This is a genomic window from Streptomyces broussonetiae (assembly GCF_009796285.1).
GTDB classification, from domain to species: Bacteria; Actinomycetota; Actinomycetes; order Streptomycetales; family Streptomycetaceae; genus Streptomyces; species Streptomyces broussonetiae.
This window is the reverse complement of sequence record NZ_CP047020.1, coordinates 4769527-4883657: the sequence shown is the minus strand read 5'-3', so window position 1 is coordinate 4883657 and position 114131 is coordinate 4769527. Positions and strand designations below refer to the sequence as shown.

Genomic DNA, 114131 nt, shown 5'->3' with positions numbered 1-114131 from the left:
GGCGACGACGAGGTCGAGGCGGGCGAACCACGACGGCTGGAACTGCCGCGCGATGTGCTCACTGTCGTAACCGTGTTCCTCGAGGACCGAGACGGTGCGCTGGTCGGCCGGCTCGCCCTCGTGCCAGTTGCCGGTACCGGCGCTGTCGACCTCCACCCGGTCCTCTAGCCCGGCCTCCGCCACGCGCGCGCGGAAGACGGATTCGGCCATCGGGGAGCGGCAGATGTTGCCGGTGCACACGAAACAGACGCGGTAGGTCATGGCGTGCTCAGTCCTCGTCCGGAAGGATCATGTGCAGGGCCCAGGAGACGACGGAGATGATCAGACCGCCGAGGACGGCCGTCCAGAAGCCCTCCACGTGGAAGCTCAGGGAGAGCTTGCCGCACACCCAGGAGGTCAACAGCAGCATCAGCGCGTTCACGACCAGGGTGATCAGGCCCAGGGTGAGAATGAACAGCGGGAAGGTGAGCACCTTCACGATCGGCTTGACCAGCCAGTTGACCAGACCGAAGATCAGCGCGACCACGATCAGGGTGCCGGCCTTCTTGGCCGTGTTGTCCCCGGTCAGGGTGATCTTGTCGAGCACCCATACGGCGACTGCGAGGGCGCCTGCGTTGGCGATCGTCTTGACTACGAAATTCTTCATGTGTCTGATCGTGGCAGACCGGATCGGAACCGAGCAGTGAGGCGAGGGCGACAGCGACGATGAAGGCATTCCGGCTGGACGAACTGGAGGCGGAGCGCGCCGCCAACGAGGGGGCCTACCTTCAGTTCCTGCGGGAGCGGAACATGTCGGTCGGCCTCTACGCGCTCAATGCGGGCGAGCACGATCCGCAGAAGCCGCACAACCAGGACGAGGTGTACCTCGTGGTGAGCGGCCGGGCGTCGATCACGGTCGGCCTGGAGACGACGGAGGTGGGTCGGGGCAGCGTCGTGTACGTACCGGCCGGGGTAGCCCACAAGTTCCACCACATCAGCGAGGATCTGAGGGTTCTCGTCGTCTTCTCTCCGCCCGAGGCGTGAGGCCGTGCCCCAGGGTTCCCTAGGGGACGGCTCAGGGGAGGACAAGGGACGACAGGCCCCCGCGAGGCCCCCTCGCGGCTCTAGCATCGAATGCGGAACATCAACGACGTACGAGAACGCAGACGTACGGCTACGCAAACGACAACGCAAAGGACAAAGGCGATGCGAGAGATCTTCGCGGGACTGCCGTGGTGGGTGAAGTGGGTCGCGGTGCCGGTCATCGCCCTGGTCGTGTTCGGTGGTCTGATAGCGACCGTCGTCGGTTTCGTGATCGGGCTGCTGTTCAAGGCGCTGGTTTTTGTCGCACTGGTCGGCGGACTGATCTACATCGTGCGTAAGTTCCTCTCGAACTCCTCGTCGCGCAGCGACTGGTGACGGACGCGGGACTGGTGAGCGAACAGCGTGATCACCGGTCCCGGCCAGGGATTCACCGGTTCCCTCGGGGGAGGGAAGTTTCTCCGCGAGGCCGTCTGCTCAAGGCGGCGGGCGGTTAGAGTCCGGAACTCCCCGCGGGGTCCGGCCCCGTGCGGCGCAGACGCCTCCGTGCTCTTCCCCGGCACGGGCTGCCCTTCGCTCTCCGGGAGTGACCCTTGGCCACGGTTGACACCGCACCGGCAGAACCCCACGCACCCCCCACCCCGGCGCGCTCCTGCGCACCCCCCGGCCAGCACCCGCCCACCGTGGCAGTTCCCGGCCAACCGCAGCCGACGGACATCCCCGCACACCCCCACGCCACGGATGTCTCCGGACTCTCCCGCCCGACAGACACCCCGAGCCGGCCGCGCTCCCCGGCCGTGCTCGTCCAGCCGCACTCCGCGAACGCCCCGGAGCCACCGGCCGCCGCGACGCTGATCGGATCCGTCCAGCGCGCCATGCGACTGCTGGAAACCGTCGCCACGCATGTCTACGGCGCCCCCGCCAAGCAACTGGCCCGTGAGACCGGCCTCGCCCTGCCCACCACGTACCATCTGCTGCGCACCCTGGTTCACGAGGGCTATCTGCGCCGCGACAAAGGGCTGTTCTTCCTCGGGGACGCGGCCGAGCGGCTGGGCAGCAGTGGAGCCCAGCAGAAACGTCGCAGCGCTGTGGCCGACATGCTCGCGCACTGGCGCGATTCCATCGGTGTGCCGGTGTACTACGCCATGTACCGGGACGGCGAGATCGAGATCATGTGCGTCTCCGACTCCCCCGAGGCCCCCGCGGTCGCGGAGTGGGCCGACTTCCGGGCGACCGGCCACGCGCACGCCATCGGGCAGTGCCTGCTCTCCCAGTTGGACGAGGACGCCCGTCGCGACCATCTCGCCCGCTATCCGGTGCAGTCCATCACGCCGTACACGGTGCGTGACAACGATTCCCTGCTCCGGCGGCTGGCCCGGACGCGACGCATGGAGCCGGTGGTGGAGCGCCAGGAGTACGCGCTCGGGACGGTCTGTGCGGCGGTCCCGATCACGGTCGGTACCACCGTGGCCACGATGGCCATGTCGCTCCCCGTCCACCAGTCCGACCGGCTGCTGCCCGCAGCCCGTCAGTTGCAGGCGGAGATCGGGCGGCACCTGGGAACTCTCACGCTCTCTATCAGTATCTGAAAACTTACTCCTTGTGATGCGCTGTGTACGTTCAGCAAGATTTGACCACGCTTAGAGGGATCAAACCCAGCCAGTCGATGTCATATGACGGGGTAAAAATGCGCGAGTCCGTACAAGCAGAAGTCATGATGAGCTTTCTCGTGTCGGAGGAGCTCTCCTTCCGCATTCCGGTGGAGTTGCGCTACGAGACCAGTGATCCCTATGCCGTGCGGCTCACTTTTCATCTGCCCGGTGATGCCCCGGTGACTTGGGCCTTTGGGCGGGAGTTGCTGATCGACGGGGTCGGCCGACCCTGCGGGGAAGGGGATGTGCATATCGCTCCCGCCGATTCCGAGATGCTCGGTGAAGTGCTGATTCGGCTTCAGGTCGGCAGCGACCAGGCGCTGTTCCGTTCGTCGGTGCCACCGCTCGTGGCCTTCCTGGACCGTACGGACAAGCTGGTGCCGCTTGGTCAGGAGGGTGCGCTGGCCGACTTCGACGCGCATCTGGAGGAGGCCCTGGACCGCATCCTGGCCGAGGAACAGAGCGCCGGCTGAAGCGTTACGGCAGGAGGCGCCGGGCGCTCCACCCGCGCGGTGTGGAGCCATGCAGGAACGCTTCTTTGCCCGACTCGGGGCAGGGGCAGCGCGGAGTGGCAGCTGCAGGGGCGCCCCAGGCCCCGTCGGCTGCCGCACCCGCTGTGGAGACCGTCGGCTTACCGGTTACCGCTTACGCCGTCGGCCCCGGCCGCCGCGTGCCGGGACGGGCTGAGCACCGGCGCGGGCACGGGCCGGGGAGTCCGGTCCGGGCCGGTCTGCCGAGACCACCAGGGCGGCGAGCGCGGTGGTGACAGGGACCGAGGCGACCAGACCGATCGAGCCCACCAGCGTGCGCACGATCTCCTCGGCGACCAGCTCGCTGTTGGCCACGGTCCCGACGCTGCTCTGCGCGATCGAGAACAGCAGCAGCAACGGCAGTGCCGCGCCGGCATAGGCGAGGACGAGGGTGTTGACCACGGACGCGATGTGATCGCGGCCGATGCGGATGCCGGCCCGGTACAGCTCACGCCGGCCCATCGAGGGGTTGGCCTCGTGCAGTTCCCAGACGGCCGAGGTCTGCGTCACGGTCACGTCGTCCAGGACGCCGAGCGAGCCGATGATGACGCCGGCGAGCAGCAGACCGCTCATGTCGATCGACGGATACAGGCCGTGGATCAGGCCGGTGTTGTCGTCCGTGTTGCCGGTCAGGGCGGCCCAGCCGATGAACAGTGAGCCGAGCAAGCCGATCAGCGACAGCGAGACCAGAGTGCCGAGCACCGCCACCGAGGTGCGCGCCGACAGGCCGTGGCACATGTACAGGGCGATCAGCATGATGGCACTCGACCCGACCACCGCCACGAGCAGCGGGTTCGAGCCCTGCAGAACGGCGGGCAGGATGAACAGGGTCAGTACCAGGAAGCTCACGGCCAGGGCGACGAGTGCCATGACCCCGCGCAACCGGCCCACCACCACGACGGCGAGCGCGAAGATCCCCGCGAGCAGAGCCATGGGGAACTGCCGGTTCACATCGGTCACCGAGTACTGCAGGTCCTTGGGCGCGGAGGGCTCATAGGCGACCACGACCTTCTCGCCCTGGTGCAGTTGCCGAGGCTGGTCCGGCTGCACGATCTCGATGAACGTACGGCCCTGGTCCTTGCCGGTGTCGACCCGGACGGTCGCCTTCTTGCACGCTCCGTCCGCCTGCTGCTGTGCCGAGCTGCCCTCGGCGGTGGAGGTGTCGCCGGTCGGGGATTCGCCGGAGGCGTTCACCGACTTGCAGCTCACCTCGACAACCTTGGTGACCGTGGCCTGCTGCGTCTGGCGGTCGAAGCCGACGCCGGTGCGCTTGTGGGGCGGGGCTCCCCCGGGCCACAGCACCACCAGGCCGACCACCACGGCCGCGGTGAACGGGACCAGGATCGCGGCGATGACCTTGCGCAGGTGCTTGGAGACGGGAGCGGCGGGCCCGTGGCTGTGGCTGTGGCCGTGCAAGTGGCCGTTCCCGTGGCCGTGCGAGCTTTCGTGCTCCTGGCCGCGCGGGCGTGCGGGCTCGTGGTCGTGGTCGTGGTTGTGGGGGTGTCCGGGCCCATGACCGTGAGGGAGGCCGTCGTTCTGCCCGGACCCCTGCTCAGGGACGTACCCGGGGCGTGGGACAGCGCCGGTTTGGTCGTAGCCGTCGCCCCGCCCCGTGCCGTCCGGGTGGCGCGGCTCGGGCGGTTGGTACGGGTACTGCTCCATCCTGGTCACCGCCAGATCATCGCAAGAACGGCCGAGGGCCCACTGTTCACCGCGCCACATATGACGCTAGCGTGGAGGCACCTTTGCACACGCGGGAGCTCGGAGCACCGGGCTGAGAGGGCGCTGACCTCCGTAGACGCGATGTTTCACGTGGAACGAAGGATGTTCCACAGGAAGCACCGGCAGACGGAAACCGCTGCGTCGACCGCCGAACCTGTTACCGGGTAATGCCGGCGTAGGGAGTAGGTCTCATGACCAACAAGGACGCACGCACGCCTGTCTCCGCCCAGGACGAGAAGTCCCAGGAGACCGGGAAGTCCATCGGCTGGCACAAGGCGTATGTCGAGGGTTCACGCCCCGACCTGCGCGTGCCGGTCCGCCAGGTGCACCTCACCAACGGGCAGTCGGTCACGCTGTACGACACATCGGGCCCGTACACCGATCCACTCGTCGACACCGACGTCCGCAGGGGCCTGGCGCCGCTGCGGGAGAACTGGATCATCGGCCGCGGCGACACCGAGGAGTACGCGGGCCGACCCGTCCGTCCCGAGGACGACGGGATCAAGCACACCTCGCCCCGCGGCGGGCTGCGCAACCTGGATGCGGTCTTCCCCGGACGGCCGCGCCAGCCGCGCCGAGGCCGCAGCGGCGAGGCGGTGACGCAGCTCACGTATGCGCGCCGGGGCGAGATCACGCCGGAGATGGAGTACGTGGCCATTCGGGAGAACGTCTCCCCCGAGGTGGTCCGCGAGGAAATCGCGGCGGGCCGCGCGGTGCTGCCTGCCAACGTCAACCACCCGGAGATCGAGCCGATGATCATCGGCAAGCGGTTCCTGGTGAAGGTCAACGCCAACATCGGCAACTCCGCGGTGACCTCCTCCATCGAGGAGGAGGTGGAGAAGATGACCTGGGCGACCCGGTGGGGCGCTGACACCGTCATGGACCTGTCCACCGGCCGCAACATCCACACGACCCGCGAGTGGGTGCTGCGCAACTCCCCCGTCCCCATCGGCACGGTGCCGCTCTACCAGGCCCTGGAGAAGGTCGACGGCAGAGCCGAGGAGCTGACCTGGGAGATCTACAAGGACACGGTCATCGAGCAGGCCGAGCAGGGCGTGGACTACATGACCGTCCACGCGGGCGTCCGGCTGCCGTACGTGCCGCTCACCGCCAATCGCAAGACCGGCATCGTCTCGCGCGGCGGCTCGATCATGGCCGCGTGGTGCCTGGCGCACCACAAGGAGTCGTTCCTCTACGAGAACTTCGAGGAGCTGTGCGAGATCCTCGCGGCCTACGACGTCACGTACTCGCTGGGCGACGGTCTCAGGCCGGGTTCGATCGCGGATGCCAACGACGAGGCACAGTTCGCGGAATTGCGAACTCTCGGGGAACTCAACCGGATCGCCAGGCGTTTCAATGTACAGACGATGATCGAGGGCCCGGGCCACGTCCCGATGCACAAGATCAAGGAGAACATCGACCTTCAGCAGGAGATCTGCGATGAAGCTCCGTTCTATACGCTCGGCCCGCTGACCACGGACGTCGCGCCGGCGTACGACCACATCACTTCCGGCATCGGTGCCGCGATGATCGCCTGGTGGGGCACGGCGATGCTCTGCTACGTCACGCCCAAGGAGCACCTGGGTCTGCCCAACCGGGACGACGTCAAGACCGGCGTGATCACCTACAAGATCGCTGCCCACGCGGCCGACCTCGCCAAGGGGCACCCGGGCGCGCAGGAGTGGGACGACGCGCTGTCCGACGCCCGGTTCGAGTTCCGGTGGGAGGACCAGTTCAACCTCGCTCTGGACCCGGACACGGCACGGGAGTTCCACGACGAGACGCTGCCGGCCGAGCCCGCGAAGACGGCCCACTTCTGCTCCATGTGCGGGCCGAAGTTCTGCAGCATGAAGATCTCGCAGGACATCCGCCGTGAGCACGGAGGCAGCCGGGTCGAGATCGAGGAGGGCATGGCCCAGAAGTCGAAGGAGTTCGCGGCGAGCGGGAACAGGGTGTACCTGCCGATCGCCGACTGACGCCTCGCCCCCGGGTGGTGCTCGCAGGTGGGCAGGCATGAGCACCGCCCGGGGCCGCGCTCACAGGTGTTCCGACGCCTGCCGCCCGGTCCCCGGTCCGTTGTCGGAGGTGGACGCTACGGTTCGCTCCGGCGCAGCAACCTGACGGGCGTGGAGGGGGATTGGAATGGTGGACGACGGACGCACCGTGCTGGTGTCGTACGCGAAGGGGTGGGACCTGTCCTCGTGCGATGCGCGGGAACCGCTCTCGCGTGCCGAGGCCGAGGCACGGGACCGGGCAGAACAGCCGTATGTGATGGTGCATCGGCTGCCGGGACGGGCCGTACCGGTCGAGGTGCACCTGGTGGCCTGGGCCGACCACCACTACGTGGGCGTGTGGGCCTACGACGAGCAGGGTCGCCGCACCCAGGAACTGGACTGGCGCCTGATCGAACCGGGGCGCCTGTTCCTGCGTCACCGGGGAGAGTGGCGGTACGACTCCCCGGAGCAGGCCGAGTTCGCGAAGGACGTCTGGCGTACGACGACGGATCTCGAACCGAACGGCGCAGGGAGAACGGCGGTCGAGCCGCAGGGCGCCCTGGGCCCGTCGCGGCACGGGCGCGCGGACGTCCCGGAGGCGGACCGCCGGAGGGACAGAGCGGAGTTCGGCGTACGAGGCGTCGCAGGCCCGCTCCAATCCGAGCCGGCTGCGCGGCAGGCACGGGGACGGCCCGGAGGCCGCCGAGGTGCAAGCCGCGTCCGCGGCTGCGGCCCTCTGGCTGCCGCCGCGCCCGGCGGCGCCGCCGCACCCGAGCGAGCTGTTCCGGCCCGGTACACGGCTGGCGACGCAGGACGAGGCGCAGATGACCGTCGAGACCGTGCGGGAGATCGGGGTGCTGAGGGTACCCAGCGGCAGACTCGCCGTCGCCTGCCCGCTGACGGCGGGCGAGGGAGGGCAACGAGAGCTGCTGGAGCGGATTCCGCCGGGCGCGTATCCGCTGCAGGAGGCCGTACTCGGCTACGAGCTGGAGTACGAAGGCGAGGTCTTCCCGACCGAGGAGAGCGCCGCCGTCCGGCTCCTGATCGACCCGGAACCGGCGGCCACCTGGGAGTTGGCACTGGCCGAGGGCGAGGATCCCAGGCTGCTGGGGGACCGCGAGGCCTACGGCTTTCCCACCGATGCCGCCCTGGGCAGCTTCGCCGACTCCGCCGCCTGGGATGTGCTCGCGGACAGGTACCGGCGCTTCAGCACGGACGGACAGGAGGACGCCGGGGAGAGGATCGCCGACAGCCACTACGTACGTATTTCGGACAGCGCGACCGGCGGTGACCTCATCCACTTCGCCACGGGTGGGGACGGGGCGTGGCCGGTCTGGCTGGGCCGCTCGGCGTCCGGGAAGCCGGTCTCCGTCGTGGTGGTGTGCGTGTATCTTCCGGGCCTGCGGATTCTGTGAGCCGTGGATGAGTGCGACCGGTGTGTGGGTGGTCGGTGCCGTACCCGACCGGACCGCGGTGTCACTGCCAGGGGAGTACGTACATCTGGTGGCCGAGGAAGACGTCCGCAAGCCGGACGGATTCGCGCAGACACTGGCCTGGTGGCGCGGGGGCTGTGACGACGAGCCCTTCTTCGTTCGGGGCGGGAACGACCTGGAGGTACTGAGTTCCACGGCGACAGGAAGGCGGTTCGCGGACTTCGTCCACGGAGCCAACCCGGACACCGCCGCGACGGGAGCGATACGGGACGCGAGCCGGGCGCTGATGCCGGCAGAGGGGGCCGACGGGGTGTTCTGTGCGGTCGTGCGCAGGGCGAGTCCGGCTGCCGCGCTGCACTACGGCCTGGGAGCCGCGGCGGCCGCTCTCCTGCCGGGCTGGTTCGGCGACTTCCTGCTCACCGCCGACGGTGTCCGTGCCGCCCTGCCCGACGCCGAGCGGGCGCTGGGGATCGAGGGCGAGCGTCGTGCCAGGGTGCTGAGACGGATCGGCGACTGGCTGACCGGCATGGGCGATGCTCCACAGTTCACCGCGGAGGACCTGCTGGACGGGCCGCTCGGGGTGCTGCGCCATGCGGCCGGCGCCGGTCTGGGCGTCGCCGCGTTCAGCCGCTGGTCCTGACCGGCAGCGGCCGGGCGGGCCGGACGCCGTGAACCTGCCGTGCCGGGCGGCCTGTTGAGGACGCCGGTGCGGCAGGCCACGGCGCAGGCGCGGCCGACCGAGAGGGCGGCGCGAGGCCGGTGGCCACCGGGTCGGGCCCGCGCCCGCCTGGGCGTGAGCCGTGTCCGAGCCGCCGTCGGGTCACTCGGGCATCGGCGGCGGTGGGATCACTCGGGTTGGTGCTCCGGGCCGCCGAAGTCCGGGCTCGTGTAGTCCGGGCTGGTGAAGCTCGGGCGGTCGGTCCCGGTGCCGCCGTCGTCGGGACTGCTGAAGCCGGGGCGGTCGTAGCCCAGGCGGGGCATACGGCCGGTCGGGGCGGGCGGGGTTGTACGCAGGCGCGCGGGGGCGGGTCCGGGCGCGGCCAGTGCCTCCCGCAGAAATGGCAGGATGCCGCGCTCCAGCAGGGCGTCCCGCCAGGCCTCTCTGGCCCTGTCCAGCTCCCGGTGTGCCGCGTCCAGCGCCTGGGCCTGTCCCGAGCCGCTGTTGCGCAGGGCGGTGAGGAGCAGCCCGACGGCGGCGACGAGGACCGCGGCCACGGTCACCGCGCCGAACACCCATCCGGCGGTGAGCATGGTCCGGGCGAAGGTCTGTCCGGGGTTCAGCGTCTTCAGGATGTAGCCGATGAGCAGGAAGATCGCCGCGGCGGTACCGGAGAGGACGGGCGCCAGCACGGCGACGACCGCGACGGCGCCCGCGCCGGTGTTCTCGGGCGCCTCGCCGAGCGTGGCGGTGAGCCCGGCCGCCTTCGGATCCCGGTCCGGGGCCGCTTCCGCGGAGCCGGTGCCGCCGACCGCAGGGGTCATCGCCGGGTGGCGCAGCTCCTCGCGGACTCTCACGTACTGCTGGTACTCGGCCGCCGCGGCCTCCGCGATCAGGGCAGTGGCGTTGAGCGCCATGGTGCGCAGTTGTTCGGAGTTCAGCCGCTGTCCGACGGCGGCCAGTTCCGGTCGGTGTGGTGCGGAGCGCAGCGCCTCATCGAGGAGCCGCTCGAATTCCTGGCGGTCCTCGCTCAGCAGGTGCTGCGGAACGCTGTTCATGTGCATCCCCCGATGCTCCGTAGGGCTTGGGGCTCGCACGCCGGCGAGCCGTCGGGCAGAAACGGAGGGGAGCCTGCTACGGATAAGCCGATGGTAGAGCCGTGACGGCACGCGGTGACAGGGGGTTGCGGAAATTCCGTCCCGGCCTGCGCGTACGTCACCGGGTGGACGTCTTCCCTGGGAACGGTCAGTTATCCAGCGGAAGTTGCTGGACCAGCAGCTTTCCGGCCATGGTCACACCGCCGTCCATGGCGATGGCGAGCCCGTCGGCGTACACATGCGGTCCCTCCACGACCGGGCCGCTGCCCTCCTCGTCGTCCTCGGAGCCGACCTCGCCGAGGAGATAGGGAATCGGGCTGTGGCCGTGAACGATACGGGTGCCGCCGTACGTATCGAGGAGGGAACGGACGGCGTCTGCACCACCCTCGTCGCGGAAGGAGAACCGCTTGGTGAACTTGCGGAACAGATCCCAGCACTCGTCCGCGTCGTTGCGGGTGAGGGTCTCGCGGACGGTGTCGTTGACCGCCTCGATGGAGTCGCCGTAGTCGAGATAGGCAGTGGTGTCCGAGTGCACGAGCAGATACCCGTCGACCTCCTCGACGGCGTCGAGGCGTGCCATCCACTGCAGATGGTGGTCCTGGAGGCGGTCCATGTCGGTCTTCTGGCCGCCGTTGAGCAGCCAGGCCGCCTGGAAGGTGGCGGTGCCCGCACCGGAGTTGACGGGGGTGTCACCGAACCGCTTGGCACCGAGCAGCAGCAGCTCGTGGTTGCCCATGAGGGCCTTGCAGTAGCCGCCGGCCGCGGCGGCCTCGGCGGACAGCCGCATCACGAGGTCGATGACGCCGATGCCGTCGGGTCCGCGGTCGGTGAAGTCGCCGAGGAACCACAGCCGGGTGGTCCCCGCGCACCACTGGCCCGAGGCGTCGATCAGCTCCTGCTCCTGCAGGGCGGTCACCAGTTCGTCGAGGTATCCGTGGACGTCTCCGACGACGAACAGCGGTCCGGGGCCGGTCGCGGGCTGCGGCACCGGGGCCGCGGGCGCCGGTTCGACGTGCACCTGGTCGGTCTCGGTCCGGCTGACGACCGGAAGGTCGCGCTGCGTGGGCGTGTAGCCCTCGGGGTACGCCTCGTCGGCGGGCGGCACGGCGTCTCCCGGGTGGGCGCTGGGAACGTACGGACCGGTCTCGTGGACGTACGCCGGTACCCGGAAGTCGCGCAACGTCGCCGTCCGCTCCACCTCGGGTCCCTGACCGGCCCCCTGAGTCATCAGACCCCTCCACCATCGCGCCGCAGCTGCACCTCTTCGGACTGCCTGGTCGCAGCGGTCCGCGGTGTCGTGGGCCCATCATAGGAATGCGCGTCGCGCCGTGTGATGACCCAGGGGTGGTGAATCGGAACAGGACTCCAGTTCACCGCGGCTTTCGCCCGATTTGGGCAGGAGTTCGGCCTGGTTCGGACCTGCCGGAACTCCGGCCGACCGGCCGCGGCCCCGCCGGGTCCACGCCACCGGACCCGAGAGTACGGGGTGAGCACCCCGTACTCTCCTTTTCTGGCTTCCCCTCCGGTGCTGTGTCTAGTCCGGTGACCGCGGCGGGCTGACCGTCGTACGCGGGGGGCGCCGCTGGGAGGAGGTGCGCACGATCAGCTCGGTCGGTATCACCTGCTCGACCGGATGATCCGACTCGACGCCCTCGATCGCGTCGATCAGGAGTTGGACCACCGCGGTGCCGATGCGGCGGGGCTTCAGCGAGAGCGTGGTGATGGGTGGCTCCGTGCTGGCGTACACCGTGGACTCGCTGCAGCACACCAGCAACAGGTCGTCGGGGACACGCAGCCCGTAGCGGCGGGCGGCGGCGAGCAGGTCGGTGCCGTTGGGGTCGAACAGGCCGTAGACCGCGTCGGGCCGGTCGGGGCGGGCCAGCAGCCGGTCGGCGGCGACGGCGCCCGCACACGGGTCGTGCGCCGGGTAGGCCTCGTAGACGGGGTCCTGGTCGACCCGTTCGCACCAGCGCAGGTAGGCCGTGGTCGACAGATGTGTGTACGTGTCCGTCGAGGTGCCCGTGAGCAGTCCGATACGGCGGGCGCCGGCATCGGCGAGGTGGTCGAGGATGCCGAGCACGGCGGCCTCGTGGTCGTTGTCGACCCATGCGGTGACGGGCAGTGCGCCGGCCGGCCGGCCGTCCGAGACGACGGGCAGCCCCTGCCGGACCAGCTCGCTGACCACCGGGTCCTGGTCGGAGGGGTCGATGACGACGGTGCCATCGAGCGCGACGTTGGACCACACGTCGTGGCGGGAGGTCGCGGGCAGGATGACGAGGGCGTAGCCGCGGGCGAGCGCGGCCGAGGTGGCGGCCCGGGCCATCTCCGCGAAGTACGCGAACTCAGTGAAGGTGAAAGGTTCATCCCCGTACGTCGTCACGGTCAGGCCGATCAGACCCGACTTGCCGGTACGGAGGGTGCGGGCGGCGGCCGAAGGACGGTATCCCAGCCGGTCGGCGACCTCGCGGACGTGGCGCCGGGTGGCATCCGGGAGCCGGCCCTTGCCGTTGAGGGCGTCGGAGACGGTCGTGATGGAGACCCCGGCTGCGGCGGCAACGTCTCTGATGCCCGCCCGGCCTGGCCGACTGCCTCGACGTGAGGTTTCCGCGCGGCTCACCTGGTGCTTCCCTGCTGCTGTCATGGCGAGCCGATAGTAGGGCTCATGCGGTGGGGTAGTGCGGACGCATATGCACGCATTGACAGGCACGTTTCTGCAAGGTCATGCAGGGTCAACTGCCTAAGAAAGAAAGACAGTTGAACGATCCAGTGGTGAGACGTGACGTGGTGATGCGGATGGACCTGCCGAGTGTCCGATGTCTCGAAGAGGTCTCAACTCACCTGCACGGGTGACGCGCGCCACGGCGTGAGCCACCGGCGCATAGATATATGTACGGCGCGCCCCCTGAAACGTACGCCTTCATGTGGGGATGCCCCTGATGCCGGTGGGAGAGGCGAGGTTCTTCTCTTGCCGTCCCGCATCTGTACGCACCGGAGCCGAATCCTCATAAGGTGAGGAGTATTGGAAGCCGGCGGTGTCGACGGTCCGCCGGTGGTCGCGAGGAGGACTGCGGTGAGCGAGACGAGCCCGAAGCTGCGTGCCGAGCTGGAGGGTATCCCCACCTACAAGCCGGGCAAGCCCGCTGCGGCCGGGGGGCCGGTCGCCTACAAACTGTCCTCCAACGAGAACCCGTACCCGCCGCTGCCGGGTGTGATGGAGACCGTGACGGCGGCCGTCGGTGCCTTCAACCGCTACCCGGACATGGCATGCACCGGGCTGATGGACGAGCTGTCCGAGCGCTTCGGCGTCCCGCACACCCACCTGGCCACCGGTACCGGTTCGGTGGGCGTCGCCCAGCAGCTCGTCCAGGCCACGAGCGGCCCGGGCGACGAGGTGATCTACGCCTGGCGGTCCTTCGAGGCGTACCCGATCGTCACGCAGATCAGCGGTGCCCGGTCGGTGCAGGTGCCGCTCACGCCCGGCGATGTGCACGACCTGGACGCGATGGCGGACGCGATCACCGACCGGACGCGCCTGATCTTCGTCTGCAACCCCAACAACCCGACCGGCACGGTGGTGCGGCGTGCCGAGCTGGAGCGGTTCCTCGACCGGGTGCCCGGCGATGTGCTGGTGGTGCTGGACGAGGCCTACCGGGAGTTCATCCGAGACCCCGAGGTGCCCGATGGTGTCGAGCTGTACCGGAACCGACCCAACGTCTGTGTCCTGCGTACGTTCTCCAAGGCCTACGGGCTCGCCGGACTGCGCGTCGGTTTCGCGATCGCCCATGAGCCGGTCGCGGCGGCGCTGCGCAAGACAGCGGTGCCCTTCGGCGTCAGCCAGCTCGCGCAGGATGCGGCGGTCGCCTCACTGCGGGCCGAGGACGAACTGCTGGGCCGGGTCGGCTCGCTGGTGTGCGAGCGCACGCGCGTGGTCGACGCGCTGCGCGCCCAGGGCTGGACGGTGCCGGAGACGCAGGCCAACTTCGTCTGGATGCGGCTGGGGGAGCGTACGGTCGCGTTCGCTCAGGCCTGTGAGCAGCACGGAGTGGTGGTCCGGCCGTTCCCGGGCGAGGGTGTGCGGGTGACGGTCGGTGAGATCGAGGCGAACGACATCTTCCTGAAGGTGGCGGAGGCGTTCCGCAAGGAGCTGTAGCCCCTGGTGCAGGGGGTGCCGTAGCCCCGGTACGAGGAGTCAGTCCTGGTGGCCGGCCAGTTCCACGCGGACGGGATCGCCGTCCCGTACGGTCGCCAGGGCCCGGGCGTCCGAGTCGAGGCGCCCCAGGATGTTGCACGGACTCGCGAGGCGGCACTCGTCGCCTCGCGAGATCGGCGTGGGGCCATAGGGGAGGGCGAGCGCGTCGCCGTCCGTCCAGAAGGCCACGGTGCCCGGCTCCACGACCTGCCGGGCGTCCGTTTCACGTGAAACAGAGACATCTGTTTCGAAATAGACCTCCTCGCCCCAAGTGTGGGCGCTGGAGACGAGCGGCAGTGCCTTGGCGAGGGCCTGCGCGGTGGGCGTGTCGTCGAGAGTCGCGGTGATGTTTCCCGCTGGCCAGGAAATCCGTATCTGCATGGCGCGCAATTCAACAAGATGTTGAAGTCGCTGCCAAGGTCTTGACTTTGTGGCACTGGGGGCACCCCGCCTCGTCGGGCCGACAATCAGTGAGTCATAATGGCTTGTGAATGTGAACGCGTTCACAAGCGTGTCCCGATTGGTCCCGTGATGTACGCGACAAAAGGGACAGACTGCCGCTTGCCACGCCGATGTAAGGAGCTGACGACGTGGAATTGGCTTTGGCGCCGGAGACTCTGGCGCGTTGGCAGTTCGGCATCACCACCGTCTACCACTTCCTGTTCGTACCGCTGACGATCTCCTTGGCCGCGCTCACGGCCGGGCTCCAGACGGCCTGGGTGCGCACCGAGAAGGAGAAGTACCTCAGGGCGACCAAGTTCTGGGGGAAGCTCTTCCTGATCAACATCGCCATGGGTGTGGTCACCGGCATCGTGCAGGAGTTCCAGTTCGGCATGAACTGGTCCGACTACTCGCGATTCGTCGGTGACATCTTCGGTGCGCCGCTCGCCTTCGAGGCGCTGATCGCGTTCTTCTTCGAGTCCACCTTCATCGGCCTGTGGATCTTCGGCTGGGACAAGCTGCCCAAGAAGATCCACCTGGCCTGCATCTGGATGGTCTCGATCGGCACGATCCTGTCGGCGTACTTCATCCTCGCCGCCAACTCCTGGATGCAGCACCCGGTCGGCTACAAGATCGACAAGGCCAGAGGGCGCGCCGAGCTGACCGACTTCTGGGCCGTGCTCACCCAGAACACCGCGCTCAGCCAGGCCTTCCACACCCTGTCGGCGGCCTTCCTGACCGGTGGCGCCTTCATGGTCGGTATCGCCGCCTACCACCTGGCCCGCAAGAAGCACATCCGCGAGATGAAGACCTCGCTGCGGCTCGGCCTGATCACCGTGGTCATCGCCGGTCTGCTCACCGCGATCAGCGGCGACACCCTCGGCAAGGTCATGTTCAAGCAGCAGCCGATGAAGATGGCGGCGGCCGAGGCGCTGTGGGACGGCCAGAAGCCGGCTCCCTTCTCGATCTTCGCCTACGGCGATGTGCAGAAGGGCCACAACACCGTCGCGATAGAGGTCCCGGGCCTGCTGTCCTTCCTCGCCAACGACGACTTCAGTTCGTACGTCCCCGGCATCAACGACGTCAACAAGGCGGAGCAGCAGAAGTTCGGCCCGGGCGACTACCGGCCCAACATTCCGGTGGCCTTCTGGGGGTTCCGCTGGATGATCGGCTTCGGTATGAGTTCCTTCGCGATCGGCCTGGCCGGACTGTGGCTGACCCGCAAGAAGTTCATGCTGCCGAAGCACCTGCGGGTCGGCGAGGACGAGGTGCCGCACCTGGTGCTGTTCAAGAACAAGACGCTCAGCCCGCAGCTCACGCCCTGGTACTGGCGCATCGCGACCTGGACGCTGGCCTTCCCGCTGATCGCCAACTCCTGGGGCTGGATCTTCACCGAGATGGGCCGCCAACCGTGGGTCGTCTACGGCGTCCTGCAGACCCGGCACGCGGTCTCCCCCGGCGTCTCGCAGGGCGAGATCCTCACGTCGATGATCGTCTTCACGTCGCTGTACGCGATCCTCGCCGTGGTCGAGGTCAAGCTTCTGGCGAAGTACGTCAAGGCCGGCCCGCCCGAGCTGACCGAGGCCGACCTCAACCCGCCCACGAAGATCGGCGGCGACACCCGTGACGCCGACAAGCCGATGGCCTTCTCTTACTAGGCCGGGGGAGCAGTCATGCATCTTCACGACGTCTGGTTCGTCCTGATCGCCGTCCTGTGGACCGGCTACTTCTTCCTGGAGGGCTTCGACTTCGGAGTCGGGATCCTCACCAAGCTGCTGGCCCGCAACCGGCCGGAGCGGCGGGTGCTGATCAACACCATCGGGCCCGTCTGGGACGGCAACGAGGTGTGGCTCCTCTCGGCCGGCGGTGCGACCTTCGCCGCCTTCCCGGATTGGTACGCCACTCTCTTCTCGGGCTTCTACCTGCCCTTGCTGGTCATCCTGGTCTGCCTGATCGTCCGGGGCGTCGCCTTCGAGTACCGGGTGAAGCGGCCCGAGGAGAACTGGCAGCGCAACTGGGAGCACGCGATCTTCTGGACCTCGCTGATCCCGGCGTTCCTGTGGGGCGTGGCCTTCGGGAACATCGTGGGGGGTGTGAAGATCGACCAGCACTTCGAGTACGTCGGTACCGTCTGGGATCTGCTCAACCCCTACGCCCTGCTCGGCGGTCTGGCCACGCTCACGCTCTTCACCTTCCACGGGGCGGTGTTCACCGCGCTCAAGACCGTGGGGGACATCCGGGTACGGGCACGGAAGCTCGCCCTGTGGGTCGGACTCGTCACCGCCGTCGTGGCGCTCGCTTTCCTGCTGTGGACGCAGGTCCACAGCGGCAACGACAGGAGCCTGGTGGCCCTGATCGTGGCGGTCGTCGCCCTGGTGGCCGCCCTGGTGGCCAATCAGGCCGGACGAGAGGGCTGGTCGTTCGCGTTGTCCGGCGTCACCATCGTGGCCGCCGTGGCGATGCTCTTCCTGTCGCTGTTCCCGAACGTCATGCCATCCACCCTCAACGGGGAGTGGAGCCTGACGGTCACCAACGCCTCGTCGAGCCCGTACACCCTGAGGATCATGACCTGGTGTGCGGCGATCGCCACCCCGCTCGTCATGCTCTACCAGGGCTGGACCTACTGGGTGTTCCGCAAGCGGATCGGCACGCAGCACATCGCGGCCGATATCGCGCACTGAGTCCGCCGAGGGTGTGTTTCACGTGAAACACACCCTCTGGGCCGAAGGGCACGTTTCACGTGAAACCAATCGATCCACGTCTGCTGCGCTACGCCCGCGCCACCCGGCGCTTCCTTGTGGCGGTCGTCGGCCTGGGAGCCGTCGGCGCGGGGCTGGTCATCGCCCAGGCGATGCTCATCGCCGAGGTCGTCGTCGGCGCGTTCCAGTACGGGCAGTCCGTCGCGGAACTGCGCACTCCCCTGCTGCTGTTGGTGGCCGTCGCCGGTGGCCGGGCCCTGGTTTCCTGGCTGACGGAACTTGCCGCCCACCGGGCGAGCGCGGCGGTGAAGTCCGAACTGCGGGGACGGCTCCTGGACCGGGCGCCGGCGCTCGGTCCCGGCTGGCTGAGCGGTCAGCGGACCGGCTCGCTGGTCACGTTGGCCACACGTGGAGTGGACGCCCTGGACGACTACTTCTCGCGCTATCTGCCGCAGTTGGGCCTCGCGGTGGTCGTGCCGGTGGCGGTGCTGGCGCGGATCGTCACCGAGGACTGGGTGTCGGCGGCGATCATCGTCGGCACCCTGCCGCTCATCCCGCTCTTCATGGTGCTGATCGGCTGGGCCACCCAGTCCCGGACGGACCGTCAGTGGCGGCTCCTGTCCCGGCTGTCCGGCCACTTCCTGGACGTGGTGGCGGGCCTGCCCACGCTGAAGGTGTTCGGCCGGGCCAAGGCGCAGGCCGAGTCCATTCGCCGGATCACCGGCGAGTACCGGCAGGCGACCATGCGGACCCTGCGGATCGCCTTCCTCTCCTCCTTCGCGCTGGAACTGCTTGCCACGCTGTCGGTGGCGCTGGTCGCGGTGACGATCGGCATGCGGCTCGTCCACGGCGACATGGACCTGTACGTCGGCCTGGTGATCCTGGTGCTGGCCCCCGAGGCCTACCTGCCGCTGCGCCAGGTCGGGGCGCAGTACCACGCTGCGGCCGAGGGACTCGCGGCCGCGGAGGAGATCTTCGCGGTGCTGGAGACGCCGGTCCCGGCCTCCGGCAGCGGTGCGGTGCCCGCGGGTGCCGTGGCCTTCGACGGGGTCACCGTCCGCTACCCCGGGCGTTCGACGGGTGCGGTGACCGATGTGTCGTTCACCGTCGAGCCCGGCGAGACCGTGGCGCTGGTCGGGCCGAGCGGTGTGGGCAAGACGACGCTGCTGAACGTGCTGCTGGGGTTTGTGGAACCCGCCGCGGGCGGGGTGCGGATCGGTGGCGTGGACCTCGCCGGTCTCGACCTGGAGGAGTGGCGCGCGCGGATCGCCTGGGTGCCGCAGCGCCCGCATCTGTACGCCGGGACCATCGCGGAGAACGTACGGCTGGCACGGCCCGACGCGGACGACGGTGCCGTACGGCAGGCCCTGCGGGACGCGGGTGCGCTGGAGTTCGTCGATGCGCTGCCCGGGGGTGCCGAGACCGTGCTCGGTGAGGACGGGGCCGGGCTGTCGGCGGGGCAGAGGCAGCGGCTCGCGCTGGCTCGGGCGTTCCTCGCCGACCGGCCTGTGCTGTTGCTGGACGAGCCGACGGCAGCGCTGGACGGGGTGACCGAGGCGGAGGTCGTGGCGGCGGTACGGCGGCTTGCTGTCGGCCGGACGGTGCTGCTCGTTGTGCATCGGCCGGCATTGCTGGATGTTGCAGATCGGGTTGTGCGGCTGGGTGAGAGCAGCGCTGCGGGGGCGCTCCGCCCTCTGGATCCCCAGCTGCGTCCACCCGTCACTCGAGTCGGTGGGCGGGAAGGTGACCTGACAGAGACTGTCGCCGCGTCGGCAGAACGGATTCCTGTGCTGTCGCGGCGGGTGCTGGGCCGTGTACGCGGGCTTGCCGGGCCCCAGCGGGGGCGACTGGTGCTCGCGTTGTTGCTCGGCACGCTGGCCCTCGGCAGTGCCGTCGGGTTGATGGCAACCTCCGGTTGGCTCATCTCGCGGGCCTCGCAGCAGCCGCCCGTGCTGTATCTGATGGTGGCCGTGACCGCGACGCGGGCCTTCGGAATCGGGCGGGCCGTCTTCCGGTACGCCGAGCGGCTGGTATCGCACGACGCGGTGCTGCGGATGCTGGCGGACACGCGGGTCGCCGTCTATCGGCGTCTGGAGCGTCTCGCCCCTGCAGGGCTGCGCACCGCGCGCCGCGGTGATCTGCTCACCCGGCTGGTCGCGGACGTGGACGCCTTTCAGGACTACTGGCTGCGCTGGCTGCTGCCCGCGTCGGTCGCCGTCGCCGTCTCAGCCGCCTCCGTCGGCTTCACCGCCTGGATGCTGCCCGAGGCCGGGGCCGCACTCGCGGTGGGCCTGGTGGCGGCCGGCGCAGGTGTCCCACTCGTCACCGCGGCGGTGGCCCGCCGGGCCGAGCAGCGGCTTGCGCCCGCGCGGGGAGTGCTCGCCACCCGCGTCACCGATCTGCTGACCGGCACCGCCGAGCTGACCGTCGCCGGCGCGTTGCCCGCCCGAACGGAAGCTGCCCGGCGCGCTGACGGCACGCTCACCCGGATCGCCTCGCGTGCCGCCACGGCCACCGCGCTCGGTGACGGGCTCACGACGCTGATCTGCGGCCTGACGGTTGCGGCCACCGCGCTCTTCGGTGCCCAGGCAGTGGCCGCGGGGCGGCTCGGCGGCGTGGCGATGGCCGTGGTCGTCCTGACCCCGCTGGCCGCCTTCGAGGCCGTCCTGGGCATGCCGCTCGCCGTGCGCCACCGGCAGCGGGTGCGGCAGAGCGCGGAGCGGGTGTACGAGGTCCTGGACGCCCCGGAGCCCGTACACGAGCCGGACCAGCCGCGGCAGGTACCCGCCTCGCCGTTCCCGCTGGTGCTCAGGGGGCTGGCCGCGCGGTACGAGGGGCAGCGGCGGGAGGCGCTGGCCGGGTTCGACCTCACCCTGGACCAGGGCCGCCGGATCGCCGTGATCGGGGCCTCCGGTTCCGGCAAGACCACCCTCGCCCAGGTCCTGCTGCGCTTCCTCGACCCGGGAGAAGGCGCGTACACGCTCGCCGGTGTGGACGCCTGTGCGCTGGCGGGTGACGACGTACGGCGGCTTGTCGGACTGTGTGCGCAGGACGCGCATCTCTTCGACAGCTCGGTGCGAGAGAACCTGCTGCTGGCCCGGAAGGACGCCACCGAGGCCGATCTGCGCCGGGCGCTGGCCCGGGCCCGGCTGCTGGACTGGGTGGAATCGCTGCCCGACGGCCTGGACACGCTCGTCGGCGAGCACGGGGCGCGGCTGTCCGGCGGTCAGCGGCAGCGGCTGGCCCTGGCTCGCGCGCTGCTGGCCGACTTCCCCGTCCTGGTCCTCGACGAGCCCGCCGAGCATCTGGACCTGCCGACGGCCGATGCGCTGACCGCCGATCTGCTGGCCGCCACCACGGGCCGTACGACGCTGCTGATCACGCACCGGCTGGCCGGGCTGGATGCGGTGGACGAGGTGGTCGTGCTCGACGCGGGCCGGGTGGTGCAGCGCGGTACGTACACGGAACTCGTGGCGGTGGACGGTCCGCTGCGGGCGATGGCGCGGCGGGAGGAGGAGGCGGAGTCGCTGGTGGGGGCGCGGTGACGAGGTGGCGTCGCTGGTGGGGCGCGGTGAGGGTGCCAGTGGTTCCCTGCGCTTGCGAGGGGCTCGGATGACGTTGAGCTCCCCGGATAAAAGGGACTAATTACGCTCGAGGCATGTGCGCCCAGCCTCGCCCGACCCCGCACGGTCCGCTCAGCCCCCGCCGTCCACCGACGACGGGGCGTGCGACGGGCCCGCCCTGCGCATGCCGCAGCTGCTGGACGCGACGCGGTCCGTGGGCAGCGGGCTGGAGCTGCATTCGACGCTGGACCGGATCTGTGAGACCGCTGCCGATCCGGCCGGAGCCCGGTACGCGGCGATCGGGGTCGTCGCCGAGGAGGGCGACGGGCTCTCCGACTTCGTCTACCAGGGGGTGGACGAGGCGACCGCCCGCCGTATCGGCCGGCTCCCGGACGGGCACAAGGGGCTCCTCGGCGCGCTCATCAGGGATCCCGAGCCGGTCCTGCTGGCCGACCTGAGCGAGGGCCCGCGCTCCTGCGGCTTCCCCGAGCACCATCCGCCGATGCGCAGCTTCCTCGGCGTCCCGATACGGGTGCAGGGCGAGATCTTCGGCAACCTCTACCTGGCCGAGAAGCGCGACGGCCGGCCGTTCAACGACGACGGCCTCACCATGGTCCGGGTGCTGGCCGCCGAGGCCGGCATCGCGATCGGCAACGCCCGGCTGTACGAGGCGGCCATGCAGCGGGAGCGCTGGATCGACGGCTCCCTGGCCGTCACCACGGCGCTGCTGTCGGGCGGGGATGCCGGCGAGGCCCTTCAGGTCGTCGCGGAGCAGGCCCGCCGGCTGTCGGGAGCGGCGGCCTGAATCGTGCTGCTGCCCGCGGAGAAGGGCGGCCTGGAGGTCGTCGCCGTGGCCTCGGACGAACCCACCGGCATGCTCGGCGCGATCGTCCCGCCGGAGAGCCGGATTGTTGCCGAACTCCTCGACGGAAAGGCGGTGTTCGTGACGGACGCGGCCACCGATGCCCGGATGCTGACGCAGTACGCGAGCGGCTACGGCCCGACGATGATGGTGCCGCCGCAGAGCGACGGCCGGGTGCTGGGCACCCTCGTCACTCCGCGTACCCGTGGCGGACGGCCGTTCACCCGGGCCGAGCGCACGCTGGCCGTGCAGTTCGCCGCGCAGGCGGCGCTCGCGCTGATGATGGCCGAGGCGCAGCGCGACCGGGAGCGGCTCGCGGTGTTCGAGGACCGCGACCGCATCGCCCGGGATCTGCACGGCCTGGTCATCCAGCGGCTGTTCGCGACCGGGCTGATGCTGGAGAAGCGCCCAGCGGCGGTCCGTGGTGCCGGAGGTGCAGCAGGGCGTGGGCAAGGCGGTGGACGAACTCGACGTCACCATCCAGGAGATCCGCACCGCGATCTTCGCGCTGCAGCAGGGCCCGGCGCAGGCACTGTCGGGGCTGCGGACGCGGGTGCTACGGGAGATCAACTTGGCCGCCGTACCACCGGGGTTCAAGCCCTCGCACCGATTTCTCGGCCCCGTGGACACGATCGTCGGCGACCTGGCCGGCAAGAACCTGATCGCCGCGCTGCGGGAGGCGCTGTCCAACGCCTTCCGGCATGCCGGAGCCTGCCGCATCGACGTCGTGGTCGATACGACCGTCAGTCTCCCGGACGGGCGCCCCGGGGTACGGCTGACCGTCGCGGACGACGGCGTCGGCATCTCCGAGGGCGGCCGGCGCAGCGGGCTGCGGAATCTGAGACGTCGGGCCGAGCCCCTCGGCGGGGACAGCCGGCTCGGCCCCGGCATCGGGGTGGACGGCAGCGGGACGACGATGGTGTGGGAGGTGCCGCACTGAGCCGCCCGGACCCCTGCCGGCCGCTAGAAACGTTCGGCCAGCAACTGCTCGATCACGACCGCCACACCGTCCTCGTTGTTGGCGACCGTACGGCCCGACGCGGCGGCGAGGACGTCCGGGTGGGCGTTGCCCATCGCGTACGACCGGCCGGCCCAGGTCAGCATCTCGAGGTCGTTGGGCATGTCACCGAAGGCCACGACCTCCTCGTGCGAGATGCCGCGCTCGGCGCAGCACAGGGCGAGCGTGCTGGCCTTGGAGACGTCGGGGCCGCTCAGTTCCAGCAGGGCGCTGGGGCTGGAGCGGGTGACGGTGGCGCGGTCGCCGATCGCGATCCGGGCGAGCGTGAGGAAGGCGTCGGGGTCGAGATCCGGGTGATAGGCCAGGATCTTGAGCACGGGCTGCCCGGTTTCCGGGCCGTCGGGGGCGAGGAGTTGCTCGGCGGGCAGGAGGTTGTCCGGTATCTCCATGTGCAACTGGGGATAGTCCGGCTCCTGGTGGAAGCCGTAGGTCTGCTCGATTGCGAACACCGTGCCGGGCGCCGCCTCGCGCAGCAGGCATACGGAGTCCAGGGCGTTGGCGCGGGCCAGTTCGCGCACCTTCACGAACCGGTGGGCGCCGGGGCCACCGTGCAGGTCGACCACGGCGGCGCCGTTCCCGCAGATCGCCAGGCCGTGGCCGTGGACGTGATCGCTGACCACGCCCATCCAGCGGGCCGGGCGGCCGGTGACGAAGAAGACCTCGATGCCCGCATCCTCGGCGGCGGCGAGCGCGGCGACGGTCCGCGGGGAGACCGACTTGTCGTCACGCAGCAGCGTGCCGTCGAGATCGGTGGCGATCAGCCGCGGGGGTGTGGCGGCGGCAGGGGTCCCGGGCTGTCTGGTCGCTGAGGTCACCCGGCCATTCTCGCGCATATGCCCGCACGGTCGTGCGGGACTCCGCACAGTTGAGACACAGATGACGCTCAGCGGAACAGACGGCAACCGGCGAACCGGACGGCCTCCCGGGTCAGCCCAGTTGAGCGAGCCCCTCCATGGCGATCTGCTCGAAGACCTTCTCGTCCGCGGCGAAGTCGGAGTCCGGGATGGGCCAGTGGATCACGATCTCGGTGAAGCCCAGATCGCGGTGGCGCCCGGCGAAGTCCACGAAGGCGTCCAGGGACTGCAGCGGCCCGGAGCGGTCCGGGGTGAAGCCGGTGAGCAGGATCTTGTCCAGCTCGGCCACGTCCCGCCCGACGGCCGCGCAGGCCTCGGCCAGCTTGCCGAGCTGCCCGCGCAGGGCCTGGACGGACTGCTCCGGGGTGCCGTTCTCGTACAGCTTCGGGTCGCCCGTGGTCACCCATGCCTGCCCGTGCCGGGCGGCGAGCCCGAGGCCGCGCGGGCCGGTCGCCGCCACCGCGAACGGCAGCCGGGGCCGCTGCACACAGCCCGGGATGTTCCGCGCCTCGTCCGCCGAGTAGAACCTGCCCTCGTACGTCACCGCATCCTCGCTGAGCAGCCGGTCGAGCAGTGGCACGAACTCGGCGAGCCGGTCGGCGCGCTCGCGCGGGCTCCACGGCTCCTGGCCCAGGGCGGTCGCGTCGAAGCCGGTGCCGCCCGCGCCTATGCCGAGGGTGATCCGGCCGCCGGAGATGTCGTCGAGGGAGATCAGCTCCTTGGCGAGGGTCACCGGATGCCGGAAGTTCGGCGAGGTCACGAGCGTGCCCAGGCGCAGCCGCTCGGTCACGCCGGCGGCGGCGGTCAGCGTCGGTATCGCACCGAACCACGGGCCGTCGCGGAAGCTGCGCCAGGACAGGTGGTCGTAGGTGTACGCGGTGTGGAAGCCGAGCTGCTCGGCCCGTATCCAGGCCGAGCGGGCGCCTTCGCTCCAGCGGCGGTAGGGCAGGATCACGGTGCTCAGACGCAGAGTCATGCGTTCGAGAGTAAGCGGACCCGCTGACAACGGACCAAACGGTCACCGAACGTTCCTGCTCAGCCACGGGCTGAGCAGGATCATCGGCACGTACTCCTTGTGCGTGCGGTCTCCGGGCAGCGGGACGACCAGACGGTAGCCGGGCGGGAAGCGGCGCGCCCTGACGTGGGCGAGACCCTCGAAGACGGAGCGCAGGAAGGCCGGCACGTCGTCGCGCGCGATGTCGGGGCACTCGATGCCCTCGACGGTGATCAGCGCGTCGTCGTCGGGGTAGAGCCGCACGCTCACCCGGGGCACACCGCCGAACTCCACATACGCCTCGTGCGGCAGGGAGCCGTCCGGGTCCGTGGTCACCCCGATCCCCGCGGAGCTGCGGCGCGAGGTCTGGTCGGCGCCGATGTCGTCGCTCACCTCGATCTCGCGCGCATAGCGGGCGCCGAGGGCGCGCAGGGCGTCGACGGCGGCCTGGGTGGTCGGCAGATGCTCGGGCCAGTGGTCCATACCACTGATGATGGCCGCATGTGCGCAAAGGTTCCTCGGGAGCGCGAAGCGCGGGCGCGAAGGCTCAGCGGGGGCCGGGAAACCGCAGGTAGCGCGGCGGAACGGCATTGGTCAGCCAGACGCCGTTGGCGCTGACGTGGAACACATGGCCGTCGCGGTGCATGGCGCCGGCGTCCACGGTGAGCACCACGGGCCGGCCGCGGCGGGCACCGACTCGGGTGGCGGTCTCGCGGTCGGCGGACAGGTGGACGTCGTGCCGGTTCATGGGCCTGAGCCCCTGCACGCGGATTGCGTCCAGGCTGCGGGCGACGGTGCCGTGGTAGAGGTACGGCGGCGGGGACGCCGGGGGCAGACCGAGGTCGACCTCGATGCTGTGGCCCTGGCTGGCGCGGATTCTGCCCCCCTCGACCGCGAAGCGCCGCTTGTCGTTGGTGGCCACCACGTGGTCCAGCTCCGCGCGCGTGAACGGGAAACCGTGGGCGGCGGCCGCGGCCATCAGGACGTCGATCTCCACCCAGCCCGCCGGGTCCGGGGCGATCCCGATCCGCTCCGGCTGGTGGCGCAGGTGCTTGGAGAGGTACTTCGACACCTTCACGGTGCGTCGTTCGTCGGAGGGTCTTGCGGCATGCCTTTCGCTCATGTGTCCAGCGTGCCGGAGAGGCGCGGATCACGCAGTTTCTTTTGTCCCCAGGTTTGATCCACAACCAACTGTAGTTATCCACAGGGGAATTGGCGATTCTGTGGATAACGAACATGTGAATTAGGGTGATTCGCGAAGTTCCTTGTCCAGAAGGGGAGGTGCAGCGAGACGATCCAACACACGTGCTCTCGCCTCTCGTTCGGCTGCCAGTGCGATGAACTCGGCGACTCGGCTCTGCCCAACAAGCTTTTCCACAGCGGTGATCGTCTCGGCGGGGAGGGGAACGCAACGGGTCGGGCCGGACTCCTCCGTGGACTCCTCGGTGACCAGGCGTGTGCGAAGGTGCCGTGTCGCCAAGGTGCGCATGGCGCGCGCCAGTTCGGCCTCCATCGTCTGCTGGGCCAGAGGTCGCAGCCGGCGCACGAGTGCGGCCGCCTCCGCCGCGTGCGCGTCCGTGCGGCGCCCGGGATCCTCCAGGTAGCGGGCGAAGACGTACTCGGTGGTGAACTCCAGGAAACGGGCGGCGATGTGCTCGACCTGCCCCCTCAACTCCCGCAGATGGCCGGAGATCGCGGACAGGGGCACCCCTGCCGCATGCAACTCGACCGCCACGGACAGCTCTTGGGGGCTCGGCACCAGGAACATGTCGGGGTCGCCGTCGATCCGCTCCAGGACGCCCAGCTCGACCGCCTCCGCCACGGCATTGTCGTCCGGTGTGCCGCCGAAGCGGGCGTCCAGTTCGGCGCGGGTGACACGGTCGGGGCGCTCGTCCGTCCAGGGACCCTCCACCTCGGTGACCAGACCGAGCACCCCGCCGAGGCCCCGGCCGGTGTCCCAGGCCTCCAGCAGCTCCTTGATGGAGGCCAGGGTGTAGCCGCGGTCGAGGAGGTGGGCGATCTGGTGCAGCCGGGTGACGTGTGCCTCGGAGTAGAGGTTGGCGCGGCCCCGGCGCTCGGGCCGGGGGAGCAGACCGCGGTCCTGGTAGGCGCGGATGGTCCGGACCGTCGTGGCGGTGTGGTGCGCGAGATCCTCGATGCGGTACGTCCGCACGGGCGCCGCTTCGGTCATCTCACAGCCTCGGCTCCACGCGCGCGAGTCGCCGCAACACCCCTGGCAGGAAACGGGACATGAGGTGGGCGCCACGCGCCTCCGGGGTCACCGGAACCACCGCCCTGTCGCGGGCCACCGCGTCCAGGACGGCCTCGGCCACCTTCTCCGGCGGGTAGTTGCGCATGCCGTACAGCCGGGACGTGGTCTTCTGCCGGCGTCGCTCCTCCGCCTCGTCGACCCCGGCGAAGCGGGTCGTGGAGGTGATGTTGGTGTTGACGAAGCCGGGGCAGATCGCGCTCACCCCGATGCCCTGTCCGGCGAGTTCGGCGCGCAGGCACTCGGAGAGCATCAGCACCGCCGCCTTGGAGGTGCTGTAGGCCGGCAGGGCGCGGGAGGGCTGATAGGCCGCTGCCGAGGCGATGTTGACGATGTGGCCGCCCTGGGCGCGCTCGCTCATCCGGGCGCCGAACAGCCGGCAGCCGTGGATCACGCCCCACAGGTTCACGTCCAGGACCTTGTGCCAGTCGTCGGTCGTGGTGGCGAAGAAGGAGCCCGACAGGCCGACGCCCGCGTTGTTGACCAGCACGTCCAGCACGCCGTACGTGCGGTGCACCTTCTCGGCGAGCTTCTCCATCGCCTGCTCGTCGGAGACGTCCGCGGTCTCCGCCCAGGCCTCGGGCGCGCCGATCAGCCGGGACAGCTCGGCGGTGCGTACGGCGGCCTCGGCGTCGCGGTCGACGGCGACCACGCGCGCGCCGGCCTCCGCGAAGGCGAACGCCGTGGCCCGCCCGATGCCGCTGCCCGCCCCGGTGACCAGCACCAACTGCCCGCCGAACCGGTCGGCGTGGCGGCCGGTCGCCTTCTGCTCGGGGCGCCCTCCGTCGACGGACACGATGAACTCCTCGATCCAGGAGGCGATTTGGTCGGGCCGGGTGCGCGGTACCCAGTGCCTGGCCGGGAGCGTGCGGCGGGTCAGCTGCGGCACCCACTGCTCCAGGTCGTCGTAGAGCCGCTCGGACAGGAACGCGTCCCCCTGGGGCGTGATGAGCTGCACGGGCGCGTGCGCGTAGGCGTCCGGGCGGGGCCTGGTCAGCCGGGGGCGGACGTTGTCCCGGTACAGCCAGGCGCCGTGCGCCGCGTCGGAGGAGAGGGAGGCGGTGGGGTAGCTGCCGCCGGGGACCTGCTCGACCCGCTCCAGAATCTTCGGCCAGCGCCTGCCGAGGGGGCCGTGCCAGGCCAGCTCGGGCAGGGCGGGCGTGTGCAGCAGGTACACGTACCAGGACTTGGCGCCCTGGCCGAGGAGCTGGCCCACGCGGCGGGGCGTCGGCCGCTTCACGCGCGCGTTGATCCAGTGCCCGAAGTGGTCCAGGGACGGGCCGGAGATCGAGGTGAAGGAGGCGATACGGCCCTCCGTGCGGCCCACCGTGACGAACTCCCACGACTGCACCGAGCCCCAGTCGTGCCCCACCAGGTGCACCGGCCGGTCCGGGCTGACCGCGTCCACCACGGCCAGGAAGTCGTCGGTCAGCTTGGGCAGCGTGAAGCCGCCGCGCAGCGGCTGCGGCGCCGTCGAGCGGCCGTGGCCCCGGACGTCGTACAGCACCACGTGGAAGCGGTCGGCCAGGCGGCCGGCCACCTCCGACCAGACCTCCTTGCTGTCCGGGTAGCCGTGCACCAGCACCACCGTCGGCTGCTCCGGATCGCCCAGCTCGGCCACGCACAGCTCGACCCCGCCGGTCGCCACCCTGCGCTCCCGCGCACCCTTCAGCGTCACGTCCACCCTCGCCTCTCCCGCCCCGTCCGCCGTCACTTCTCCTCCGCCCAGCGCCGCACGTGCGGCAGGTCGTCGTCCAGCCAGAAAGCGCCCTGTTCGGGATCCCTCGAGTCGGTGACCACGAGGATCTCCTCGAACTTCGCGCCCGTACCCCTGAAGCCGAGGTGGGGTTCGACCGCCCACAGGCCCGGCTGCGGCGGGTGGTCGGAGAAGCGGTACGGCGACCACAGGGGCGACCAGCCCTCGCGGTGGCCGTGCAGCGCGTCGGCGGCCAAGCCCTTGAGGGACTGCGTACCGAACCCGAACAAATGCGGGGAGAACCGGCGCTGCTTCACCCGGTCCACCTTGTGGGCGATCACACCGAACGGGTACGCGCGATGCCGGTTGGCGTAGCCCTGGCGGACCATGAGCCGGTCCACGTCCTCGTAGATCTCGCGCAGCGGGCGCCGCTCGCGCGCCTCGCGCAGGATCAGCTCCCGGTGCGCCTCCAGGTCGGCCATCAGCCGGTCCTGCACCGGGTTGACGCCCAGCGAGCCCGAGTAGCCGATGTCCGCGGTGTATCCCTCGTGCACCGGCGCCATGTCCAGGATGAACGGCATTCCGGGCTCCAGGGCGCGGTCGGTCGGGAAGAACTGCAGGGGGATGCGGAAGTCCACGAACGCCGTGCGGTCCCCGAACCAGGCGAAGGGCAGGTGGAACCAGTCCCGCACCCCGCGCTCGCGCAGCCACTCGCGCTGCATCCGCGCCGCCTCGTGCTCGGTCACGCCGGGCTCCAGACGCGCTGCGACCGCCTCCGCGCACTCGTAGGCGAGGCGCTGCACCCGCCTGAACCCCCGCAGTTCCACGGAGGGTTCGCTGCTCACTGCCGTCGTCATGCCGCCCCGTCCCGTCGTGCAGCCGACCCGCCCGCCGGCTGCGGTACGCGTCCGTAACTTGACACTGGTGAATGTGACAGTTGTTAGAGGCGGCGTCAATAGGAGGGATGACGGGCTGTGGAGTACCCGCGGTGGCCCTTGGGTGGGGTTTCCCTTAGGGACCCGTAATACCTGGGTCTGACGCCAAGACGGCTCTGAGGTCTGACGACCAGCGTGGCCTGAATCACTACCGTCGAAGGCGTGACTGTGATCGCGACCGAAAGCCTGAGCAAGCGGTTCCCCCGGGTGACCGCTCTCGACCGGCTGTCCGTGGACATCGGACCCGGTGTGACCGGGCTCGTCGGAGCCAACGGCGCCGGCAAGTCCACCCTGATCAAGATCCTGCTGGGTCTGTCCCCCGCCACGGAGGGCCGCGCCGAGGTGCTCGGCCTCGACGTCGCCACCAAGGGCGGCACCATCCGCGAGCGCGTCGGGTACATGCCGGAGCACGACTGCCTGCCGCCGGACGTCTCGGCCACCGAGTTCGTCGTCCACATGGCGCGCATGTCCGGTCTGCCGCCGACCGCCGCCCGCGAACGCACCGCGGACACCCTGCGCCATGTCGGGCTGTACGAGGAGCGCTACCGCCCCATCGGCGGCTACTCGACCGGCATGAAGCAGCGGGTCAAGCTCGCCCAGGCGCTGGTGCACGACCCTCAGCTGGTGTTCCTGGACGAGCCGACCAACGGCCTCGACCCGGTCGGCCGGGACGAGATGCTCGGCCTGATCCGGCGCATCCACACCGACTTCGGCATCTCGGTCCTGGTCACCTCCCATCTGCTGGGCGAGCTGGAGCGCACCTGCGACCACGTCGTCGTCATCGACGGCGGCAAACTCCTGCGTTCCAGCTCCACCACCGACTTCACGCAGACCACGACCACCCTCGCGATCGAGGTCACCGACAGCGAGACCCACCCCGACGGCACCCGCGCGGTGCGCGAGGCGCTGCACGCGCGCGGGGTCGACACGCGGGGCGAAGGCGCCGGACTGCCCGGTGCGGGCCACATCCTGCTGCTGACCGCCGAGGGCGAGGAGACCTACGACCTCGTCCGGGACGTCGTCGCCGACCTCGGCCTCGGCCTGGTCCGCATGGAGCAGCGCCGCCACCACATCTCCGAGGTGTTCACCGGCGAGGCCGAGCACAGCAGCGACGAACAGCCGAAGGAGGCCGTCGGACATGGCGGTTGAGCACCCGCCGGCGGCCCCGGCCGGCGACCAGACCCGTATCCACGACATCGGCTACCGCGGCTACGACGGCCCCCGCCTCGGCCGCGCCTACGCCCGCCGCTCGCTGTACGCGCAGTCCCTGCGCGGCTCCTACGGCCTCGGCCGCTCGGCGAAGTCCAAGGTGCTGCCGATGCTGCTGTTCGCGGTGATGTGCGTGCCCGCCGCCATCATGGTGGCCGTCACGGTCTTCACCAAGGCACACGAACTGCCGGTGGCCTACACCCGCTACGCGATCATGCTGCAGGCCGTGATCAGCCTGTACGTGGCCGCGCAGGCACCCCAGTCCGTCTCGCGCGACCTGCGCTTCAAGACCGTACCGCTGTACTTCTCGCGGCCCATCGAGACAGCCGACTACGTCCGCGCCAAGTTCGCGGCGCTCGCCTCGGCCGTCTTCATCCTGACGGCCGCGCCCCTGCTCGTGATGTACGTGGGCGCGCTGCTGGCCAAGCTGGGCTTCGCCCACCAGACGAAGGAATTCGCCGAGGGACTGGTCTCCGTGGCGCTGCTCTCCCTGCTGTTCGCCGGCATCGGCCTGGTCATCGCGGCTGTCACCCCGCGCCGGGGCTTCGGCATCGCCGCCGTGATCGCCGTGATGGTCATCTCCTACGGCGCGGTCTCCACGCTCCAGGCCATCGCCAACGTGCAGAACCACACCTCCGCCATCCCGTGGATCGGGCTGTTCTCGCCGATCACGCTCATCGACGGCGTCCAGTCGGCCTTCCTCGGCGCCACCGCCCGCAACCCCGGCGCGATCGCCCCGTCGGCCGGACAGGGCGTGGTCTACGTCCTGGTCGTACTCGCCCTGATCGCCGGCAGCTACGGCCTGCTGATGCGCCGCTACAAGAAGGTGGGACTGTGACGACCCTCAGCATCGACCACGTCTCCCGCTGGTTCGGCAACGTGGTCGCCGTCAACGACATCACCATGACGATCGGCCCCGGCGTCACCGGCCTGCTCGGCCCCAACGGCGCCGGAAAGTCCACCCTGATCAACATGATGGGCGGCTTCCTCGCCCCGTCCACCGGCACGGTCACGCTCGACGGACAGCCGGTGTGGCGCAACGAGGCCATTTACAAGCACATCGGCATCGTCCCCGAGCGTGAGGCGATGTACGACTTCCTCACCGGCCGTGAGTTCGTCGTCGCCAACGCCGAACTGCACGGCCTGGGTGCGGAGGCGGCCCAACGGGCGCTCGCCACGGTCGAGATGGAGTACGCGCAGGACCGGAAGATCTCCACGTACTCCAAGGGCATGCGCCAGCGCGTGAAGATGGCGAGCGCCCTCGTCCACGAGCCGTCCCTGCTCCTGCTGGACGAGCCGTTCAACGGCATGGACCCGCGCCAGCGCATGCAACTGATGGACCTGCTGCGCAAGATGGGCGACGAGGGCCGCACGGTGCTGTTCTCCTCGCACATCCTCGAAGAGGTGGAACAGCTCGCCCGGCACATCGAGGTCGTCGTCGCCGGACGGCACGCGGCCAGCGGCGACTTCCGCCGGATCCGCCGCCTGATGACCGACCGCCCGCACCGCTACCTGGTCCGCTCCAGCGACGACCGCGCCCTCGCTGCCGCACTGATCGCCGACCCGTCGACGGCCGGCATCGAGGTCGATCACACCGAGGGCGCGCTGCGCATCCAGGCCGTCGACTTCGGCCGCTTCACCACCCTGCTGCCGAAGGTCGCCAGGGACCACGGCATCCGGCTCCTTGCGGTCTCGCCGTCCGACGAGTCCCTGGAATCCGTCTTCTCGTACCTGGTCGCGGCGTAGGAGGCCGAAGATGTACGACCCCACTGTCGCCCGGCTCACCTACCGAGCCCTGCTCGGCCGCCGCCGGGCCCTCATCCTCGGCGCGCTGCCGCTGCTGCTGATCGTGCTCTCGGTGGCCGTGCGAGCCCTGACCGGAGCCGACGACCAGACCGCCTCCGACGTCCTCGGCGGTTTCGCGATCGCCACGATGGTGCCGATCATCGGCGTCATCGCGGGCACGGGCGCGATCGGCCCGGAGATCGACGACGGCTCCGTCGTCTACCTGCTGTCCAAGCCGCTCAAGCGGCCCGCGATCATCTTCACCAAACTGATCGTCGCCATCGCCGTGACCATGGTCTTCTCGGCGGTGCCGACCCTGATCGCCGGGCTGATCCTCAACGGCAACGGCCAGCAGATCGCCGTCGCCTACACGATCGCCGCGCTGGTCTCCTCCATCGCCTACTCGGCGTTGTTCCTGCTGCTCGGCACGGTCTCCCGGCACGCCGTGGTCTTCGGGCTCGTCTACGCGCTGGTCTGGGAGGCACTGTTCGGCTCCCTGGTGCCCGGCGCGCGCACGCTCAGCGTCCAGCAGTGGTCGCTGGCCGTCGCCCACAAGGTCGCCGGAGGGGACCTCGTGACCTCCACCGTGAGCCTGCCGACGGCCACCGTGCTGCTGGTGGCGGTCACCGTGCTGGCCACCTGGTACGCCGGTCAGAAGCTGCGGGCACTGAAGCTGGCGGGTGAGGAGTAGGGCCTGGTGGATCCCCGTCCGGCGGCTCCGGCGGCCTTGACGGGGACTTCATCTCGATCCCGGCACACTGGACAAAGCGGATGTACGGCTAGGAGGCCGCTGATGGCTGAGGAGATACCGGGGAACGAGGGGCGCGCGCGGTCCGAGGGCGATGTCCGGGACGGGCTGGACGGACTGGTCCTGGACGAGGACTTCATACGGGGCGCCGAGACCTCCGAGCCGTCCGCGCGGGCCCGTATGCTCGCCGCCCGCTGGCGCGCCGAGGGGCCGGAGCCTCAGCCGTGGCGCTCCGACGAGCCGCCGGCGGGCTGGTTCTTCAGCAAGGCGCGGCGCCGCAGGTGGCGGCGGCGATAGCGGTGCCGGTTTATTCGGTGGCGTGCAACTCGGTGGCGGTGCACAGTGGTTGTGCCCCATCCGCCGGGAACGTCCCGGCGCCGTGATCCGGGAGTGGAGGCGGGCGATGTCGATGCACGGCAGTACGCCCGGCTCCCGACAGGGCGGTCCGAGGCCGGCCCCGGTGTAGTTACCCCGCCGTGGAGCCACAGGAACCGCCCGGGGCGGCCGCTTCGAGCACGCGATGTGTCTCTCGCGTGGGCCGCCCACCCGGAGGATTGGCCGAGTGGTAAGGCACCGGTTTGCTAAACCGCGGTCGGGCTGAAAGCCCGCGCACGTTCGATCCGTGCATCCTCCGCAAGACGTTGTCACCGGGACGTGGCCGAGTGGTCGGCTCCGAGCGTCGCGGCTTGTCGCGCGGTTCCCCCGCCGCACCCGCGGAACCGCGCAACCGTCGGCTGCTAAGCGAGCTGGGCCAGCAATCGCTCCAGCACCACCGCGATGCCGTCCTCCTCGTTGGAGGCCGTCACCTCGTCGGCCACCTCGCGGAGCGTCTCGTGGGCGTTGGCCATGGCCACGCCCCGGGATGACCAGGCGAACATGGGTATGTCGTTGGGCATGTCGCCGAAGGCGATCGTGTCCGCGGCCTTCAGGCCCAGCCGCCGGGCCGCCAGGGACAGGCCCGTGGCCTTGGACAGACCGAGCGGGAGCAGTTCCACGATGCCCTCGCCCGCCATGGCCACGGTGACGAAACCGCCGGCCGCGCGCCGGGCCGCCTCCGCCAGATCGTCGTCGGACAGCGTCGGGTGCTGTATGTAGATCTTGTTCAGCGGCGCCGTCCAGAGATCGGACGCGTCCGTGAAGGGGATCGCGGGGAGCGTGCCCGTGACCGCGTACCCCGGCCCCACCAGCACGTCGCCGTCCAGACCGTCCCGGCTGGCCGCCAGGTACAGCGGGCCCACCTCGGCCTCGATCTTGGCCAGGGCCACGCCCGCCAGCTGCCGGTCCAGGGTGACGGAGGTCAGCAGACGGTGTGCGCCGGCGTCGTAGACCTGTGCGCCCTGGCCGCAGACGGCGAGACCGTCGTAGCCGAGGTCGTCCAGGATGTGGCGGGTCCACGGGACCGCGCGACCGGTGACGACGATGTGGGCCGCGCCCGCCGCGGTGGCCGCGGCGAGCGTGCCACGGGTGCGCTGCGAGACCGACTCGTCGGAGCGCAGGAGCGTTCCGTCGAGGTCGGTCGCGATCAGCCGGTACGGGAAGCCGGTCACTTGGCGACCGGTTCCAGGACCTCCCGGCCGCCCAGGTACGGGCGCAGCACCTCGGGGACCCGGACGGAACCGTCGGCCTGCTGGTGGTTCTCCAGGATCGCCACGATGGTGCGCGGTACGGCGCACAGCGTGCCGTTGAGCGTGGCGAGCGGCTTGACCTGCTTGCCGTCACGCATCCGGATTGCCAGGCGGCGGGACTGGAACTCGGTGCAGTCCGAGGTCGAGGTCAGCTCGCGGTACTTGCCCTGGGTCGGGATCCACGCCTCGCAGTCGAACTTGCGGGCGGCCGAGGCACCGAGGTCGGCGGAGGCGACGTCGATCACGCGGAACGGCAGCTCCAGCGAGGTCAGCCACTGCTTCTCCCACTCCAGCAGGCGCTGGTGCTCGGCCTGGGAGTCCTCGGGCGCGACGTACGAGAACATCTCGACCTTGTCGAACTGGTGCACCCGGAAGATGCCCCGGGTGTCCTTGCCGTGCGAGCCGGCCTCACGGCGGAAGCAGGGCGAGAAGCCCGCGTACCGCATCGGCAGCTGGTCGGCGTCGATGATCTCGTCCATGTGGTAGGCCGCCAGCGGGACCTCGGAGGTGCCGACCAGGTACAGGTCGTCCTTGTCGAGGTGGTAGACGTCCTGGGCCGCCTGGCCGAGGAAGCCGGTGCCCGCCATGGACTGCGGGCGGACCAGCGCCGGGGTGAGCATCGGCGTGAAGCCGGCGGCGGTCGCCTGGGCGATCGCCGCGTTCACCAGGGCCAGCTCCAGCAGGGCGCCGACACCGGTGAGGAAGTAGAAGCGGGAGCCGGAGACCTTGGCGCCGCGCTCGACGTCCAGCGCGCCGAGCAGCTGGCCCAGCTCCAGGTGGTCCTTGGGCTCGAAGCCCTCGGCACCGAAGTCACGGATCGTGCCGTGCGTCTCCAGCGTGACGAAGTCCTCCTCGCCGCCGACGGGCACGTCGGGGTGGACGAGGTTGCCGAGCCGGAGCAGCAGCTCCTGGGTCTCGGCGTCGGCCGCGTCGCGCTCGGCGTCGGCGGCCTTGACGTCGGCCTTCAGCTGCTCGGCACGCCCGAGCAGCTCGGCCTTCTCGTCTGCGGAGGCCTTGGGGATCAGCTTGCCGAGCTGCTTCTGCTCGGCACGCAGCTCGTCGAAGCGGACGCCGGAGGACCTGCGCCGCTCGTCGGCAGACAGGAGGGAGTCGACGAGCGCGACGTCCTCTCCACGGGCGCGCTGGGACGCGCGCACACGGTCGGGGTCCTCACGAAGCAGGCGAAGGTCAATCACGAGGCCAAGGCTACCGGTGCGGGGTTGCCGCTCACGAATCACTATTCCGTGGAGTTGTGATTCTTCACTGTTCGCCCGCTTACGTTCCGTTATGCGTAAATTGCGGAACGTGTCAGAACTAGTCAGATACCCGTCAAGGAAAAGTGTCTCACTCCCTGGGACGGGGCACGCCCTGCGTGCCGGGTTGACCGGATTCCCTTGTGGAGAACGGGACTTCACGGTCTCGCTGTCCACAGGGGTCCCCACCCTCCGGAGAGTTATCCACAGGCTGTGTGGAAGGTCTGTGGATTTCGGAATTGATCACTCCGGAACTCTGCCGCGGACTGAGGAATTCCCAGGACAAACCTGGGTGACACCCACTTTCGGGTGGAAAGCAGTCGCTCCAAAAGATGAATCAACGGAAACGACTGGACGAAGGGTGAGGTGCGGTGTGGTGGCCGCGGCGGAGACGCGAGGGCCGATTTGTCGACCGACCCACACGCCCTTGTCGACTTGTCCCCAGGTCGAGAAGCGGACCTGTGGATAACTCCTGTGGATAAAGATGGTATGCAGGTAGGACTGGCTGGAACCCGCCGCCCTGGAGCCGGCGCCCTGGGAACCGGCGCCTAGAACCGGCCGTCCTGGCAGCGCGCCACCCAGTCCGCCGCTGCCATGAACTCCTCGTCCGAGGTCCATGCCGGCGTCGGCCGGGCCTCGGACGGCGCAATGTCCGCGCGCGGGTAGGAGCCGAGGAAACGCACCTGGAGACAGATCCGCTTGAGCCCCATCAGTGCCTCCGCCATCCGCCGGTCGGAGATATGGCCCTCGGCGTCGACACAGAAGCAGTAGTTGCCGATCCCGGCACCGGTCGGCCGGGACTGCAGCAGCATGAGGTTGATGCCGCGCGAGGCGAACTCACCGAGCAGGTCGCGCAGGCCGCCGGGGTGGTCGTCGCGCTGCCACAGCACCACCGAGGTCTTGTCGGCGCCGGTCGGCGCGGCGGGCCGGGACGGGCGGCCGACCAGGACGAACCGGGTCTGTGCGTTCTCCGCGTCGTGGATGCCGGTCTCCAGGGCCTCGAGACCGTAGCGGGCCGCGGCGAACTCACCGGCGAAGGCGGCGTCGTAGCGGCCCTCCTGGACCAGGCGGGCGGCGTCCGCGTTCGAGGCGGCCGACTCCCAGACCGCGTCCGGGAGGTGCCTGCGCAGCCAGTTGCGCACCTGCGGCTGGGCCGCCGGATGGGCGGAGACCGTCTTGATGTCCGTGAGCTTCGTGCCCGGCCTGACCAGCAGCGCGAAGGTGATCGAGAGCAGTACCTCGCGGTAGATGGTCAGCGGTTCGCCCGCGACCAGCTCGTCCAGGGTGGTGGTGATGCCGCCCTCGACGGAGTTCTCGATCGGCACGAACGCGGCCTCGGCCTCGCCCGTCCGCACCGCGTCCAGCGCGGACTGCACCGACACGTACGGGACGAGTTCCCGGGTGGCCGTTTCCGGGAGCGTCCGCAGGGCGACTTCGGTGAAGGTGCCCTCGGGGCCGAGATACGCATAGCTCGCTGGCATGTCCCTCACCCTAATGGCCGCAGGCTGCCCGGGCTCGGTCGTCTCATGAGAGCCACTCGACAGAGTGGTTTGAGCCCGGAAAGCCCAGTAAGGCCGGTAAACCCCGTAACCCGCCGGATTCCGGGCTAGCCCTCCAGTAGCCGCTGCCCCACGTACTCGCCCTTGGCCGCCCCGCCCGGCACCGCGAACAGTGCGCTCGCCTCGTGCCGGATGAACTGCGACAACGCGTCGCCCCGGTCGAGCTTGCGCTGCACCGGTACGAAGCCCCGCAGCGGATCCGCCTGCCAGCAGATGAAGAGCAGACCGGCGTCGGGCGTGCCGTCGGCGCCGAAGCCGTCGTGGTAGGAGAACGGCCGCCGCAGCATGGCCGCCCCGCCGTTCCTGTCGGGCCGGGTGATCCGGGCGTGCGCGTTGAGGGGGACGACGTACTCGCCCTTGGAGTCGGTCTTCTCCAGGTCCATCGGGCTGGTCTCGTGGTCGCCGGTCAGCGGCGCCCCGTTGGACTTCCGGCGTCCGACGACCGCCTCCTGGGCCGTCACCGACAGCTTCTCCCAGTCGTCCAGGAGCATGCGGATGCGGCGTACGACGGCGTAGGAGCCGTTGGCCATCCAGGCGGGCTCGCCCGAGGCGGGCACGAAGATCCGCCGGTCGAAGTCGGGGTCGATGGGCTTGGGGTTGCGGGTGCCGTCCAGCTGGCCCATGAGGTTGCGGGCCGTCATGTGGTGTGCGGTGGCGCCCGGGGTGCGGTTGAAGCCGTTCATCTGCCAGCGCAGCCGGGCCGCTTCGCCCGCGTCCTGCTGGATCGCGCGCAGGGCGTGGAAGGCCACCAGGGCGTCGTTCGCGCCGATCTGCACCCACAGGTCGCCGTCGCTGCGGGCCTTGTCCAGGTGGTCGGAGGAGAAGTCCGGCAGCGGGTCCAGCGCGCTCGGCCGCTGCTTGTCCAGGCCCGTCCTGTCGAAGAAGCCGTGCCCGAAGCCGAAGGTGATCGTCAGCGAGGAGGGGCCGGCGTCACGGGCCACGGCGGTGTCGTCGTGGGGCGCGGCCTCGCCTGCCATCAGCCGTTCGGCCGTCGTCGACCAGCGGCGCAGCAGGGCCGCCGCCTCCTTGCGGCCGGCACCCGCCGCCAGGTCGAAGGCGATGAGATGACCGCGCGCCTGGAGGCCCTCGGTGATACCTGGCTGATGTTTCCCGTGAAACATCGCCCGGTCGGAGCCCAGCGAGGTCAGCGGGGCGGCCTGGGCGGGCGCGGCGGCGTAGCCCGCGGCTCCGCCGGCCGCACCGAGCACGATCCCGGTGGCGCCGGCCGTGCCGAGCAGCGCACGCCGGGAGATGCCGTGGCCGCCCGCGGGCTGGGGCGTCGGGGCGCTCTGGGTGGAGGGACGGGCCGACGGAATGGACTGGTCGGGCATGGTGTCGTTCAGCCGATCTGCGCGTTCTTGGAGACCGTCACCTGGTCGATGTCGGAGGTGCGCACCGTGACGGCGATCTTCCAGTCGCCGGCCATGGGGATCTGTACTCCGCTCGCCGACCAGTGGCCGGTCGTGATGTGGTCGGGGGTCACGGGAAGCGGGCCTATCTTCTTGGCCTCGAGGGTGAATTCCACCTTCACCTCCGGGATGTCGAAGGCCTGGCCGCCCGGCTTCTCGACGTAGACGTGCATCTCGTTGGCGCCCACGCCCGCGGGGTCCAGGCCGACGCTGACCACGCCCTTGCCGTTGGTGCCGCCGGTGTCGAAGGGCATGTCCAGGGTCAGCGCGCCGTTCACCGGCGCCGTGGCCGCACTCGAGGACGAGGTGGCGGCCTTGGCGTCCAGCTCGGTGCGGCCCGGCTCGGTCTGGGTCAGCGCGGTGGTGACGGCGAGGAGGACGACCGCGACGCAGGCCTCGGCGAACACCGAGCGGCGCAGCCCGAAGCGGTGGGGGTCGCCGTCGCGCAGCCGCTTCTGCCGGGCGGCGGCCATCACGGCCCGCTGCCGGGCGAGCTGCTCGGCCCGCGCCGGGTTGCCGCTGGTCCTGCCCTTGCCGGTGGACTGCTTGGCCGCGGCGGTGGTCACCCGCTCCTTCTCGGTCGCCTCGGCGGCCCCCTGCGCCGCCTCGGCCACCGCACCGGCGCCCGCGGCGTCGGCCAGCCGCCGGGTCCACCGCCGCGACACCGACGCGATGGCGACCATCACCGCCACCAGCCCGATCTTGACCAGCAGCAACTGCCCGTACCGGGTGTCGGTGAACGCCGACCAGGAGCCGAGCTGGCGCCAGGACTGGTAGGTGCCGGTCGCGGCGAGGGTGAGGACGGAGCCGAAGGCCAGCCGGGAGAACCGGCGCACGGCGGCGGCGTCGACCGGGGTCTCGGCGGGCGCCCGGTACAGGGCGACCAGCAGGGCGGTGAGCCCGCCCAGCCATGCGGCGACGGCGAGCAGATGGACGACGTCGACGGGCATGGCGATGGCCGGCTGGAGCCCGACCGAGGCATGCTCGGCCATGGCCCAGCTGGCGGCGAGCCCGGCCGCGACGACCACACCGCCGATCGCGAGCCCGAAGGTCAGATCGCGCTTCTCCTGGCCCTCCTCGACCGAATTCGGCAGTCGGCGCGAAGCGCCGTCGTCCGGGGCGGTGGCGGGAGAGGTGCGGGTGTAGGCGCCGAAGAGGACGGCGATGAACAGCGCGGCGGCGGCGAGCAGCAGCAGCCGGGAGACCAGGGCAGCGCCGGTCTTGGTCTGCAGCACCTGGCCGAGCAGCCCGAGGTCGAAGATGTCTGCGAACTTCCCCGAGGTGGTGTACGAACCGCGCAGGAGCAGCAGCCACAGGGTGGCCGCGGTGAGCGTGAGCCAGCCGCCGACGACCAGCCGCTGCAGGGCCCGTACGCCCGCCCCGCGCTGCCAGCAGGCGAGCACGAAGGCCGCGCCGCCCGCGAGCACGATGAAGCCGGCGTACGACGCGTACCGCCCGATCGCGTACAGCGTGCCCACGGATCCGCCGCCCGCGCTGGGTGCGGTGCCGGAGACGACCGTCGGCGAGGGCGACCCGATGGAGAAGGTGTAGGCGCCGGAAACGGGGTGGCTGTCGGCCGAGACGACCTGGTAGGTGACGGTGTAGGTGCCCTTGCCCAGGCCGCCCTTGAGCTTGACGGCGTACGTCGTCCCGCTCAGGTTGGCGGGCTTGCCGGTCTGGACCGCCTTGCCGCGGGGGTCGAGGACACGCAGGGAGTCGTTGTTCATCGCCACCTTCTCGGAGAAGGTGAGGGCGACCTGGCTGGGCGCCTGCTTGACCACCACCCCCTGCGCAGGGTCGCTGCCGGTCAGCGCGGCGTGCGCGGAGGCCGGGGCGGCGCCCGCGAGCAGCGCGGCGGTGACGGCGAACAGCAGCAGCACCAGGCTGCGCAGGTTGCCGCTCCTCCCCTTGGGGGTGATGGTCCGGGTCAAGGCGGTCCCTCCCTCAGTGGCCGGTCGACGGGTTGTACGTCGCGGACTTCACCGGCATCTCGACGGTGAGGGGCCCGGATCTGGCGAACGTGAGCTTCACGGTGACCGTCTGGCCCTGTTTCGGCTGGCGCTTCAGCTTCTCGAACATCAGATGGTTGCCACCGCTTTTGAACACGAGTTGACCGTGGGCGGGTATGGCGAAGGAGGTCTGCTCCTGCATGGCACCGCCCATGGTGCTGTGCATGGTGACCTCGCCCGCGGCACTGCTGGTCACCGAGGTCAGCTCATCCTTGGCGCCGCCCTTGTTGGTGATTGTCAGAAAGCCCGCGGCCATGTCTGCGGAGACCGGCTGGGGTATGTACGGCCCGCTGACCGACAGTTCGGCCTTCGAGGAGCCGGACCCCGAGCCGGACCCCGAGCCGGAGTCCGAGCAGCCCGCGAGGGCGAGCGCACCGACGAGGGCGGCGGTTGCGGTCACGACGGTGGTACGGCGCCTCACGGGTTGGCTCCCTTGACGATCTTGGGCAGGTCCTTGGTGTAGTCGTCGACGGTGGCGTCCTCGCCGTAGAGGAGGTAACCGCCGTTCGTCTTCGGCGAGAACGCGATGACCTGGGTGCCGTGCACCGAGACGAGCTTGCCGTTCTTGTCCTTCTTCGTCGGCTCGACCGAGATGCCGAGCGAGCGGGCGCCGGCCTGGACAGTGGCGAAGTCGCCGGTCAGGCCGATGAACTGCGGGTCGATGCCCTTGAGCCACTTGCCCAGCTCGGTGGGCGTGTCGCGGCCGGGGTCGGTGGTGACGAACACGACCTTCAGGTCGTCCTGTTCGGCCTTGGGCAGCGCCTTCTTGGCGACGGCGATGTTGCTCATCGTCGTCGGGCAGATGTCGGGGCAGTGCGTGTAGCCGAAGTAGACCAGGGTCGGATGGCCCTGGGTCTCCTTGCGGAGGTCGTACTTCTTGCCGTGCGTGTCGGTGAGGACCAGGTCCGGCTTGGTGAAGGGCTGGTCGAGGACGGTTGCGGCCTTGCCCGAGCCGGACTCCTGCGAGACCACGGCGACCGGCGACCTGCTGTCGTCGCTGCTGCCGCAGGCGGAGAGGGTCAGGGTGGCGGCGGCGAGCAGCGTGGCCGCGGCGATCGTCTTCTTGCGCATAGAAAAATGTCCCAGATGTGAGAACTCCGGCGCGCACCGGGGCCGGACGGGCGGGCCGTACGAGCGGACCGTACGAGCCTGCCGTACGACCCCGGTGCGCGGTTCGGGGGGAGGGGGGGGCTAGGCGGTCCGGCGGCGGCCCGCGAGGACGCCGTAGGCGACGCCCGCGACGCCGACGACGATGCCGACGATGCCGAGCACGCGCGCGGTGGTGTCGGTGTCGTGCCCGTCGGAGGCGGCGGCCGTGGTGCCGGTCTTGTCGGCGGTGTCCTTGGCGTTCACCGAGCCGCCGTGGCCGTCGGCCGCGGCGGAGAGCCGGAGCGTGGGGGCCGGGTTCTCCGGCTCGTCCCGGCCCGCCTGCGGCACCTCGATCCAGCGGACGACCTCCTTGTCGGAGTACGTCTGCAGGGCCTTGAACACCAGTTGGTCGGTGTTCTCGGGCAGGGCGCCGACGGAGAGCGGGAACTTCTGGAAGTAGCCGGGCTGGATGCCCTTGCCGTCGGCGGCGGTCCAGGTGACCTTGGTGACGGCCTCGTCGATCTTCTCGCCGTGCATGGTCAGCGGCTTGGCCAGCTTGGACTTGGTGACCTGCACGTTCCAGCCGGACACGGGCTCGGGCATGACCGAGGCGAGCGGGTGGTCGGTGGGGAAGCTGACCTCGACCTTGGTGGTCGAGGCCTTGTCGCGCTCGTTGGGGACCTTGAAGTCGACGACCGCGTAACCGCCCTTGGCCGCGGTGCCTTCCGGCTGCACGGTGACGTGCGCGAAGGCGGGGACGGACAGGGCGAGGACGGCGGTACCCGCGACGGCGGTGGCGGCGACGACCCGAGAGACGGTACGAGAAGCCTGCATGGCAGGAGCACTCCACTCTGAGAGTTCCGGTGACGAAGAGAGAGGTACGCGTGCGCGTGTCGGTGCCGCTCGGGGCGGATCGACTGGGGTCCCCCGCCCGGGCGAGGCCAGACGGGGGGAGGTTGCGCACGCACGCGTGCCGCGCGACGGCGGCGTTCTCTCCCGTGGACCGTGGAGGGGCCGTGGAGTGGTGCGCGCGTCGCGTCAGGCGGCGAGGAGGACGGCGGCGGGCGGGCCGCGCCGGATCACCGTGTGCTGGAGTGCGGTGGTGTGCGGGGCGGGAGCCGCGTCCCGGGCGCTGCGTCGGCGGCGCGGGGCGGGCTCGGCCGCGGGCAGCAGCCCGGCGCACAGGGCGCATGTCAGCGCGAGCGCGGCGCGCAGGGACCGTATGAGCGCCCCCTCCGTGACTCCGTGCGCCGACAGCTCGATGAGCCGCAGCAGGGCCAGGTCACCGCGGCGCAGCAGCCAGCCGGCGGCAACGGCCGCGAGGACGTGGCCGAGCAGCATCGGCAGCGAGGGCAGCAGCCCCGCGGAGGAACCGGTGGCGTCGTACGCGTGGGACAGGGTGCCCGGGCCGCCGACGGGCCGGCCCGAACGGTCGATGAGGTGCGCGGCGAGCAGGACGTGGAAGGCACGGCCCGGGTTGAGCGCGGTGGGGGTCGATCCGCACAGCAGCCGCGCGGCCTGCTCGACGAGCGCGGAGTCGTTCAGTGAGGAGCCCTGTGCGCCGGTGCCGTTCACCGACCCCATCGCCATGCCGCCGGAGGCCAGCGCGGCCCCGTGCTGGCCCAGCCCGAACAGTGCGTGCAGCGCGGTCTGGCCGAGCGCGAGGAGCGCGGCGATGCCCGGCAGCGAGCGGACCCGCCCGGCGAGCGGCACCGCGACCAGCAGACAGCCGAGGAAGCCCACGCCGAGCGTCCACAGCGGCACGCACGCGCAGGAGGCCAGGGTGTGCCCGCACGCGGCCAGCACGACGCAGACCGCGGCGAACACCGCGGCCCGCAGGATCCGGAGCCCGGCTCCGGGGTGCGCCGTGCGCGCGTGGGGGGCAGTCATGGCGGCCTCATCATCGCACTGCCCTTACCGGCTCCCTACGGCAGGGCGCCGGAGCCGTCCCTCATACACCGATTCCTCCCCCGGCGCATCGGCCGTATGGGCGGTGTCACGTCAACGGTGTGCTTACGGCCCCCTTTGGGCGGCAATACGTAACGGTATGTCGAGCCGCGGCCAGGAGGCTGGAGCATGAGCATCTGGTGGTCACTCCATCTGCGTCGCGAGGCCGCGAGCGTGCCGCTCGCCCGGCGGTTGCTGATCGGCACCATGGAGACGGCGGGCGTCGACCCCGAGATCTCCTACGACCTGTCCGTCGCCCTGACCGAGGCCTGCGCGAACGCCGTCGAGCACGGCGGGGGCCCGGCCCGCGGCGGCTCCTCGGGGGCGTACCGGGTGACGGCGTACCTCGACGGCGAGAAGTGCCGTATCGAAGTGGCCGATTACGGACCGGGGTTCGCCCCCGCCCCCACCCGTACCCAGGACATCCGCCCCGTCCGCCCGGACGCCGAGCACGGCCGTGGCCTGTGTCTGATCCGGGAACTGGCCGATCACGTCCACATCGGCGCGAAGCCCGGCCGGGGCGGGACGGTGGTCAGCTTCGACAAGATCCTCAAGTGGAAGAGGGATCCCTCCCTGCTGACGGCGTGAGCGCCGCCACCAGCTCCCTCTTCAGCCGTCCAGCACCTTCGCCAGTGCCTCCAGGGCCTGCGGATAGGTCCGCTCGCGTGGCGTGCCGTAGCCCACGACCAGGCCCTGGGGGAGGTCCGCGCCGGGGTTGTGCCAGTGGTCGCCCAGGGTGCTCAGGGCCAGGCCCACGGTCTCCGCGCGGGCCAGTGCCTCGGCCTCGTCGGGCACGTCGACCAGGGCGTGCAGTCCGGCGGCGATCCCGCGCACGGTGCGGTTCGTGCCCAGCCGGTCCAGCAACTGGTCGCGGCGGCGCCGGTAACGCAGGCGGCACGCGCGTACGTGACGGTCGTAGGCGTGGCTGTCGATCAGTTCGGCGAGCGCGAGTTGACCGATGGTCTCGGTGTGGTGGTCGCTGTGCAGCTTGGCGTCGGCGACCGCGTCGACCAGGTGCGGCGGGAGCACCATCCAGCCGAGGCGCAGCCCCGGACCGAGCGTCTTGGAGGCGGTGCCCAGGTAGACCACCTGGCCCGGTGCCATGCCCTGGAGCGCGCCCAACGGCTGGCGGTCGTAACGGAACTCGCCGTCGTAGTCGTCCTCGATGATCAGGCCCCCGTGCGCGCGTGCCCAGCCGCCGAGCGCCCGGCGCCGCTCGGGGTGCAGGGTCACACCCGTCGGGTACTGGTGCGCCGGCGTGACCACCACCGCGGCCGCCTCGCCCAGCGCCTCGGGGCGCACCCCGTGCGCGTCGACCGGAACCGGCCGCACCGTCCCGCCGTTGTGCCGCACCACCTCCCGGTGGAACGGCAGCCCGGGATCCTCCATGGCGACGGTGGCGCCGTCCAGCACGCGCGTGAGGAGCGCGAGCCCCTGGACGTACCCGGAGGTGATGACGATGCGCTCCGGGGGCGCGATGACCCCGCGGGCCCGGCCCAGGTAGCCGGACAGGGCCGTGCGCAGTTCGACGCGACCGCGCGGGTCGCCGTAGTCGTACGCCAGGGAGGGTGCCGTCGCGATGGCGCGGCGCAGGGCGCGCAGCCAGGCCGCGGCCGGGAACGCGCCGACGTCAGGGCTGCCGGGGCGCAGGTCGAAACGCGGCGCACGCGCGTGTGCGGGCGCCTGCGGCGGCTCGGCGGCCGGCGGGGGCAGCGCGGCGACACGGGTGCCCGAGCCCTGCCGGGCCGTCAGGTAGCCCTCCGCCACCAGCTGGTCGTACGCCGCCTTCGCCGTGCCCCTGGAGACACCGAGGTCGGCCGCGAGGCGCCGGGTGGCCGGCAGCCGGGTCCCGGGGGTGAGCCGCCCGTCCCGGATGGCGTCCCTGAGCGCCCGCTCCAGCCCGATCCGGCGGCCGTCCCCCGCATCGGGCCCGAGATGCAGATCCACACCCGCACCGGACCACACGTCGTCCACGAATACCCTCCCCCTAGGTATGCCAATGGCCGGGCACCTCCCCGGTACCCGGCCATTGAAACGCAGATCAGCCCTTCAGCGCGGCCATCCACGCCTCGACCTCGTCGGACCGGCGCGGCAGCCCGGCCGAAAGGTTTCGGTTGCCGTCCCCGGTCACCAGGATGTCGTCCTCGATCCGGACGCCGATGCCCCGGTACTCCCGCGGCACCGTCAGGTCGTCGGCCTGGAAGTACAGGCCCGGCTCGACGGTGAGGACCATGCCCGGCTCCAGCGTGCCGTCGACGTAGGTCTCGGTGCGCGCGGCGGCGCAGTCGTGGACGTCCATGCCGAGCATGTGACCGGTGCCGTGCAGGGTCCAGCGGCGCTGCAGGCCCAGCTCCAGAACGCGCTCGACCGGGCCCTCGACCAGGCCCCACTCGACGAGCTTCGCGGCGAGCACGCGCTGGGCGGCGTCGTGGAAGTCGCGGTACTTGGCGCCCGGCTTCACGGCCGCGATACCGGCCTCCTGGGCCTCGTAGACGGCGTCGTAGATCTTCTTCTGGATCTCGCTGTACGTGCCGTTGATCGGCAGCGTGCGCGTGACGTCGGCGGTGTACAGCGTGTGGGTCTCCACACCGGCGTCGAGCAGGAGCAGGTCACCGGAGCGGACCGGGCCGTCGTTGCGGACCCAGTGCAGGGTGCAGGCGTGCGGACCGGCGGCGCAGATGGAGCCGTAGCCGATGTCGTTGCCCTCCACGCGCGCGCGGAGGAAGAACGTGCCCTCGATGTAGCGCTCGGACGTGGCTTCCGCCTTGTCCAGGACCTTGACCACGTCCTCGAAGCCGCGGACCGTCGAGTCGACGGCCTTCTGCAGCTCGCCGATCTCGAAGTCGTCCTTGACCAGCCGGGCCTCGGAGAGGAAGACGCGCAGCTCCTCGTCGCGCTCGGCCGTGACCTTGTCGGTCAGCGCGGCCTCGATACCGGCGTCGTGGCCGCGCACCACGCGGACCGGACCGGTGGCCTCCTTCAGCTTCTCCGCCAGCTCGCGCACGTCGGCGGCCGGGATGCCGTAGAGCGCCTCGGACTCGGTGAGGGAGTGGCGGCGGCCGACCCACAGCTCGCCCTGGCCGGAGAGCCAGAACTCGCCGTTCTCGCGGTTCGAGCGGGGCAGGAGGTAGATCGTCTCCTGGTGGCCGTCCGGGGTGGGCTCCAGGACCAGGACGCTGTCCTCGGTCTGGTTGCCGGTGAGGTAGGCGTACTCGACGGAGGAGCGGAAGGAGTACTCGGTGTCGTTCGAGCGGGTCTTCAGGTTGCCCGCCGGGACTACCAGGCGCTCGCCCGGGAAGCGGGCGGAGAGCGCGGCGCGGCGGCGCGCGGTCTCGGCGGCCTGCGCGATCGGCTTCAGGTCACGCAGTTCCGTGTCGGCCCAGCCGGACTGCATGTTCTCGGCCAGCTCGTCGGAGACGCCCGGGTACAGGCCGTTCTTCCGCTGCTTGATGGGCTCCTCGGACTCAGTCTCCGGGCCCGCTGCGGTGGCAGCGTCGGGCACGGCCGGGTTGAGTTCGTCGGCCACGTGATCCTCCTCGGTACGGCGTGTGATCTCCCCCGGCGGCCCGCGACGCTCACGATCGTGTCCGAGCGGGGGGCCTCCATCATCGTACGGTCGTACCGCGGGTGGACCAGGGTCGGATGACCTGTTATGCCCGGTCATACCGGCGGGGGCGGTGCCGTGCTCAGTCGAAGCGGGCCGCGAGCAGGACCACGTCCTCCTCGCCGTCCTCCCCCGGCCTCGCATGTCCCCGACCGGGCGGAACGCCCATGTCCGGGCCGTCCGGCAGGACGGTGCGCAGGATGTGGTCGGCGACGGCGCCGGGGTCGTGGCGCAGCGCGCGCGGGATGCTCGCGGCGGCCGTGTGCAGCCGGGCGAAGGCGCGGTCCATGGGGTCGCCGGTACGGTGCAGCAGGCCGTCGGTGTAGAGCAGGACCGTGTCGCCGGCCTCGGCCTGGATCTCCACGCTCGGCGCCTCCCAGCAGGCGAGCATGCCGAGCGGCGCGGAGACGGAGGTCTCGGCGAACTCGGTGCGCCGCTCGCCGATCAGCAGCGGCGGGCTGTGTCCGGCGCCGGCCAGGGTGATCTTGCGCAGGGCGGGCTCGCAGTAGGCGAACAGGGCGGTGGCCGAGCGGGCGGGCTCGGTCAGCCGCAGCAGCAGCTCCAGGTCGGACAGGACGGCGACCGGGTCCTCGCCCTCCATCACGGCGTAGGCCCGCAAAGAGGCGCGCAGGCGGCCCATGGCGGCCACCGCGCTCGGGCCGCAGCCGGTGACCGAGCCGACGGACAGGCCGAGGGCGGCGTCGGGCAGCGGCAGCGCGTCGTACCAGTCGCCGCCGCCGTGCGGGCCGGTGCGGTGCCGGGCGGCGAGCTGGACGCCGGGCACGCGGGGCAGCCGGGAGGGCAGCAGTTCCTCGGTGATGGTCGCCACGCGCGCGCGTGTGCGTTCCACCTCCAGCAGCCGGGCCAGGTGCTCGGTGGCGTGCCGGACGTAGAGGCCGGCCAGATGGCGCCGGCGCTCGTCGGGCTCGGCCGGTTCGTCGTAGAGCCAGACCGCGGCGCCGAGGCGGCCGGCGGAGTCGGAGGCGAGGGGCAGGGCGTAGCTGGCGGCGTAGCCGAGCCGTGCGGCGACCTCGCGGTGGCGGGGGTCGAGGCCGTCCTCGGCGAGCAGGTCGGGGTGGGCGATCTCGGCGGCGGCACCGGTGTCGTAGGGCAGGGCGCCGCGCGGGACGGTCTCGATGTGGCCGAGGTCGGCGTGGCCGAGGCCGAGGCCGAGGGTGACACGGGGGCCGAGTCCGTCGGCGGGCTCCAGGACGACGAGGCCGCGACGGGCGCCGACCAGGGCGGCTCCGGCGCGCAGCAGCTCGTGCAGGGCGGGATCCAGCGCGTTCGTGCGGGAGAGGTGTTCGGTGAGTTCGTGGAGGGTCGTCAGGTCCGAGACCCAGCCGGCCAGCCGGTCCTGGAGGAGGGCACCGGGCGCGGGGGCGGCCGGTGCGGGCACGGGAGCGGCGTCGGGGGAGGACGTGGCGCCGGGGGCGGGGGGTACGGGCGCGACAGTGTGTGCGGGCGTCGGAACCGTTGGATCGATTCCAGCCACTTTCGGAGGGTGCGGGGCGTTCATGGCGTCCGGCCTTCAGACCGGTGCGTATTGCTGAAAAGCATCGCAAACCCCCATGTCATTCTGCGCCGCTAGCAGTGTCTCCACATGTACACGCACTCGTGAGGGGATGTCCAGCATTGTCCTGCAGGGATTCCTGGTGTCTGTGAGACGGGCGAGGGTTTTTCCCGAACCCCTTGCCTTACTGCCAAGTTGGCCTAAAACTGCCTCGGGTAACGGTTCATTGCGGTCGACTGGCCTTGCTCCACGGAGCGTCACAGCGGTCGTGATGGGTACGTACTCGGAGAAGGCCAGGGGTGGTTGGGGGCTACCCGGAACCTGGCGGCGGACCCGGGCGTCATAGCCACCGACGGCCGAGCCCCATCCTCCCTGGCGGAGGCGGAGAGAAATACGCGCGACGGCAAAAACGCCATACTTCGCCACCCCTACGCCGCAGCCGTGCTTTTGTCGGACACACCAGGAATGCGGAAGCGGCCCCTGCTCGACCCCCTGGGGACCCCCCTGCCGTGCGCGGGGGTGTGATGCGCCAACAGGTACGCACAGTGAAGTGATCGACACATGGTGTGATGTGGACCACGGTGTTGCCAGCGGTGCAACGGAAAGGAACGAGCGCTCATGCGCGAGATCCTCGGAAGGCGACGCAGGCTCCTGTCCAGGCGGAACGACGGGAGGCCTGAGCTGATCAGCGCGGCCCTGACCTTCGCGACCGAATGGCAGTGGCCGGTACTCCCGGGTGTGGCCCCGGACCCGCAGGGTCGGGCCCGCTGCGGCTGCCCCGACCCGGAGTGCACGGTGCCCGGAGCACATCCCTTCGACCCCGGCCTGCTCGCGGCCACCACCGACGCACGCATGGTCCGCTGGTGGTGGACCAACCGGCCGAGCGCGCCGATCGTCCTCGCCACCGGAGGCAGGGCCCCCTGCGCGGTCAGCCTGCCGGCGCCGGCCGCCTCCCACGCCCTGGCCCTGCTCGACCGCCGGGGCATGCGCCTCGGCCCGGTGGTCGCCTCGCCGACCCGCTGGGCGCTGCTCGTCAAGCCGTACTCCATGGAGCAGTTGGGCGAGCTGCTCTACGCCAAGGACTTCGTGCCGGGCTCGCTGCGTTTCCACGGGGAGGGGGGCTATCTCGCCCTGCCCCCGTCCGAGACCGGTCAGGGGGGCGTCCGCTGGGAGCGGGCACCGCTGCCGGGCTCGGCCGTGCCCTGGGTGCCCGATGTGGAGGCCGTCGTGGACGCCGTGGTCGACGCCCTCACTCGTACGGGTGTGAGCGCGCCCGAGTTGTAGGAGTGTCGGCGCGGGGGCGCAGAGGGTACGTCACCTGCTCGTTATTTTTCGCTCATGCAGCGAATTCCTGGGGGACAGGGCCGTCGAATTCCGGGGCGTCACAGTCGTCGCCCGTCGTCGGAGGGCGGGCCGGACCCCCGATCGATCCGTCTGCTCGCCCTGGTCGGCGTCGTGACGGCCGCGGTCGTGCTGCCGCTGGCCGTCGCCTTCGCCGGTCAGGTGGGCGAGCCGGCCGCGCGCTCGGCCGAGCGGCCGCGCGGCGCCGTGCGCGACTCCCGGCGCGAGGACGCCAAGATTCCCCCCGCCAGTGCCTCTCCCCGGCTGCTCGGGCTGGGGCTCGCCACCGCCGCCCGCTGCGGCCCCGAGCTGACCTCGCCCGAGGGCATCGAGGCGCAGACCTGTGTGCTGACACAGGGCGCGGACACATGGGCGCGCACCTACTACCGCAACGCCACCGGTGAGTCGCTGGACTCCGTGCTGAGCATGCTGGGCCCGGACGGTCGCAGTGTGCAGATGCACTGCGTCACCGGCGCCGACGACGAGCCCGCCACCTGCGAGACCCCCCGCCGGCCCAATGGGGGCCTGCCGGACGCCTACTCGGCTGTCGACGAGTTCGCCCGGCGCGGGGGCGACGGTGCCCTGCTGCTGCGCTCGGGCAGCAGCACGGCGGACGCCGGAACCAACTCCGGAGCGCCGAAAAGGAGTTGACGCCGCGCTACGGACCCTGTGCCGTACGCGGACATGGAAAGACCCGGTTGCTGGCGACGGGGGATGCACCAGCAACCGGGCTACAGGAACGGTAACAAGAGATCGGCGGTTCGCAAATTCCGACTGGGGCATTCGGCCACCGAAATCCCCGTGATGACGGCGAGTTGTGACAGGAGTCACCTGTTCCGCCGCCTCTTGTCACGGCTGACCGGTCGGTCAGCCGTGACACACGCGCGTGGTGCTCAGCTGAGCGTGACCTGCCGGTTGGTCAGGCCGCCGCGGGCCCGGCGCTCGTCCGCCGTGAGCGGCTCGGTGGCGGCGAGAGCGGCGGCGAGACGCTCGGCGAACTCGGCGGCCGGCTTCTCCACGTCCTCGGCGGACATGCCGCTCGGCAGGTCCCAGACCGGCACCGTGAGCCCGTGAGCACGGAAGGAGCCCACGAGACGGGTGCCCTCGCCGAGGCTCGAGCGCCCCGCGGCGTGCAGCCGCGCGAGAGCGTCCAGAAGCTGCTCCTCGGGGTGCGGCATCACCCAGCGCAGGTGGTTCTTCTCCGGGGTCTCGCACCAGTACGCCGCGTCCACACCGGCCAGCTTCGCCGTGGGGATGGCGGCGGCGTTGGCCCGCTCCAGGGAGGCGGTCACGTCCGGCGAGGCGTTCTCCGCGTCCGGCACCCAGAACTCGAAGCCGCTGTGCACGACCGGCTCGAACGGCGCGTCGGCGTCGAGCAGGTCCTGCAGCCGGGGGCCGTCGGCGGGAGCGCGGCGGCCCTGCACGGGCGTGCCCGGCTGTGCCTCCAGTGCGCGCACGAGCGTGTCGGCGAGGTCGCGGCTGATGTCACCGGACGCCGTGTCGTTCTGCAGGCCGAGCAGCACCGTGCCGTCGTCACGGCGCAGCGCCGGCCAGGCCATCGGCAGCACCGTGGCGAGCATGACCGACGGGACGCCCTCGGGCAGGCCGCCCTTGAGGGTCAGCTCGACCGTTGCGGCGGGCACCAGCTCGCGCAGTGCCACCCAGTCGCACTCTCCCGTGATGCCCTCGAACGGGCGGTGCACCAACTCGGTCACCGCGTGCGCGGCGGCCCGGCCGTGGCAGGCCTTGTAGCGCCGGCCGCTGCCGCAGGGGCAGGGCTCGCGGGCGCCGACAACCGGGATCTCTCCGTCCGTGATCTGTGGCTTGGCCTTCGTCTGGGGTCGCTTCTTGGCCATCGTGGGTGTCTCCCGGTTACGGCTCTTCTCGTACGGGCGGAGCCTAGCCGTTCCGGACATCACCGACGGGAACCTGTGGACAACGCACGCGCGCTCGACGCCAGTGGTGTGAACCTGTGGACAGTACGGGGGACATGGACCCCGGGTTCAGTCCAGGTCCTCGAAGGAGTCCGCGAAGTCCAGGCCGGCCATGCTCATGTCGGCGAGCGCGGGGGCCGTGACGCGCGTAGCGAAGCCCTCGCGGCGGCACCCGGCATCGGGATCGTGGACGTCCTCGTGGACCACCACCCAGACCGTCACCTCGCCCCGGGCGTCGTCCCGGACGCCCCAGTCGTCGGCGAGGGCCGTGATGATGTTGAGCCCGCGGCCGCCGTGCGCGGTCACCGACGGAGTGGCCGGCGCCGGGCGGGTCGGACCGCCGCCGTCCGTCACCTCGACGATGAGCCGCCCCCGCAGGTCGACCTGCCATGCGGCCCGCACATCGCCGTCACCGGCGAGTGAGCCGCCCAGGGGCCGCCCGTGCTTGCAGGCATTGCTCAGCAGTTCCGAAAGGATCAGTACGGCATCGTCGATGACCGATTCCGAGACGCCACCGCTGCGCAGCTGCGCGCGCATCCGGTGCCTCGCCTTCCCCACGCCCGCAGGGCCATGGGGTACGGCCATGCTCGACGACGTGGGCACCTCCTGTGCCACCACCAACGCCACCCCCGAGACCTCCTTTGCCCCACGCCACGGTGTGGATGCCCCCTGGACCTTTACCGGAAACCGGCCAATCCCCTTCCGGTGACGCATTCGTAACGCCCCCGTACGGAGCGAACGCGCCGGAGCACTCCCTGTGACGATCGGCTACTTCGTCTGGTCGTCGTGTGGCTGAATTCCATCGGCGTGGCCGACAGGGAGGATCCAGCAGTCGCACAGCCCGGTCAAGGGTTCCGGGTGGCTCTTTACCGGCCTCTTGAGGTCACACCCGGCCCAATCGGCGCAGTACCGCGCGCGGGCGGTTGGTGATGATCGCGTCGATGCCCAGATCCACGCAGAGGTCGACGTCCTCGGGGTCGTTCACGGTCCACACGTGCACCTGGTGACCGGCCCGTTTCAGCCGTTCCACGTATGCGGGGTTGCTGCGCACGATGCGGATCGAGGGGCCCGCGATCCGCACGCCCGCGGGCAGCCGTCCGTCGCGCAGCCGCGGCGTGAGGAACTGCACCAGATAGACCGTCGGCAGGGTCGGCGCGGCGGCACGCACGCGGTGCAGCGAACGCGCCGAGAAACTCATGATCCGCACGGGGGACTCGGCGGCGGAGGCCGGCGCGTCCAGGCCGAACCGCTTCAGCAGCGTCAGCAGCCGCTCCTCGACCTGGCCGGCCCAGCGTGTGGGGTGCTTGGTCTCGATGGCCAGCTCCACCCGCCGCCCGGCGTCCGAGACCAGCTCCAGCAGGCGCTCCAGGGTGAGGACGGAGGTCTCCTCGCGGTCCTCCGGGCGGTGTTCCCAGTCGGGCTCCTCGTCCCGCCCGCGCCACGCCTCGCGCGTCTTCCAGGAGCCGAAGTCGAGCGCGGCGAGATCGGCCAGCTCCAGCGCGGAGACGGCGCCGCGGCCGTTGGAGGTACGGTTCACGCGCCGGTCGTGGACGCAGACCAGATGGCCGTCGGCGGTCAGCCGTACGTCGCACTCGAGGGCGTCGGCGCCGTCCTCGATCGCCTTCCGGTAGGCAGCCAGGGTGTGTTCGGGCGCGTCTTCGGAGGCGCCCCGGTGGGCGACGACCTGGAGGGAGCGTTGTGGTGCGTGGGTCACCGCGTCATGGTGTCACCGTACGGCCGCGCGCGGGGCGGCTCAGCCGCACCTAGTGTCCTGTTATGTAACTTTTGGTGAAAATACCCTATGTAAAGACTGGCCGTGGACCCACAGCCACGGCTTATGGTGCTCTGACGGCTGGTGAGAAAAGCTGACCGCATACAAACGGAACAGTGAAGACTGACCACAGCACCATGCACAGCTGCCGAGCGTGACCGAGTGCGACCGAGAACAACAGCCGTGGGAACAACAGCCGTGGATCGAGGAGAAGAGCTGTGAGCACCGAGAACGAGGGCAACGAGGTACCCCCGGCCCCGTCCGCACCCCCCGTGCCGGTGGGCTCTCCCGCAGCTTCCCCGCAGGGCCCTGCGCCCGAGGGGAACACACCGACCGCTCCCCTTCCGCCGGTCCCCGAGGACGCTCCCGCCGCCGGGACGCCCGCGGGCGCGGCCGGCGCCCCGCACCCCTCCGGCCAGGCTCCCGACGCCTCCTGGCCGCCCCCGCCCCCGGTCACCGCACCGCACGGCGAGGGCCAGGCCTACGGCGAGGGTCCGGCCTACGGCGCAGGCGCTGCGGGTGCCGCGGGCGGTGCCGGTGGCTTCGGCGCTGGTGCCGGCGGTGCGGCGTGGGGAGCGTCGTACCAGCAGCCCGCGCCCAAGCCGCGCGGGCGCGGCGGGCTGGTCGCGGCCGTCCTGGTGGCCGCGCTGGTCGCCGGCGGCCTGGGCGGCGGCCTCGGCTACACCCTGGCCAAGGACCACGACGACAGCGGCTCCACGACCGTCTCCGCCTCGGACGGCAGTGCCGCCCAGGTCAAGCGCGCGCCCGGCACCATTGCCAACGTGGCCGCCAAGTCGCTGCCGAGCACGGTCACCATAGAGGCCGAGGGCACCAACGGAGACGGCGGCACCGGCACCGGGTTCGTCTTCGACACCCAGGGCCACATCCTCACCAACAACCATGTGGTGGCGGACGCGCTCAACGGCGGCAAGCTGACCGCTACGTTCCCGAACGGCAGGAAGTACGACGCCGAGGTCGTCGGCCACGCCCAGGGCTACGACGTGGCGGTCGTCAAGCTCAAGAACCCGCCGTCGGACCTCAAGCCCCTCGCGCTCGGCGACTCCGACAAGGTGGCCGTCGGCGACGAGACGATCGCCATCGGCGCGCCCTTCGGCCTGTCCAACACGGTGACGACCGGCATCATCAGCGCCAAGAACCGCCCGGTGGCCTCCAGCGACGGCAGTTCCTCCAGCAAGGCCTCGTACATGAGCGCCCTGCAGACCGACGCCTCGATCAACCCGGGCAACTCCGGCGGCCCGCTGCTGGACGCCTCCGGCGCGGTCATCGGCATCAACTCGGCGATCCAGTCGACCAGCGGCGGCGGTGGTGGCTTCGGCGGCTCCAGCCAGTCCGGCTCGATCGGCCTGGGCTTCGCCATCCCGATCGACCAGGCCAAGTACGTCGCCCAGCAGCTGATCAAGAACGGCAAGCCGGTGTACGCCAGGATCGGCGCGTCCGTCTCGCTGGAGGACTCCAGCAACGGCGCGAAGATCACCGAGCAGGGTACGGCGGGCTCTGCCGCGGTCGAGGCGGGCGGCCCCGCCGACAAGGCGGGCCTCAAGCCCGGGGACGTGATCACCAAGCTGGACGACATGGTGATCGACAGCGGCCCGACCCTGATCGGCGAGATCTGGACCCACAAGCCCGGCGACAAGGTGACGATCACCTACAAGCGGGGTGGCCAGGAGCACACGGTGGACCTGACCCTGGGCTCCCGGGTGGGCGACAGCTGACCCGCTGCCGACCTGCACGCGCGCGTAGGGGCGCCTCTCGACACAGGGGCGCCCCTTTGCCGTTCGCGGAGGGCCGCGGCGCTCGCACGCGCGCGTGTTGCCGGTTCGGCCGCCGCTGTCGCCATGCGCCCGCCAAGGGCTCGAGCCCGTCTCTCGGGCCCGGTACCGACCACAGCGCCCGCCGAACGCCCGGTCCCGGTACGCTGTTACCCGCTCCGTCCCAGGTGGACGACGCGGGGAGGCGTGCCCGAGCGGCCGAAGGGAACGGTCTTGAAAACCGTCGTGGCAGCGATGTCACCGTGGGTTCGAATCCCACCGCCTCCGCAGGTCAGAGACGTGCTGGTCAGAAGGGGTGTCCCTCGATGAGGGGCGCCCCTTCTGCATGGGGCCTGTCTCACCTTGATCCGGTCCTGTCGCGTTGCGGATCAGTGCGTGTGGACCAGGCGTGGACCAAAGGGCGAGGGGAGAGCCGCAGCTCTTTCACGCGGGTGGGTGCCAGGCATCGCCCGGTTACCGTCCTTCATGACCGCAACGCCGACGGTGACGGGGGCGTGAGCGGCGCTGCCCGTGATCCCGGGAGTGGCCCGCTCCGCTCGGCAAATGCCGTCGGGCGCGCTATCCGGATGCCTCTCCGGCCCGGGCGGGAGGGGGCTGCGGCAGGCGCATCCGAGCAGGTCGGGCCCGCACGCGTCCCTCACCGCCGGTGTCCTGTCATCCGGGCCGCCGAGGCGATCGTCGCGCGGGCCTCGCGTTCCGTCAGGCCGGTGTTGAGGGCCGCCTCGGTCAGGGCCTCGCTCAGGGCGGGGCCGAGGCCGTTCTCGTAGGCGCGGCAGGCGGCCCAGAACAGGCGGGTGTTGCGCTGGCCCTCGTGGGCGGAGAGGACGAACTGGATCAGGCCGCGGCCGTGGTCGCCGGGGACGGCCGGGGCCGGGTGCGGGCCGCGGGGCGGGGGCAGCAGCAGGCGCAGGAGGGACGGCGGGCAGGCGGCGGGGGCGAGGTGTGTGGTGCCGGGCGCGGTGGTGTAGACGCCGTGGTCGGTGCGCGAGCCGGGGCCCACGAGATAGCCGCCGGCGCCCCGGATGTCGATGCCGGGGGCGAGGCGGCCGGCCGAGTTCGGTACGACGACGTCCGGCGGGCCGGTGAGCCACAGATGGCGCCCGCCGCTCGGGGTCCGGACGACGACCGTCTCCGGGATGGTGAACAGGTGGCGCAGGGCCAGTTCGCGCAGGGCGGCCGAGGAGTCCGTGCCGGTCTTGGTGTCCAGGTCGACACCGATCAGGTGGTACGGGGGCAGTCCGCAGGCGATGCCGTAGCCGGTGGCCCAGGGGGCGGCGGTGAACATCTCGCGGATGCGGACGGGGTCGGTCGAGGCGTCGTAGACGCCGTGACCGAGGCGGCCGCACGCGCCGTGGCAGCGCGAGCCGGCCGGGTCGGGGTCGTCGTGGTGGGGGGAGCGCAGGGCCGGGAGCTTCGTCCGGGACAGCGGGATGACGGCCAGGCCGCGTTCGGCGGCTGACAGCGCGTGTGCGAGGGCCAGGGTCGTGGCCTGCCGGTCGGTGGTGGCCATGGGTCTATGTTCGTACGTGCGTTCGAAAAAGGAAAGAGGGGCGCCTACGGCACGCCGGAGGCGGCAGGCCGGGCGGGGCGTTCGACGGAACGGTTCACCTCTTGTGCCGCTTGGGGGGTGAAAGTACCGATGCATGCTTCCTGGCCCGAGACGCGACAAAAAGAGGCGATAAGGGTTTATCGACTTGTCATCACGCTTGCGTGCGAATCACGTCTTCCAGGGTGGTTCGCCAGGGATTCGGTGGGCAACTCTTGATTCGCGACGTCGTCCAGACAGTCGAGGCGGTCGGCCAACTGCCTTGATACGAAAAGCAGTTCACACACTTCCGGCCCTCGGGTCGCTTTCTGGAGGATCAAGATGGCAAGCATCCGTACCGCCCGCGTTGTCGCCGTCGCCGCCGCTCTCCCGCTCGCAGCAGCCCTGTTCGGCGGGGTCGCTGCCGCGGACAACGGTGCCATCGCGGGCCACGGATCGAACGCCGGCGTGGCGAGCGTCGTCGGCAGCGGTGTCGGCCACGACAACTTCGGCAACTCGTCCACCACCCAGCAGAACGCGGTCGGCGCCGGCGCCTCGAACCAGAGCAACACCGCTCAGGTCAACGGCTCCGCCCTCACGGCCATCCAGCAGGGCAACGAGAACGTGTCCGTCAACTTCGCCAACCTCTGGTGAGCACAGGGCGAGGTCCCTCCCGGTGAGGGCCCTCGTGGGGTGTGCTTCGGGGTCGTAACACGTCGAGCGGCGGCACGTGGGTGCCGCCGCTCCGGCGTTTTCCGGGCCGCCCGGCAGGCCGTCGCCGACCTTGACACCTGCCGTTGCCTGACGGACAGTCAGAAACCTTCCAGGGAAGGTCTGCGAGGCAGGGAGGCCCGCCGTGCACCTCGCCCCCACGCAGCGGCGGCGACGCCTGCGTGCCGAACCGTGCGCCCGTGTCCGGACCGTGCCGCCCGGGCGCGGCGAACCGGTCGGCCGCCGGGCCGTTGTGCGGCGCACCGGACCCGAGGTGCGGAGGACGGCGGCCATCTGCTGCGACGACGTCAACGTTCCTGCCGTCCGTGCACTCGATCCGGTGAATCCGTGGCGCCGGACCGATGGGCCGTGGGTGCGTCCGAGAGTGGTCGGCGCGCATGCCCGGCCGACGGTGAAATGCCTGCTCAGCCGGTGTCCGGTGGCTGATGCGGGCGGGGGCGGGGCGGTGCCCGGCGAGGCGGACGGCGGGAAGGCCGCGGGAACGAAAGCGGCTGTCGCGACGTATCGCATGTGTCAGGAGATCGCGGGCGAGGCGGGTCGGGCCCGCTCCGGCTCCCCGGCGGTGCTCGGGGGCGGGGGGCCGGAGCGGCTGAACAGGACGGCACAGACCAACACGTTCGGGGGCGGGGTGAGCGAGGTGCAGCGGGAGACCGTCGCGACGACGCGGCTCGGGTGCGCGAGGACGGCGTGCACGGAGCGGGCGCAGAGGGGGCCGGCATGAACGGGAGGAGTGCGCGGCCCGACGCGCTGGGCGCGCGGCTCAAGGCGTACGAGGGCCGCGCCGCCGCGGCCGCCGGGGCGGGCCGGGACCCGGTGAACGCGCCGATGATCCGGCACTGGTGCGAGGCCATGGGCGACACCAATCCGGCGTACCGCGGCCCGGACGCCGTCGCCCCGCCCACCATGCTCCAGGCCTGGACGATGGGCGGCCTGTCCGGACACGCGGACCGCACGGGCGCCTACGACGAACTGCTCGGCCTGCTCGACGAGTCGGGCTGCACATCGGTGGTCGCCACCGACTGCGAGCAGGAGTATCTCCGGCCGCTGCGCCCGGGTGACGAGGTCACCTTCGACGCGGTGATCGAGTCCGTCTCCGACCGCAAGACCACGAAGCTGGGCACGGGGTACTTCGTGACGACCCGCATGGACGTACGGGTCGCGGACGAGCTGGTGGGGACGCACCGCTTCCGCATCCTCAAGTACGCCCCCGCGCCCCGCAGACCTCCGGCCGCGCGCCCCGGGCGCCCCCGCCCGGTGGTCAACCGGGACAACGCCGGCTTCTGGCAGGGCGTGGCCGAGCACCGGCTGCTGATCCAGCGGTGCACAGGCTGCGGCACCCTGCGGCACCCCTGGCTGCCGGGCTGCAACGCCTGCGGCTGCCTGGAGTGGGACACGCTCGAGGCGAGCGGCGCGGGCACGGTCTACTCGTACGTGGTCATGCACCACCCGCCCTTCCCGGCCTTCGATCCGCCGTACGCGGTCGGACTGATCGAACTCGCCGAAGGGGTGCGGATGGTGAGCAACGTGGTCGGGGTGCCGTACGACAAGGTGCGCATCGGGTTGCCGGTCCGGGTGGAGTTCCTGAGCCACGAGGACGACGAGGGCGCGCTGGTCCTGCCGGTCTTCCGGGCCGTCGAGGGCGAGCGCCGACCGGGGGAGTCGACCGCGAGTGGGGAGTGAGACATGACGACGGCTGCCAGGGGGGCAGTGACGGCGGGCACCGAGCTGCCGCCGCTGGAGATCCCGGTCACGCGGACGCTGATCGTGGCGGGGGCGATCGCGTCCCGGGACTACCAGGACGTGCACCATGACGCGGAGCTGGCCCGGCAGAAGGGCTCGCCGGACGTCTTCATGAACATCCTGACGACGAACGGCCTGGTCGGCAGGTACATCACGGACCACTTCGGCCCCACGGCGGTGCTCCGCAAGGTGGCCATCAGACTGGGGGCGCCCAACTATCCGGGAGACACGATGGTGTTGACGGGCACGGTCGAGTCGGTCGACGGCGACACCGCCACCGTGCGCGTCGTCGGCGCCAACGGCATCGGCCGCCATGTGACGGGCACGGTGACGGTCACGGTCCCGGCCCGGCGGCCCGGGGAAGGTGCGGCATGAGCGGGCCTGCGCGCGACACCCTGGGCGGCCGGGCCGCGGTCGTCGGGATCGGGGCCACCGAGTTCTCCAAGGACTCGGGCCGCAGTGAGCTGCGGCTGGCGGTGGAGGCGGTGCGGGCCGCGCTGGACGACGCGGGGCTGGCGCCGGCCGACGTGGACGGGATGGTGACGTTCACGATGGACACCAACCCCGAGATCACCGTGGCCCAGGCGTGCGGGGTGGGCGAGCTGTCCTTCTTCTCGAGGGTCCACTACGGCGGCGGCGCGGCCTGCGCAACCGTGCTCCAGGCGGCCCTCGCGGTGGCGGCGGGCGTGGCGGAGGTCGTGGTCTGCTACCGGGCCTTCAACGAACGCTCGGGCCGCAGATTCGGCGCGGGCGTACAGCACCGGGAGCCGTCGGCGGAGGGCGCGGCGCTCGGCTGGGCGCTGCCGTTCGGGCTGCTCACCCCGGCCTCCTGGGTGGCGATGGCGGCCCAGCGGTATCTGCACGCGTACGGGGTGACCCCGGAGGTGTTCGGGCATGTGGCCGTGGTCGACCGCAAGCACGCGGCGACCAACCCGGCGGCGTACTTCCACGGGCGTCCCCTCACCCTGGCCGAGCACGCCGCGTCGCGCTGGATCGTGGAGCCGCTCCGGCTGCTGGACTGCTGCCAGGAGACCGACGGCGGGCAGGCCGTCGTCGTCACCTCCCTGGAGCGGGCCCGGGATCTGCCGCACCCCGCGGCCGTCATCGCGGCGGCCGCGCAGGGTGCCGGCCGGGCGCAGGAGCAGATGACCAGCTTCTACCGGGACGATCTGACCGGCCTGCCGGAGATGGATGTGGTGGCCCGCCGGCTGTGGCGCACCTCCGGCCTCGGCCCGGCCGACATCGACGTGGGCATCCTGTACGACCACTTCACGCCGTTCGTGCTGATGCAGCTGGAGGAGTTCGGCTTCTGCGGGAAGGGGGAGGCGGCCGGTTTCGTGGCCGAGGAGCGGTTGGCGCTCAACACGCACGGGGGCCAGCTGGGGGAGGCGTACCTGCACGGGATGAACGGCATCGCCGAGGCGGTGCGCCAGCTGCGGGGCACGGCGGTGAACCAGATACCGGGAGCGTCCCGGACCCTGGTGACGGCCGGCACCGGGGTGCCGACCTCGGGGCTGATCCTGACGGCGGACGGCTGAGGTCATGGGGCCGGTCCCGCACCCGGAGCCGAGCCGGGCCACGGCCGGTCTCAGGGTCGAACCCGCAGACGGTTGTACCCGCACTCCACCTTCAGGAGGTGGAGCCTGCCCCACCCCTACAACCTGAGGGGGACTCTGCTTAGGGACCTGCGGGCGATCCGCCGGGGCGGCTCCCGCTCCTAGCGTGGAGCCATGACCACACCCGTCTGCACCAGCGCCTCGGCCGCCGCCGCACCAGCGGGACAGACCCTCCCCCACGCCCGCCGCCGGCCGAGCGGTGCGACCCCCACGTACCCGTCGTTCGCCTCGTATGTCAGGGCCCGCCAGCCGGTACTGCTGCGCACCGCCCGCTCGCTGACCGCGAACCCGAGCGACGCCGAGGACCTGCTGCAGACCGCGCTCGCCAAGACCTATGTGGCCTGGGACCGGATCGAGGACCAGCGGGCGCTGGACGGCTACGTGCGCCGCGCGCTGCTGAACACCCGGACCTCGCAGTGGCGCAAGCGCAGGGTGGACGAGTTCTCCTGCGACGAGCTGCCGGAGCCGGAGCCGGTGCCCGGCGTCGACGACCCGGCCGAGCGTCAGGCGCTGCACGACGCCATGTGGCGGGCGATCATGAAACTCCCGGCGCGGCAGCGGGCGATGGTCGTCCTCAGGTACTACGAGGACCTCAGCGAGGCCCAGACCGCCGATGTCCTCGGGGTGTCGGTGGGCACAGTGAAGTCGGCGGTGTCGCGCGCGCTCGGCAAGCTGCGCGAGGATCCCGAGCTGGGGCTCATCCGCTGAGCTGAGCCCACGCTCCCCCATCGCGGCCCCCCTCCTCGGCCCTTCCTCGGCCCTTCCTCGGCCCTTCCTCGGCCCTTCCTCGGCCCTTCCTCGGCCCCTCCTCGACCCTTCCTCAGCCTGCTCCTCAGCCCCTCCTCCTCGGCCCCGAGCCCCGTTCCCCGGCGGGTTCCCTTCCGCTTGGTGACGAACCACCTAGTGACATACCGCGCGGTATGTGCGCAGAATCGGCGCAGCCTCTACTCCCGCGTAGGCAATGTCGCCAGGAGGATCCCGTGCTGAGCACCATGCAGGACGTACCGCTGACCGTCACCCGTCTCCTTGCTCATGGGGTGCTGGTGCACGGGAGGTCCCAGATCATCACCTGGACCGGGGAGGCCGAGCCGCAGCGGCGCAGTTTCGCCGAGGCGGGCGTACGTGCCGTACAGCTGGCGAACGCCCTGCGGGACGAACTCGGCGTCCGGGCCGACGACCGGGTGGCGACCCTGATGTGGAACAACGCCGAGCACGTCGAGGCCTACTTCGCCATCCCGTCCATGGGTGCGGTGCTGCACACGCTCAATCTGCGGCTGCCCGCCGAGCAGCTGGTGTGGATCGTCAACCACGCGGCCGACAAGGTCGTCATCGTCAACGGCTCGCTGATCCCGTTGCTCGCGCCGCTGCTCTCCAAGCTGCCGACCGTGGAGCACATCGTCGTCTCCGGCCCCGGCGACCGTACGCCGCTGGCGGGTGCCGCCGCGCAGGTGCACGAGTACGAGGAGCTGATCGCGGACCGGCCGACGCGGTTCGACTGGCCGGAGCTGGACGAGCGCCAGGCCGCCGCCATGTGCTACACCTCCGGCACGACCGGCGACCCCAAGGGCGTGGTGTACAGCCACCGTTCGATCTACCTGCACTCCATGCAGGTCAACATGACCCAGTCGATGGGCCTGACCGACCAGGACACGTCCCTGGTCGTGGTCCCGCAGTTCCACGTCAACGCCTGGGGCCTGCCGCACGCCACGTTCATGACCGGCGTCAACCTGCTGATGCCGGACCGCTTCCTGCAGCCCGCGCCGCTCGCCGAGATGATCGAGCGGGAGCGGCCGACCCACGCGGCGGCCGTCCCGACGATCTGGCAGGGCCTGCTCGCCGAACTGACCGCACGCCCCCGGGACGTCTCCTCCCTCGGCCAGGTCACCATCGGCGGCGCGGCCTGCCCGCCCTCCCTCATGGAGGCCTTCGACCGGCTCGGCATGCGGGTCTGCCACGCCTGGGGCATGACGGAGACCTCCCCGCTCGGCACGGTCGCCCGGCCGCCGGCCCATGTGGTCGGCACCGAGGAGGAGTTCGCCTACCGCCTCACCCAGGGCCGCTTCCCGGCCGGCGTCGAGGCCCGGCTCACCGGCCCCGGCGGCGAACGCCTGCCCTGGGACGGCCGTTCGGCGGGCGAGCTGGAGGTCCGCGGCAACTGGATCGCGGGCGCCTACTACAACGGCGCGGACGGCGAGCCGCTGCGCCCCGCCGACAAGTTCAGTGAGGACGGCTGGCTCAAGACCGGTGACGTCGGCACCATTTCCCCCGACGGCTACCTCACCCTCACCGACCGTGCCAAGGACGTCATCAAGTCCGGTGGTGAGTGGATCTCCTCGGTGGAGCTGGAGAACGCGCTGATGTCCCACCCGGACGTCGCCGAGGCCGCGGTGGTCGCCGTACCCGACGACAAGTGGGGCGAGCGCCCGCTGGCCACGGTGGTCCTCCGGCAGGGCGCGACCGCCGACTTCACGGCCCTGCGTACCTTCCTCGCCGAGGAGGGCCGCATCGCCAAGTGGCAGCTGCCCGAGCGCTGGACGATCGTCGAGGCGGTGCCCAAGACGAGCGTGGGCAAGTTCGACAAGAAGGTGCTGCGCAGGCAGTACGCCGACGGCGAGCTGGCCGTCACCACGCTCTGACCGCGCTCCGGACGTTCACGCCGGACGTTCACGCCGGACGTTCACGCCGGACGTTCACGCCGGACGTTCACGCCGCCTGATCAGCCGGTTGATCGGCCGCCTGACCAGCCGGCCGATCACACCACCTGATCAGGCGGCGGATCACGGCGTCGGCTGTTTGCACCGGCCGGTTGGCGTCGGCTGGTCATGGCGGTGGCCGTTCGCGTCGGCCGGTTGCCGTCGGCTGACCGCGGCGTCGGCCGTTCGCGCCGGCTGATCAGGACGGCCGTCACGCGCGGGGGCGCCGTACTGCCGTCACGCGTGGGGGCGCCGTACTGCCGTCACGCGTGGGGGCGCCGTACTGCCGTCACGCGTGGGGGCGCCGTACTGCCGTCACGCGCGGGGACGCCGTACCGCCGTCGCCGTCCACCCGAGCAGCAGCCACGTCGCCGCCACCGCGCACACCCCGCTCCAGCCCCAGTGGCCGTAGGCAGGGCCGGTCAGGGCGGAGGCGAGGGCGCCGCCGGCGAAGTTCGCCACCACGTAGGCGGTGTTGGCGGTCGCGGGCGCGGAGGTGGTCGTCAGCGCGAGGGTCTGGTTGGCCACGTGGGAGGCGACCAGCGCCGCGTGGATCGCGACGGCACCGGCGACGAGCGCGGCGAGCGTGTGCCCGCCGAGCCAGAACAGCGGGACGCAGACGGCGGCGGCGAGGTAGGCGCAGCGGACGACCTTGGCGGCGCCGAAGCGGTCCACGAGGCCGCCCGCGAGGGGCGCCACCGCGCTCGCCGAGAGCCCGAACAGGCCGAACAGTCCGGCCACGGCGGTCGACAGGCCGTACCGGGGGCCGGTGAGCAGCAGCGCCAGCGAGGTCCACAGGGCGCTCCAGGCACCGTACAGCCCGGCCTGCCGCACGCACGCGCGCCACAGGTCCGGCGAGCGGCGCACGATACCGGGCAGCGAGGCCAGCCCGGCGAACAGCGGGCCGGTACGGCGCGGCCGGTCCTCGCGGGGCAGGGCCCGGGCGGTGACGAGGCCCAGCAGTGCGGTCAGGACGGCCGCGCCGCCGAAGACGACCCGCCAGCCGTAGGCCTGCCCGATCAGCCCGCCGAGCACCCGGGCTGCCACGACCCCGGTGAACAGCCCGGAGATGACGGCCGCGACATGCCGGGCCCGCCGGTCGGCGGGGGCCCGCGCGGCCACCAGGGGCACGAGCAGCTGCGGTACGACGGTGGCGGCCGAGGCCACCAGGACGGCTGCCGCCAGTGCGGCGGTGCCGGTCGCGGCGGCTGCGGCGGCCAGCGCGCCCGCGGCCACGAGGGAGAGTCCGCCGACCAGTCGGCGCCGGTCGACGCCGTCGCCGAGCGGGGCGAAGAAGAGCAGGCCGGCCGCATAGCCGAGCTGGGCCGTCGAGGCGATCCAGGCGACACCGGAGGCGGTGGTGCCGAAGCTGTGGGCGATCAGCGGGAGCAGGGGTGCCGCGAGGTAGATGTTCGCGGCCGTGACGGCGGTGCAGACGGCGACGAGGAGCAGAAAGGCGGTGCCGGACGCGGACCGCTCCTGGTCGGTGACCGGGAGCACGCGGGCCTCGCCGGTACGGGTTGCTGACGGCATGAACGCAGACACTCCTTGGAGCCGGGTTTCTCGACCGGGAAGTCATCAACCAACTGGTTGGTTGGAAGCAGTAACAGGGTCGCCGTCGCCCGCATTCCCTGTCAACCAAATAGTTGGTTACTTGACGCCCGCGCCCTACCCTGTCCGCATGGCAGCAGTGAGGGACCCCGAGGCCACCAAGGCCCGCATCTTCGACGCGGCGGTCGCCGAGTTCTCCCGGCACGGCATCGCGGGCGCCCGCATCGACCGCATCGCCACCGAGGCCAAGGCCAACAAGCAGTTGATCTACGCCTACTACGGCAACAAGGCGGAGCTGTTCGGCCAGGTCCTCGGCCGGTCCATGACGGACCTCGCGGCGGCCGTCCCGGTCGACCCGGACGACGTCGACGGCTGGGTCGACCGCCTGCTCGACTACCACGCGAGCCACCCCGAGTTCCTCCGCCTGCTCTTCTGGGAGGGGCTCGAGTACGGCACCGCCGAGCTGCCCGACGAACCGGCCCGCCAGGAGCACTACGCCCGCAAGGTCGCCGCCCTGGCCGACGGCCAGGCCCGCGGCGTGATCAGTGACGCGATCCCGCCCGGCGACCTGCTGCTGCTGCTGACCGCGCTGGTCAACTGGATGGCCGTGGTCCCGCAGATGCGCCGCATCCTCTCGGGCACCGAGCACACCGACCGCGACCGCCTGAGGGACTCCATCAAGGAGGCGGCCCGCAAGCTGGTCGCGCGCCGACCTCCTTTCCCAGAGGGCTAGTTGGTGCCGATCCGGGCCAGCAGATCCACGATCCGGTTCTGCACCTCGCTGCTCGTGGACCGCTCCGCGAGGAACAGCACCGTCTCGCCCGAGGCGAGCCTCGGCAGGTCGGCCTGGTCGACGGCGGCGGTGTAGACGACCAGCGGGGTGCGGTTGAGCCGGCCGTTCACACGCAGCCAGTCGATGATCCCGGTGAACCCGGCTCCGCCCTGGTGCCGGTGCACCTGCATCAGGTCCATCACCACGAGGTTCGGCCGGAACTGCCCCGCCAGCGTCACCGCGTCGTTGTCGCTCGCGGCACGCGCCACCTGCATCCCACGCCGCTCCAGCGTCGCGGTCAGCGCCAGCGCGATCTCCGCGTGCTCCTCGATCAGCAGCACCCGCGGCGGGTGCTGCTCGCTGTCGCGCGGCGCCAGCGCCTTGAGCAGAACGGCGGGGTCGGCGCCGTACGCCGCCTCGCGCGTCGCCTGCCCGAGCCCGGCCGTGACCAGCACCGGTACCTCGGCGGCGACGGCGGCCTGGCGCAGCGACTGCAGGGCCGTACGCGTGATGGGCCCGGTCAGCGGGTCCACGAACAGCGCGGCGGGGAAGGCAGCGATCTGCGCGTCGACCTCCTCACGGGAGTGCACGATCACCGGCCGGTACCCGCGGTCGCTCAGCGCCTGCTGGGTCGTCACGTCCGGCGCGGGCCACACCAGCAGCCGGCGCGGGTTGTCCAGTGGCTCCGGGGGCAGCTCGTCGTCCATCGGCTGCGGACGCGGAGGATCCGCGACCTCGACGGCCCCGCCGGGACCGTCCAGCGGCTCGGGTCCCTCGGCGGCGTCGGCGTCCGGGGCACCTATGGCGTACGACCGTCCGGCCCCCTCGGTCCCGAGGGCCATCCGGGACTGCCCGGCCGACGACGGCTGCTGCGCCACGGGCTGCTGCGCGGGCGCCGGTTCGGCCGCCGGGTGCGGGCGGGCCGCCTGCTCGGGCTGCTGCTCCGGGCGGGTGGCCGGGTCGGGGGGCGTGCCCAGCTTGCGGCGGCGGCCGGAACCGCCCGGCGCGTGCGGCGGCGGGGTCGCCGTCGGCTGCTGCACCTGTGCGGCCTGGCGCGCGAACGGCACGCCCTGCCCGAGCGTACGGACGCTGATCGCCCGTCCCTGTGTGGAGTTCGGGTCGACCGCGGCCCCCTCGACGGGCAGCGGCTGCGCACTGCGCTGCAGCTGCGCCTCGGCCTGGGACGCGGCGGGTACGGGCGTGCCCGCACCGGAGGTGTCGTCGGCACCGGGCCACTGCTGCGGGACGGTGGCCGCGGGGGTGCCGGCTGCGGTCACGGGCGCGGCCTGGGGCGCCGGTGCGGCCCGACCGGTCGCCGGTGCCGGTCCGGCCCCGGCCTCCGCGGGCAGCGGCAGCGGCTGCGCGGCCGGGGTACCGCCGGGCGGGGTCGCCGACGGTACCGCCGGGAGCTGCTGCCCGGGAGCCACCGGCCGGGCGGGCACGGGCTGTCCGGCAGCGGCGGGCGCGGCCGGTGCCGTGGTCGCGCTGCCGGACGCCGCCTGGCCCGGTACGACGGGCCGACCCGGCGCCGGTGCGGGACCGGCCGGGACGGAGAGGCCCTGCCCGACCGTGCCCTGCGCCGCATGGGCGTCAACGGGCGTGCCCCGACCGGGAGTCGGCGTCCCCGCCGGGTTCTGCCCGGGCTGACCGGCCAGAGCCGGAACCGCCTGGGCGGGAGCCGTCCGACCCGCAGCCGCCTGCCCCGCAGCGGCCTGTGGCGGAACCGGCTGTGCGGCAACCGGCTGCGCGGTCCCCGGCACGGGTACGGACGTGGCGCCCGGTGCCGCTGCCGTCGGCTGCGCGGCGGGAGCCGACTGGGCCACGGCCCGGCGGCGTCGGCCGGTCGGTGCGCTGGTGGGGTGCGGCTGCGGCGGGGTGTGGTCCTCGGCGGCGTCGAGCGCCACGGCGTCGTGCCGGCCGTCGTCACCGGGCACGTCCTGGACGGGCGCCGGAAGCGGAGCGGGCAGCTGCGGTCGGGCCTCGGCACCGGCCCCGGTCGCGCTCGCCGAGTCCGCGGACTGCGGGGAACGGTCGGCCTCGGCCGGCGGCAGGGCGAAGACGGGACGCGGTCCCGCGGCCTCCTGCGCCGCGGCACGCTCCGCCGCGGCGGCCAGCGCACGCCGGCGCCGCCCGGTCGGCTGCGCGCCCTCGGCAGCGGTGTCCTCCGCACCGGTGCCCGGAGCCGGCTCCGCACCCCCCGCGGGCAGCGCGGGCGGCAGGGCGGCCTGCGGCGCGCCGGCGTCGGGACGGGCGACCTGGCCCGCGGAGACGGGCACGCCCCGCGGCGGCACGGTGCTGCCGAGTCCCGTGGCGACGGCGGCGGCCCCCGCGGCATGCTCGGCCGCGGTCACCACGGCGCCCTCGCTCACCGCGTCGCCGGTGCCGTCGGCGGCGGCGACGGCGGCGGGCCGCCCACGGCGCCGCCCGGTGCCGCCGGACGCGGCCTGCTCGCCCTCGTCCGTGGCCACGGCGCTCTGCTCCGCGGGCGCGCCGGCACGCCTGCGGCGCCGCCCGGTCGGCGTGGGCGCCGCCGCCTCACCGGTCTCGCCCGCGCCGGGTACGTCACCGTCCAGGAAGGCGTCCGTGGAGGCCCGCCGGGCCCGCCGCCGTCCGCCGCCGACCGTGTGTCCGTCGGCCGTAGCGCTCTCGTCCACGGCGGACTCGGCCGGAGCGGACGCGGCGGCGACCGCCCCGGCACCGCCGCCGATCGGCACCTCCAGGACGTACGCGCTGCCGCTCATGCCCGGCACCTCGTGCGTCTGCAGCACGCCGCCGTGGGCCCGGACGATCCCGCGCACGATCGGCTCGTGCACCGGGTCGCCCCCGGCGTACGGCCCGCGCACCTCGATCCGCACCACCTCACCGCGCTGCGCGGCGGCGACCACGACCGTGTTGTCCAGATAACCGCCCGCGGAGACGGGAGAGTTGCCGGTGGCGTCGACCCCGGCCACGTCCGCCACCAGGTGGGCGAGGGCGGTTGCGAGCCGCTGCGGGTCGACCTCGGCCTCGATGGGCGGCGCGTGCACGGCGAACTGCACCCGCCCCGGACCGATCAGCTCGACCGCGCCGTCCACGCCGGCGGCGACGACGGCGTCCAGCATCACCCTCGCACGGGTGATGTCCTCACTGCCGGCGTCCAGCCGCTGGTACCCGAGGACGTTGTCGATCAGCGTCGTGATGCGGGCGTACCCGGCCGAGAGGTGGTGCAGCACCTGGTTGGCCTCGGGCCACAGCTGCCCCGCGTCATCGGCCGCCAGGGCGGACAGCTCGCGCCGCAGCTCGTCCAGCGGCCCGCGCAGCGACGCCCCGAGCAGGGTCAGCAACTGCTCGTGCCGGCCCGCCAGCGCCTCGTACCGGTCCTTTTCCCGCTCGGCGAGCGCGGCGTACCGCTCCTCGCCCGCCGCCAGCTCCTCGGCGTGCTTCTCGCGCAGCTCCTCCAGCTCGGTGACGTGCTTCTGGCGCAGCGCGGTCAGGTCGGCGGCGTGCTCCTCGGCGCGCCGCTCGACCTCCTGCGCGTGCGCCCGCTCCAGCGCGGCCTTCTCCTCGGCCAGGGCGTCCAAGGACCGCCGGTCGGTGAAGGTCATCACGGCACCGACGAGCTGGTCCCCGTCGCGCACGGGAGCGGTGGTGAGGTCGACGGAGACCCTTTCCTCGCCCTTGGACCACAGCACCTGCCCGCGCACCCGGTGCTTGCGCCCGGAGCGCAGGGTGTCGGCGAGCGGTGACTCCTCGTACGGGAAGGGGGAGCCGTCGGCGCGCGAGTGCAGCACCAGGGCGTGCAGCTCCTTGCCGCCCAGCTCACCGGCCCGGTAGCCCAGTATCTGGGCGGCGGCCGGATTGACGAGCACGATCCGCCCGTCGGTGTCGGTGCCCACGACACCCTCGGCCGCGGCCCGCAGGATCATTTCGGTCTGCCGCTGCGAGCGCGCCAGCTCCGCCTCGGTGTCCACGGTCCCGGACAGGTCCCGCACGACGATCATCAGCAGCTCGTCGCCGGTGTATCCGTAACCGTCGTACGCCTGCTGCCCGTTCTCCAGGTTCGCGCTGGTGACCTCGACCGGGAACTCGGTTCCGTCGGTCCGCCGCGCGACCATCCGCGTGGGCTTGGTCCGCCCGTGCGGGTCCATGTGATCGGGCCGCCGCATGGACCCCGGGATCAGCCGGGAGTCGAACTGCGGCAGCAGATCGAGCAGGCCCCGCCCCACCAGAGCCGTACCCGGCGCCTCGAATGCCTCGAGCGCGATGGTGTTGGCGTTGACGACTGTTCCGTTGGCGTTGACCAGGACCAACGCGTCCGGCAGAGCGTCGAGTATGGCTGCGAGGCGAGCAGCGCCTCGGGATGGCCTGCTGCTCACGAGACGCTTCCTCCCTGTTACCGCACCTTGCCGACCGCTCGGGCCATCTTGCCAACCGGCCCGCAACGTGTCACGCGAGGGAGTCTAAGGGCACGCGTTGCGCTTGCGACGCCGGATGAGAGGGAGGTCCCACGAGGAAGTGACACCGATCCCGTGACCACCCCCTGACCACGGGCTTCGACTCCGCAAGACTTTCGCGGGACCTTTACGGCCACGGTGATTCGGCCAAGAACCGTCCATGGGCAGCCTGTCTGCACGACCGGCTAGGCCGGTCCCGGCTTCGGCAGCAGCGGCACCATCCGGTCCCAGCGCCCGATCTCGCACCCGTTGCTGCGGTCGTAGACGGCGTCGACCGGGCGTCCGGCCCAGGTGCCGGTGACATGGGCGGTGGCCGGGCCGCCGTAGATCATGGTGCAGGTGGAGCCGGGCTCCACCGGGGCGAAGGTGTCCTGCCCCCACCGCGTCTGCCCGTCCAGCGCCCGGCAGGTCCCGGCCGGATCCGGATGAGTGCCGCTGTCCGGATGACAGAAGAGTTCGTACGTTCCGTCCCGCCCGGACCCGGCGTGCTGCACCACGACGGTGAGGTGATCACCGGCCCGGTCCTCCGGTAGCACGGGCGGGGGCAGGGCGGGCGCCGCGACGGCGGGTACGGCGGCGAGGGCGACCAGGGCCGAGACGGCGCCGAGTGCGGGGGCGGCGACGGCGCCCACGGGCCCCCGTCGCAGGAGGGCTCGCGCCGCCCTCCGCTGGATGAGAAGAACCATGCCCTGCCCAACGCCGCCGCCCGCCGGACGTTGCGCTCCCGCCGGCCGGCGGGACGCGGCGCACGCCTCGCCGGACGGAAGCCCTTTGCCCTGCGGCCCGAGTGCCTAGTACCGTGGAGGCCGATTGGTGACAGGGCACTCGGCTGTGTCATCATCTGCACGCACCACTCTCGCGCTCGCGTGAGCGGTTGTGCTGGAGGCGTCGCCTAGTCCGGTCTATGGCGCCGCACTGCTAATGCGGTTTGGGCCTTAAAGCCCATCGAGGGTTCAAATCCCTCCGCCTCCGCACCGATCCCGAAGCCCCGGTCCACAGGACCGGGGCTTCGGCGTTCTCCAGGGCATGTCCCACAGGGTGCCCCACGGGACCCCGCTGTCGGCGTTTTCGCAGGTCACAACGGGTGTGCGGATCGGATTTCACATGACGGCGGCAGTCATGTAATGTTCTTCCTGTCGCCGGGACAGGGCCGAAAGGGCCGAAACGGAGACAAGAACAAAAGAACAAGCACTCGTAGCTTAACGGATAGAGCATCTGACTACGGATCAGAAGGTTGCAGGTTCGAATCCTGCCGAGTGCACATCAGATCAGAGACCCCGTGGAGAGATCCACGGGGTCTCTGGCTTTTGCCTTGACGGCAGTGTTTGACGGCAACCGCCGGGTCCGAGCGCTGTCTAGTCCTCGAACGCGGGACGGACCACGGAGTCCGGGCCTGGACTCATCAGCGTCTCGTGACCGTCCTCGAAACGGACCCGGTACGGAGGCCCCCGTTCATCCCGAGCACCTCGATGATCTCTGCGGTGCGATTCTGCTGTCCCACGTTCCGACCGTGGACAAGGAGCCTGTCCCCAATACTGGCCTGCACGCTGTCACCCTTCTGCCGCTCTGTCCTCCTCTGCCCTTCCCACGAATCGCCGGGGCGGAACGAGAGGCGCCGTCAGTTCGACCTAACCGGTGAGTGCGGGTGGATCAAACGGCTACGGACGGTGAGAACGCCTTCGTGAAGATCCACGTCCGACCAGCGCAGTCCCAGCACCTCACCCCGACGTAGGCCGATACGGACGGCCAGCTCATACGCGGCCCACAGCCGGCTGTCGCGGGCCACCGCCAGGAGCTGACGCCCCTCCTTGGCGGAAGAGGCGGTGACGAGGGTGGTGTTCTCGTCGGTGGTGAGGAGGCCGGCGCGGGCGCGGGCGGCTTCGGCCTGGGAGAGGCGCCAGGCGCGGCAACGGGTCTGGACGTAGAGATCACCGGGCTCGTGGGCACGTACACCGACCCTCGCCACATCATTGCCTACTGGGACGGTGAGGTGCGCAGACAGTTCAACGTCTGCTTCACCGCCCGCGTGGTCGGCGGCCGGCTCGCGATCTCGGACGAGTCCACGGAGCTGCGGTTCGTCCAACCGGAAGAGATCGATCAACTGCCGATGCATCACACGCAGCGGCTCAGGATCCGTCGCTTCCTGGAGCACCGTGAGCGCCCCTACCTCGGCTGAGCCAACCTGCGACACCCGCTTCAGGAGTTCGATCGCTGCGCGGCATTGCCGGGGAGTCGCCGGGCCACGCGGGCCGTGCCAGACCGCCCAGGAGTGCTGGCGTCCGGCGCCGTTGATGACACTCGTGGATGTCAGAACGGCGCAGTTCAGAGATCGGCCCGGTCGCCTTCCCCTCGGTGCGAGTGGCGTCCCGGGGGTTTGCCTGCGTAGCCATCCGTCGAAGTTGCTGTTGACGGGCCGACAGGCTGGGGATCGTGGCTATCGGTTGCGAAGGCGGCATCCACCTTGCGGGTCACATGGTGGCCCCCGACCATCTGCCGGCCCACCAGAATTGCCAGGACGGCGAGCAGCGCGGATGAGGTGACCGTGGTTCCCGATCCGAGCCCGCCCTGCGCGACGGGCTTTTCCACCGCGTTCTCCGCCACCGCTCCGAGAGGGCGGGTCAACACGTAGGCCGCCCAGAACAGCGCAGTGCCGGAGATAGGGGTCAGATAGTGCGCGGCAAGGATCACGAGCATGGCCCCGGACAGCAGCAGAGAACTGTCGCGGAAGCCGAGGCCCAGACCGCCGGAGAGGAAGTCACCGCTGGAGGTACCCAGCGTGTTGGACACCAGTGTCGCGGTCCAGTACAAGACCTCGCCCTCCGTGGTGGCGATCCGTTCCACATCCATGGTCTGTCCGGTCATCCGCCACCCGATCAGCACGATCACCAGCAGGCTGGTCAGCAGAATTGAGCCGCCGGCGTAGCCGAGCCCAGCAGTGCGGTTGATGTAGTCGGACATCGAGGTGCCCACGATGCTGGTCGTCAGAATGACCGACCAGAACACCACCGGGTGGAAGCGGTCAGCCTTGAGCTGCATCGCCAGGGTGACCCCGAACGCCATCAGGAAGATCATCGCGCCAACGGCGTAGCCGAGGTTCAGTGGGGCCATCGTGACAAAGTTCGATGCCGACTCGCCCAGCGTGGTGGCCACGATCTTGGTCGCCCAGAACATCGCGCCGACCATCGGCAACTTGCTCACGGCAACCCTGCTCACCGAAGGTCCCATGCTCACCCCTCACAAGGCACCGGTACGCCCTCGTGGCGGACCGCAGACATCGCCCGCGAGTCCATGGGTCCCCTCCGGGGGCGCTCAATCCCGCTTGACCCTGTTGATCCACCCGACGGGGCGATGGCTGAGCGGCGCCCGGCAGCTGAAGCATCTGCAGGTCGGCCGTGGGTACTGGGCAAACGCCGTACTGATCGAGCGTGACAGCCTTTGGCCCACGACCTCTTCGTCCCGAAGCAACTTCGCGGAGCGCTTGACCTTGGGCCGGTGCGCCTCTCACCTGCTGCGACGGTCCGCATACGTCCGCGCGGTGCACGCCCTGGCGAGGTCGTCGGCGAGGTCTCCGGGCACGCCAATCGATCACCGTTCGTGTGTAGCCGCCCTTGGGCCTACAACATCAGGAGGCGAGCTGTGACTCCCCGCTCGTATCGTGAAAAGAGACGGAGCTGCGGGCAAGGCAGGGAAGTCATGAAGGTACCGGCGATCGACTACGCGGCGGTGTTCCAGGCCCTACCCGGGGCGGTGGCGCTAGTGACCCCGCAACTGATCTACGCGGACGCCAACGCGGAGTTCTTGCGCCTGCGGGGCCTTCCACGCGAACAAGTGATCGGTCACTTCGTGCCTGAGGACCACCCCGAAAAAGCCCCCGCCGAGCCTCTCCTGCTCAGAGTTCTGGCGTCACTGCGCCAGGCGGCCGACACCGGTGAGCGCAGCATCGTGGCGTTGCAACGCTACGACGTGGAGGACCCCGAGCAGCCTGGCGCGCGGCAGGAGCGGTATTTGGACCTGACCAACGTTCCCGTCTTCGGCCCGGACGGGCGGGTGTCGCTGCTGCTGCACCGGGCGGAGGACGTCACCGAACTCATCCGCGCCCGTGAAGTGGCGCTGGCCTTGCAGGAAGCCATGCTGCCCGCTTTGCGCCCGGTCGGCCGGCATCAGGCGGCCGTACGCTACCGGCCTGCCGCCGAAGCACTGAATGTGGCCGGCGACTGGTACGACCTGGTTGATCTGCCCGGTGACCGCATCGCCGTCACCGTCGGCGACGTCGTCGGCCACGGCCTGCCCGCAGCCGGTGTCATGGGACAACTGCGCAGCGCCCTCACCGCCGCCTCCCTCGTCGCCGGCGGTCCCGCCCGCGCCCTGGAAGTCCTCGGGTTGTACGCCCGCACTGTCGACGGCGCCGAGAACACCACCGTGGCCACGGCATTCATCGACTGGGAGACCCGCACCATCACCTACAGCAGCGCCGGCCATCCACCACCCGCGCTCCTGCAGAGGGACGAGACCGTCGAGTTCCTGAACCAGGCCACCGACCCGCCCCTGGCCGCCCGCCCTGAACACGCCCCCCGGATCCAGGCTGTCACAGCCTTCCGCGAGGGCGCCGTTCTCGCGCTCTACACCGACGGCCTGATCGAACGACGCGGCGAAGACATCGACACCGGCCTCGCCCGACTCGCCGACTCCCTGGCCCGCCACCAGGCAGACGACCCCGAAGCCCTCGCCGACGCCGTGCTCAACGACCTGCTTCCACCAGGCGACGCCACCGACGACACCGCCCTGGTCATCATGCGCCTGTGAATCCAGCCCGCTACGTTCGCCCGACCGTTTGTACCCCGCCGACGACAGTGAAGCGCTCACGCCCCTCAGCGATCAGCCGGGAGGAAGGCTGCCCACCGCCCAACAGCCTGCCCGATCCTACGGATCAGAAGGTTGCAGGTTCGAGTCCTGCCGAGTGCACATGGATTGAAGGCCCCGGATCACTCCGGGGCCTTCGGCGTTGCGGCTTCTTCTGCCGGTGCTAGCCGATCTGGAACGTCGCCTCGACGGGGTAGTGGTCGCTGGGGGCGTTGGTGTCGGTCTGGCCCGTGGTCCAGCCGGACTGGGGGTCGAAGTCGACCTTGACCGTGGACATCGCGGCCGGGGCCGGGCGGTTCGTCGCGTTCAGGTAGCCGATGTAGTCGAGGTCGTCCCGGTAGTCCTTGGGGAAGGACTCGACGCCGGACATGTACTGGCACCAGGCGGAGGCCGGGCAGTCCATGGTGCGCAGGGTCTGGCTCGAGTCGGTGGCCGGGGTGCCGAGGACGCCGTTCACCGCGCTCTGGGCGCCCGCGTAGTCGCCGCGCGACTGGCCGCCGTAGTACTCGACGTTCAGGTCGCCGCCGATCAGCACCGGCCCGTTCGACCCGGCGATGCCGTCCACCCAGCTGCGGATCTCGCGGAGCTGGGCGAGCCGGGTGGCCTGCGTGGTGTCGGTGGAGGTGTCGGACTCGTCGGCCTGCAGGTGGGTGCCGACCACCCAGCTCTTCACCCCGCCCTTGTCGATCTGCGCCAGTGCCGCGCCCTTGTTGGCGTGGTAGTCCCAGGTGCCGTAGGTGGAGTTGCTGAAGACATGGGCGTACTGGGCGGTGATCGGGTACTTGGAGAGGATCATCGTGCCGCCGTTGATGACGAACAGCGAGTTCGAGCAGTCGCCGCTGATGCCGTTCCAGCCGCCGCCGGAGCAGGTCTGGCCGACGACCGGGGTGTGGTACGGGTAGAGGTCGGCCAGCTTGCTGGTGATGTCGGCGGTCGAGGTGTTGTTGAAGTTCTCGTCCAGCACCACCACGTCCGCGCCGTGCTTGCGGATGATCGATTCGATGGTCGGGGTGCGCTGGGCCGCCTTCTCGTTCTGGGTGCTGTCGACGATCGGGGTGCCGAGGTCGACGTTCCAGGCGAACACCGACAGGTTGGTGCCGGTGGCCGCGCCGGCGCTGGGGGCGGCCGTGAAGCCGCCGGCGCCGAGCAGCAGGACTGCCGCCGCGGTGGTGAGGGCGGAAGCGGTACGACGCGAGACCATGCGCTCTCCTGGTGGAAATGGGGTTGCCCCCGGCCCCGTACCTGCCAGGACGGACCGGGTGCGTACATGACAGCGCGACTCTAGGTACTCGCCGGTACGGCCAAAAGGGCCGCCGAAAGAACATCGGTGGATCGGTCCGTGGAGAAAAGGTGTCTGTACAAGTTGCTCGAGGGATGGGCTGATCCGACCCGCGGCTCGGGGGTGGCCGTCCATGCCGTGTGCACAGGGCATGCACGTGCTCGGGCCCGTCGCCCGCGGTGTCCCTCGCCGGTTCTTGCCGGTGCCCGCCGGTCCTTGCCGGTGCCTGCTGGCGGGACGGGGGCGCAGGGCCGGCTCCGCGGCGGCCGTGGTGCCCGGTGCGGAGTCCGCCGAACCGGTGTCCGTGTCGTCCCTCGAGTGAACGCGCGGTGCGCGGACGGCGGTTGGTGATCGCTGTCCGTACCGGGTTCAGGCCTCCTGTCGGACCCGGGGGCTACGCTCACCGGTGATGGCACACGGATGGACATGCTCGGGACTGCGGTGGACGCCGGACGGACCCGTGCTGGGCTGGGACGGCGGGCGGCGCGGTGCGCTGCCGTGGGGGAAGCGGGTCGCCTTCGCCGTGCCGGAAGACGGTGTGCGCAGGTGCGTGGGGGCGCGGGGGCACGCGTGTCCGGGGCGGATCGCCGTGTCGGGGCGGAGCACGGGTGCTCGCTGCGAGGAGTGTGCGCGGCTGGACCGGGCGCACTCCGTGGCCGCCGACACGATCGCCGACGACCCGCGGCCGTACCGGGTGTATCTGGCGTGGTTCGGGCCCGGGATGGCCAAGGTGGGCATCACCGCCGTGGAGCGGGGCGACGCACGGCTGCTCGAGCAGGGTGCCGTGTGTTTCAGCTGGCTCGGCACCGGCCCGCTGATGGCCGCCCGGCGCACCGAGGAACTGCTGCGGGCCGCGCTCGGGGTGCCGGACCGGATCCCCTACGCCGAGAAGCGGGCGGTGCGCTCGGCGCTGCCGCGGACCGCGGCCGAGCGCGCCGCCGAGCTGCGGGAGCTGCACGCGCGGGCCGTCGACCTGCCCGGCTGGCCGGAGTCGCTGCGGCCCGCCGAGTGCCATGTCGCCGACCACGTCACGGTGTTCGGGCTCGACCGGGCACCGGGCGCCTACGGAGAGGTCGTGGAGCTGGCGCCGGGCGGAGCCGTGAGCGGGGAGCTGGTCGCCGCGGCCGGACCCGATCTCCATCTGGCGGTCGGCGAACGCGGGGTCGTCGTGCTCGACACCCGGCTGATGGCGGGGTGGGTGATGGTGCCGTTCGGCGGCCCGGGAGACCGGCTCGGTCTCCCGGTGCGGGAGTTCCGGCGTGCGCAGGAAGGGCTGTTCTGACCGACCGTAAAGAAAGGGATCCCGGACGGATCCCTTTCGGCAAGACCCATGGACGCTCAACGAGTCGGTGGCCGACCGTTGTTGTCATGAGCGATCACCCGGACACCACTGTCGGTCCCACTCCCGCGCACGAACCCCCTTACTACGCCGTCGTGTTCACCTCCGTACGCCGTCCCGACGAGGACGCGGACGACTACCGGCGGACCGCCGCCCGGCTCTCCCGGCTCGTCCGGGACATCCCCGGCTTCCTCGGGGAGGACTTCGCCCACAGCCCGGCCCCCGGCGGACTCGCCATCTCCGTCGCCTACTTCCGGGATCTCGAGGGGATCCGGCGCTGGCGGGACCATCCCGAGCACCTCGACGCCAAGCGGCGCGGGCGGGAGCGGTGGTACGAGCGGTACGTGATCCACATCGCGCGGGTCGAGCACAGTCACGCCTTCGGCGGCCCGGCGTGATCCCGAGGGGCTTTCCCAGGTGCGGCCTGAGAGGTGCCTGTGTGTTTCTCAGGGAAATCACAGATTGCGGAAAGCCTCTTCTCAGAGGGCCCGGACAAGGTGTCCACCATGACCACGACCTCGCCCCAGGGGCGCACCGAACTGCTGAGGCCGGACGGGAGCCCCGTCCGCGTGCTTGTGGTGGACGACGAGCTGTCGATCACCGAACTGCTGAGCATGGCCCTTCGGTACGAGGGCTGGCAGATCAGGAGTGCGGGAGACGGGCAGGGAGCCGTCCAGACCGCCCGGGAGTTCCGGCCCGACGCCGTCATCCTGGACATGATGCTGCCGGACATGGACGGGCTCGCCGTCCTCGGCCGGCTGCGGCGGGAACTGCCCGAGGTGCCCGTGCTGTTCCTGACCGCCAAGGACGCGGTCGAGGACCGTATCGCCGGGCTCACCGCGGGCGGGGACGACTACGTCACCAAGCCGTTCAGCCTCGAGGAGGTCGTGGCGCGGCTGCGCGGGCTCATCCGCAGGTCCGGGGCCGCCGACCGGCGGTCCGACTCCGTGCTCGTCGTCGGGGACCTGACCCTCGACGAGGACAGCCACGAGGTCTCGCGGGCCGGGGACAACATCCACCTCACCGCCACCGAGTTCGAGCTGCTGCGCTTCCTCATGCGCAACCCGCGGCGCGTGCTCAGCAAGGCGCAGATCCTGGACCGCGTGTGGTCGTACGACTTCGGCGGGCAGGCCAACGTGGTCGAGCTGTACATCTCCTATCTGCGGCGGAAGATCGACGCCGGGCGCGAGCCGATGATCCACACGCGGCGCGGGGCCGGTTATCTGATCAAACCCGCCGTGTGATGAGCGGACGACGACGGCCGCGTCCGCAAGCGCGACAGAAGCGACGAGCTGGACAGCCGCGCACCCTGCGGACGCGGCTCGTCGTCGCGTCGGTGATGCTGATCGCCGTGGTCTGTGCGGTGATCGGCACGGTCACCACGCTCGCGCTGCGCTCGCACCTGTACGACCAGCTGGACGGCAAGGTGAGAGACATCGGCCAGCGCGCCGTCGGCCACCCGCAGGTTCCGGGCGGCGGTGCGAACCTGGGCGGCCCGGGCGGCCCGGGGTCCTCCCCGGGGGAGAACGCCACACCGGGCGAGAAGGTCGTCAACCTGCTCACCAAGGGCCCGACACAGGCGAAGACGATCGCCGCGTACGTGCAGAACGGCTCGATCGTCCGGGCGGCCGTCTCGGAGCAGCAGAACTACACCACCGGCCTCTTCAAGCAGATGAAGGCCGACGGCCTGAGCACGGCGCAGCAGAACGTCCTGAACTCGGTGGCCAAGGACGGCAAGCCGCACACCGTGGAGATCCCCGGGCTCGGGGACTACCGCATCAGGTACGTGACCGGCCGGGACGGCAGTGACGCCTTCTACGTCGCCCTGCCGACCCAGGACGTCGACGAGAACATCGACGCCCTGATCCTGATCGAGGTCAGCGTCACCGTGGCCGGTCTCGCGGCCGCCGGTATCGCCGGATACGTGCTCGTCGGCGTCGCCACCCGCCCGCTGCGCAAGGTCGCCAACACCGCCACCCGGGTCTCCGAACTCCCCTTGCACACCGGCGAGGTGAACCTCAGCGAGCGGGTCCCGGAGTCCGAGTGCGATCCGCACACCGAGGTCGGCCAGGTCGGCGCCGCGCTCAACCGCATGCTCGACCACGTCCATGGCGCCCTGCACGCCCGCCAGCAGAGCGAGACGCGGGTGCGGCAGTTCGTCGCCGACGCCAGCCATGAGCTGCGCACGCCGCTCGCCTCCATCCGTGGGTACGCCGAACTCACCCGCCGCGGGCGCGAGCAGGTCGGGCCCGACACCCGGCACGCGCTCGGGCGCATCGAGTCCGAGGCGGGCCGGATGACCCTCCTGGTCGAGGATCTCCTCCTGCTCGCCCGCCTCGACGCCGGACGGCCGCTGCAGTTCGAGCAGACCGATCTCATCCCGCTCGTCGTCGACACCGTCAGCGACTCCCGCGCGGCCGGCATGGACCACAACTGGCGGCTCGACCTGCCCGACGAGCCGGCGCTCGTGTCCGCCGACGCGGCCCGCGTCCAGCAGGTGCTCGTCAACCTGATCGGCAACGCCCGCAAGCACACCCCGCCCGGTACGACCGTGACGGCGCGCGTGCAGCGGCGCGGGTCGTGGATGTGCGTGGACGTCGAGGACAACGGGCAGGGGATTGACGCCGAGTTGCTGCCGCACGTCTTCGAGCGGTTCGCGCGCGGTGACTCGGCGCGCTCGCGGTCCACCGGGTCCACCGGGCTCGGGCTCGCCATCGTGCAGGCCGTCGCGGCGGCACACGGCGGCGCGGTGACCGTCGACAGCATGCCGGGGCGGACGGTGTTCACCGTGCATCTGCCGGCGCTCGTCCCGGCCGTGCCCCGGCCTGCCGCCGAAACCGGCCGGCCATCGCACTCACAGGCCCAGCACAGTGCCACCACATGGGTGCGACAGGGGGCTTGAGTTGAGTCGGTGCCATGCGAACCGACTCTTCTCCCGGCACTCTGCCGGCGCGGGAGCACCTCCCGGCCGCAGACGCCGGTACGCCTGTCCTGGACGTAGTGATCCCCGTCTACAACGAGGAGAAGGACCTCCAGCCGTGCGTCCGCAGACTGCACGAGCACCTCGAGCGCACCTTCCCGTACGCGTTCCGCATCACCGTCGCGGACAACGCGTCCACGGACACCACCCCCCAGGTGGCGGCGCGGCTGGAGGCGGACATCCCCGAGGTCACCAACTTCCGCCTGGAGCAGAAGGGCCGCGGCCGGGCCCTGCGGACGGTGTGGTCCGCGTCCGACGCGCCGATCCTCGCCTACATGGACGTCGATCTGTCCACCGACCTCAACGCCCTGCTGCCGCTGGTGGCGCCGCTGATCTCCGGGCACTCCGACCTCGCGATCGGCTCCCGGCTCGCCCGCAGCTCGCGCGTGGTGCGCGGTCCCAAGCGGGAGTTCATCAGCCGCGCCTACAACCTGATCCTGCGCGGCTCGCTCCAGGCCCGCTTCTCGGACGCGCAGTGCGGCTTCAAGGCGATCCGGCGCGATGTGGCGCAGGTGCTGCTGCCGCTGGTGGAGGACACCGGCTGGTTCTTCGACACCGAGATGCTGGTGCTCGCCGAGCGGGCCGGCCTCAGGATCCACGAGGTGCCGGTGGACTGGGTCGACGACCCGGACTCCACCGTGCACATCGTGAGGACCGCGACCGACGACCTCAGGGGCGTCTGGCGGGTCGGCACGGCGCTGGCCACCGGTTCGCTGCCGCTGGACCGCCTCACCCGGCCCTTCGGTGACGACCCGCGCGACCGCGATCTGACCAACGTGCCCAAGGGACTTGCCCGTCAGCTCGTCGGATTCTGCGTGGTCGGCGGCCTGTCCACCCTGTTCTACCTGGTGCTCTACAGCCTCTTCCGGCAGTTCTCCGGCTCCCAGGTCGCCAACGCGCTCGCGCTGCTGGTCTCGGCGGTCGCCAACACGGCCGCCAACCGCCGGCTCACCTTCGGGGTGCGCGGCCGGGGCGGTGCCGTACGGCACCAGGCGCAGGGCCTGGTGGTCTTCGGCATCGGTCTCGCCCTGACCAGCGGCTCGCTGGCCGCCCTGAACGCGGCCAGCAACAACCCGGCGCACTCCACGGAACTGGCGGTGCTCATCGCCGCCAACCTCGCCGCGACCGTGCTGCGCTTCCTGCTCTTCCGCGCCTGGGTCTTCCCGGACCGCGACGAGCCCGACAGCGGCTCGACGGTTCTCGCCGCGCACACCCCGCCCCCGGCCGGCGCCGCGCATCCGTCCTCGCCGACGTACAGCACGGGCGCTACCGCGCCGTACGGCACGGGCGCTGCGTACGGCGCGCCGGGCCCGCACACCCCGCTGCCGCACCGTCCGGTGCCGCAGACCCAGCGGACCCCGCCGTACCCGACCAGCCCGACCACCCCGACCACCCAGGTCCGCACCGGTGAAGCCGTGGACGGCACCTGGAGGGACGCCACCATGCAGTTGCAGCCGGTGCGCCCTCACGACACCGATCCGAGGGACTTGCGATGACCACCCGGTACGACGCGTCGGCCGCACAGGCCGGCGGTACGGCGACGTGGGGTCCGCCCCCGACCGCTCCTGCGGCCCCGCACCCGCACCGGGCGGGCGGTGAGCCCGGGCAGCCGTTCCCGCGCAGACTGTGGCGCGGCCGGCCCGAGGACCCGCGCTGGGCGCGCCCGGCCTTCCTCGGCCTGCTGGCCGCCACCCTCGTCCTCCATCTGTACAACCTGAGTGCCTCCGGTTACGCCAACTCCTTCTACTCGGCGGCCGTGCAGGCGGGCAGCAAGTCCTGGAAGGCGTTCTTCTTCGGCTCGCTGGACGCGGGCAACGCCATCACCGTGGACAAGCCGTCGGCGTTCCTGTGGCCGATGGAGCTGTCGGTCCGGATCTTCGGCCTGAACTCGTGGGCGATCCTGACACCCCAGGTCCTCATGGGCGTCGGCACGGTCGCGGTGGTCCACGCCGGTGTACGCCGCCGGTTCAGCCCGGTCGCGGGTCTGGTCGCGGGTGCGGTGCTCGCGCTCACCCCCGTCGCGGCGCTGATGTTCCGGTTCAACAACCCGGACGCGATGCTGGCCCTCCTGATGGCGCTGGCCTGCTACTTCGTCGTACGGGCCGTGGCGGACGGCCGGACGAAGTGGCTGGTGTGGGCCGGGTCCGTGATCGGCTTCGCGTTCCTCGCCAAGACGCTGCAGGCGTTCCTGATCCTGCCGCCGCTGGCGATCGTGTACGCGGTGTGCGCCCCGGTCCCGGTGAGGAAGCGGTTCGGGCAGCTGGCCGCCGCCACCCTCGCGCTCGTCCTCGCCGGCGGCTGGTGGGTCGCGGTCGTCGAACTGTGGCCGGCCTCCTCGCGCCCCTACATCGGCGGTTCGCAGCACAACAGCTTCCTGGAGCTGACCTTCGGCTACAACGGCCTCGGCCGGATCAACGGCGACGAGACCGGCAGCGTGGGCGGGGGCGGTGGCGCGGGCGGCTCCGGCCGCTGGGGCTCCACCGGCTGGGACCGGATGTTCGGCTCCGAGATCGGCAGCCAGATCTCCTGGCTGCTCCCGGCCGCGCTGGTCCTGCTGGTCGCCGGTCTGGTGGCCACCCGCAAGCTGCAGCGCACATCCGTCACGCGTGCCTCGTTCCTGGTGTGGGGCGGCTCGCTGCTGATCACCATGGTGGTCTTCAGCTACATGGCGGGCATCTTCCACCAGTACTACACCGTGGCCCTCGCCCCCTACCTCGCGGCCGTGATCGGCATGGGCGCCGGACTGCTGTGGGAGAGGCGGCAGGAGCTGTGGGCGTCGATCACGCTCGCCGCCTCCGTGGTCGCCGCGACGGCCTGGGGCTACGTCCTGCTCAACCGCACCTCCACCTACCTCCCCTGGCTCAAGTGGCTGGTCCTGACCGGCGGTCTGGCGGCCGCGCTGGGCCTGGTCTTCGCCGGCCGGATCTCCCGGCAGCCGGCTCTCGGGGCGGCGGCGGTGGGCCTGGTGGCCGCGCTCGCCGGCCCTACGGCGTACACCCTCAGCACGGTGAACTCCGCGCACACCGGCTCCATCCCGACGGCCGGTCCGGCGGGCGCGAGCATGATGGGCTTCGGTGGCGGTCCGGGCGGCGGCAAGGGCGGTGTGCGCGGCGGTTTCGGCGGTGCTGTGCCCGGCCAGAACCAGCAGGGCCAGGGCCGCAAGGGCAACGGCAACGGCTTCCCGGGCGGCGGCTTCGGCGGCGGTGTGCCGGGCGGCCGGAACCAGCGGAACGGCAACGGGAGCACGCAGGGCCAGGGCCAGGGCGGGCAGGGCCGGGGCCGGATGGGCAACGGCTTCCCCGGCGCCGGCCGGACGGGCGAGGGCGGTATGCGCGGCGGCGGTGGCCTCGGCGGTCTGCTGGACGGCGCGAACGTCTCCTCGGCCGCCAAGAAGCTGCTGGAGAAGGACGCCTCGAAGTACACCTGGGCGGCCGCGTCCATCGGTGCGCAGAACGCGGCCAGTTACCAGCTCGCCACCGGCCGGCCGGTGATGGCGATCGGTGGCTTCAACGGCACCGACCCGTCCCCGACGGCGGCCCAGTTCCAGAAGTACGTGGCGGACGGCAAGGTCCACTACTTCATCGCGGGCGGCGGCTTCGGAGCGGGCGGCGCAAGCAGCAGCGACGGCACCGCCTCGCAGATCAGCTCGTGGGTCCAGAAGAACTTCAAGAAGGTGACGGTGGGTTCGGCCACCTTCTACGACCTCACGCGGAAGAAGAGCGGCTGACGGCGGCGGAAAAGGGTGTCGTACACCGTATAGCAGCTGCTATACGGTGTACGACATGTCTGTATCCCAGGGACACCCCCAGCGCTGGCTGATCCTCGGCGTCATCTGCCTGGCCCAGCTCACCGTGCTGCTCGACAACACCGTCCTGAACGTGGCCATCCCCTCGCTCACCCGCGAACTGCACGCCGCCACCTCGGACATCCAATGGATGATCAACGCGTACTCCCTGGTGCAGTCCGGGCTGCTGCTCACCGCGGGCAGCGCCGCCGACCGCTACGGCCGTAAGAAGATGCTGATGGCCGGGCTCGCCCTGTTCGGCATCGGCTCGCTGGCGGCCGGACTCTCAGGAACCACCGGCCAGTTGATCGCTGCCCGGGCCGGCATGGGCATAGGCGGTGCGCTGCTGCTGACCACCACGCTGGCCGTGGCCATGCAGATCTTCACGCCCGAGGAGCAGCCGAAGGCGATCGGCATCTGGAGCGCGGTCAACGCGCTCGGCTTCGGCGGCGGTCCGCTCGTCGGCGGCTTCGTACTGAACCACTTCCGGTGGGGCGCGATCTTCCTGATCAACATCCCGGTCGCGGTGCTGGCCCTGGTCGCGGTGGTGGTGCTCGTACCGGAGTCGAAGAGCCCTGGCGGCGACCGCCCCGACCTGCTCGGCGCGGTGCTGTCGACCATCGGTATGGCCGCGTTGGTCTTCGCGATCATCTCCGGCCCGGAGCACGGCTGGACCTCTCCCCGCGTGCTCGGTACGGCCGGCGCGGCGGTGCTCGTGCTCGGGGCCTTCGCCCGGTGGGAGGGCAGGGTCGCCGAGCCGATGCTCGACCTGCACTTCTTCAGGAACCGGCAGTTCACGGGCGCGGTCGCCGGGGCCCTGCTGCTCATGTTCGGCATGGGCGGGGCGATGTTCCTGCTGACGCAGCATCTGCAGTTCGTGCTCGGGTACGGGCCGTTGGAGGCGGGGCTGCGGACCGCTCCGCTGGCGGTGACGGTGGTGCTGCTCAACTTCACCGGGTTGTCGGCGAAGTTGTCCGCCCGGCTGGGCACGCCCGTGTCCGTCGCGCTCGGGATGGCGCTGATGGCGGCCGGGCTCGTGGCGATCGCGGAGGTGGACTCCGGCGGGTATGCCGGGACCCTGCTGGGGCTGGTGCTGATCGGCATGGGGGCCGCGGTCGCCAACCCGGCGATGGCGCACGCCGTCATGAGCGCGATCCCTGCGGAGAAGGCCGGGGTGGGGGCCGGGATCAACGGAACGTTGGCAGAGTTCGGCAACGGTCTTGGTGTTGCCGTCCTGGGTGCTGTGCTCAGCTCTTCCGTGGCGTCGGGAAAGACGCTGTCCACCGCTCTGGGCGCCGGTCAGTTGGTGGGAGCCGTTGCCGTGCTGGCCGGGGGGTTCCTCACGGCGGCGCTGTTGCGACGGGCGGAGCGGGTGGGCGCCTAGGCCCTGTCGGCTCGGGGGTATCGGTGTACGGGCGGGTGGGGGTGCGGGTGCGGATGCATCGGGGTCGCTCGCGCCCGCGCGGCGCAGCCGCATATCGGACACAGCCGTGTGCCCCTTAGGTTGGACCAATGGCCGGATTCGAGGAAGGTGCACCGGTGGTGAAGGAAGCAGGGCGGTCGGCGAGGGGCAGCGTGTGGCTGGAGGCGAAGGCCCCCCGTGGCGGACGCAGTGCCGCCCAGCCCTCAGGGCTCGACCGGGAGCGGATCACCTCGGTGTCCGTGCGGCTGCTCGACGCCGAGGGGCTGGCGAAGTTGTCCATGCGGCGGCTGGCCGCGGAGCTGAACGTCACCGCGATGTCCCTGTACTGGTACGTCGACACCAAGGACGACCTGCTCGAACTCGCCCTGGACGCCGTCTTCGGCGAGTTGCGGCTGCCCGACCCGGACGCCGAGGGCGAGGACTGGCGCGGGCAGTTGCGGGGGCTGGCCACCGAGTACCGGGCGCTGCTGGTGCGCCACACCTGGCTGTCGCCGCTCGCCGGGCGCTATCTCAACATCGGCCCGAACGCGCTGGCGTTCTCCCGCGTGGTCCAGCGGGTGGTCCGCCGGGCGGGGCTGCCCGCGCACGGGGTCATGGGGGCGATCTCGGCGGTCTTCCAGTTCGTCTACGGCTACGGCACGTACGAGGCGCACTTCTCCGCCCGGATCGCGGACACCGGGCTGAGCGCCGACGAGTATCACCAGCGGGCCCTGGCCATGGTGGCCGAGGCCCCGCAGACCGCCGAGGCCGTGGAGGAGTCCAGGGACATCGTGGCGGCCCGCGGCGGGGACACGGTCGCCGAAATGCTGGACCGCGACTTCACCTACGCCCTGGACCTGCTGGTGGCGGGCATCGAGGCGATGGTGGAACGCGGCTGACTCCCTCGGTCCCGGCTGTCCCCCCTCACTCCTCGGACACCAGCCGGGCCGGGAAGCCCCCGGTGGCGATGGGTCCCCAGCGCTGCGGGGTCACCCGGATGATCGATTTGCCCTGCTTGACCATCGCCGCGCGGTACTCGTCCCAGTCGGGGTGTTCGCCGGCGATGTTGCGGTAGTACTCGACGAGCGGTTCCACGGAGTCCGGGGTGTCGATGACCTCGGCCGTGCCGTCGATCTGGACCCAGGGGCCGTTCCACTCGTCGCTCAGGACGACCAGGGCGACCCGCGGGTCGCGCTTGGCGTTGCGGGTCTTGGCGCGCTCGGGGTAGGTGGAGACGACGATCCGGCCCGCGTCGTCGACTCCACAGGTCAGCGGAGAGGCCTGCGGCCCGCCGTCGGAGCGGCGGGTCAGCAGCAGGGCCCGGTGCCGGGGCCGTACGAAGTCCAGCAGCTCGTCCAGCGATACACGGGTGTTGGTAGCGATGTTCGGTGCCATGGGGGCAGCCTAGGGGCAGTGTGTGCCCCTGTGGCTGACCCTGCTGTGCCTACGCCTGGGGCAGCGAGTCGCCCTGTACCGCCTGGATGTCCAGATCCACCTTCAGCGTCGTACCGATCGCCGCGATACCGGCCTGCAGAACCTGGTTGTAGTTCATCGCGAAGTCCTCGCGGCGCAGTTCCGCGGTCGCGCGGAACGCGGCGCGCGTGCCGCCCCAGGGGTCCGCGCCGGTGCCGAGGTACGCCAGGTCCAGGTCGACCGGCCGTACGACACCGTGCATCGACAGCTCGCCGTGGACCGTCCAGCGGTCCGAGCCGGCCACCGTCACACCGGTGGAGCGGTACGTGATCTCCGGGTGCTGCTCGACGTCGAGGAAGTCCCCGGACTTCAGATGCGTGTCGCGCATCGCGTTGCCCGTGTCGATGGACGCGGCCTTGATCACCGCCTCCACCCGGGACTTGGTGACGTCGTCAGGTGCGATCTCGATCGTGCCGCCGAACTCCGTGAACCGGCCGTGCACGCTGGAGATGCCCAGGTGCTGGGCGACCGCGGCCACGGAGGAGTGCACCGGGTCGATCGTCCAGGGCCCGGGCGGCGGCAGCTCGGTGCCGCCCTGCCGGGCCAGTGTGACCGTGCCGACCTCGGCCCGGCCGCTCGCGGTGACGATCGCGCTGGAGGCGGCGGGCGCGTACCCGACCGCCGTCACGATCACCGTGTACGCCCCCGGCACCAGCTCGGTGGTGTCCCGTACCGTCCCCTCGGTATCCGCCTCGGCGCGCAGCACCTGCGTACCGGTCATGTCGGTCACCGTGACGACCGCGTGCGACACGGCCCACCCGTCACGCGTGCGGATCTTCGCGGTCAGTCCCATCCCGTTTTCTCCCTGAAAAGCCTTACAAATTGGTCTTATGGCATCGGCCCGTGGCACACGACGGTACGTGTGCCACGGGCCGGGGGTGCACTACTCGCCGGGGTGGGCGAGCTGGATCTCGTGGCCGTCGACTCCGGTGCCGGCGACGGTCAGCGCGGTGGCCACCGGCGGGTAGCCCGTCGCGATGACGGTGTACTCGCCGCTGTCCAGGTCGGTGAAGGCGTACGCGCCGTCCGTTCCGGTGGTGGCGGTGCCGACCACGTTGCCGGCCTGGTCGACCAGGGTCACACGGGCGTCGGCCAGCGGACCGTGCGGGGCCCTGATGACACCCTGGAGGCGGGCGCCGGCGTCCAGGTCGATCTCGATCCGGGTGATCCCGGTGGTGCCGACCTCGACCGGCAGCGCGCGCGGCCGGAAGCCGCTCGCGTTGACGGCCATCGTCACGGTACCGGGCACCAGATCGGTGAAGGCGAACTCGCCCTGCTCACCGGTGGCGGCGGTGGCCAGCAGGTCACCGCGTACATCGGTGACGATCACCATGGCGTCCTTGACCGGCAGCGCGCTCCCGGCGGCCCGGACGACACCGGTCAGCCCACTGGTGCCGCTGAGCAGGATGTCGTACGGCAGCGGCTCCTCGCCCACCACGACGGTGGAGGCCTGCGGCTGGTAGCCGTCGGCGGAGGCGATCAGGACGTACGAACCCGTGCCCGGGGCGTCGACGGAGTAGGAGCCGTCGCCCTGGGCGACCGCGCGGCCCAGCTGGCGGCCGGACAGCGAGATCAGGGTGACCGCGGCCTGCGGGACCGGGGCGCTCTCGGCGCCGCGGACGAAGCCGTGCACCGGGGTGCCGCCCGGGCCGCCCGAGCCGGGCCCGGCGAGCGTCGCGACGGCGGTCGCCACCGGCGCCGCGGCGGTCGCCGCGGCCGGCGCCTCGGCGGAGGCGTCCGACACCACGGGCGTGGCCCAGCTGGGGACCTTCTGCTGTGCGGGTTCCTGCACGATGTTCTCCACGGTCATGTCCACGGGAGCGGCGGCTTCCGCGACCGCCCCGGCCTTCTCCTGCGCGGCCTGGGCCAGCGCGCCGGACGTCCTGAGCGGGACCTCCTTGATGAACAGCACCGTGATGAACGCGATCAGCGCGCACGGGGCCGCGTACAGGAAGACGTCCGCGATGCCGTGGCCGTAGGCGCCCTCCAGCCAGCTGCGCACCGGGGTCGGCAGCGCGTTCATGTCGGGCAGGTTGCTGCTGCCGACGGCCTGGGCCGCGGCCTCCCGCGCCCTGGGACTCAGCTCGGTGATGGTGTCCTTGGCGTGGTGGGTGATCCGCTCCGACATGACCGAGCCGAGCACGCCGACGCCGACCGCACCGCCGAGGGAGCGGAAGAAGCTCACCACGGAGGAGGCGGCGCCCAGGTCCTTGGGCTGGACCTGGTTCTGCGTGGACAGCACCAGGTTCTGCATCATCGTGCCGACGCCGATGCCGAGCAGCGCCATGTAGATCGACAGCTCCCAGTACGGGGTGTCGTAGCGCATCAGGCCGAGCAGGGCGAGGCCCGCCGTGAGGGAGACACCGCCGCCGACCAGCCAGCCCTTCCAGCGGCCGGTGCTGGTGATGAAGCGGCCGGAGACCATGGACGCGACGAACAGACCGCCGATCATCGGGATGGTCATGACGCCGGACATCGTCGGCGACTTGTCGCGGGCCAGCTGGAAGTACTGCGAGAAGAACACGGTGCCCGAGTACATGCCGACACCGACGAACAGCGAGGCCAGCGAGGCCAGCGTGATCGTGCGGTTGCGGAAGAACCGCAGCGGGATGATCGGCTCGGCGGCCCTGGTCTCGGTGAACACGAACAGCAGCGCGAGCACGATCGTGCCGCCCACCATCGTGTACGTCTGCCAGGACAGCCAGTCGTACTTGTCGTTGGCGAAGGTGACCCAGACCAGCAGCAGCGAGGCGGCGGCGGTGATGAAGAAGGCGCCGGTCCAGTCGACCTTGACCTTCCGCTTGACGACCGGCAGGTGCAGCGTCTTCTGCAGCACGACCAGCGCGATCAGCGCGAAGGGGATACCGACGAAGAGGCAGTAGCGCCAGCCGAGCCAGGAGGTGTCGGTGATGACACCGCCGAGCAGCGGGCCGCCGACGGTGGCGAGGGCGAAGGTCGCGCCGGTGTAGCCGGAGTACCGGCCGCGCTCCCGGGGGGAGATCATCGCGGCCATGATGACCTGCACCAGGGCGGACAGACCGCCGGCGCCCAGGCCCTGGATGACACGCGCGCTGATCAGCATCGCCGGGTTCTGCGCGAGACCGGCGACGACCGAGCCTATGACGTAGATGACCAGGGATATCTGGACGAGCGCCTTCTTGCTGACCAGGTCGGCGAGCTTGCCCCACAGCGGCACGGAGGCGGTCATGGCGAGCAGTGCCGCCGTGACGACCCAGGTGTAGGCGGACTGGCCGCCGCCGATGCTCTTGATGATCGTCGGCAGTGCGTTGGTGACGATCGTCGAGGAGAGGATGGCGGCGAACAGGCCCAGGAGCAGGCCGGACAGCGCCTCCATGATCTGCCGGTGTGTCATGGGGGCGTGCTCCGCCGGGGAGCCTCCCCCATGCTTGGCATGAGCCCGCACACCGGCTGGTGTGGTCGTTGCCATGGGCTTCCTTTTCTTACGTGCTTGCGGGTGTACGGGTGGTCTCTGCGAGTACGGGTGTGGTCTCTTCGGCCACGGCGGAGGGGAACCGGACCGAGGCGGCCCGGCAGTCCCCGAACGAGTCGCGCAGGCGGGTCATCAGCCGGATGAGCTGGCCGACCTCGTCGTCGGTCCAGTCGGCGAGCCGCTCCGCGAGCAGATGCGTGGTCCGCCGGGACAGCTCGTCGAGCTGCGCCAGCCCCGAGGGCGTCAGGCGCAGGATCCGCGAGCGCTTGTCCGCGGGGTCCGGGTGCCGTTCGATCCAGCCGCGCGCGGCGACGTGCGCGACATGCCGGCTGGTGACCGACATGTCCACGGCGAGCAGCTCCGCGAGCTTGCTCATGCGCATGTCGCCGTGGCGCCCCAGCAGGGTCAGCACGGCGGCCGAGCCGGTCGGACAGTCGGACGGCAGGATCCGCCCCAGGTCCCGTTTCACGGCTCCGACGGCACTGAGCTGACGCGCCAGCTCTTCGAACTGCGCCCGCTCGGCCATCACACACCTCCCGTATTCGTTGCTTGGGGCAACCATAGTGGTGATTGGTTGCTGCAGGCAAACAAGTAGGGGGTCCAGAGTCGCAAAAACTTGGCAAAGGCAAGTATTGCAATCGTAAATACGCAGGTGAGTGGGGGTGGCGTGCCCCCGTCTGTCCCGATGGGATCCCGAGGGCCCCCACTTGGGCGGCCGGGCCCGTCTTCGCTAAGGTCTCGGGCCATGGCTAACACCCAGGGCCCCCAGGGCAATTACGACCCCGCCGGCAGCACCCAGATGTTCCGCGCGTTCGTCGACGAGGCCCCCCAGGGGCGCCAGGCACAGGCAGCCGCCGCTTCCTCCTCCGGTCCCCGCATCGGCCTGATCATCGGCATCGTCGTGGCGATCGCCGTGGTGGCGGGCGTGGCCTGGCTGGCGCTCAAGTAAGGAGTACGGCGCCTCGGGCGCTCGCTCCCCCTACTTCCACTGGACGGAGACGTCCCGCGTCTCGACGTGCATGCCGAGCGGCACGCGCCAGGCGTCGACGCACACCGTCCAGGTGGGCTTCGGCCGCGCGCCCGGCGCGATGGGCGCCGGCAGGTCCGCGGCCGAGTCGACCGTGCCCCAGTCGATACCGAGCGCGCCGATGATGTGCGTGCTGAACGTCACCGAGCCCGAACGCACGGCGGTTCCACCCGAGTTGTGGAAGGCGACGGTCACCTTCTGGCACCAGCGCTGGTCCGTCGCCGCGGTCGTCGGCCTGCCCCAGGTGAGGACGGCCGGTCCGACGGTCGTGCCCGGGGCGGGAGTCGGGGTGGGGGAGCCGGTCGCGGGTGGCCCGGGTGTCGTACGGCCGGACGCGCCGCCCGTGCCGCCGGAGGCTTCGCCGGGGCTGCCGGAGGCCGCCCCACCCGTGCTGCCGGAGGCGCCCGGCGTGCCCGGTGCCGGCGTGCTCTGCCCCGGGCTGCCCGGGGCGGCCGACCCGCTGCTGCTCGGTCGTGGCGAACCCGGCGCTCCCGTCGCCGAGTTGCCGTCGAGCGGAACCAGCGACACCGAACCGGTCGGTGTCGCCGCCGCACCGTTGCTCTCCGGGCCGCCCGCGGCGCCGACCGCGACATAGCCACTGCCCGGGCCGTGGCCCCCGCACGCGGCGAGCACCCCGCCCAGTACGACGACGGCCGCCGACGCTGCCGTAACGGCGCCTCGGCGGCCACGTGTCCATGTCGCGCGGGTTGTTCGAGCGGTGTCGTCCGGCCCTGTCGCTCGCAGCATCGGGCCAGTGTCGCTGACGAACCGTCAGAACTGAACCCTCAGTCGGAGATCAGCCCCTCCCGCAGCTGGGCCAGCGTCCGGGTGAGCAGCCGGGAGACGTGCATCTGGGAGATGCCGACCTCCTCGCCGATCTGGGACTGGGTCATGTTGGCGAAGAAGCGCAGCATGATGATCCGGCGCTCACGGGGTGGGAGTTTGGCCAGCAGGGGCTTGAGGGACTCGCGGTACTCCACGCCCTCCAGGGCGGTGTCCTCGTAGCCGAGGCGGTCGGCCAGCGAGCCCTCGCCGCCGTCGTCCTCGGGAGCGGGGGAGTCGAGCGAGGAGGCGGTGTAGGCGTTGCCGACCGCCAGGCCGTCGACCACGTCCTCCTCGGAGACGCCGAGCACGGCGGCCAGTTCGGTCACCGTCGGAGAGCGGTCCAGCTTCTGCGAGAGTTCGTCGCTCGCCTTGGTGAGGGCGAGGCGCAGCTCCTGCAGTCGGCGCGGGACACGGACCGACCAGGAGGTGTCGCGGAAGAACCGCTTGATCTCGCCGACCACGGTCGGCATCGCGAACGTCGGGAACTCCACGCCCCGTTCGCAGTCGAAGCGGTCGATCGCCTTGATCAGGCCGATGGTGCCGACCTGGACGATGTCCTCCATCGGCTCGTTTCGCGAGCGGAAGCGCGCGGCCGCGTAGCGGACCAGCGGGAGGTTCAGCTCGATCAGGGTGTCCCGGACGTAGGCCCGCTCGGGGCTGTCCTCGCCGAGGGCGGCGAGTCGCAGGAACAGTGAGCGGGACAACGTGCGGGTGTCGATGTCACCCGACGCCGGCGGGGCCGGGACAGGGGCGGCCGCCTGAGCGGTCGGGGCCTGCACGGCGTCGAGGGCCGTGACGGCCTCGATTCCGTCGAGGACGTCGAGAGCGTCGAGCTCCTTGGGCGCTGCCTCGCTCGTCGCGGGCGTCAGCACCTTCGAGCTGCCCTGGTCTGCGGACATGCCACCCCCTTTGGGTCGCGGACGGTCGCGGCGGCGCCGACATTCGAGCAACGCAGCCTTCACCTGAATACCGGAGCCGGAGGCCCGGCAAACGCGTCTCCCGCAGAATGTCACATGTCGGCAACACGCTGTAGTGACATGTCGACATGACAGATCCGAATCGGCCCTGGACGGAAGGGGTCTGACGCTTTTTCCGGCCCCAACTGTCGGCATCGGCCCAGGTGAGCGATTCGCCCGTGACGGTTACCGCTCGCTCGGGTATGCGATGCAGAAGCGCTCAAGGCGTGCTTCCGTGCGCCTGCTATGCATCGGCTGAACGCCCCCCGCGCTTGGGTCCGTACTGGTTCTTATCGCGCCTTTAAGTGTCGAGCGCTTATGCCCGGAGTCCTCAGGCGTCGATGCGATTCGCGGAGCGCAGCCGCTGGAAGCTGCGGGCGAGGAGACGCGAGACGTGCATCTGGGAGACGCCGAGTTCCGCGCTGATCTGTGACTGGGTGAGATTGCTGTAGTAACGCAGGAGGAGGATGCGCTGCTCGCGCTCGGGGAGTTGGACGAGCAGGTGCCGGACCAGGTCGCGGTGTTCCACGCCGTCGAGGGCCGGGTCCTCGTACCCGATCCGGTCCAGCAGCCCGGGCAGCCCGTCGCCCTCCTGCGCGGCCTCCAGGGAGGTGGCGTGGTACGAGCGGCCCGCCTCGATGCAGCTCAGTACCTCGTCCTCGCCGATCCGGAGCCGCTCGGCGATCTCGGCGGTGGACGGGGAGCGGCCGTAGAGCGTGGTGAGGTCCTCGGTCGCGCTGTTGACCTGCACCCACAGCTCGTGCAGCCGGCGCGGTACGTGGACCGTGCGGACGTTGTCCCGGAAGTAGCGCTTGATCTCGCCGACCACGGTCGGCATCGCGAAGGTCGGGAACTGCACGCCCCGGTCCGGGTCGAACCGGTCGATGGCGTTGATCAGGCCGATGGTGCCGACCTGGACGACGTCCTCCATCGGCTCGTTGCGGGAGCGGAAGCGGGCGGCCGCGTAGCGCACGAGCGGGAGGTTCGCCTCGATCAGCGCCCCGCGCACCCGGTGGTGCTCCGGCGTGCCCGGGGCGAGCTGCTTCAGTTCGGCGAAGAGGACCTGGGTGAGGGCTCGGGTGTCGGCGCTGCGCCGCTTCTCCGGGGTGTCGGGAGGAGCGGGGGCGGGGGCAGGGGGGACCGCCTCCTCCTGGGGTGGCGCAGTACTGGCCGACACGGTCAACGCCACCTCTTCGTCGCTCAATCATCGATCAAAAGCGGTCATAGCATCACAAGACATGTGCACTGTGTGCAAGCACCGCATAACGCCGTGTTGTGTTCAAACTTCGACAAGTTGGGGCGTGCAACGCACGAAAGCCCCCCGCCGGTCCGGCGGAGGGCTCGGGTGGAGCGGGGCTCAGAACTCGTAGTCGGCGATCACCCACGTGGCGAACTCGCGCCACTGCGCGACGCCCGCCTGATGGGCCGGGTGCTCCAGGTAGCGGCCCAGGGCGTCGGTGTCCTCGACCGCCGAGTTGATCGCGAAGTCGTAGGCGATCGGCCGGTCGCTGACGTTCCAGCCGCACTCCCAGAACCGCAGCTCCTCGATCTGGTCGCCGAGGGCCCGGAAGGCGGCCACGCCCGCCGCGACCCGCGGATCGTCGCGCTCGACGCCCTCGTTGAGCCTGAAGAGGACCAGATGGCGGATCATGGGACGTACCTCAGTTCTTTCCTCCGTTGGCGGCCCAGGTCATGAAGTCGCCTATGGCCTTCGCGGCGTCCGATATGCCCTCGAAGCCTATCTGTACGTAGCCGGCCGCCTTGGCCGGGTCCGTGATGATCACGTAGAGCACGAAGACCACGAGCGCGTACGTGGCGATCTTCTTGGCGTTCACCGTCACCGCGGCCTCCCCTGCGCTGTGTGCCCCTGCCACCGGCGGCGAGTGTAACCTTCGCGCCTCTTTCGAGGGCCAACGGCCCGCCGGTCGAGGTCTTTTGCGGGGCCCGTGCAGGTGGTGCGGGGCACAGGCCGGACGGCGAACCCGTGTGCACGCCTTCGGGCGGCGCGTACTTGAGGGTTCCGGACGACGAGAAGGGCCCCGTCTGTCGACGGGGCCCTTCTGTGAGCGGTAGCGGAGGGATTTGAACCCTCGGTGACTTGCGCCACACTCGCTTTCGAGGCGAGCTCCTTCGGCCGCTCGGACACGCTACCGAGGGAGACCCTACAGCACAGTGGGGCTTGCTTCGAAATCGGTATACGGCGGTCCCGCTCGGGCTTCCGGTCGCTGTCCCGCCCGTGGCCCGCCCGCGGCCTCTGGGTGGTCCGTCAGCGGTCCGCCTGCCGTCCGCCTGCCGTCCGTCAGCGGTCCCGGAAGAACTCCGTGAGCAGATGGGCGCACTCTGCCGCGAGGACGCCCTCGATCACCTCGGGCCGGTGGTTGAGCCGCCGGTCCCGGATCACGTCCCACAGCGAGCCCGCCGCTCCCGCCTTCTCGTCCCGGGCGCCGTAGACGACCCGGTCGATACGGGACTGCACGATGGCGCCCGCGCACATGGTGCACGGCTCCAGGGTGACGACGAGCGTGCAGTCGGTCAGCCGCCACTGCCCGAACCGCGCGGCGGCCCGCCGGATGGCGAGGACCTCCGCATGGGCGGTGGGATCGCCGGTGGCCTCACGCTCGTTGTGTCCGGCGCCGAGCACCGTCGTACCGTCCGGGGACAGCACGACGGCGCCGACGGGGACGTCCCCGCCCTGGACGGCCCGTCCGGCCTCGTCCAGGGCGAGTCGCATCGCGGCCCGCCAGCGGTCCCGCACCGGGTCCGGTGCGGCTGCCGTGTTCTCGATGGTCAGCGGACGGTCTCCAGGACCTCCGCGGCGCCCAGAGCCTCGGCGATCGAGCTGAGCGCGTCGTCGGCGTCCAGGATGCGCAGCTCCTTCTCGCCGATGCCCAGGTCGTCGAGGATCCGGCTGTCGCCCACCGGGCTGTGCGGGACCGCGTCCGCGCCGCCCTCCTCCTCCTCGTCGTCCTCGTCGGAGTCGGACTCGCCGTCCTCCGTGCCGTCGAGGTCCAGGGAGTCCAGGTCGGGGCCGTCGTCCGAGCCGGGCTCCCGGCCGAGCAGCTCGTCGGTGAGCAGCAGCTCGCCGTACGCGCTGCGCTGGGCGGCGGCCGCGTCCGAGACGTAGATGCGCGGGTCGTCCTCGCCGTCGACGCGGACGACGCCGAACCAGGCGTCCTCCTGCTCGATCAGGACGAGCACCGTGTCCTCGTCGGGAGAGGCTTCCCGGGCCAGGTCGGCCAGATCCGACAGGGTTTCCACATTGTCGAGCTCTGTGTCGCTCGCTTCCCACCCGTCTTCGGTGCGCGCGAGCAGTGCGGCGAAGTACACCGTGACTCTCCCACTGGTCATAGGTGTGCCGGTTGGGGGTCCCCCCGGCGGAGGTACGTGGGCGGACAGAGCCTGGGCTCCGAGCCCCACCCACTCGGAATCGTGGCAGAAACAAGGCGATCAGGGGACGTCTTCGGCTCCCTGTGTCTTGCCGGCCACCTGCGGATCGTACGCGGCTTTTCCAGGCGCTCACGCACGTCCACCGCGCAAGCACCGCCTCGGACATGGATCTTCCTCACCGAGAACTTTCTTACCGGGCCCTGCTCCAGGGGCTTCCTCCCCACCGGCGGGCCCACGAGTGGAGCACCAGCGCCCTACGAACGGCCTACCGGGCGCCCTACGGACGGCCTACCAGCGGAATGTCCGCATCCGCATCTCGTGGCGCAGTCGGGCGGTCCTGGTGCGTCGCGGCTGCACCCGGGCGCGCAGCTCGCGGGCCTCGGCCAGATCACGCAGGAACCGGGCGCGCCGTCGCCGTCGTTCGGCGTCCGTCTCGGGCGCGTCGGAACCACGTGTCGCGGGCCCGCCCGTGTCGCGGGGGTCCCGGGCGGGTCCTGCGGCTCCGGTGTCCCCGGGCGTGGCGTCAGGAAGGTCAGGCAGATCGGACACGGCACACCACCCCACTTCCGTCCTTCCCACTTTCCCCCGGACGGGCGGTTTGACGCCAGCACCAGGGGGGTGCGAGGCGCAGGTACCGTTATGGGCATGCGTCTCCACGTCGTCGACCACCCCCTGGTCGCCCACAAGCTCACCACGCTGCGCGACCAGCGCACCGACTCCGCGACCTTCCGGCGGCTCGCCGACGAACTGGTCACCCTGCTCGCCTACGAGGCCACGCGGGACGTGCGCACCGAGCAGGTCGACATCCAGACGCCGGTCGCGCAGACCACCGGCGTCAAGCTGGCCCGTCCGCGCCCGCTGGTCGTGCCGATCCTGCGCGCCGGTCTCGGCATGCTGGACGGCATGGTCCGGCTGCTGCCGACGGCCGAGGTGGGCTTCCTGGGCATGATCCGCAACGAGGAGACCCTGCAGGCCTCCACGTACGCCTCGCGCATGCCGGAGGACCTCTCGGGCCGCCAGGTGTACGTCCTGGACCCGATGCTGGCCACGGGCGGCACGCTGGTCGCGGCGATCCAGGAGCTGATCAAGCGCGGTGCGGACGATGTGACGGCGGTGGTCCTGCTCGCCGCCCCCGAGGGCGTGGCGGTCATGGAGCGTGAGCTGGCGGGCACTCCGGTGACGGTCGTGACGGCGGCGGTGGACGACCATCTCAACGAGCAGGGGTACATCGTGCCCGGGCTGGGCGACGCCGGGGACCGGCTCTACGGCTCGGCCGAGTAGCAGCCGGGCAGAAGACACGGAAGGGGGCGCCCCGTGCGGAGCACGGGGCCGTGCCCGGCGGGCGACCGCGCCGCGACGGGGGTCTCCCCGGGTTCGGGCGGAGCCGGGACCTCGGGGGAGCGGGCGGCCACGGCGGGCCCGCCGCCCAGGAACCCGGTCAGCAGGACTTCTTCGGCGATCCCGTGGACCCCGTCGACTGCGGTGCCGTCAGGGCCGTCAGCGCCTTCGCCGCGTCCCCCGGCTTGGCCAGCCCCTTGAACCCGTCGCCGAGGATGAGGTCGAGATCGGCCCCCTTGCGGCCGGCCTCGCTGTGCTGCTCGGCACCGGCGAGCTGTGTGCCCAGGACCGACAGCGAGCCGTGCAGCGCACTGGCGGGGCCGAGGAGCATCCCGGTGCCCTTGACCTTCCCGTCGTAGGACTTGTTCGCGTTGCCCACGTCGCCGATCTTGAAGCCGCGCTTCTTCAGCTCGTCGGCGGTGTCCTTGGCGAGACCCGTGCGCGCGGTGGCGTTGTAGACGTTCACGGTGATCTGCCCCGGCTGCGGCAGGGCCTTCACCTGTGCGGCCGTGGTGCCCGTGGTGGTCCTGGGGCGGCAGTCGGTCTTCGAGCCGGCCGCCGAGGCCTTTTTGCCGCCGCTGAAGACGTCGATGAGCTGCAGCGTGCCCCAGCCGACCAGGCCGAGCGCACAGACGGCGGCCACCACGGCGGCCACAAGCCTGGCGCGGCGGCGCGGCGGACGCATCCGAGGGTATTTGTCCCCCGTGATCCGGTACTGGCCGCCCATGCCGGGAGGAGTCAGCATGCTCATGGGCGCAGCGTAGTGCGCCCGAGCGGCGATGCCTATTAGATGATCAGTCGATGCGGCTCAGCGGAACCCGAAAGGGTCAACGGCCGTGTCGAGCCGGGTCAGTCGAGTTCGAGCACGCGTGCGTGCAGCACCTGGCGCTGCTGAAGCGCGGCGCGCACCGCGCGGTGCAGACCGTCTTCGAGATAGAGGTCGCCCTGCCACTTCACGACGTGTGCGAAGAGGTCGCCGTAGAACGTCGAGTCCTCCGCCAGCAGGGTCTCGAGGTCGAGCTGCTGCTTGGTGGTCACGAGCTGATCGAGGCGGACCGGGCGCGGCGCGACGTCCGCCCACTGCCGGGTGCTTTCCCGGCCGTGGTCGGGGTACGGCCGGCCGTTTCCGATGCGCTTGAAGATCACACGGAAAGCCTACCGGTCAAGACGTTCCGGGCGCAGCCATGGCGAGGGAGTGTGAGCCTTGGAAAGCCTTGAAAAGATCGCACAAATGGCTCATAAGGGGTTACTACGGGAACAGGGGGCTGCGACGAGTGGCAGCGGGACCGCGCCGCCGGCGGTCGCAGGCTCCGCGCTCCACGACCGTTGTGCACAGGCTGTGGACCGCGAGTCGGCGTGCGGGAAGCCGAGCGCCCGGTCGCAGGTGCAGGCCCCGCGGCCGGCGGCCCCGCGGGCACCCGAGCAGGAGCCCTCGCTGGTCGAACGGGGCGTGAGCGGCGGGATGTTCAGGTCCCTGGCCCGTTCGGTGGGCACCCGGCCGGGCCGCGAGATCACCCGGTCCCTGTGCGGCGCGGCCCGGCGGAGGCGGTGGGCCCGCCTCCGCCGGAGCGGTTCAGTGGTCCCGGTCCCCGGGCTGCCGCTGCGGTTCTTCCTTCTCCTCCGGCTTGGGCGGCGCGGTGCGCCTCGCCTCCGCGCGCAGCAGGGCGCGCAGGACGGCGTACGGGTCCTTGGGCATGGCTGTGCTCCTTGCGTCGAGCCGACTGACCTCGTGTGTGGTGTGGGGACACGGGTCTGTCAGCAGCGCAGGACCACCGTGCGCAGCAGGGGGATGGCGTACGGCGCCCGTGGCGCGCCGGGGCACGGGCGCAGTGCCGGGCGGGCGGGCGCCGGGTCGGGCAGGGGCGCGGGGCGCTCGGGTGCGTCGGTGCGGTGGAGGGCGCGGACGGGGGGACGTACGAGACCGTCGAGCCCGTCGTGGCCGTCGAGGGCGTCGGTGCCGTCGGAACCGTCGGAGCCGTAGTGCCCGCAGATCCCGGACGCCGCGACCAACGCGGGGGCCGCCTGGGCCTGCGCGTGGGCCAGGGGCACCCACAGGGCGAGGAGCAGCACGAGCACCCGCAGCCGGGTACGGCTGCGCGGAGTACGCGCGGTCCCGCTCACGAGGGGCTTCTCCCCGGGCCGGACGCCAGGTGCAGCACCTCGGGCGGGAGATCCGCCCGCACGGCGTAGAAGCGAGGCATGGTGTTGACGGCGGCGACGGCTCAGACGGTCCTGGGGACTTGCCTGGCCCGGCCGCGGATGCTGAACGCGGTGACGATCTCGGTGATCCCCACCACGACCAGCCAGATGCCGCCGACGAGGGTGAGCACGGCGACCGACTTGAACGGCGAGTCGATGAGCACGATGCCCGCGATGAAGGTGAGGACCCCGAGGAAGGCCTGCCAGCCACGGGCGGGCATCCGGGGGTCGGAGGCGGCGGCCAGGGTCTGGGTGATGCCGCGGATCAGCCAGCCGATGCCGATCCACAGGGCGAGCAGCAGGATCGACTGCATCGGCCCGCGGAAGCAGAACAGGCCGAGCAGGATCGACACGGCGCCGCTGATGAAGGCCAGCACGCGCAGCGAGGTCGCCATGTGCGTGCCGAACGCGGAGGCCAGCTGGAAGATGCCGCTGATCACGAGGTAGAGGCCGAACAGGACGCCGGCCGCGAGCAGGGAGGCGCCCGGCCAGACCAGCACCAGGATCCCCAGGATCAGCGAGGCGACCCCGGTGACCAGGACCACCTGCCAGGCGGCTCGGGACAGGGCGTGCAGGGGCCCCTCGAACGGTGGTTCCGGCTCGTGCCGCCCACCGGGCGGCCGGCCGGCATGGACGTTCCGGTCGTCGTACTCGCGGCCCCTGTTCGGACCGCTCGATGCCTCGGTCATGGTTCATGCTGGGACCGGCGCGGGCGGGCGTGCCATCGGGAAGGGGCCGGGCGGGTGACGCGCTCCCGGGCGTAGCCGGGAACGCCGGGAACGCCGGGAACTCGGGGGAGCGACCGGCCGCTGCGCACGTGGGGCGGGGGACACCCCGCACGCGCGGCCGAGGCCCCACCGTCCGCACCCGCCATGCACCCGCCGCCCCCAGCTCTCGGCCCTACCTGCCGGAGGCCTTCGCCGCCTTGGCCGCGGCCTTCATCTCCTGCTTGTGCGCGCGGACCTTGGCCAGCGACTCGGGCCCGGTGATGTCGGCGACGGACCGGTGGGCCCTGGGCTCGCCGTACGCGCCGGCCGCCTCCCGCCAGCCCTTGGGGGCGACCCCGAGCTGCTTGCCGAGCAGCGCGAGGAAGATCTGGGCCTTCTGCTTGCCGAACCCGGGCAGGGCCTCGAGCCGCCCGAGCACCTCGGAACCGGTCGGGACGTCCCGCCAGACCGCCTCCGCGTCCCCGTCGTAGTGCTCGACGAGGTACTGGCACAGCTGTTGGATCCTCTTGGCCATGGAGCCCGGGTAGCGGTGCACGGCCGGCTTGTCGGAGAGCAGTGCGGCGAAGGCCTCCGGGTTCATCGCGGCGATCTCGTGCGCGTCGAGATCGCCGGCGGCCCCGGCGCCGAGCCGGTCGGCGATGGTGCGAGGGCCCTTGAACGCCCACTCCATCGGAACCTGCTGGTCGAGCAGCATGCCCACCAGCGCGGCGAGCGGGGAGCGGCCGAGCAGCGCGTCGGCCGCCGGGTCCTGGGCGAGGTGCAGGGTGACATCCATGCGTCGATGATCGCCGGGCCGCGCGCCCGGTGCAGCCGGGCCGGCGGGGTTTCACGGCGGCCCCCGCCCACCGTCTCTCCACCCTTCGCGTACGATCGGCATGGAAACTTAGGCAAGGCTAACCTAAAATGATGAAGGGTTCCGGGTGACCACAGAGACGTACCGCGACGCCTGGGGCATCCCCCATCTGCGCGCCTCCAGCACCCTCGAACTGGCCCGCGCCCAGGGCCGGGTGACCGCCGTGGACCGCGCCTGGCAACTGGAGGTCGAGCGCCACCGCTCCCAGGGCACCTCGGCCTCCTTCCTCGGCGCCGACGCCCTGTCCTGGGACCTCCTGGCCCGCCGGGCCCGCCTCGAGGACACCGCCCGCCGCTGCTTCGCCGCGCTGGAACGCCGCGACCCCGGGACGGCCGACTGGGTTCGCGCCTACGTCGACGGCGTCAACGAGGCTCTGCCGCAAGGCGCCCGCCGCGCCCCGGAGTTCGCCCGCGCCGGCCTCGCCCCCGGCCGCTGGCGGCCCTGGACACCGCTCGGCGTCTGGCTCGCCACCCACATCCTGTTCGCGGGGTTCCCGGCCAAGCTCTGGCGCGAGCAGGCGATACGGCACCTGGGGCCCGACGCCGTCGGCCTGTTCGCCACCGACGGTCCCGGCACCGCCGGCAGCAACGGCTGGCTCGTCTGCGGCGCCCGCACCGCCACCGGGCACGCGCTGATCGCCGGGGACCCGCACCGGTTCATCGAGGATCCCGGCGTCTACCAGCAGATCCACCTCTCCTGCCCGGAGTTCGACGTCGTCGGCCTCGCCGTGCCCGGCGTCCCCGGCATCGCCCACTTCGGCCACACCGGCACGGTCGCCTGGGCCATCACCAACGCCATGGCCGACTACCAGGACCTGTACCGCGAACGGCTGCGACGCACCGGCGCGGGCGTCCAGGCCCTCGGCCCGGACGGGCTCTGGCACCGGGCCGCCCGGCACACCGAGACGGTGGAGATCGCGGGAGAGCCGCCGCTGGAGATCGAGCTGATCGAGACGGCACGGGGGCCGGTGATCGTCGGCGGGCCGGAGGGCCTGGAGGCCGGGGTCGGCGCGTGGGCAACGGGGCCGGCGAGCGCCGAGGTGCACCGGGGCATGCGGACGGCGCCGTCCCCGGAGCCGTCGTACGTTCCACGGACCGCCGACGGCGAGGACACCTCGTCCGGGCCGTCCGCCCCCGGCCACGAAAGCCGCTCGCATGGCGCGGACGGGGACACGGTCCCCGCCGGAGGCGAAGCCGGAGCGCTCGCCCTGCGCTACCCGCCCCGCGTCACCGAGGACCTCGGCTTCAGCGCCCTGCTCCCGCTCCTGCGCGCCCGTACCGCCGCCGACATCGACCGGGCCCTGAACCACTGGGTCGAGCCCGTCAACGTGGTCCAGGCGGCCGACACCGCCGGAGGCACCCTGCACCGCGTCGCCGGCCGCGTCCCGCTGCGCGCGCAGGCCAACCGTCTCCATCCGGTTCCCGCCTGGCGGCCCGGCCACGACTGGCAGGGCTGGCAGGAGACGCCCGGCGCCGCCGTCGAGGACGGCACCGCGGTGATGGCCAACCAGCGCGGCCTCGCCTCCCCCCTCGGCGTCGAGTTCGCTCCACCGCACCGTGCCGACCGCATACGCGCCCTCCTCGACGCCCGTCGCACCTGGACCGCCGACGCCATGGGCGCGATCCACACCGACACCCGCCTGGGCTCCGCCGAGCCCCTGTTCGGCCATCTGGCCGCCCTCGACGGCCTCACCCCCGAGGCGGCCCGGCTGCGCGGCCGTCTGCTCGCCTGGAACCGCCGCATGGACGCCGACAGCGGCGACGCCGCGGCCTACGCGGCCGTGCGCGGCGCGGTCGTACGCCGTCTCGCCGCCCACCCGGTGTTCGCCCCGCTGACCGAGCCTCCCGCGTATCCGGAGGTCCTGCTCCCCTGGCTGGCCCTCGTCCCGCGTATCGGCTTCGCCCTCGAACACCTCCTGCGGGCCGAGGAGTTGTACGGCATCGACCGCCCGGCCGCCGTCCGCGCCGCCCTGGAGGAGGTGGCCGCCCGGCCCCCGGCCGGTACCTGGTCCGACACCCACCGTCTCGCCCCCTGGCGCGCACTGCCCGCCCCGGCCCCGCACCCTGCACCGGACGCGCACCCTGCCCCGGCCCTGCACCCGGTCCCGCACCCTGCCCCGGACGCGCCTCCTGTCCCGGACCCGCCCTCCGAACCCGGACTCGCCGGTGACCACGACTGTGTGCTGTGCACCTCCGCCGTCCCGGGCCTCACCGACCGCGCGGCCCGCGGACCGGCCGCTCGTTACGTGTGGGACCTGGCCGACCGCGCGAGCAGCCGTTGGGTGGTCCCCTTCGGCGCCGACGGGGTTCCCGGCGCCGCCCACCACCGTGACCAACTCCCCGTGTGGCTCAGGGGAGACCTGGTCCCCGTCGTCACCGACTGGACCCTGCTGACCCTGCTGGAACGCACCGAGGAGACCCGATGACCGACCCCTACGAGCAGCACGTCGACGGCTTCGGCACCGTCGGCGTCCGCCCCCTCGACCCGGTGGCCGACGCGGACGTGGTCCACGGCTGGGTGAGCGGGGAACGTGCCGTCTTCTGGGGCATGAACGGCCTCACCCGGGACGAGGTCGCCGACGTCTACGCCCACATGGCCGGCCTCGACACCCACCACGCCCACCTCGTCACCAAGGACGGCGTACCGGTGGCCCTGCTCCAGACGTACGAGCCGGCCGCCGACCGGGTCGGCGAGTGCTACGACGTACGCCCCGGCGACCTCGGTGTCCACGTCCTGCTCGGCCCGGCCGGCCCCGACGGCCCGCGCCCCGGCTGGACGGCGGCACTGCTGTCCGTGATGACGACGTACGCGTTGCGGGCCGCGGACCGGCGCCGGCTCGTGGTCGACCCGGACGTGCGCAACACCAGGGCGATCGCCCGCTTCGAACGCCAGGGTTTTGTGCGCGGCCCGGCGGTCGTCCTGCCCGAGGTGGACGTCCCCGAGGTGCACCTGCCCGAGAAGCACGCCCAACTCGCCTTCCTGGAGCGGGCGGTGGCCCTGCCGGGCGACTAGCCTTCCCCGGGTGACGACGACGCCCCAAGAACTGATCGCCCACTACGGGCTCGAACCGATCCCGCGCGAAGGCGGCCTGTTCCGGCGTACCTGGGCGGGCCCCGTGCGCCCCGACGGCCGTCCCGAGGGCTCCGCCATCGTCGCCCTGCTCACCGCGGACGACTTCTCCGCCCTGCACCGCCTGCCCACCGACGAGGTCTGGCACTTCTACCTCGGCGACCCGCTCCACCTCCTGCTCCTCGCCCCCGACGGCACCGCCCGCACCGCCGTGCTCGGCCCCGCCCCGCTGTCCGGCCAGCACGTCCAGCTGACCGTGCCGGCCCGCACCTGGATGGGCGCGCGGGTCGCCCCGGGCGGCGCGTGGACGCTCTTCGGCACCACGATGGCCCCCGGATTCACCGACGCGGACTACGAACACGGCGACGCGGCCGACCTGACGGCGCGCTACCCGTCCCAGGCCGCCCGCATCACGGAACTGTCCCGCCCGTGAACGGCAGGACGCGGCGGAAGGGAAACGGAAGATGAGCCTTCTCGAGGGACAGACCGCCCTGGTGACCGGCGCGAGCGGTGGCATCGGCCGCGCCATCGCCCTGCGCCTCGCGGAGCAGGGCGCGGCGGTGGCCGTCCACTGCCGCACGGCGGTGGCGGCGGCCGGTGAAGTGGCGGCCCGGATCCGGGAGTCGGGCGGCGAGGCAGTCGTACTCCAGGCGGACCTGACCGACGAGGAGGCCTGCCACCGGCTGGTCGGTCAGGTGACGCACTGGTCCGGCGGCCGGCTCACCGCGCTCGTCAACAACGCCGCCGTCCAGCCCGTGCAGCCCCTGCCCGGAATGACGGCCGCCGAGTGGCGCACGGTCGTCGACACCGACCTCACCAGCGTCTTCTCCTGTACCCAGGCCGCGGCGGACCACATGCGGGCGCACGGCGGCGGCACCATCACCCACATCGCCTCCATCGAGGCGGCCCGGCCCGCCCCCGGCCACGCGCACTACAGCGCGGCCAAGGCGGCGGTGGTCATGCACGCCCGTGCGGCGGCCCTCGAGTACGGGCCCGAGGGCATCCGCGTCAACACGGTCTCGCCCGGCCTGATCGACCGGGAGGGCCTGGCCGGGGCCTGGCCGGACGGCGTACGCCGCTGGCTCGCCGCCGCCCCCACCGGCCGCCTGGGCCGTCCCGAGGACGTGGCCGACGCCTGCGTGTTCCTGGCCTCGCCGCTCGCGGCCTGGATCACCGGGCACGACCTGGTCGTGGACGGCGGTGTCTCGGCCCGCCCGACGTGGTGAGCAACGGAGCCGGACTCTCCGTATCTACCAGGAACACGGCGGGCCCACGAAGGGGGCGAGGTGCAGCGCGACCGACACCGATGGCCACGACGGCTGGTGCTGCTGGGCACGAGCCTGTTCCTCCTCCTGTTCGCCGCGGCGGCCCCCGCCTCGGCCCACGCGGCCCTGCGCGCGACCGACCCCGCCGACGGCACCGTCCTCGGCACGGCCCCCCGGCAGGTGACCCTGACGTTCAGCGAGTCGGTCGGCCTGCTCACCGACTCCTTCCGGGTCTACGACCCCAGCAACCACCGGGTGCGCACGGGCCCCGCCGGCCATGTCCCCGGCCGTTCGGACACCGCCCGCGTCTCCCTGCCGGCGAGGCTCGCCACCGGTACCTACACGGTCGCCTGGCGGGTGGTGTCGGCGGACAGCCACCCCGTGTCCGGCGCGCTGACGTTCTCCGTCGGCAGCCGCACGGCGACGACCGTGAGCGCCGCCCCCGACAGCACCGAGAACCCGGCCACCGCGGCGCTGTACAACATCGCGCGCTACCTCGCCTACCTCTCCGTGGCCCTGCTGCTGGGCACGGCGGCGTTCGTGGCGTACTGCCGCCCGCCGAAGGCGGCCCCGCTGCGCACGCCCGTCCTGGCCGCGGCCTGGACCCTCATGGCCGCGACGGCCGCCCTGTTCGTCCTGCGCGCACCGTACGAGGAGGGCACCGCGCCGCTGCGGGCCCTCTCCCTCGGCGCTCTCGCCCGTACGGCGACGACCCGCACGGGTGAACTCCTGCTCGCCCGCCTGGTGTTGCTGCTGCTGGCGGCGGCCGTCGTCGCCGTCCTGCGGGCCCGCCGCAGAAGGCTCCCCCGCCGCGCCACGCTGGCCGTGGCCGCGACCGTCTCCCTGCCCCTGGCCCTGACCTGGGCGGCGGCCGAACACGCCTCGGCGGGCATCCAGGTCCCGCTGGCGATCACCTCGGCCACGCTGCACCTGCTGTCCATGGGGGTCTGGCTGGGCGGCCTGGCCGCGCTCCTGCGCACCCTGTCCCGCACTCCGGCGCTCCCGCTCTCGGTCCCGGCCCGCTTCTCCCGCCTGGCGCTCGCCTCGGTGACCGTGCTGGCCGTGACCGGCGTCTACCAGTCCTGGCGGGGGCTCGGTTCCTGGCAGGCGCTCACGGACACGACGTACGGCCGCACGCTGCTGGCCAAACTGGCGGCCGTCACCGCGCTCCTGCTGGCGGCGGCCTGCTCCCGCACCTGGACGTCCCGCACGGCACAGGTGCGGGCACACGCGAGCACGACGACCCCGGCCCGCGTCCCCGAGCCGGCAACGGGCCCCCCGCTCCCCGCGGAGCCGTCCGTTCCCGCCCCGCCGCCGCCCGTCCCCTTCCACGTCCTGCGCCGCTCGGTGCTGGCGGAGGCGGCCGTGGCGGTGGTGGTCCTGGCCCTGACGACCCTCCTGACGAGCACCGTCCCCGGCCGCACGGCCACCGGGGCGACGCAGTCCGGTACGGCGGACGCGGGCATCCCGACTGCGTCCGTGACGACGATCCCCTTCGACCTCGGCACCCCCGGCGGCCACGGCAAGGTCCAGATCACCCTGGACCCGGGCCGCGTGGGCCGCACTTCCGTCCAGGCGGTGGTCTACGGCCCCGACGGCGGCCTGTCCACGGTCCCCGAACTCCGGGTCTCCCTCACCCTCCCCGCCCAGCGCATCGGCCCCCTCGACACCGGGGTCACCGACCGCGGCGGCTACTGGGGAGCCGACTCCTTCGACCTTCCCATCCCGGGGACCTGGACGATGAAGGCGACGGTCCGGGTGTCGGACCTGGACCAGGTGACGGTGTCGGCACCGGTGCGGGTGGTGCGGTAGGGCCTCAAGGGGCGCCGGGTGCCCGGCGCCGGGCCCATCAGTCGGGCAGTCCCCAGAAAGATCCGTGCAGGCCGACCTCGGCGAAGCAGGCGGTGGCGGAGGCGGGGTCGCGGCGGGTGTGGCCCGGCTCCGGGCGCCTGGTGCACCAGTCGCCGGCGAAGCGCCACAGGGTGCCGGGATCCATTGACGTAGCCGCGCTCGTGGCCCGTCCTGTGCAGCCAGGTCTCGACGCAGTCGGTGGAGCGGAAGAGGCGCTGGTTGCCGCAGGTGCGCACGACGTCGTCCCAGGCTGGGCGCATGGGGACGAGGAAATGGGCCACCTGGTCGCCCGGCGGGGGCGCGTCCCGGCCGACCACCCGGGCGTGCGGGGTGGCGCAGGCCGGACAGCGGGTGGCGACCAGGACGTCGGGCTCGTCCCAGAGCAGGTGGGGCATGGCGAACGAGTCCCAGGCGCAGCCGCCCCACCACAGTGTGTGCGCCCCCATCACGGAGAAGCCGAGCGGCACGGCCGCGAAGGGGTGGGCCATCACGACCTGATCGCCGTTGTGCGGGTCCAGGACCACGTCATGGCGAAACCGTTCTCGTCGGTGCTGCTGAGACGTTTCCGGTCGTTCCTGGGACTCCCTCGCTGGTCGCGGCGACAGGTCCAGGGTGCGCCCCGGGGAAGTCCGGAGGCTTGAACGCTCGTGCGGCACGAAAAATCCGGCCGGGACGGAAACCGGGACGGACAACGTCGAAGGGCCCCACTGCGAACAGTGGGGCCCTTCGACAACGTGCCCGGTGAGGCACTGGCGGAGGATACGAGATTCGAACTCGTGAGGGGTTGCCCCCAACACGCTTTCCAAGCGTGCGCCCTAGGCCTCTAGGCGAATCCTCCGCCGGAAACATTACATGACCGAGGGGAGTGCTCGCGAACCCGTTCCCGCAGGCCCGGATCGGGTACGACCGCGGCCGGTGATCGGGTACTGAACGCGGGTCCCGATCGGGTACTGTGGGCGCAGCCCCTCACGCGGCGCTATCTGACTGAACTCCCCCAGGGCCGGAAGGCAGCAAGGGTAGGTCGGCTCTGGCGGGTGCGTGGGGGGCCCTTGTTTTCCCGGGTTGTCAGTGGGCGCCTATAACCTCGTATGCGTGTCGTCTCTCGCGCTGTACCGCCGCTATCGCCCGGAGACCTTTGCCGAGGTCATCGGGCAGGAGCATGTCACCGACCCGCTGCAGCAGGCGCTGCGGAACAACCGGGTCAATCACGCGTACCTGTTCAGTGGTCCGCGCGGCTGTGGCAAGACGACCAGCGCGCGCATCCTCGCCCGCTGTCTGAACTGTGAGCAAGGTCCCACTCCCACCCCGTGCGGCGAGTGCCAGTCCTGCCGTGATCTCGCGCGCAACGGACCGGGTTCCATCGACGTCATCGAGATCGACGCGGCCTCGCACGGTGGTGTGGACGACGCCCGTGAGCTGCGTGAGAAGGCCTTCTTCGGCCCCGCCGCCAGCCGGTACAAGATCTACATCATCGACGAGGCCCACATGGTCACGTCGGCCGGCTTCAACGCGCTGCTGAAGGTGGTCGAGGAGCCGCCGGAGCATCTCAAGTTCATCTTCGCGACCACCGAGCCCGAGAAGGTCATCGGCACGATCCGGTCGCGGACCCACCACTACCCCTTCCGGCTCGTTCCGCCCGGCACTCTGCGGGACTACCTCGCCGAGGTGTGCCAGAAGGAGGACATCCCGGTCGAGGACGGCGTGCTCCCGCTGGTCGTGCGCGCCGGTGCGGGCTCCGTGCGTGACTCCATGTCCGTCATGGACCAGCTCCTCGCCGGAGCGGGAGCGGAGGGTGTGACGTATGCCATGGCCACCTCCCTCCTCGGCTACACCGACGGCTCGCTGCTCGACTCCGTCGTGGAGGCCTTCGCCACCGGTGACGGCGCCGCCGCCTTCGAGGTCGTGGACCACGTCATCGAGGGCGGCAACGACCCGCGCCGCTTCGTCGCCGACCTGCTGGAGCGGCTGCGCGACCTGGTGATCCTCGCCGCCGTCCCGGACGCGGTGGACAAGGGGCTGCTCGACGCCCCGGCCGACGTCCTGGAGCGGATGCAGGCCCAGGCCTCCACGTTCGGCGCCGCGGAGCTGAGCCGCGCCGCCGACCTCGTCAACGGGGGCCTCACGGAGATGCGCGGCGCCACCTCGCCCCGCCTCCAGCTGGAGCTGATCTGCGCGCGCGTGCTGCTCCCCGCCGCCTACGGCGACGAGCGCTCGGTCATGGCCCGCCTCGACCGCATCGAGCGAGGCGTCAACTTCGCGGGCGGCGGCGCGCCCGCCATGGGGTACGTCCCCGGCCCCGAGGCCCACGGCGGCGCCCCCATGCCGTCCGTGCCGCCCGGCGGCGGCCCTGCCGCGGCCCGCGCGGCCGTACGAGCACCGGGCGGCCCGGCTGCGGCCGGTCCCGGTGCCGCCGCCCCCGGCGCTGCGGGTGCCGGTGGTCAGGCCCCGGCCGCCCCCGCACCCCCGGCCGCCCCCGCACCTACGGCTCCCGCCGCTTCCCCGGCACCCGAACCGGCACCGGCTGCCGCCTCGGCCGCACCGGCCGCCCCGGCGGCCCTCGCGCAGCCTCCGGCCGCCCCTGCTCCCGCCGCTTCGGCCCCGGGCGCCTGGCCCGCCGCCGCTCCCGCCGGAAGCGGCCGGCGCCCCGGTGGCTGGCCCACGGCCGCCGCTCCCGCGGGCGGACAGCAGGGCGATGCCCCGGCCCGGACGCCGGACCGCGCGCCCGCCCAGCCGCAGTACCAGGCAGCCGCCGCGCCGGTGGCCCAGGCCCCGGCCGCGCCCGCCGCCGTCGCGCCCGTCGGCGGCCCCGACCCCCGCACGCTCTGGCCGAACATTCTGGAGGCCGTCAAGAACCGCCGCCGCTTCACCTGGATCCTGCTCAGCCAGAACGCCCAGGTGACCGGCTTCGACGGCACCACCCTCCAGCTCGGTTTCGTCAACGCCGGCGCCCGCGACAACTTCTCCGGCAGCGGCAGCGAGGACGTCCTGCGGCAGGCGCTGGCCGAACAGTTCAACGTGCAGTGGAAGATCGAGGCGATCGTCGACCCGTCCGGCGGCTCCGCGACCCCGGTGCCGGGCGGTTCGTCCGGCTACGGCGCAGGCGGCGGCTACGGCGGCGCCCCGTCCGGCGGTGGTGGCTACGGCGCCCCGGCCGCAGCCCGTCCCGCGGCGCCCCAGCCGGGCCCGCAGACACCGGCGCCCACCCCGGCCGCCCCCGCTCCGGCCCCCCGGCCCACGGCCGCCCCGGAGCCGCCGCCCGTCGCCCCCGAGGACGACATCCCCGCGGACGACGACCCCGACCTGGATGAATCGGCCCTCTCCGGCCATGAGCTGATCGTGCGGGAGCTGGGTGCGACGGTGATGGAGGAGTTCACCAACGAGTAGCCGGCCGAGACGGGTGGGAAGCACCGGCCGGGACGACGCCTTGGAGGAAAGTCCAACAAACCCGGCCCCCGGGCTTGGGCAACCTTGCCATTAGGCTGACCCCGTGAAGGTCCTCGTCATCGGCAGCGGCGCCCGCGAACACGCCCTGTGCCGCTCCCTGTCCCTCGACCCCGACGTCACCGCGCTGCACTGCGCCCCCGGCAACGCCGGCATCGCCGAGGTCGCCGAGCTGCACCCGGTCGACGCGCTCGACGGCAAGGCGGTGGCCGAGCTGGCCACGCGCCTCGGCGCCGAGCTGGTCGTCGTCGGCCCTGAGGCCCCGCTGGTCGCCGGGGTCGCCGACGCCGTCCGTGCGGCGGGCATCCCCGTCTTCGGCCCGTCCGGGCAGGCCGCGCAGCTGGAGGGGTCCAAGGCCTTCGCCAAGGACGTCATGGCGGCGGCCGGGGTGCCGACCGCCCGCTCCTACGTCTGTGCCACCGCCGAGGAGGTCACCGAGGCCCTCGACGCCTTCGGCGCCCCCTACGTCGTCAAGGACGACGGTCTCGCCGCCGGCAAGGGCGTCGTCGTCACCGAGGACCTCGACCAGGCCAGGGCGCACGCCGCGGGCTGTGACCGGGTCGTCATCGAGGAGTTCCTCGACGGTCCCGAGGTCTCCCTCTTCGCCGTCACCGACGGCAAGACCGTCGTACCGCTCCAGCCCGCCCAGGACTTCAAGCGCGCACTCGACGGCGACGCGGGCCCGAACACCGGTGGCATGGGCGCGTACTCGCCCCTGCCGTGGGCCGATCCCAAGCTGGTCGACGAGGTGCTCGAGACGGTGCTGCAGCCGACGGTGGACGAACTGCGCCGCCGTGGCACGCCGTTCTCCGGTCTGCTCTACGCCGGGCTGGCGATCACCGGCCGTGGCGTGCGGGTCATCGAGTTCAACGCCCGCTTCGGCGACCCCGAGACCCAGGTCGTGCTGGCCCGGCTGAAGACGCCGCTGTCCGCTGTGCTGCGGGCCGCCGCCGAGGGCACGCTCGGCGACCTGCCGCCGCTGCGCTGGAGCGAGGACGCGGCCGTGACCGTCGTCGTCGCCTCGCACAACTACCCGGGCACGCCCCGCACCGGCGACCCGATCACCGGTCTGGCCGAGGTGGCCGCCGAGGACGCGCCGCACGCGTACGTGCTGCACGCCGGGACCAGGCAGGACGGCGACACCGTCGTCAGCGCGGGTGGGCGTGTGCTGTCCGTCACGGCCACCGGCGCGGACCTGACGGAGGCGCGCGAGCGGGCGTACCGGGCGGTGGGCCGGATCGGGCTGGACGGTTCCCAGCACCGCACCGACATCGCCGCGCAGGCGGCCCGGGCGGCAGGCGCCTGACCTGCCCTGCTGTCGGCCATGCCGTTCGATCGGGCCCCGGATCC

101 protein-coding genes, 6 tRNA genes, 1 other RNA gene and 4 pseudogenes (1 of these 112 running past the window's edge) are annotated in these 114131 nt (G+C 71.6%); 53 read left to right on the top strand and 59 right to left on the bottom strand.

What is annotated here, in order from left to right:
* Positions 1-261, bottom strand: the 5' portion of a protein-coding gene (locus GQF42_RS22650; protein ID WP_158922667.1) for a low molecular weight protein-tyrosine-phosphatase. The gene continues 231 nt to the left of window position 1, outside the view; the window shows 261 of its 492 coding nt (coding positions 1-261); its start codon is at positions 259-261; its stop codon lies beyond the left edge, outside the window.
* Between the two features lie 7 nt (positions 262-268).
* A complete protein-coding gene (locus GQF42_RS22645) occupies positions 269-646 on the bottom strand; it encodes a phage holin family protein (RefSeq protein ID WP_158922665.1) in 378 nt (125 codons plus the stop codon).
* 59 nt (positions 647-705) lie between these two features.
* On the opposite strand from GQF42_RS22645, the gene GQF42_RS22640 reads away from it, so the two are divergent.
* The 4 genes from GQF42_RS22640 (at position 706) to GQF42_RS22625 (ending at position 3145) form a co-directional block, all read left to right on the top strand.
* Positions 706-1023, top strand: coding sequence for a cupin domain-containing protein (locus GQF42_RS22640; RefSeq protein WP_158922663.1), 318 nt, complete (start codon positions 706-708; stop codon positions 1021-1023).
* A gap of 162 nt (positions 1024-1185) precedes the next feature.
* On the top strand, positions 1186-1398 hold the full coding sequence (locus tag GQF42_RS22635) for a DUF5326 family protein (protein ID WP_069779871.1): 213 nt from the start codon (positions 1186-1188) through the stop codon (positions 1396-1398).
* 305 nt (positions 1399-1703) lie between these two features.
* Positions 1704-2609, top strand: a complete 906-nt coding sequence (locus GQF42_RS22630) for an IclR family transcriptional regulator (protein WP_375988443.1) — start codon at positions 1704-1706, stop codon at positions 2607-2609.
* A gap of 98 nt (positions 2610-2707) precedes the next feature.
* A complete protein-coding gene (locus GQF42_RS22625; RefSeq protein WP_158922661.1) occupies positions 2708-3145 on the top strand; it encodes an SsgA family sporulation/cell division regulator in 438 nt (145 codons plus the stop codon).
* Between the two features lie 165 nt (positions 3146-3310).
* On the opposite strand, the gene GQF42_RS22620 is transcribed toward GQF42_RS22625, so the two are convergent.
* A complete protein-coding gene (locus GQF42_RS22620; RefSeq protein WP_158930448.1) occupies positions 3311-4864 on the bottom strand; it encodes a YibE/F family protein in 1554 nt (517 codons plus the stop codon).
* A gap of 251 nt (positions 4865-5115) precedes the next feature.
* Here GQF42_RS22620 and thiC point away from each other — a divergent pair, with 251 nt between their 5' ends.
* The 3 genes from thiC (at position 5116) to GQF42_RS22605 (ending at position 8991) form a co-directional block, all read left to right on the top strand.
* Positions 5116-6900 carry a phosphomethylpyrimidine synthase ThiC gene (thiC, locus tag GQF42_RS22615; RefSeq protein WP_158922659.1) on the top strand — a complete coding sequence of 595 codons (1785 nt, stop codon included), beginning with the start codon at positions 5116-5118 and terminating at the stop codon, positions 6898-6900.
* A 725-nt stretch (positions 6901-7625) separates the two neighbouring features.
* Positions 7626-8333 carry a DUF4241 domain-containing protein gene (locus GQF42_RS22610; RefSeq protein WP_158922657.1) on the top strand — a complete coding sequence of 236 codons (708 nt, stop codon included), beginning with the start codon at positions 7626-7628 and terminating at the stop codon, positions 8331-8333.
* Positions 8334-8340: 7 nt separating this feature from the next.
* Positions 8341-8991 carry a hypothetical protein gene (locus GQF42_RS22605; RefSeq protein WP_158922655.1) on the top strand — a complete coding sequence of 217 codons (651 nt, stop codon included), beginning with the start codon at positions 8341-8343 and terminating at the stop codon, positions 8989-8991.
* 206 nt (positions 8992-9197) lie between these two features.
* Here GQF42_RS22605 and GQF42_RS22600 read toward each other — a convergent pair whose 3' ends face one another.
* From GQF42_RS22600 to GQF42_RS22590, 3 genes are all read right to left on the bottom strand, one after another.
* Positions 9198-10073 carry a hypothetical protein gene (locus GQF42_RS22600; protein WP_158922653.1) on the bottom strand — a complete coding sequence of 292 codons (876 nt, stop codon included), beginning with the start codon at positions 10071-10073 and terminating at the stop codon, positions 9198-9200.
* 181 nt (positions 10074-10254) lie between these two features.
* Complete coding sequence (locus GQF42_RS22595; protein WP_158922651.1) at positions 10255-11334, bottom strand: metallophosphoesterase; 1080 nt, start codon at positions 11332-11334, stop codon at positions 10255-10257.
* A gap of 306 nt (positions 11335-11640) precedes the next feature.
* Entirely contained in the window at positions 11641-12747 is a 1107-nt protein-coding gene (locus GQF42_RS22590) for a LacI family DNA-binding transcriptional regulator (protein WP_158922649.1), read from the bottom strand.
* A gap of 429 nt (positions 12748-13176) precedes the next feature.
* Here GQF42_RS22590 and hisC point away from each other — a divergent pair, with 429 nt between their 5' ends.
* Positions 13177-14256: a histidinol-phosphate transaminase gene (hisC, locus tag GQF42_RS22585; RefSeq protein WP_158922647.1), complete on the top strand. Its 1080-nt coding sequence runs from the start codon at positions 13177-13179 to the stop codon at positions 14254-14256.
* Positions 14257-14295: 39 nt separating this feature from the next.
* Here the strand turns inward: hisC and GQF42_RS22580 are convergent, their stop codons facing one another.
* Positions 14296-14676 (bottom strand): cyclophilin-like fold protein, encoded by a 381-nt coding sequence (locus GQF42_RS22580; protein ID WP_158922645.1) that lies wholly within the window; start codon positions 14674-14676, stop codon positions 14296-14298.
* A 209-nt stretch (positions 14677-14885) separates the two neighbouring features.
* Between GQF42_RS22580 and GQF42_RS22575 the strand changes: the two genes are divergently transcribed.
* From GQF42_RS22575 to GQF42_RS22560, 4 genes and pseudogenes are all read left to right on the top strand, one after another.
* Positions 14886-16394 (top strand): cytochrome ubiquinol oxidase subunit I, encoded by a 1509-nt coding sequence (locus tag GQF42_RS22575; RefSeq protein WP_158922643.1) that lies wholly within the window; start codon positions 14886-14888, stop codon positions 16392-16394.
* Between the two features lie 15 nt (positions 16395-16409).
* Positions 16410-17417 (top strand): cytochrome d ubiquinol oxidase subunit II, encoded by a 1008-nt coding sequence (cydB, locus tag GQF42_RS22570; protein WP_158922641.1) that lies wholly within the window; start codon positions 16410-16412, stop codon positions 17415-17417.
* Positions 17418-17476: 59 nt separating this feature from the next.
* A complete protein-coding gene (cydD, locus tag GQF42_RS22565) occupies positions 17477-20980 on the top strand; it encodes a thiol reductant ABC exporter subunit CydD (protein ID WP_158922639.1) in 3504 nt (1167 codons plus the stop codon).
* A 202-nt stretch (positions 20981-21182) separates the two neighbouring features.
* Positions 21183-22800, top strand: a pseudogene (locus tag GQF42_RS22560) (sensor histidine kinase).
* Positions 22801-22823: 23 nt separating this feature from the next.
* On the opposite strand, the gene GQF42_RS22555 reads toward GQF42_RS22560, so the two are convergent.
* The 7 genes from GQF42_RS22555 to GQF42_RS22525 form a co-directional block, all read right to left on the bottom strand.
* The gene (locus tag GQF42_RS22555) at positions 22824-23711 is read right to left on the bottom strand and encodes an HAD-IIB family hydrolase (protein WP_199272757.1); all 888 of its coding nucleotides are present in this window, start codon (positions 23709-23711) and stop codon (positions 22824-22826) included.
* 94 nt (positions 23712-23805) lie between these two features.
* Positions 23806-24708: an LLM class flavin-dependent oxidoreductase gene (locus tag GQF42_RS22550; protein ID WP_158922635.1), complete on the bottom strand. Its 903-nt coding sequence runs from the start codon at positions 24706-24708 to the stop codon at positions 23806-23808.
* 42 nt (positions 24709-24750) lie between these two features.
* The gene (locus GQF42_RS22545; RefSeq protein WP_158922633.1) at positions 24751-25209 is read right to left on the bottom strand and encodes a hypothetical protein; all 459 of its coding nucleotides are present in this window, start codon (positions 25207-25209) and stop codon (positions 24751-24753) included.
* A gap of 64 nt (positions 25210-25273) precedes the next feature.
* Positions 25274-25849, bottom strand: coding sequence for an RNA 2'-phosphotransferase (locus GQF42_RS22540; protein ID WP_158922631.1), 576 nt, complete (start codon positions 25847-25849; stop codon positions 25274-25276).
* 120 nt (positions 25850-25969) lie between these two features.
* Positions 25970-26917: a MerR family transcriptional regulator gene (locus GQF42_RS22535; RefSeq protein WP_158922629.1), complete on the bottom strand. Its 948-nt coding sequence runs from the start codon at positions 26915-26917 to the stop codon at positions 25970-25972.
* Between the two features lies 1 nt (position 26918).
* Positions 26919-28673 carry an SDR family oxidoreductase gene (locus tag GQF42_RS22530; protein ID WP_199273083.1) on the bottom strand — a complete coding sequence of 585 codons (1755 nt, stop codon included), beginning with the start codon at positions 28671-28673 and terminating at the stop codon, positions 26919-26921.
* Between the two features lie 32 nt (positions 28674-28705).
* Positions 28706-29548: a M24 family metallopeptidase gene (locus tag GQF42_RS22525; protein ID WP_158922627.1), complete on the bottom strand. Its 843-nt coding sequence runs from the start codon at positions 29546-29548 to the stop codon at positions 28706-28708.
* A gap of 246 nt (positions 29549-29794) precedes the next feature.
* Between GQF42_RS22525 and GQF42_RS22520 the strand changes: the two genes are divergently transcribed.
* From GQF42_RS22520 to GQF42_RS22495, 6 genes are all read left to right on the top strand, one after another.
* Entirely contained in the window at positions 29795-30775 is a 981-nt protein-coding gene (locus GQF42_RS22520) for an ABC transporter ATP-binding protein (protein ID WP_158930444.1), read from the top strand.
* Entirely contained in the window at positions 30765-31673 is a 909-nt protein-coding gene (locus GQF42_RS22515; RefSeq protein WP_158922625.1) for an ABC transporter permease subunit, read from the top strand. The genes GQF42_RS22520 and GQF42_RS22515 overlap by 11 nt, the downstream gene beginning before the upstream one ends.
* A complete protein-coding gene (locus GQF42_RS22510; RefSeq protein WP_158922623.1) occupies positions 31670-32581 on the top strand; it encodes an ABC transporter ATP-binding protein in 912 nt (303 codons plus the stop codon). Before GQF42_RS22515 ends, GQF42_RS22510 begins: the two co-directional genes overlap by 4 nt.
* A gap of 10 nt (positions 32582-32591) precedes the next feature.
* Entirely contained in the window at positions 32592-33311 is a 720-nt protein-coding gene (locus tag GQF42_RS22505) for an ABC transporter permease (RefSeq protein ID WP_158922621.1), read from the top strand.
* Positions 33312-33413: 102 nt separating this feature from the next.
* Positions 33414-33665: an SGM_3592 family protein gene (locus GQF42_RS22500; RefSeq protein WP_158922619.1), complete on the top strand. Its 252-nt coding sequence runs from the start codon at positions 33414-33416 to the stop codon at positions 33663-33665.
* 251 nt (positions 33666-33916) lie between these two features.
* Positions 33917-34002 (top strand) — tRNA-Ser (locus GQF42_RS22495).
* A gap of 103 nt (positions 34003-34105) precedes the next feature.
* On the opposite strand, the gene GQF42_RS22490 is transcribed toward GQF42_RS22495, so the two are convergent.
* From GQF42_RS22490 to GQF42_RS22450, 9 genes are all read right to left on the bottom strand, one after another.
* A complete protein-coding gene (locus GQF42_RS22490; protein WP_158922617.1) occupies positions 34106-34915 on the bottom strand; it encodes an HAD family hydrolase in 810 nt (269 codons plus the stop codon).
* Positions 34912-36189: a serine--tRNA ligase gene (gene serS / locus GQF42_RS22485; RefSeq protein ID WP_158922615.1), complete on the bottom strand. Its 1278-nt coding sequence runs from the start codon at positions 36187-36189 to the stop codon at positions 34912-34914. Before serS ends, GQF42_RS22490 begins: the two co-directional genes overlap by 4 nt.
* Positions 36190-36794: 605 nt before the next feature.
* Positions 36795-37727 (bottom strand): prephenate dehydratase, encoded by a 933-nt coding sequence (pheA, locus tag GQF42_RS22480; RefSeq protein WP_158922613.1) that lies wholly within the window; start codon positions 37725-37727, stop codon positions 36795-36797.
* A 125-nt stretch (positions 37728-37852) separates the two neighbouring features.
* Positions 37853-39136 (bottom strand): iron uptake transporter deferrochelatase/peroxidase subunit, encoded by a 1284-nt coding sequence (gene efeB, locus GQF42_RS22475; RefSeq protein WP_158922611.1) that lies wholly within the window; start codon positions 39134-39136, stop codon positions 37853-37855.
* 8 nt (positions 39137-39144) lie between these two features.
* Positions 39145-41145 (bottom strand): copper resistance CopC/CopD family protein, encoded by a 2001-nt coding sequence (locus GQF42_RS22470; RefSeq protein ID WP_158922609.1) that lies wholly within the window; start codon positions 41143-41145, stop codon positions 39145-39147.
* A gap of 13 nt (positions 41146-41158) precedes the next feature.
* A complete protein-coding gene (locus GQF42_RS22465) occupies positions 41159-41644 on the bottom strand; it encodes a copper chaperone PCu(A)C (protein ID WP_158922607.1) in 486 nt (161 codons plus the stop codon).
* Positions 41641-42294 (bottom strand): SCO family protein, encoded by a 654-nt coding sequence (locus GQF42_RS22460; protein WP_158922605.1) that lies wholly within the window; start codon positions 42292-42294, stop codon positions 41641-41643. Before GQF42_RS22460 ends, GQF42_RS22465 begins: the two co-directional genes overlap by 4 nt.
* A 120-nt stretch (positions 42295-42414) precedes the next feature.
* Positions 42415-43146 carry a YcnI family copper-binding membrane protein gene (locus tag GQF42_RS22455; RefSeq protein ID WP_158922603.1) on the bottom strand — a complete coding sequence of 244 codons (732 nt, stop codon included), beginning with the start codon at positions 43144-43146 and terminating at the stop codon, positions 42415-42417.
* 204 nt (positions 43147-43350) lie between these two features.
* Positions 43351-44202, bottom strand: coding sequence for a hypothetical protein (locus GQF42_RS22450; RefSeq protein ID WP_199272756.1), 852 nt, complete (start codon positions 44200-44202; stop codon positions 43351-43353).
* Positions 44203-44388: 186 nt separating this feature from the next.
* Here GQF42_RS22450 and GQF42_RS22445 point away from each other — a divergent pair, with 186 nt between their 5' ends.
* Positions 44389-44847, top strand: coding sequence for an ATP-binding protein (locus tag GQF42_RS22445; RefSeq protein WP_158922601.1), 459 nt, complete (start codon positions 44389-44391; stop codon positions 44845-44847).
* Positions 44848-44868: 21 nt separating this feature from the next.
* Here GQF42_RS22445 and pdxR read toward each other — a convergent pair whose 3' ends face one another.
* From pdxR to GQF42_RS22430, 3 genes are all read right to left on the bottom strand, one after another.
* Positions 44869-46233 (bottom strand): MocR-like pyridoxine biosynthesis transcription factor PdxR, encoded by a 1365-nt coding sequence (gene pdxR / locus GQF42_RS22440; RefSeq protein ID WP_158922599.1) that lies wholly within the window; start codon positions 46231-46233, stop codon positions 44869-44871.
* Positions 46234-46300: 67 nt separating this feature from the next.
* Entirely contained in the window at positions 46301-47785 is a 1485-nt protein-coding gene (locus GQF42_RS22435) for an aminopeptidase P family protein (protein WP_158922597.1), read from the bottom strand.
* Between the two features lie 160 nt (positions 47786-47945).
* Positions 47946-49382 (bottom strand): PP2C family protein-serine/threonine phosphatase, encoded by a 1437-nt coding sequence (locus GQF42_RS22430; RefSeq protein WP_158922595.1) that lies wholly within the window; start codon positions 49380-49382, stop codon positions 47946-47948.
* A gap of 612 nt (positions 49383-49994) precedes the next feature.
* On the opposite strand from GQF42_RS22430, the gene GQF42_RS22425 reads away from it, so the two are divergent.
* The gene (locus GQF42_RS22425) at positions 49995-50660 is read left to right on the top strand and encodes a bifunctional DNA primase/polymerase (RefSeq protein WP_158922593.1); all 666 of its coding nucleotides are present in this window, start codon (positions 49995-49997) and stop codon (positions 50658-50660) included.
* A gap of 54 nt (positions 50661-50714) precedes the next feature.
* Entirely contained in the window at positions 50715-51368 is a 654-nt protein-coding gene (locus tag GQF42_RS22420) for a hypothetical protein (RefSeq protein WP_233273424.1), read from the top strand.
* 242 nt (positions 51369-51610) lie between these two features.
* Here the strand turns inward: GQF42_RS22420 and GQF42_RS22415 are convergent, their stop codons facing one another.
* The 3 genes from GQF42_RS22415 to GQF42_RS22405 all read right to left on the bottom strand — a co-directional run bounded on the left by GQF42_RS22415 (position 51611) and on the right by GQF42_RS22405 (position 54365).
* On the bottom strand, positions 51611-52573 hold the full coding sequence (locus tag GQF42_RS22415; protein WP_158922591.1) for a DUF5926 family protein: 963 nt from the start codon (positions 52571-52573) through the stop codon (positions 51611-51613).
* A gap of 147 nt (positions 52574-52720) precedes the next feature.
* The gene (locus tag GQF42_RS22410; RefSeq protein ID WP_158922588.1) at positions 52721-53365 is read right to left on the bottom strand and encodes an ATP-binding protein; all 645 of its coding nucleotides are present in this window, start codon (positions 53363-53365) and stop codon (positions 52721-52723) included.
* Between the two features lie 169 nt (positions 53366-53534).
* Entirely contained in the window at positions 53535-54365 is an 831-nt protein-coding gene (locus tag GQF42_RS22405; protein WP_158922586.1) for a glycerophosphodiester phosphodiesterase, read from the bottom strand.
* Positions 54366-54640: 275 nt separating this feature from the next.
* On the opposite strand from GQF42_RS22405, the gene GQF42_RS22400 reads away from it, so the two are divergent.
* Positions 54641-56155, top strand: coding sequence for a S1C family serine protease (locus GQF42_RS22400; protein ID WP_158922584.1), 1515 nt, complete (start codon positions 54641-54643; stop codon positions 56153-56155).
* A 237-nt stretch (positions 56156-56392) separates the two neighbouring features.
* Positions 56393-56479, top strand: a tRNA-Ser gene (locus GQF42_RS22395).
* Positions 56480-56849: 370 nt separating this feature from the next.
* On the opposite strand, the gene GQF42_RS22390 is transcribed toward GQF42_RS22395, so the two are convergent.
* The gene (locus GQF42_RS22390; protein WP_158922582.1) at positions 56850-57722 is read right to left on the bottom strand and encodes a bifunctional DNA primase/polymerase; all 873 of its coding nucleotides are present in this window, start codon (positions 57720-57722) and stop codon (positions 56850-56852) included.
* Positions 57723-58079: 357 nt separating this feature from the next.
* On the opposite strand from GQF42_RS22390, the gene GQF42_RS22385 reads away from it, so the two are divergent.
* The 7 genes from GQF42_RS22385 (at position 58080) to GQF42_RS22355 (ending at position 64461) form a co-directional block, all read left to right on the top strand.
* Positions 58080-58391 (top strand): hypothetical protein, encoded by a 312-nt coding sequence (locus GQF42_RS22385; RefSeq protein ID WP_158922580.1) that lies wholly within the window; start codon positions 58080-58082, stop codon positions 58389-58391.
* A 202-nt stretch (positions 58392-58593) separates the two neighbouring features.
* Positions 58594-59190: an acyl-CoA dehydrogenase family protein gene (locus tag GQF42_RS47295; RefSeq protein WP_158922578.1), complete on the top strand. Its 597-nt coding sequence runs from the start codon at positions 58594-58596 to the stop codon at positions 59188-59190.
* A complete protein-coding gene (locus tag GQF42_RS22375) occupies positions 59187-60149 on the top strand; it encodes a bifunctional MaoC family dehydratase N-terminal/OB-fold nucleic acid binding domain-containing protein (RefSeq protein WP_158922576.1) in 963 nt (320 codons plus the stop codon). The genes GQF42_RS47295 and GQF42_RS22375 overlap by 4 nt, the downstream gene beginning before the upstream one ends.
* Positions 60150-60152: 3 nt before the next feature.
* Positions 60153-60584: a MaoC family dehydratase gene (locus GQF42_RS22370; RefSeq protein WP_158922574.1), complete on the top strand. Its 432-nt coding sequence runs from the start codon at positions 60153-60155 to the stop codon at positions 60582-60584.
* Positions 60581-61747, top strand: coding sequence for a lipid-transfer protein (locus GQF42_RS22365; RefSeq protein WP_158922572.1), 1167 nt, complete (start codon positions 60581-60583; stop codon positions 61745-61747). Before GQF42_RS22370 ends, GQF42_RS22365 begins: the two co-directional genes overlap by 4 nt.
* A gap of 192 nt (positions 61748-61939) precedes the next feature.
* Positions 61940-62533, top strand: a complete 594-nt coding sequence (locus GQF42_RS22360; RefSeq protein ID WP_158922570.1) for a SigE family RNA polymerase sigma factor — start codon at positions 61940-61942, stop codon at positions 62531-62533.
* Positions 62534-62805: 272 nt separating this feature from the next.
* Positions 62806-64461 carry a long-chain fatty acid--CoA ligase gene (locus tag GQF42_RS22355; RefSeq protein WP_158922568.1) on the top strand — a complete coding sequence of 552 codons (1656 nt, stop codon included), beginning with the start codon at positions 62806-62808 and terminating at the stop codon, positions 64459-64461.
* 372 nt (positions 64462-64833) lie between these two features.
* On the opposite strand, the gene GQF42_RS22350 is transcribed toward GQF42_RS22355, so the two are convergent.
* Positions 64834-66051, bottom strand: a complete 1218-nt coding sequence (locus GQF42_RS22350; RefSeq protein WP_158922566.1) for an MFS transporter — start codon at positions 66049-66051, stop codon at positions 64834-64836.
* Between the two features lie 148 nt (positions 66052-66199).
* Here GQF42_RS22350 and GQF42_RS22345 point away from each other — a divergent pair, with 148 nt between their 5' ends.
* The gene (locus GQF42_RS22345) at positions 66200-66802 is read left to right on the top strand and encodes a TetR family transcriptional regulator (RefSeq protein WP_158922563.1); all 603 of its coding nucleotides are present in this window, start codon (positions 66200-66202) and stop codon (positions 66800-66802) included.
* Here the strand turns inward: GQF42_RS22345 and GQF42_RS22340 are convergent.
* Both GQF42_RS22340 and GQF42_RS22335 read right to left on the bottom strand, forming a co-directional pair.
* Positions 66799-71196, bottom strand: coding sequence for a response regulator (locus GQF42_RS22340; RefSeq protein ID WP_158922561.1), 4398 nt, complete (start codon positions 71194-71196; stop codon positions 66799-66801). The genes GQF42_RS22345 and GQF42_RS22340 overlap by 4 nt on opposite strands.
* Positions 71197-71459: 263 nt before the next feature.
* Positions 71460-71906, bottom strand: a complete 447-nt coding sequence (locus GQF42_RS22335) for an SSI family serine proteinase inhibitor (protein ID WP_233273423.1) — start codon at positions 71904-71906, stop codon at positions 71460-71462.
* Between the two features lie 249 nt (positions 71907-72155).
* Between GQF42_RS22335 and GQF42_RS22330 the strand changes: the two genes are divergently transcribed.
* Positions 72156-72246, top strand: a tRNA-Ser gene (locus tag GQF42_RS22330).
* A 216-nt stretch (positions 72247-72462) separates the two neighbouring features.
* A tRNA-Arg gene (locus GQF42_RS22325) sits at positions 72463-72535 on the top strand.
* 94 nt (positions 72536-72629) lie between these two features.
* Here the strand turns inward: GQF42_RS22325 and GQF42_RS22320 are convergent.
* A pseudogene (locus GQF42_RS22320) lies at positions 72630-72820 on the bottom strand (DUF1918 domain-containing protein).
* 72 nt (positions 72821-72892) lie between these two features.
* A complete protein-coding gene (locus GQF42_RS46015) occupies positions 72893-73240 on the bottom strand; it encodes a tyrosine-type recombinase/integrase (protein ID WP_233273422.1) in 348 nt (115 codons plus the stop codon).
* Between GQF42_RS46015 and GQF42_RS22310 the strand changes: the two are divergent.
* Positions 73184-73450, top strand: a pseudogene (locus GQF42_RS22310) (NUDIX hydrolase); the annotation flags it as partial. The gene GQF42_RS46015 and the pseudogene GQF42_RS22310 overlap by 57 nt on opposite strands.
* A gap of 146 nt (positions 73451-73596) precedes the next feature.
* Here the strand turns inward: GQF42_RS22310 and GQF42_RS22305 are convergent.
* Entirely contained in the window at positions 73597-74472 is an 876-nt protein-coding gene (locus GQF42_RS22305; protein WP_158922557.1) for a COG4705 family protein, read from the bottom strand.
* A 495-nt stretch (positions 74473-74967) separates the two neighbouring features.
* On the opposite strand from GQF42_RS22305, the gene GQF42_RS22300 reads away from it, so the two are divergent.
* Positions 74968-76077, top strand: a complete 1110-nt coding sequence (locus GQF42_RS22300; protein ID WP_158922555.1) for a PP2C family protein-serine/threonine phosphatase — start codon at positions 74968-74970, stop codon at positions 76075-76077.
* Positions 76078-76297: 220 nt separating this feature from the next.
* Here the strand turns inward: GQF42_RS22300 and GQF42_RS22295 are convergent, their stop codons facing one another.
* The gene (locus GQF42_RS22295; protein ID WP_158922553.1) at positions 76298-77335 is read right to left on the bottom strand and encodes a sphingomyelin phosphodiesterase; all 1038 of its coding nucleotides are present in this window, start codon (positions 77333-77335) and stop codon (positions 76298-76300) included.
* 487 nt (positions 77336-77822) lie between these two features.
* Here GQF42_RS22295 and GQF42_RS22290 point away from each other — a divergent pair, with 487 nt between their 5' ends.
* The 8 genes from GQF42_RS22290 (at position 77823) to GQF42_RS22255 (ending at position 87817) form a co-directional block, all read left to right on the top strand.
* Entirely contained in the window at positions 77823-78695 is an 873-nt protein-coding gene (locus GQF42_RS22290) for a DUF2797 domain-containing protein (RefSeq protein ID WP_158922551.1), read from the top strand.
* A gap of 86 nt (positions 78696-78781) precedes the next feature.
* Entirely contained in the window at positions 78782-79150 is a 369-nt protein-coding gene (locus GQF42_RS22285) for an antibiotic biosynthesis monooxygenase family protein (protein ID WP_158922549.1), read from the top strand.
* 108 nt (positions 79151-79258) lie between these two features.
* Entirely contained in the window at positions 79259-79996 is a 738-nt protein-coding gene (locus GQF42_RS22280; RefSeq protein WP_233273421.1) for a response regulator transcription factor, read from the top strand.
* The gene (locus GQF42_RS22275; RefSeq protein WP_158922545.1) at positions 79996-81654 is read left to right on the top strand and encodes a sensor histidine kinase; all 1659 of its coding nucleotides are present in this window, start codon (positions 79996-79998) and stop codon (positions 81652-81654) included. Before GQF42_RS22280 ends, GQF42_RS22275 begins: the two co-directional genes overlap by 1 nt.
* A gap of 14 nt (positions 81655-81668) precedes the next feature.
* Positions 81669-83228 (top strand): bifunctional glycosyltransferase family 2/GtrA family protein, encoded by a 1560-nt coding sequence (locus GQF42_RS22270; protein WP_158922543.1) that lies wholly within the window; start codon positions 81669-81671, stop codon positions 83226-83228.
* Complete coding sequence (locus tag GQF42_RS22265; RefSeq protein WP_158922541.1) at positions 83225-85459, top strand: ArnT family glycosyltransferase; 2235 nt, start codon at positions 83225-83227, stop codon at positions 85457-85459. Before GQF42_RS22270 ends, GQF42_RS22265 begins: the two co-directional genes overlap by 4 nt.
* Positions 85460-85514: 55 nt before the next feature.
* Positions 85515-86900: an MFS transporter gene (locus GQF42_RS22260; RefSeq protein WP_199272755.1), complete on the top strand. Its 1386-nt coding sequence runs from the start codon at positions 85515-85517 to the stop codon at positions 86898-86900.
* 155 nt (positions 86901-87055) lie between these two features.
* Complete coding sequence (locus GQF42_RS22255; protein WP_233273420.1) at positions 87056-87817, top strand: TetR/AcrR family transcriptional regulator; 762 nt, start codon at positions 87056-87058, stop codon at positions 87815-87817.
* Between the two features lie 25 nt (positions 87818-87842).
* On the opposite strand, the gene GQF42_RS22250 is transcribed toward GQF42_RS22255, so the two are convergent.
* The 4 genes from GQF42_RS22250 to GQF42_RS22235 all read right to left on the bottom strand — a co-directional run bounded on the left by GQF42_RS22250 (position 87843) and on the right by GQF42_RS22235 (position 92368).
* The gene (locus GQF42_RS22250; protein WP_158922537.1) at positions 87843-88313 is read right to left on the bottom strand and encodes a PPOX class F420-dependent oxidoreductase; all 471 of its coding nucleotides are present in this window, start codon (positions 88311-88313) and stop codon (positions 87843-87845) included.
* Between the two features lie 49 nt (positions 88314-88362).
* Positions 88363-89184 carry a YceI family protein gene (locus GQF42_RS22245; RefSeq protein WP_158922535.1) on the bottom strand — a complete coding sequence of 274 codons (822 nt, stop codon included), beginning with the start codon at positions 89182-89184 and terminating at the stop codon, positions 88363-88365.
* A gap of 90 nt (positions 89185-89274) precedes the next feature.
* Complete coding sequence (locus tag GQF42_RS22240; RefSeq protein ID WP_158922532.1) at positions 89275-91839, bottom strand: MFS transporter; 2565 nt, start codon at positions 91837-91839, stop codon at positions 89275-89277.
* A 13-nt stretch (positions 91840-91852) separates the two neighbouring features.
* The gene (locus GQF42_RS22235; RefSeq protein WP_158922530.1) at positions 91853-92368 is read right to left on the bottom strand and encodes a MarR family winged helix-turn-helix transcriptional regulator; all 516 of its coding nucleotides are present in this window, start codon (positions 92366-92368) and stop codon (positions 91853-91855) included.
* 219 nt (positions 92369-92587) lie between these two features.
* Between GQF42_RS22235 and GQF42_RS22230 the strand changes: the two genes are divergently transcribed.
* Positions 92588-92791: a hypothetical protein gene (locus GQF42_RS22230; protein WP_158922528.1), complete on the top strand. Its 204-nt coding sequence runs from the start codon at positions 92588-92590 to the stop codon at positions 92789-92791.
* Between the two features lie 30 nt (positions 92792-92821).
* On the opposite strand, the gene GQF42_RS22225 is transcribed toward GQF42_RS22230, so the two are convergent.
* From GQF42_RS22225 to GQF42_RS22185, 9 genes are all read right to left on the bottom strand, one after another.
* Positions 92822-93616, bottom strand: a complete 795-nt coding sequence (locus tag GQF42_RS22225; RefSeq protein WP_158922526.1) for a hypothetical protein — start codon at positions 93614-93616, stop codon at positions 92822-92824.
* A gap of 38 nt (positions 93617-93654) precedes the next feature.
* Positions 93655-94593 (bottom strand): RNA polymerase sigma factor SigF, encoded by a 939-nt coding sequence (locus tag GQF42_RS22220; protein ID WP_158922524.1) that lies wholly within the window; start codon positions 94591-94593, stop codon positions 93655-93657.
* A gap of 388 nt (positions 94594-94981) precedes the next feature.
* Complete coding sequence (locus GQF42_RS22215; protein WP_233273419.1) at positions 94982-95854, bottom strand: RNA polymerase sigma factor SigF; 873 nt, start codon at positions 95852-95854, stop codon at positions 94982-94984.
* 153 nt (positions 95855-96007) lie between these two features.
* The gene (locus GQF42_RS22210) at positions 96008-96301 is read right to left on the bottom strand and encodes a Dabb family protein (RefSeq protein WP_158922522.1); all 294 of its coding nucleotides are present in this window, start codon (positions 96299-96301) and stop codon (positions 96008-96010) included.
* 10 nt (positions 96302-96311) lie between these two features.
* Positions 96312-96491, bottom strand: a complete 180-nt coding sequence (locus GQF42_RS22205; RefSeq protein WP_158930434.1) for a hypothetical protein — start codon at positions 96489-96491, stop codon at positions 96312-96314.
* A gap of 226 nt (positions 96492-96717) precedes the next feature.
* Positions 96718-96802: transfer RNA gene (locus GQF42_RS22200), tRNA-Ser, on the bottom strand.
* 147 nt (positions 96803-96949) lie between these two features.
* Positions 96950-97381: a tRNA adenosine(34) deaminase TadA gene (tadA, locus tag GQF42_RS22195; RefSeq protein WP_233273418.1), complete on the bottom strand. Its 432-nt coding sequence runs from the start codon at positions 97379-97381 to the stop codon at positions 96950-96952.
* A 56-nt stretch (positions 97382-97437) separates the two neighbouring features.
* Entirely contained in the window at positions 97438-97977 is a 540-nt protein-coding gene (locus GQF42_RS22190) for a tRNA adenosine deaminase-associated protein (RefSeq protein ID WP_158930432.1), read from the bottom strand.
* Positions 97978-98325: 348 nt separating this feature from the next.
* Entirely contained in the window at positions 98326-98577 is a 252-nt protein-coding gene (locus GQF42_RS22185; RefSeq protein WP_158930430.1) for a hypothetical protein, read from the bottom strand.
* A gap of 105 nt (positions 98578-98682) precedes the next feature.
* Here GQF42_RS22185 and upp point away from each other — a divergent pair, with 105 nt between their 5' ends.
* Positions 98683-99318: a uracil phosphoribosyltransferase gene (gene upp, locus GQF42_RS22180; RefSeq protein ID WP_158922518.1), complete on the top strand. Its 636-nt coding sequence runs from the start codon at positions 98683-98685 to the stop codon at positions 99316-99318.
* A gap of 157 nt (positions 99319-99475) precedes the next feature.
* Here the strand turns inward: upp and GQF42_RS22175 are convergent, their stop codons facing one another.
* The 6 genes from GQF42_RS22175 to GQF42_RS22155 all read right to left on the bottom strand — a co-directional run bounded on the left by GQF42_RS22175 (position 99476) and on the right by GQF42_RS22155 (position 103077).
* The gene (locus GQF42_RS22175) at positions 99476-100126 is read right to left on the bottom strand and encodes a LytR C-terminal domain-containing protein (RefSeq protein WP_233273417.1); all 651 of its coding nucleotides are present in this window, start codon (positions 100124-100126) and stop codon (positions 99476-99478) included.
* Positions 100127-100224: 98 nt separating this feature from the next.
* Positions 100225-100521: a type II toxin-antitoxin system VapB family antitoxin gene (locus tag GQF42_RS22170; RefSeq protein ID WP_004943146.1), complete on the bottom strand. Its 297-nt coding sequence runs from the start codon at positions 100519-100521 to the stop codon at positions 100225-100227.
* Between the two features lie 427 nt (positions 100522-100948).
* Positions 100949-101071: a hypothetical protein gene (locus GQF42_RS46980; protein WP_267906147.1), complete on the bottom strand. Its 123-nt coding sequence runs from the start codon at positions 101069-101071 to the stop codon at positions 100949-100951.
* Between the two features lie 59 nt (positions 101072-101130).
* On the bottom strand, positions 101131-101496 hold the full coding sequence (locus GQF42_RS22165) for a hypothetical protein (protein WP_233273416.1): 366 nt from the start codon (positions 101494-101496) through the stop codon (positions 101131-101133).
* A 101-nt stretch (positions 101497-101597) separates the two neighbouring features.
* Positions 101598-102263 (bottom strand): HdeD family acid-resistance protein, encoded by a 666-nt coding sequence (locus GQF42_RS22160; RefSeq protein WP_158922516.1) that lies wholly within the window; start codon positions 102261-102263, stop codon positions 101598-101600.
* Positions 102264-102474: 211 nt separating this feature from the next.
* A complete protein-coding gene (locus tag GQF42_RS22155; RefSeq protein WP_158922514.1) occupies positions 102475-103077 on the bottom strand; it encodes an HhH-GPD-type base excision DNA repair protein in 603 nt (200 codons plus the stop codon).
* A gap of 145 nt (positions 103078-103222) precedes the next feature.
* Here GQF42_RS22155 and GQF42_RS22150 point away from each other — a divergent pair, with 145 nt between their 5' ends.
* The 5 genes from GQF42_RS22150 (at position 103223) to GQF42_RS22130 (ending at position 109301) form a co-directional block, all read left to right on the top strand.
* Entirely contained in the window at positions 103223-105580 is a 2358-nt protein-coding gene (locus GQF42_RS22150; protein WP_158922512.1) for a penicillin acylase family protein, read from the top strand.
* Complete coding sequence (locus GQF42_RS22145) at positions 105577-106167, top strand: GNAT family N-acetyltransferase (protein WP_158922510.1); 591 nt, start codon at positions 105577-105579, stop codon at positions 106165-106167. The genes GQF42_RS22150 and GQF42_RS22145 overlap by 4 nt, the downstream gene beginning before the upstream one ends.
* 10 nt (positions 106168-106177) lie before the next feature.
* Positions 106178-106657, top strand: coding sequence for a cupin domain-containing protein (locus GQF42_RS22140; protein ID WP_158922508.1), 480 nt, complete (start codon positions 106178-106180; stop codon positions 106655-106657).
* A gap of 31 nt (positions 106658-106688) precedes the next feature.
* Positions 106689-107450, top strand: a complete 762-nt coding sequence (locus tag GQF42_RS22135) for an SDR family NAD(P)-dependent oxidoreductase (protein ID WP_158922506.1) — start codon at positions 106689-106691, stop codon at positions 107448-107450.
* Positions 107451-107546: 96 nt separating this feature from the next.
* Complete coding sequence (locus GQF42_RS22130) at positions 107547-109301, top strand: copper resistance CopC/CopD family protein (RefSeq protein WP_158930424.1); 1755 nt, start codon at positions 107547-107549, stop codon at positions 109299-109301.
* Between the two features lie 37 nt (positions 109302-109338).
* Here GQF42_RS22130 and GQF42_RS46010 read toward each other — a convergent pair whose 3' ends face one another.
* The 3 genes and pseudogenes from GQF42_RS46010 to GQF42_RS22120 all read right to left on the bottom strand — a co-directional run bounded on the left by GQF42_RS46010 (position 109339) and on the right by GQF42_RS22120 (position 110178).
* Positions 109339-109485 (bottom strand): hypothetical protein, encoded by a 147-nt coding sequence (locus GQF42_RS46010; protein WP_233273860.1) that lies wholly within the window; start codon positions 109483-109485, stop codon positions 109339-109341.
* Positions 109486-109540: 55 nt separating this feature from the next.
* Positions 109541-109786, bottom strand: a pseudogene (gene merB, locus GQF42_RS46005) (organomercurial lyase); the annotation flags it as partial.
* Between the two features lie 304 nt (positions 109787-110090).
* Positions 110091-110178, bottom strand: a tRNA-Ser gene (locus GQF42_RS22120).
* Between the two features lie 119 nt (positions 110179-110297).
* Between GQF42_RS22120 and ffs the strand changes: the two genes are divergently transcribed.
* The 3 genes from ffs to purD all read left to right on the top strand — a co-directional run bounded on the left by ffs (position 110298) and on the right by purD (position 114087).
* Positions 110298-110394: signal recognition particle sRNA small type (gene ffs, locus GQF42_RS22115), an RNA gene on the top strand.
* 38 nt (positions 110395-110432) lie between these two features.
* Positions 110433-112724, top strand: coding sequence for a DNA polymerase III subunit gamma and tau (locus GQF42_RS22110; RefSeq protein ID WP_158922503.1), 2292 nt, complete (start codon positions 110433-110435; stop codon positions 112722-112724).
* 103 nt (positions 112725-112827) lie between these two features.
* The gene (gene purD / locus GQF42_RS22105; RefSeq protein WP_158922501.1) at positions 112828-114087 is read left to right on the top strand and encodes a phosphoribosylamine--glycine ligase; all 1260 of its coding nucleotides are present in this window, start codon (positions 112828-112830) and stop codon (positions 114085-114087) included.
* Positions 114088-114131 lie beyond the last annotated feature (44 nt).

Coding starts and splice junctions, on each gene's coding strand:
- GQF42_RS22160 (WP_158922516.1), bottom strand. CDS start 102,263: ATGACCGAGGCATCGAGCGGTCCGAACAGGGGCCGCGAGTACGACGAC.
- GQF42_RS22265 (WP_158922541.1), top strand. CDS start 83,225: ATGACCACCCGGTACGACGCGTCGGCCGCACAGGCCGGCGGTACGGCG.
- GQF42_RS22545 (WP_158922633.1), bottom strand. CDS start 25,209: ATGGACCACTGGCCCGAGCATCTGCCGACCACCCAGGCCGCCGTCGAC.
- pheA (WP_158922613.1), bottom strand. CDS start 37,727: ATGCCAGCGAGCTATGCGTATCTCGGCCCCGAGGGCACCTTCACCGAA.
- GQF42_RS22410 (WP_158922588.1), bottom strand. CDS start 53,365: ATGCGTCACCGGAAGGGGATTGGCCGGTTTCCGGTAAAGGTCCAGGGG.
- GQF42_RS22375 (WP_158922576.1), top strand. CDS start 59,187: ATGAACGGGAGGAGTGCGCGGCCCGACGCGCTGGGCGCGCGGCTCAAG.
- GQF42_RS22620 (WP_158930448.1), bottom strand. CDS start 4,864: ATGGAGCAGTACCCGTACCAACCGCCCGAGCCGCGCCACCCGGACGGC.
- GQF42_RS22455 (WP_158922603.1), bottom strand. CDS start 43,146: ATGCAGGCTTCTCGTACCGTCTCTCGGGTCGTCGCCGCCACCGCCGTC.
- GQF42_RS22540 (WP_158922631.1), bottom strand. CDS start 25,849: ATGAGCGAAAGGCATGCCGCAAGACCCTCCGACGAACGACGCACCGTG.
- GQF42_RS22590 (WP_158922649.1), bottom strand. CDS start 12,747: ATGACAGCAGCAGGGAAGCACCAGGTGAGCCGCGCGGAAACCTCACGT.
- GQF42_RS22460 (WP_158922605.1), bottom strand. CDS start 42,294: ATGCGCAAGAAGACGATCGCCGCGGCCACGCTGCTCGCCGCCGCCACC.
- GQF42_RS46980 (WP_267906147.1), bottom strand. CDS start 101,071: ATGCCCAAGGACCCGTACGCCGTCCTGCGCGCCCTGCTGCGCGCGGAG.
- GQF42_RS22415 (WP_158922591.1), bottom strand. CDS start 52,573: ATGGCCAAGAAGCGACCCCAGACGAAGGCCAAGCCACAGATCACGGAC.
- GQF42_RS46010 (WP_233273860.1), bottom strand. CDS start 109,485: ATGGATCCCGGCACCCTGTGGCGCTTCGCCGGCGACTGGTGCACCAGG.
- GQF42_RS22225 (WP_158922526.1), bottom strand. CDS start 93,616: ATGCTGCGAGCGACAGGGCCGGACGACACCGCTCGAACAACCCGCGCG.
- GQF42_RS22535 (WP_158922629.1), bottom strand. CDS start 26,917: ATGACCGAAGCGGCGCCCGTGCGGACGTACCGCATCGAGGATCTCGCG.
- GQF42_RS22345 (WP_158922563.1), top strand. CDS start 66,200: ATGGCAGCAGTGAGGGACCCCGAGGCCACCAAGGCCCGCATCTTCGAC.
- GQF42_RS22370 (WP_158922574.1), top strand. CDS start 60,153: ATGACGACGGCTGCCAGGGGGGCAGTGACGGCGGGCACCGAGCTGCCG.
- GQF42_RS22360 (WP_158922570.1), top strand. CDS start 61,940: ATGACCACACCCGTCTGCACCAGCGCCTCGGCCGCCGCCGCACCAGCG.
- GQF42_RS22135 (WP_158922506.1), top strand. CDS start 106,689: ATGAGCCTTCTCGAGGGACAGACCGCCCTGGTGACCGGCGCGAGCGGT.
- efeB (WP_158922611.1), bottom strand. CDS start 39,136: ATGCCCGACCAGTCCATTCCGTCGGCCCGTCCCTCCACCCAGAGCGCC.
- GQF42_RS22420 (WP_233273424.1), top strand. CDS start 50,715: ATGCAGCGAATTCCTGGGGGACAGGGCCGTCGAATTCCGGGGCGTCAC.
- GQF42_RS22350 (WP_158922566.1), bottom strand. CDS start 66,051: ATGCCGTCAGCAACCCGTACCGGCGAGGCCCGCGTGCTCCCGGTCACC.
- GQF42_RS22580 (WP_158922645.1), bottom strand. CDS start 14,676: ATGCAGATACGGATTTCCTGGCCAGCGGGAAACATCACCGCGACTCTC.
- GQF42_RS22635 (WP_069779871.1), top strand. CDS start 1,186: ATGCGAGAGATCTTCGCGGGACTGCCGTGGTGGGTGAAGTGGGTCGCG.
- GQF42_RS22300 (WP_158922555.1), top strand. CDS start 74,968: ATGAAGGTACCGGCGATCGACTACGCGGCGGTGTTCCAGGCCCTACCC.
- GQF42_RS22250 (WP_158922537.1), bottom strand. CDS start 88,313: ATGGCACCGAACATCGCTACCAACACCCGTGTATCGCTGGACGAGCTG.
- thiC (WP_158922659.1), top strand. CDS start 5,116: ATGACCAACAAGGACGCACGCACGCCTGTCTCCGCCCAGGACGAGAAG.
- GQF42_RS22550 (WP_158922635.1), bottom strand. CDS start 24,708: ATGACTCTGCGTCTGAGCACCGTGATCCTGCCCTACCGCCGCTGGAGC.
- GQF42_RS22515 (WP_158922625.1), top strand. CDS start 30,765: ATGGCGGTTGAGCACCCGCCGGCGGCCCCGGCCGGCGACCAGACCCGT.
- GQF42_RS22385 (WP_158922580.1), top strand. CDS start 58,080: ATGGCAAGCATCCGTACCGCCCGCGTTGTCGCCGTCGCCGCCGCTCTC.
- GQF42_RS22295 (WP_158922553.1), bottom strand. CDS start 77,335: ATGGTCTCGCGTCGTACCGCTTCCGCCCTCACCACCGCGGCGGCAGTC.
- GQF42_RS22445 (WP_158922601.1), top strand. CDS start 44,389: ATGAGCATCTGGTGGTCACTCCATCTGCGTCGCGAGGCCGCGAGCGTG.
- cydB (WP_158922641.1), top strand. CDS start 16,410: ATGCATCTTCACGACGTCTGGTTCGTCCTGATCGCCGTCCTGTGGACC.
- GQF42_RS22210 (WP_158922522.1), bottom strand. CDS start 96,301: ATGATCCGCCATCTGGTCCTCTTCAGGCTCAACGAGGGCGTCGAGCGC.
- GQF42_RS22600 (WP_158922653.1), bottom strand. CDS start 10,073: ATGCACATGAACAGCGTTCCGCAGCACCTGCTGAGCGAGGACCGCCAG.
- GQF42_RS22450 (WP_199272756.1), bottom strand. CDS start 44,202: ATGACTGCCCCCCACGCGCGCACGGCGCACCCCGGAGCCGGGCTCCGG.
- GQF42_RS22390 (WP_158922582.1), bottom strand. CDS start 57,722: ATGGCCACCACCGACCGGCAGGCCACGACCCTGGCCCTCGCACACGCG.
- upp (WP_158922518.1), top strand. CDS start 98,683: ATGCGTCTCCACGTCGTCGACCACCCCCTGGTCGCCCACAAGCTCACC.
- GQF42_RS22505 (WP_158922621.1), top strand. CDS start 32,592: ATGTACGACCCCACTGTCGCCCGGCTCACCTACCGAGCCCTGCTCGGC.
- GQF42_RS22595 (WP_158922651.1), bottom strand. CDS start 11,334: ATGACTCAGGGGGCCGGTCAGGGACCCGAGGTGGAGCGGACGGCGACG.
- GQF42_RS22270 (WP_158922543.1), top strand. CDS start 81,669: ATGCGAACCGACTCTTCTCCCGGCACTCTGCCGGCGCGGGAGCACCTC.
- GQF42_RS22525 (WP_158922627.1), bottom strand. CDS start 29,548: ATGACGACGGCAGTGAGCAGCGAACCCTCCGTGGAACTGCGGGGGTTC.
- GQF42_RS22640 (WP_158922663.1), top strand. CDS start 706: ATGAAGGCATTCCGGCTGGACGAACTGGAGGCGGAGCGCGCCGCCAAC.
- GQF42_RS22555 (WP_199272757.1), bottom strand. CDS start 23,711: ATGCGCGAGAATGGCCGGGTGACCTCAGCGACCAGACAGCCCGGGACC.
- GQF42_RS22500 (WP_158922619.1), top strand. CDS start 33,414: ATGGCTGAGGAGATACCGGGGAACGAGGGGCGCGCGCGGTCCGAGGGC.
- GQF42_RS22235 (WP_158922530.1), bottom strand. CDS start 92,368: ATGGCCGAGCGGGCGCAGTTCGAAGAGCTGGCGCGTCAGCTCAGTGCC.
- GQF42_RS22155 (WP_158922514.1), bottom strand. CDS start 103,077: ATGGATGTCACCCTGCACCTCGCCCAGGACCCGGCGGCCGACGCGCTG.
- GQF42_RS22275 (WP_158922545.1), top strand. CDS start 79,996: ATGAGCGGACGACGACGGCCGCGTCCGCAAGCGCGACAGAAGCGACGA.
- GQF42_RS22245 (WP_158922535.1), bottom strand. CDS start 89,184: ATGGGACTGACCGCGAAGATCCGCACGCGTGACGGGTGGGCCGTGTCG.
- GQF42_RS22425 (WP_158922593.1), top strand. CDS start 49,995: ATGCGCGAGATCCTCGGAAGGCGACGCAGGCTCCTGTCCAGGCGGAAC.
- GQF42_RS22260 (WP_199272755.1), top strand. CDS start 85,515: ATGTCTGTATCCCAGGGACACCCCCAGCGCTGGCTGATCCTCGGCGTC.
- GQF42_RS22230 (WP_158922528.1), top strand. CDS start 92,588: ATGGCTAACACCCAGGGCCCCCAGGGCAATTACGACCCCGCCGGCAGC.
- GQF42_RS22605 (WP_158922655.1), top strand. CDS start 8,341: ATGAGTGCGACCGGTGTGTGGGTGGTCGGTGCCGTACCCGACCGGACC.
- GQF42_RS22365 (WP_158922572.1), top strand. CDS start 60,581: ATGAGCGGGCCTGCGCGCGACACCCTGGGCGGCCGGGCCGCGGTCGTC.
- GQF42_RS22625 (WP_158922661.1), top strand. CDS start 2,708: ATGCGCGAGTCCGTACAAGCAGAAGTCATGATGAGCTTTCTCGTGTCG.
- tadA (WP_233273418.1), bottom strand. CDS start 97,381: ATGCGACTCGCCCTGGACGAGGCCGGACGGGCCGTCCAGGGCGGGGAC.
- GQF42_RS22145 (WP_158922510.1), top strand. CDS start 105,577: ATGACCGACCCCTACGAGCAGCACGTCGACGGCTTCGGCACCGTCGGC.
- GQF42_RS22220 (WP_158922524.1), bottom strand. CDS start 94,593: ATGTCCGCAGACCAGGGCAGCTCGAAGGTGCTGACGCCCGCGACGAGC.
- GQF42_RS22285 (WP_158922549.1), top strand. CDS start 78,782: ATGAGCGATCACCCGGACACCACTGTCGGTCCCACTCCCGCGCACGAA.
- GQF42_RS22290 (WP_158922551.1), top strand. CDS start 77,823: ATGGCACACGGATGGACATGCTCGGGACTGCGGTGGACGCCGGACGGA.
- GQF42_RS22430 (WP_158922595.1), bottom strand. CDS start 49,382: ATGAACGCCCCGCACCCTCCGAAAGTGGCTGGAATCGATCCAACGGTT.
- GQF42_RS22175 (WP_233273417.1), bottom strand. CDS start 100,126: ATGAGCATGCTGACTCCTCCCGGCATGGGCGGCCAGTACCGGATCACG.
- GQF42_RS22645 (WP_158922665.1), bottom strand. CDS start 646: ATGAAGAATTTCGTAGTCAAGACGATCGCCAACGCAGGCGCCCTCGCA.
- GQF42_RS22280 (WP_233273421.1), top strand. CDS start 79,259: ATGACCACGACCTCGCCCCAGGGGCGCACCGAACTGCTGAGGCCGGAC.
- GQF42_RS22240 (WP_158922532.1), bottom strand. CDS start 91,839: ATGGCAACGACCACACCAGCCGGTGTGCGGGCTCATGCCAAGCATGGG.